This window comes from Pseudomonas sp. MWU12-2345, from assembly GCF_023242385.1.
GTDB classification, from domain to species: domain Bacteria; phylum Pseudomonadota; class Gammaproteobacteria; order Pseudomonadales; family Pseudomonadaceae; genus Aquipseudomonas; species Aquipseudomonas gingeri_D.
Genome location: NZ_JALLJA010000020.1, coordinates 1 through 115343 on the forward strand (window position 1 = coordinate 1; position 115343 = coordinate 115343).

109 protein-coding genes (1 of these 109 running past the window's edge) are annotated in these 115343 nt (G+C 63.4%); 67 read left to right on the top strand and 42 right to left on the bottom strand.

What is annotated here, in order from left to right:
* Positions 1-397 precede the first annotated feature (397 nt).
* Together M5C71_RS28240 and M5C71_RS28245 are read right to left on the bottom strand one after the other, a co-directional pair.
* Positions 398-1891, bottom strand: coding sequence for a CoA-acylating methylmalonate-semialdehyde dehydrogenase (locus M5C71_RS28240; RefSeq protein ID WP_152741626.1), 1494 nt, complete (start codon positions 1889-1891; stop codon positions 398-400).
* Positions 1892-1974: 83 nt separating this feature from the next.
* On the bottom strand, positions 1975-3324 hold the full coding sequence (locus M5C71_RS28245; protein WP_100944339.1) for an aspartate aminotransferase family protein: 1350 nt from the start codon (positions 3322-3324) through the stop codon (positions 1975-1977).
* 137 nt (positions 3325-3461) lie between these two features.
* Between M5C71_RS28245 and M5C71_RS28250 the strand changes: the two genes are divergently transcribed.
* From M5C71_RS28250 to M5C71_RS28260, 3 genes are all read left to right on the top strand, one after another.
* On the top strand, positions 3462-4382 hold the full coding sequence (locus M5C71_RS28250; protein ID WP_100944338.1) for a LysR family transcriptional regulator: 921 nt from the start codon (positions 3462-3464) through the stop codon (positions 4380-4382).
* Positions 4383-4604: 222 nt separating this feature from the next.
* Positions 4605-5255, top strand: a complete 651-nt coding sequence (locus M5C71_RS28255) for a TetR/AcrR family transcriptional regulator (protein ID WP_103499822.1) — start codon at positions 4605-4607, stop codon at positions 5253-5255.
* Between the two features lie 27 nt (positions 5256-5282).
* The gene (locus M5C71_RS28260) at positions 5283-5870 is read left to right on the top strand and encodes a YigZ family protein (RefSeq protein ID WP_103499823.1); all 588 of its coding nucleotides are present in this window, start codon (positions 5283-5285) and stop codon (positions 5868-5870) included.
* 326 nt (positions 5871-6196) lie between these two features.
* Here M5C71_RS28260 and M5C71_RS28265 read toward each other — a convergent pair whose 3' ends face one another.
* Positions 6197-6625: a hypothetical protein gene (locus tag M5C71_RS28265; RefSeq protein ID WP_248769283.1), complete on the bottom strand. Its 429-nt coding sequence runs from the start codon at positions 6623-6625 to the stop codon at positions 6197-6199.
* 86 nt (positions 6626-6711) lie between these two features.
* Between M5C71_RS28265 and M5C71_RS28270 the strand changes: the two genes are divergently transcribed.
* From M5C71_RS28270 to M5C71_RS28280, 3 genes are all read left to right on the top strand, one after another.
* A complete protein-coding gene (locus M5C71_RS28270) occupies positions 6712-7098 on the top strand; it encodes a MerR family transcriptional regulator (protein ID WP_248769284.1) in 387 nt (128 codons plus the stop codon).
* Positions 7088-7771 (top strand): SDR family oxidoreductase, encoded by a 684-nt coding sequence (locus M5C71_RS28275; protein ID WP_248769285.1) that lies wholly within the window; start codon positions 7088-7090, stop codon positions 7769-7771. Before M5C71_RS28270 ends, M5C71_RS28275 begins: the two co-directional genes overlap by 11 nt.
* Before the next feature lie 111 nt (positions 7772-7882).
* Positions 7883-8836: an adenosine deaminase gene (locus tag M5C71_RS28280; protein WP_103499827.1), complete on the top strand. Its 954-nt coding sequence runs from the start codon at positions 7883-7885 to the stop codon at positions 8834-8836.
* Positions 8837-8996: 160 nt separating this feature from the next.
* Here M5C71_RS28280 and M5C71_RS28285 read toward each other — a convergent pair whose 3' ends face one another.
* From M5C71_RS28285 to M5C71_RS28295, 3 genes are all read right to left on the bottom strand, one after another.
* Entirely contained in the window at positions 8997-10370 is a 1374-nt protein-coding gene (locus tag M5C71_RS28285) for an MFS transporter (RefSeq protein ID WP_247263412.1), read from the bottom strand.
* A gap of 125 nt (positions 10371-10495) precedes the next feature.
* Positions 10496-11209 (bottom strand): helix-turn-helix transcriptional regulator, encoded by a 714-nt coding sequence (locus tag M5C71_RS28290; protein WP_248769286.1) that lies wholly within the window; start codon positions 11207-11209, stop codon positions 10496-10498.
* A gap of 260 nt (positions 11210-11469) precedes the next feature.
* On the bottom strand, positions 11470-12390 hold the full coding sequence (locus M5C71_RS28295; RefSeq protein WP_248769287.1) for a LysR family transcriptional regulator: 921 nt from the start codon (positions 12388-12390) through the stop codon (positions 11470-11472).
* A gap of 118 nt (positions 12391-12508) precedes the next feature.
* Between M5C71_RS28295 and M5C71_RS28300 the strand changes: the two genes are divergently transcribed.
* On the top strand, positions 12509-13522 hold the full coding sequence (locus M5C71_RS28300; RefSeq protein ID WP_248769288.1) for a zinc-binding alcohol dehydrogenase family protein: 1014 nt from the start codon (positions 12509-12511) through the stop codon (positions 13520-13522).
* A gap of 144 nt (positions 13523-13666) precedes the next feature.
* The gene (locus M5C71_RS28305) at positions 13667-13846 is read left to right on the top strand and encodes a hypothetical protein (protein WP_177101364.1); all 180 of its coding nucleotides are present in this window, start codon (positions 13667-13669) and stop codon (positions 13844-13846) included.
* Positions 13847-13861: 15 nt separating this feature from the next.
* Here M5C71_RS28305 and M5C71_RS28310 read toward each other — a convergent pair whose 3' ends face one another.
* Together M5C71_RS28310 and M5C71_RS28315 are read right to left on the bottom strand one after the other, a co-directional pair.
* The gene (locus tag M5C71_RS28310; protein ID WP_152741617.1) at positions 13862-15049 is read right to left on the bottom strand and encodes a multidrug effflux MFS transporter; all 1188 of its coding nucleotides are present in this window, start codon (positions 15047-15049) and stop codon (positions 13862-13864) included.
* A gap of 101 nt (positions 15050-15150) precedes the next feature.
* Positions 15151-15351, bottom strand: a complete 201-nt coding sequence (locus M5C71_RS28315; protein ID WP_103496996.1) for a cation transporter — start codon at positions 15349-15351, stop codon at positions 15151-15153.
* Positions 15352-15499: 148 nt separating this feature from the next.
* Here M5C71_RS28315 and M5C71_RS28320 point away from each other — a divergent pair, with 148 nt between their 5' ends.
* From M5C71_RS28320 to cueR, 3 genes are all read left to right on the top strand, one after another.
* A complete protein-coding gene (locus M5C71_RS28320) occupies positions 15500-15886 on the top strand; it encodes a hypothetical protein (RefSeq protein ID WP_152741616.1) in 387 nt (128 codons plus the stop codon).
* A gap of 63 nt (positions 15887-15949) precedes the next feature.
* Positions 15950-18337 (top strand): heavy metal translocating P-type ATPase, encoded by a 2388-nt coding sequence (locus M5C71_RS28325; protein WP_248769289.1) that lies wholly within the window; start codon positions 15950-15952, stop codon positions 18335-18337.
* A 10-nt stretch (positions 18338-18347) separates the two neighbouring features.
* Positions 18348-18749 (top strand): Cu(I)-responsive transcriptional regulator, encoded by a 402-nt coding sequence (gene cueR, locus M5C71_RS28330; protein ID WP_103496999.1) that lies wholly within the window; start codon positions 18348-18350, stop codon positions 18747-18749.
* 36 nt (positions 18750-18785) lie between these two features.
* On the opposite strand, the gene M5C71_RS28335 is transcribed toward cueR, so the two are convergent.
* On the bottom strand, positions 18786-19682 hold the full coding sequence (locus tag M5C71_RS28335; protein ID WP_100944321.1) for a PA4780 family RIO1-like protein kinase: 897 nt from the start codon (positions 19680-19682) through the stop codon (positions 18786-18788).
* Positions 19683-20117: 435 nt separating this feature from the next.
* Here M5C71_RS28335 and M5C71_RS28340 point away from each other — a divergent pair, with 435 nt between their 5' ends.
* Positions 20118-22064, top strand: coding sequence for a methyl-accepting chemotaxis protein (locus M5C71_RS28340; RefSeq protein ID WP_152741613.1), 1947 nt, complete (start codon positions 20118-20120; stop codon positions 22062-22064).
* Between the two features lie 132 nt (positions 22065-22196).
* Here the strand turns inward: M5C71_RS28340 and M5C71_RS28345 are convergent, their stop codons facing one another.
* The gene (locus M5C71_RS28345; RefSeq protein WP_103497744.1) at positions 22197-22988 is read right to left on the bottom strand and encodes a helix-turn-helix transcriptional regulator; all 792 of its coding nucleotides are present in this window, start codon (positions 22986-22988) and stop codon (positions 22197-22199) included.
* Positions 22989-23190: 202 nt separating this feature from the next.
* Here M5C71_RS28345 and M5C71_RS28350 point away from each other — a divergent pair, with 202 nt between their 5' ends.
* The 6 genes from M5C71_RS28350 to M5C71_RS28375 all read left to right on the top strand — a co-directional run bounded on the left by M5C71_RS28350 (position 23191) and on the right by M5C71_RS28375 (position 28408).
* Positions 23191-24045 carry a MaoC/PaaZ C-terminal domain-containing protein gene (locus tag M5C71_RS28350; RefSeq protein ID WP_248769290.1) on the top strand — a complete coding sequence of 285 codons (855 nt, stop codon included), beginning with the start codon at positions 23191-23193 and terminating at the stop codon, positions 24043-24045.
* A gap of 119 nt (positions 24046-24164) precedes the next feature.
* Entirely contained in the window at positions 24165-24470 is a 306-nt protein-coding gene (locus tag M5C71_RS28355) for a MazG-like family protein (protein ID WP_100944316.1), read from the top strand.
* Positions 24467-25216, top strand: a complete 750-nt coding sequence (locus M5C71_RS28360; RefSeq protein ID WP_103497747.1) for a methyltransferase — start codon at positions 24467-24469, stop codon at positions 25214-25216. Before M5C71_RS28355 ends, M5C71_RS28360 begins: the two co-directional genes overlap by 4 nt.
* Before the next feature lie 14 nt (positions 25217-25230).
* Positions 25231-25827, top strand: coding sequence for a DUF4136 domain-containing protein (locus M5C71_RS28365; protein ID WP_248769291.1), 597 nt, complete (start codon positions 25231-25233; stop codon positions 25825-25827).
* A gap of 20 nt (positions 25828-25847) precedes the next feature.
* Complete coding sequence (locus M5C71_RS28370; protein ID WP_248747601.1) at positions 25848-26408, top strand: DUF4136 domain-containing protein; 561 nt, start codon at positions 25848-25850, stop codon at positions 26406-26408.
* A gap of 143 nt (positions 26409-26551) precedes the next feature.
* On the top strand, positions 26552-28408 hold the full coding sequence (locus M5C71_RS28375) for a pilus assembly protein TadG-related protein (protein ID WP_248769292.1): 1857 nt from the start codon (positions 26552-26554) through the stop codon (positions 28406-28408).
* Here M5C71_RS28375 and M5C71_RS28380 read toward each other — a convergent pair.
* Positions 28316-31144, bottom strand: coding sequence for a PAS domain-containing sensor histidine kinase (locus M5C71_RS28380; RefSeq protein WP_248769293.1), 2829 nt, complete (start codon positions 31142-31144; stop codon positions 28316-28318). The two genes, M5C71_RS28375 and M5C71_RS28380, sit on opposite strands and share 93 nt — an antisense overlap.
* Complete coding sequence (locus M5C71_RS28385) at positions 31141-31587, bottom strand: TadE/TadG family type IV pilus assembly protein (RefSeq protein ID WP_248769294.1); 447 nt, start codon at positions 31585-31587, stop codon at positions 31141-31143. The genes M5C71_RS28380 and M5C71_RS28385 overlap by 4 nt, the downstream gene beginning before the upstream one ends.
* 75 nt (positions 31588-31662) lie before the next feature.
* Between M5C71_RS28385 and M5C71_RS28390 the strand changes: the two genes are divergently transcribed.
* Both M5C71_RS28390 and M5C71_RS28395 read left to right on the top strand, forming a co-directional pair.
* On the top strand, positions 31663-32133 hold the full coding sequence (locus M5C71_RS28390) for a prepilin peptidase (protein ID WP_248769295.1): 471 nt from the start codon (positions 31663-31665) through the stop codon (positions 32131-32133).
* Between the two features lie 117 nt (positions 32134-32250).
* Positions 32251-33024 (top strand): response regulator transcription factor, encoded by a 774-nt coding sequence (locus M5C71_RS28395; protein WP_103497803.1) that lies wholly within the window; start codon positions 32251-32253, stop codon positions 33022-33024.
* An 88-nt stretch (positions 33025-33112) separates the two neighbouring features.
* Here the strand turns inward: M5C71_RS28395 and M5C71_RS28400 are convergent, their stop codons facing one another.
* The 8 genes from M5C71_RS28400 to cpaB are packed head-to-tail and all read right to left on the bottom strand — an operon-like array spanning position 33113 to position 40578.
* Entirely contained in the window at positions 33113-33379 is a 267-nt protein-coding gene (locus M5C71_RS28400; RefSeq protein WP_103497758.1) for a DUF3613 domain-containing protein, read from the bottom strand.
* A 21-nt stretch (positions 33380-33400) separates the two neighbouring features.
* Positions 33401-34135, bottom strand: a complete 735-nt coding sequence (locus M5C71_RS28405) for a tetratricopeptide repeat protein (RefSeq protein WP_177101340.1) — start codon at positions 34133-34135, stop codon at positions 33401-33403.
* Positions 34136-34146: 11 nt separating this feature from the next.
* Complete coding sequence (locus M5C71_RS28410) at positions 34147-35034, bottom strand: type II secretion system F family protein (protein ID WP_248769296.1); 888 nt, start codon at positions 35032-35034, stop codon at positions 34147-34149.
* Position 35035: 1 nt separating this feature from the next.
* The gene (locus M5C71_RS28415; protein WP_103497763.1) at positions 35036-35923 is read right to left on the bottom strand and encodes a type II secretion system F family protein; all 888 of its coding nucleotides are present in this window, start codon (positions 35921-35923) and stop codon (positions 35036-35038) included.
* 12 nt (positions 35924-35935) lie between these two features.
* Complete coding sequence (locus tag M5C71_RS28420) at positions 35936-37207, bottom strand: CpaF family protein (protein WP_248769297.1); 1272 nt, start codon at positions 37205-37207, stop codon at positions 35936-35938.
* Entirely contained in the window at positions 37207-38394 is a 1188-nt protein-coding gene (locus M5C71_RS28425; RefSeq protein WP_248769298.1) for a pilus assembly protein, read from the bottom strand. Before M5C71_RS28425 ends, M5C71_RS28420 begins: the two co-directional genes overlap by 1 nt.
* Positions 38391-39587, bottom strand: a complete 1197-nt coding sequence (locus tag M5C71_RS28430; RefSeq protein WP_248769329.1) for a type II and III secretion system protein family protein — start codon at positions 39585-39587, stop codon at positions 38391-38393. The genes M5C71_RS28425 and M5C71_RS28430 overlap by 4 nt, the downstream gene beginning before the upstream one ends.
* Positions 39588-39639: 52 nt before the next feature.
* Entirely contained in the window at positions 39640-40578 is a 939-nt protein-coding gene (cpaB, locus tag M5C71_RS28435) for a Flp pilus assembly protein CpaB (protein WP_248769299.1), read from the bottom strand.
* A gap of 305 nt (positions 40579-40883) precedes the next feature.
* Here cpaB and M5C71_RS28440 point away from each other — a divergent pair, with 305 nt between their 5' ends.
* From M5C71_RS28440 to M5C71_RS28455, 4 genes are all read left to right on the top strand, one after another.
* Positions 40884-41075, top strand: a complete 192-nt coding sequence (locus tag M5C71_RS28440) for a Flp family type IVb pilin (protein WP_103497771.1) — start codon at positions 40884-40886, stop codon at positions 41073-41075.
* Between the two features lie 71 nt (positions 41076-41146).
* A complete protein-coding gene (locus tag M5C71_RS28445; RefSeq protein WP_100944299.1) occupies positions 41147-41563 on the top strand; it encodes a response regulator in 417 nt (138 codons plus the stop codon).
* Positions 41564-41652: 89 nt separating this feature from the next.
* Positions 41653-41946 carry a hypothetical protein gene (locus tag M5C71_RS28450; RefSeq protein WP_103497772.1) on the top strand — a complete coding sequence of 98 codons (294 nt, stop codon included), beginning with the start codon at positions 41653-41655 and terminating at the stop codon, positions 41944-41946.
* A 33-nt stretch (positions 41947-41979) separates the two neighbouring features.
* On the top strand, positions 41980-43329 hold the full coding sequence (locus M5C71_RS28455) for an MATE family efflux transporter (protein WP_103497773.1): 1350 nt from the start codon (positions 41980-41982) through the stop codon (positions 43327-43329).
* A gap of 14 nt (positions 43330-43343) precedes the next feature.
* Here M5C71_RS28455 and M5C71_RS28460 read toward each other — a convergent pair whose 3' ends face one another.
* From M5C71_RS28460 to M5C71_RS28485, 6 genes are all read right to left on the bottom strand, one after another.
* Positions 43344-44132 carry a DUF4123 domain-containing protein gene (locus M5C71_RS28460; RefSeq protein ID WP_103497774.1) on the bottom strand — a complete coding sequence of 263 codons (789 nt, stop codon included), beginning with the start codon at positions 44130-44132 and terminating at the stop codon, positions 43344-43346.
* Complete coding sequence (locus M5C71_RS28465) at positions 44129-45472, bottom strand: contractile injection system protein, VgrG/Pvc8 family (RefSeq protein WP_248769300.1); 1344 nt, start codon at positions 45470-45472, stop codon at positions 44129-44131. The genes M5C71_RS28460 and M5C71_RS28465 overlap by 4 nt, the downstream gene beginning before the upstream one ends.
* A gap of 246 nt (positions 45473-45718) precedes the next feature.
* Positions 45719-47632 carry an arginine decarboxylase gene (gene speA / locus M5C71_RS28470; RefSeq protein WP_100944292.1) on the bottom strand — a complete coding sequence of 638 codons (1914 nt, stop codon included), beginning with the start codon at positions 47630-47632 and terminating at the stop codon, positions 45719-45721.
* 227 nt (positions 47633-47859) lie between these two features.
* Entirely contained in the window at positions 47860-48231 is a 372-nt protein-coding gene (locus M5C71_RS28475) for a translation initiation factor Sui1 (protein ID WP_103497777.1), read from the bottom strand.
* A gap of 205 nt (positions 48232-48436) precedes the next feature.
* The gene (locus tag M5C71_RS28480; RefSeq protein ID WP_103497778.1) at positions 48437-48964 is read right to left on the bottom strand and encodes an NUDIX hydrolase; all 528 of its coding nucleotides are present in this window, start codon (positions 48962-48964) and stop codon (positions 48437-48439) included.
* A gap of 3 nt (positions 48965-48967) precedes the next feature.
* Positions 48968-50035 (bottom strand): DUF2333 family protein, encoded by a 1068-nt coding sequence (locus tag M5C71_RS28485; protein ID WP_103497779.1) that lies wholly within the window; start codon positions 50033-50035, stop codon positions 48968-48970.
* Positions 50036-50341: 306 nt separating this feature from the next.
* On the opposite strand from M5C71_RS28485, the gene M5C71_RS28490 reads away from it, so the two are divergent.
* The 13 genes from M5C71_RS28490 (at position 50342) to M5C71_RS28550 (ending at position 67216) form a co-directional block, all read left to right on the top strand.
* The gene (locus tag M5C71_RS28490; protein WP_103497781.1) at positions 50342-52003 is read left to right on the top strand and encodes a PleD family two-component system response regulator; all 1662 of its coding nucleotides are present in this window, start codon (positions 50342-50344) and stop codon (positions 52001-52003) included.
* A 55-nt stretch (positions 52004-52058) separates the two neighbouring features.
* Positions 52059-54020, top strand: coding sequence for a methyl-accepting chemotaxis protein (locus M5C71_RS28495; RefSeq protein ID WP_103497782.1), 1962 nt, complete (start codon positions 52059-52061; stop codon positions 54018-54020).
* A gap of 267 nt (positions 54021-54287) precedes the next feature.
* The gene (gene aroQ / locus M5C71_RS28500; RefSeq protein ID WP_103497785.1) at positions 54288-54743 is read left to right on the top strand and encodes a type II 3-dehydroquinate dehydratase; all 456 of its coding nucleotides are present in this window, start codon (positions 54288-54290) and stop codon (positions 54741-54743) included.
* A gap of 24 nt (positions 54744-54767) precedes the next feature.
* Positions 54768-55226 carry an acetyl-CoA carboxylase biotin carboxyl carrier protein gene (gene accB, locus M5C71_RS28505; RefSeq protein ID WP_100944285.1) on the top strand — a complete coding sequence of 153 codons (459 nt, stop codon included), beginning with the start codon at positions 54768-54770 and terminating at the stop codon, positions 55224-55226.
* 17 nt (positions 55227-55243) lie between these two features.
* A complete protein-coding gene (gene accC, locus M5C71_RS28510; protein WP_100944284.1) occupies positions 55244-56602 on the top strand; it encodes an acetyl-CoA carboxylase biotin carboxylase subunit in 1359 nt (452 codons plus the stop codon).
* A gap of 139 nt (positions 56603-56741) precedes the next feature.
* Positions 56742-57620, top strand: a complete 879-nt coding sequence (gene prmA, locus M5C71_RS28515) for a 50S ribosomal protein L11 methyltransferase (RefSeq protein ID WP_103497787.1) — start codon at positions 56742-56744, stop codon at positions 57618-57620.
* Between the two features lie 30 nt (positions 57621-57650).
* A complete protein-coding gene (locus M5C71_RS28520) occupies positions 57651-58964 on the top strand; it encodes a DUF3426 domain-containing protein (protein WP_103497789.1) in 1314 nt (437 codons plus the stop codon).
* A 176-nt stretch (positions 58965-59140) separates the two neighbouring features.
* Positions 59141-60154 (top strand): tRNA dihydrouridine synthase DusB, encoded by a 1014-nt coding sequence (gene dusB, locus M5C71_RS28525; protein WP_103497791.1) that lies wholly within the window; start codon positions 59141-59143, stop codon positions 60152-60154.
* Positions 60151-60471, top strand: a complete 321-nt coding sequence (gene fis, locus M5C71_RS28530; protein WP_003186237.1) for a DNA-binding transcriptional regulator Fis — start codon at positions 60151-60153, stop codon at positions 60469-60471. Before dusB ends, fis begins: the two co-directional genes overlap by 4 nt.
* An 81-nt stretch (positions 60472-60552) precedes the next feature.
* Positions 60553-62160, top strand: coding sequence for a bifunctional phosphoribosylaminoimidazolecarboxamide formyltransferase/IMP cyclohydrolase (purH, locus tag M5C71_RS28535; protein ID WP_103497792.1), 1608 nt, complete (start codon positions 60553-60555; stop codon positions 62158-62160).
* 152 nt (positions 62161-62312) lie between these two features.
* Positions 62313-63608 (top strand): phosphoribosylamine--glycine ligase, encoded by a 1296-nt coding sequence (gene purD, locus M5C71_RS28540; protein WP_103497794.1) that lies wholly within the window; start codon positions 62313-62315, stop codon positions 63606-63608.
* A gap of 99 nt (positions 63609-63707) precedes the next feature.
* Entirely contained in the window at positions 63708-66500 is a 2793-nt protein-coding gene (locus tag M5C71_RS28545) for a hybrid sensor histidine kinase/response regulator (protein WP_177101312.1), read from the top strand.
* A 116-nt stretch (positions 66501-66616) separates the two neighbouring features.
* Entirely contained in the window at positions 66617-67216 is a 600-nt protein-coding gene (locus tag M5C71_RS28550; RefSeq protein ID WP_103497796.1) for a MarC family protein, read from the top strand.
* Positions 67217-67274: 58 nt separating this feature from the next.
* Here M5C71_RS28550 and cobJ read toward each other — a convergent pair whose 3' ends face one another.
* The 4 genes from cobJ to cobG are packed head-to-tail and all read right to left on the bottom strand — an operon-like array spanning position 67275 to position 71653.
* Entirely contained in the window at positions 67275-68981 is a 1707-nt protein-coding gene (cobJ, locus tag M5C71_RS28555; RefSeq protein WP_248769301.1) for a precorrin-3B C(17)-methyltransferase, read from the bottom strand.
* Complete coding sequence (locus tag M5C71_RS28560) at positions 68978-69709, bottom strand: precorrin-2 C(20)-methyltransferase (RefSeq protein WP_177101377.1); 732 nt, start codon at positions 69707-69709, stop codon at positions 68978-68980. The genes cobJ and M5C71_RS28560 overlap by 4 nt, the downstream gene beginning before the upstream one ends.
* Positions 69709-70335, bottom strand: a complete 627-nt coding sequence (locus M5C71_RS28565; RefSeq protein WP_100944274.1) for a precorrin-8X methylmutase — start codon at positions 70333-70335, stop codon at positions 69709-69711. The genes M5C71_RS28560 and M5C71_RS28565 overlap by 1 nt, the downstream gene beginning before the upstream one ends.
* The gene (gene cobG / locus M5C71_RS28570) at positions 70328-71653 is read right to left on the bottom strand and encodes a precorrin-3B synthase (protein ID WP_248769302.1); all 1326 of its coding nucleotides are present in this window, start codon (positions 71651-71653) and stop codon (positions 70328-70330) included. The genes M5C71_RS28565 and cobG overlap by 8 nt, the downstream gene beginning before the upstream one ends.
* 137 nt (positions 71654-71790) lie before the next feature.
* On the opposite strand from cobG, the gene cbiE reads away from it, so the two are divergent.
* From cbiE to ureC, 23 genes are all read left to right on the top strand, one after another.
* The gene (cbiE, locus tag M5C71_RS28575; RefSeq protein ID WP_248769303.1) at positions 71791-72993 is read left to right on the top strand and encodes a precorrin-6y C5,15-methyltransferase (decarboxylating) subunit CbiE; all 1203 of its coding nucleotides are present in this window, start codon (positions 71791-71793) and stop codon (positions 72991-72993) included.
* Positions 72994-73119: 126 nt separating this feature from the next.
* On the top strand, positions 73120-74217 hold the full coding sequence (locus M5C71_RS28580) for a cobalt-precorrin-5B (C(1))-methyltransferase (protein WP_248769304.1): 1098 nt from the start codon (positions 73120-73122) through the stop codon (positions 74215-74217).
* Complete coding sequence (locus tag M5C71_RS28585) at positions 74214-74945, top strand: cobalt-precorrin-6A reductase (protein WP_103495214.1); 732 nt, start codon at positions 74214-74216, stop codon at positions 74943-74945. The genes M5C71_RS28580 and M5C71_RS28585 overlap by 4 nt, the downstream gene beginning before the upstream one ends.
* Positions 74946-74991: 46 nt before the next feature.
* A complete protein-coding gene (locus M5C71_RS28590; RefSeq protein ID WP_103495215.1) occupies positions 74992-75315 on the top strand; it encodes a transcriptional regulator in 324 nt (107 codons plus the stop codon).
* Positions 75316-75461: 146 nt separating this feature from the next.
* On the top strand, positions 75462-75863 hold the full coding sequence (locus M5C71_RS28595; RefSeq protein ID WP_152741577.1) for a DUF2946 domain-containing protein: 402 nt from the start codon (positions 75462-75464) through the stop codon (positions 75861-75863).
* Positions 75864-75911: 48 nt separating this feature from the next.
* Complete coding sequence (locus M5C71_RS28600; protein WP_248769305.1) at positions 75912-76403, top strand: copper chaperone PCu(A)C; 492 nt, start codon at positions 75912-75914, stop codon at positions 76401-76403.
* A 21-nt stretch (positions 76404-76424) separates the two neighbouring features.
* On the top strand, positions 76425-76850 hold the full coding sequence (locus M5C71_RS28605; RefSeq protein WP_248769306.1) for a DUF2946 domain-containing protein: 426 nt from the start codon (positions 76425-76427) through the stop codon (positions 76848-76850).
* 97 nt (positions 76851-76947) lie between these two features.
* The gene (locus M5C71_RS28610; RefSeq protein WP_248769307.1) at positions 76948-79068 is read left to right on the top strand and encodes a TonB-dependent copper receptor; all 2121 of its coding nucleotides are present in this window, start codon (positions 76948-76950) and stop codon (positions 79066-79068) included.
* Between the two features lie 89 nt (positions 79069-79157).
* A complete protein-coding gene (locus M5C71_RS28615) occupies positions 79158-80540 on the top strand; it encodes a PepSY domain-containing protein (RefSeq protein WP_248769308.1) in 1383 nt (460 codons plus the stop codon).
* Positions 80541-80760: 220 nt separating this feature from the next.
* Entirely contained in the window at positions 80761-81549 is a 789-nt protein-coding gene (locus M5C71_RS28620) for an ABC transporter ATP-binding protein (protein ID WP_248769309.1), read from the top strand.
* A complete protein-coding gene (locus tag M5C71_RS28625; RefSeq protein WP_248769310.1) occupies positions 81546-82496 on the top strand; it encodes an ABC transporter substrate-binding protein in 951 nt (316 codons plus the stop codon). Before M5C71_RS28620 ends, M5C71_RS28625 begins: the two co-directional genes overlap by 4 nt.
* Positions 82493-83503: an iron ABC transporter permease gene (locus tag M5C71_RS28630; RefSeq protein WP_152741568.1), complete on the top strand. Its 1011-nt coding sequence runs from the start codon at positions 82493-82495 to the stop codon at positions 83501-83503. The genes M5C71_RS28625 and M5C71_RS28630 overlap by 4 nt, the downstream gene beginning before the upstream one ends.
* A gap of 313 nt (positions 83504-83816) precedes the next feature.
* Positions 83817-85082: an urea ABC transporter substrate-binding protein gene (gene urtA / locus M5C71_RS28635; RefSeq protein WP_218227687.1), complete on the top strand. Its 1266-nt coding sequence runs from the start codon at positions 83817-83819 to the stop codon at positions 85080-85082.
* Positions 85083-85241: 159 nt separating this feature from the next.
* On the top strand, positions 85242-86744 hold the full coding sequence (urtB, locus tag M5C71_RS28640; RefSeq protein WP_248769311.1) for an urea ABC transporter permease subunit UrtB: 1503 nt from the start codon (positions 85242-85244) through the stop codon (positions 86742-86744).
* Entirely contained in the window at positions 86744-87823 is a 1080-nt protein-coding gene (gene urtC, locus M5C71_RS28645) for an urea ABC transporter permease subunit UrtC (RefSeq protein WP_103495226.1), read from the top strand. The genes urtB and urtC overlap by 1 nt, the downstream gene beginning before the upstream one ends.
* Positions 87820-88680 (top strand): urea ABC transporter ATP-binding protein UrtD, encoded by an 861-nt coding sequence (urtD, locus tag M5C71_RS28650; protein WP_248769312.1) that lies wholly within the window; start codon positions 87820-87822, stop codon positions 88678-88680. The genes urtC and urtD overlap by 4 nt, the downstream gene beginning before the upstream one ends.
* A gap of 149 nt (positions 88681-88829) precedes the next feature.
* Positions 88830-89528, top strand: a complete 699-nt coding sequence (gene urtE / locus M5C71_RS28655) for an urea ABC transporter ATP-binding subunit UrtE (RefSeq protein ID WP_248769313.1) — start codon at positions 88830-88832, stop codon at positions 89526-89528.
* A gap of 30 nt (positions 89529-89558) precedes the next feature.
* Entirely contained in the window at positions 89559-90398 is an 840-nt protein-coding gene (locus M5C71_RS28660; protein ID WP_103495229.1) for an urease accessory protein UreD, read from the top strand.
* Positions 90399-90441: 43 nt separating this feature from the next.
* On the top strand, positions 90442-90744 hold the full coding sequence (gene ureA / locus M5C71_RS28665) for an urease subunit gamma (protein WP_103495230.1): 303 nt from the start codon (positions 90442-90444) through the stop codon (positions 90742-90744).
* Between the two features lie 8 nt (positions 90745-90752).
* Positions 90753-91286: a GNAT family N-acetyltransferase gene (locus M5C71_RS28670; RefSeq protein WP_248769314.1), complete on the top strand. Its 534-nt coding sequence runs from the start codon at positions 90753-90755 to the stop codon at positions 91284-91286.
* 5 nt (positions 91287-91291) lie between these two features.
* A complete protein-coding gene (locus M5C71_RS28675) occupies positions 91292-91825 on the top strand; it encodes a GNAT family N-acetyltransferase (protein ID WP_248769315.1) in 534 nt (177 codons plus the stop codon).
* On the top strand, positions 91822-92130 hold the full coding sequence (locus M5C71_RS28680) for an urease subunit beta (protein WP_100944249.1): 309 nt from the start codon (positions 91822-91824) through the stop codon (positions 92128-92130). Before M5C71_RS28675 ends, M5C71_RS28680 begins: the two co-directional genes overlap by 4 nt.
* A 182-nt stretch (positions 92131-92312) precedes the next feature.
* Positions 92313-94013, top strand: coding sequence for an urease subunit alpha (gene ureC / locus M5C71_RS28685; RefSeq protein ID WP_152741561.1), 1701 nt, complete (start codon positions 92313-92315; stop codon positions 94011-94013).
* Between the two features lie 29 nt (positions 94014-94042).
* On the opposite strand, the gene M5C71_RS28690 is transcribed toward ureC, so the two are convergent.
* Entirely contained in the window at positions 94043-94297 is a 255-nt protein-coding gene (locus M5C71_RS28690) for a hypothetical protein (protein WP_103495234.1), read from the bottom strand.
* 198 nt (positions 94298-94495) lie between these two features.
* Between M5C71_RS28690 and M5C71_RS28695 the strand changes: the two genes are divergently transcribed.
* Positions 94496-95635 (top strand): HAMP domain-containing sensor histidine kinase, encoded by a 1140-nt coding sequence (locus tag M5C71_RS28695; RefSeq protein ID WP_103495235.1) that lies wholly within the window; start codon positions 94496-94498, stop codon positions 95633-95635.
* A gap of 15 nt (positions 95636-95650) precedes the next feature.
* Here M5C71_RS28695 and M5C71_RS28700 read toward each other — a convergent pair whose 3' ends face one another.
* Both M5C71_RS28700 and M5C71_RS28705 read right to left on the bottom strand, forming a co-directional pair.
* Positions 95651-95956 carry a chaperone modulator CbpM gene (locus tag M5C71_RS28700; protein ID WP_103495236.1) on the bottom strand — a complete coding sequence of 102 codons (306 nt, stop codon included), beginning with the start codon at positions 95954-95956 and terminating at the stop codon, positions 95651-95653.
* 2 nt (positions 95957-95958) lie between these two features.
* The gene (locus tag M5C71_RS28705) at positions 95959-96909 is read right to left on the bottom strand and encodes a DnaJ C-terminal domain-containing protein (RefSeq protein ID WP_103495237.1); all 951 of its coding nucleotides are present in this window, start codon (positions 96907-96909) and stop codon (positions 95959-95961) included.
* Positions 96910-97218: 309 nt separating this feature from the next.
* On the opposite strand from M5C71_RS28705, the gene M5C71_RS28710 reads away from it, so the two are divergent.
* Positions 97219-98484 carry an Hsp70 family protein gene (locus M5C71_RS28710; RefSeq protein WP_248769316.1) on the top strand — a complete coding sequence of 422 codons (1266 nt, stop codon included), beginning with the start codon at positions 97219-97221 and terminating at the stop codon, positions 98482-98484.
* Positions 98485-98572: 88 nt separating this feature from the next.
* On the opposite strand, the gene M5C71_RS28715 is transcribed toward M5C71_RS28710, so the two are convergent.
* The 3 genes from M5C71_RS28715 to M5C71_RS28725 all read right to left on the bottom strand — a co-directional run bounded on the left by M5C71_RS28715 (position 98573) and on the right by M5C71_RS28725 (position 101020).
* Positions 98573-99583, bottom strand: coding sequence for a hypothetical protein (locus M5C71_RS28715; protein ID WP_177101270.1), 1011 nt, complete (start codon positions 99581-99583; stop codon positions 98573-98575).
* 201 nt (positions 99584-99784) lie between these two features.
* Complete coding sequence (locus M5C71_RS28720; protein ID WP_248747639.1) at positions 99785-100150, bottom strand: PsiF family protein; 366 nt, start codon at positions 100148-100150, stop codon at positions 99785-99787.
* A gap of 84 nt (positions 100151-100234) precedes the next feature.
* Entirely contained in the window at positions 100235-101020 is a 786-nt protein-coding gene (locus M5C71_RS28725) for a helix-turn-helix transcriptional regulator (RefSeq protein ID WP_177101266.1), read from the bottom strand.
* 100 nt (positions 101021-101120) lie between these two features.
* Here M5C71_RS28725 and M5C71_RS28730 point away from each other — a divergent pair, with 100 nt between their 5' ends.
* Positions 101121-101996, top strand: a complete 876-nt coding sequence (locus M5C71_RS28730) for a DMT family transporter (protein WP_248769317.1) — start codon at positions 101121-101123, stop codon at positions 101994-101996.
* 23 nt (positions 101997-102019) lie between these two features.
* Here the strand turns inward: M5C71_RS28730 and M5C71_RS28735 are convergent, their stop codons facing one another.
* The 4 genes from M5C71_RS28735 to M5C71_RS28750 form a co-directional block, all read right to left on the bottom strand.
* Positions 102020-103141, bottom strand: a complete 1122-nt coding sequence (locus M5C71_RS28735) for a GNAT family N-acetyltransferase (RefSeq protein WP_248769318.1) — start codon at positions 103139-103141, stop codon at positions 102020-102022.
* Between the two features lie 162 nt (positions 103142-103303).
* Positions 103304-103807 (bottom strand): OmpA family protein, encoded by a 504-nt coding sequence (locus tag M5C71_RS28740; RefSeq protein WP_103495244.1) that lies wholly within the window; start codon positions 103805-103807, stop codon positions 103304-103306.
* Positions 103808-103811: 4 nt separating this feature from the next.
* Positions 103812-105080: a diguanylate cyclase gene (locus M5C71_RS28745; protein ID WP_103495250.1), complete on the bottom strand. Its 1269-nt coding sequence runs from the start codon at positions 105078-105080 to the stop codon at positions 103812-103814.
* Positions 105080-105655, bottom strand: coding sequence for a YfiR family protein (locus M5C71_RS28750; protein ID WP_103495245.1), 576 nt, complete (start codon positions 105653-105655; stop codon positions 105080-105082). Before M5C71_RS28750 ends, M5C71_RS28745 begins: the two co-directional genes overlap by 1 nt.
* A 333-nt stretch (positions 105656-105988) precedes the next feature.
* On the opposite strand from M5C71_RS28750, the gene M5C71_RS28755 reads away from it, so the two are divergent.
* The 4 genes from M5C71_RS28755 to M5C71_RS28770 all read left to right on the top strand — a co-directional run bounded on the left by M5C71_RS28755 (position 105989) and on the right by M5C71_RS28770 (position 110509).
* The gene (locus M5C71_RS28755; protein ID WP_248769319.1) at positions 105989-106840 is read left to right on the top strand and encodes a sugar phosphate isomerase/epimerase; all 852 of its coding nucleotides are present in this window, start codon (positions 105989-105991) and stop codon (positions 106838-106840) included.
* Between the two features lie 12 nt (positions 106841-106852).
* On the top strand, positions 106853-107911 hold the full coding sequence (locus tag M5C71_RS28760) for a 2-oxoglutarate and iron-dependent oxygenase domain-containing protein (RefSeq protein WP_248769320.1): 1059 nt from the start codon (positions 106853-106855) through the stop codon (positions 107909-107911).
* 42 nt (positions 107912-107953) lie between these two features.
* On the top strand, positions 107954-108742 hold the full coding sequence (locus M5C71_RS28765) for an ABC transporter substrate-binding protein (protein ID WP_248769321.1): 789 nt from the start codon (positions 107954-107956) through the stop codon (positions 108740-108742).
* Between the two features lie 225 nt (positions 108743-108967).
* The gene (locus M5C71_RS28770) at positions 108968-110509 is read left to right on the top strand and encodes an amino acid ABC transporter permease/ATP-binding protein (protein ID WP_248769322.1); all 1542 of its coding nucleotides are present in this window, start codon (positions 108968-108970) and stop codon (positions 110507-110509) included.
* Positions 110510-110623: 114 nt separating this feature from the next.
* Here the strand turns inward: M5C71_RS28770 and recD are convergent, their stop codons facing one another.
* Positions 110624-112726 (bottom strand): exodeoxyribonuclease V subunit alpha, encoded by a 2103-nt coding sequence (recD, locus tag M5C71_RS28775; RefSeq protein ID WP_248769323.1) that lies wholly within the window; start codon positions 112724-112726, stop codon positions 110624-110626.
* Positions 112723-115343: the 3' portion of an exodeoxyribonuclease V subunit beta gene (recB, locus tag M5C71_RS28780; RefSeq protein WP_248769324.1), read on the bottom strand. The gene runs 1066 nt beyond the window's last position; the window shows 2621 of its 3687 coding nt (coding positions 1067-3687); the start codon falls outside the window, past its right edge; it ends in the stop codon at positions 112723-112725. Before recB ends, recD begins: the two co-directional genes overlap by 4 nt.

Genomic DNA, 115343 nt, shown 5'->3' on the forward strand with positions numbered 1-115343 from the left:
TCGAACCGCTGAAGAGGCGAAAACACACTGCCTTTTCAGCTACTTCCACACTTCGATGAACTGAAGCGATCCGCCTGCCAAAACTCCCAAAACCTTTGTAACTCATTGAATCTCAAAGGCTTTTCCGTTTCGACTGCGCCGGAGTGGGGCGAATTATAGAGCCGTGGAATTTCCCGTCAACGCTTATTTTCACTTTTCTGTCATAAGCGTGGAAAACGGTATAGAAACCCCAGGTTTTGCGGTGTTCGAACTGGCCTCTTCGCGGCGGTGCGGCGATCCGACAAGCCCTGCTCCTACAGGTTTGCGTCGTATACAAAATTGGGGAACGACAGAGGACTGTAGGAGCAGGGCTTGCCCGCGAAGAGGCCCGTATAGACGACGCCTATACGGACCTTGTTTACAGACTCGGGAACGCGAACTGCGACGCCTCATGGCTGGCACGTTGCGGCCAGCGCTGGGTGATCGCCTTGCGCCGGGTATAGAAACGCACGCCATCCGGACCATAGGCATGCAGGTCGCCGAACAACGAACGCTTCCAACCACCAAAGCTGTGATAAGCCACCGGCACCGGCAACGGCACATTGACCCCGACCATGCCCACTTCGATCTCGTCGCAGAACAAACGCGCCGCTTCACCGTCACGGGTAAAGATGCAGGTGCCGTTACCGTATTCGTGATCGTTGATCAGTTGCATGGCCGCTTCCAGGCTGTTGACCCGGACGATGCACAGCACCGGCCCGAAGATCTCTTCCTTATAGATGCGCATCTCAGGCGTCACGCGATCGAACAGACAACCACCGAGGAAGAAGCCCTCCTCATGATCCTTGACGCTCAAGCCACGACCGTCGACCACCAACTGCGCGCCCGACGCCACGCCATCGGCAATATAGCCACTGACCTTGTCGCGGTGCTGACCGGTGACCAATGGCCCCATATCCAGACCACACGAAGTACCCGCACCGATCTTCAGCGCCTTGATCTGTGGCACCAGCTTGGCCACCAGCGCGTCCGCCACCTGGTCGCCCACGCAAACAGCCACGGAGATCGCCATGCAACGCTCACCGCAGGAACCATAGGCCGCGCCCATCAAGGCACTGACCGCGTTGTCCAGATCGGCATCCGGCATCAATACCGCATGATTCTTCGCTCCGCCCAGCGCCTGGACACGTTTGCCGCGCTTGGTGCCTTCGGCATAGATGTACTCGGCAATCGGAGTCGAGCCGACAAAGCTCAAGGCCTTGACCTCAGGCGCCTCGATCAACGCGTCCACCGCGGTCTTGTCACCATGCACCACGTTCAGCACACCCTTGGGCAAACCGGCCTCCAGCAACAGCTGGGCGATCAGCAAGGTCGAGCTCGGATCACGCTCGGACGGCTTGAGGATAAAGCAGTTACCGCAAACGATCGCCAGCGGATACATCCACAGGGGCACCATCGCCGGGAAGTTGAATGGCGTGATCCCCGCCACCACGCCCAGCGGCTGGAAATCGGACCAGGCGTCGATGTTCGGACCGACGTTACGGCTGTATTCACCCTTCAGTACTTCCGGCGCGGCGCAGGCGTACTCGACGTTCTCGATACCACGCTTCAATTCACCGGCGGCATCTTCCAGGGTCTTGCCGTGTTCTTCGCTGATCAGTTGGGCGATACGCGCCTCATTCTGTTCCAGCAGTTGCTTGAAGCGGAACATCACCTGGGCACGCTTGGCCGGTGGTGTATTGCGCCAGGCCGGAAAAGCCGCCTTGGCCGAATCGATGGCCTGCTGAATGGTCTCGCGATCCGCCAACGGCACCTGATGGATAACCTGGCCGGTGGACGGGTTGTATACGGCGGCCGTACGACCGGAATCGCTGACCAGTTGGCCGTCGATCAAATGTTGAATTGCGCTCATTGCGGGGCTCCAGAACATGGACGTACAGAAGCGAGTCGCCTCGCTCCTGCCAGGAAATAGTGTTGGTCTTCTATATAGAAGGATCAGTCCAGCTTGTTCAGCACTTCGCCGACCGCATCGAACAGACGATCCAGGTCCTGCGGCTTGCTGTTGAACGTTGGGCCGAACTGCAGGGTGTCGCCACCGAAGCGCACGTAGAAACCGGCCTTCCACAAGGCCATGCCGGCTTCGAACGGACGCACGATGGCGTCGCCGTCACGGCCAGCGATCTGGATCGCCCCGGCCAGACCGTAGTTACGAATGTCGATCACGTTCTTGCTGCCTTTCAAACCGTGCAAGGCATTTTCAAAGTGCGGCGCGACTTCGGCCACGCTCTGTACCAGGTTTTCCTTTTGCAGCAGGTCGAGTGCCGCCAGGCCTGCGGCGCACGCCACCGGGTGTGCCGAGTAGGTGTAGCCGTGGGGGAATTCCACGGCGTACTCGGGGGTCGGCTGATTCATGAAGGTCTGGTAGATCTCGCTGCTGGCAATCACCGCCCCCATAGGAATGGCGCCGTTGGTGACTTGCTTGGCAATGCACATCAGGTCCGGGGTGACGCCAAAGCTGTCGGCGCCGAACATCGCGCCGGTACGCCCGAAGCCGGTGATCACTTCGTCGAACACCAGCAGGATATTGTGCTGGTCGCAGATTTCCCGCAGGCGCTTTAGGTAGCCCTGTGGCGGTACCAGCACACCGGCGGAACCGGCCATGGGCTCGACGAACACCGCCGCGATATTGGACGCATCATGCAGTTCGATCAGCTTGAGCAGCTCATCGGCCAGGGCGATACCGCCCTGCTCCGGCATGCCACGGGAGAAGGCATTGCTCGCCAGCAGGGTGTGGGGCAGATGGTCGACATCCATCATCGCCTGGCCAAACAGTTTACGGTTGCCGTTGACACCGCCCAGGCTGGTACCGGCGATGTTCACCCCGTGGTAACCACGGGCCCGACCGATCATCTTGGTCTTGGTCGCCTGGCCTTTCAGACGCCAGTAGGCCCGCACCATCTTCACCGCGGTATCGGCGCACTCGGAGCCGGAGTCGGTGAAGAACACATGGTTCAGGTTGCCCGGCGTCAGCGCGGTGATTTTCTCCGCCAGCTGGAACGACAGCGGGTGACCGTATTGAAAGCCCGGCGAGTAATCGAGGGTCCCCAGTTGCTTGGCCACCGCTTCCTGGATTTCCTTGCGGGTGTGCCCGGCACCGCAGGTCCACAGGCCGGACAGCGAGTCGTAGACCCGGCGCCCCTTGTCATCGATCAGCCAGCTGCCTTCGGCGGCAACGATCAGGCGCGGATCGCGCTGGAAGTTGCGATTGGCCGTGTAGGGCATCCAGTGGGCATCGAGTTTGAGCTGGCTGGCCAGGGAGCCGGGAGCGTGTTCAGGCATGTTCATGGGCGAAACCTCACAGGGCAATAAGCGGCGCAGGAGTTGAAAGCGTTCTTGCAGCTAAATTGCCATGGCGATAAAGTCGGTGAAATCCAACTTTTCTAATGTTCAGTCAGCAGACCACTAAACAATATGACCCAGCCATGAGCAGCCGCCGCCCCGATCCCCTGGCGCAAGTCAGCGACTTTGATATCCGCTTGCTGCGTATCTTTCGCAGCGTGGTGGAGTGCGGCGGTTTTTCCGCCGCGGAAAGCGTGCTCGGTATCGGCCGCTCGGCCATCAGCCAGCAGATGAGCGATCTGGAGCAACGTCTCGGGCTACGCCTGTGCCAACGTGGACGGGCCGGTTTCTCACTGACCGAGGAAGGTCGCGAGGTCTATCACTCGGCGTTGCAGCTATTGGGCGCACTGGAAAGTTTTCGCACCGAAGTCAACGGCCTGCACCAGCACCTGCGTGGAGAGCTGACCATCGGCCTGACCGACAACCTGGTCACCCTGCCCCATATGCGCATCACCCATGCACTGGCCCAATTGAAGGAACGCGGGCCGGATGTGCAGATCCAGATTCGCATGATCGCCCCCAACGAAGTGGAACAAGGCGTGCTCGACGGCCGCCTGCATGTCGGGGTGGTGCCCCAAGCCAGCGCCTTGTCGGGCCTGGAGTATCAACCGCTGTACAGCGAACGTTCGCTGCTCTACTGCGCGGTGGGACATCCGCTGTTTTATGTGGACGACAAGCAACTGGACGATGAACGGCTCAATGCCCAGGACGCCATCGCTCCGACCTTCCGTCTGCCGGCCGAGATCCAGGCGCATTACCAGGCGCTCAATTGCACCGCGAGTGCTTCGGACCGCGAAGGCATGGCGTTCCTGATCCTGACCGGGCGCTATATCGGCTACCTGCCTGATCACTATGCCAATCTCTGGGTCCAGCAAGGTCGGTTGCGCGCCCTCAAGGCCGGCAGCCGTTTCTATGACCTGAGCCTGGCTTCGGTGACACGTAAAGGGCGGCGCCCACACCTGGTGCTGGAAAGTTTCCTGGAAAGCCTGGCGGCAACCCGCTGAGATATCCACAGCCTTGCGCAATCTTGAACTGGCTTGCGGGCCTCTTCGCCAACAAGCCGGCGCCAGCAAAATATCGTGCCCAAGCCACTGCCGCGAATAGTTGCCCCGAAAGCGACAGAATCGGCCCGGATCCAGGCTTTATATGATGACAGGACTTGTCTCAACCCCCTGGGTACGCTATCTGTGCACGGGTTGCACCCACAGACCCGTTCGGAACTGCCTATGACCGTTGAAGCCCCTGCCCACGCCGGAAAGCCCGCCAGCCGAATTCGCCAGAAAAACCAGGAAGCGATAATCAAGGCCGCCGAAGACGAGTTCGCCCGCCATGGCTTCAAAGGCACCAGCATGAACACCATCGCCCAGAACGCCGGACTGCCCAAGGCCAACCTGCACTATTACTTCACCCACAAGCTGGGCCTGTATATCGCGGTATTGAGCAATATCCTCGAACAGTGGGACGACACCTTCAACCACCTCAGTGTCGATGACGATCCGGCGCAGGCGCTGGCCCGCTACATCCGCGCCAAGATGGAGTTTTCCCGGCGCCAGCCACAGGCCTCGCGGATCTTCGCCATGGAAATCATCAGCGGCGGCGAATGCCTGACCGAGCACTTCAACCAGGACTACCGCGCCTGGTTCCAGGGCCGGGCGAATGTGTTCCAGGCCTGGATCGATGCGGGCAAGATGGATCCGGTCGATCCGGTGCACCTGATCTTCCTGCTCTGGGGCAGCACCCAGCATTACGCCGACTTCGCCACCCAGATCTGTCGCGTCACCGGCCGCCCGCGGCTGACCAAGCAGGACATGGAAGACGCCGGCAACAATCTGATCCGCATTATCCTCAAGGGCTGCGGCCTGACGCCGCCGCTCTGATCCTCTTGAACTGAAGCCGAATCCCGTATGCCTTTTACCCTTGCCGGCCTTTGCGAATACCGCGAGGAAATTCGCAAAAGCCGCTTTATCACCCTCGCCGCCCCGATCACCAGCGTCGCCGAAGCCCAGGCCTTTATCGAGCAACACAGCGACCTGGATGCCACCCACAACTGCTGGGCCTGGAAGCTCGCCGACCAGTACCGCAGCAGTGACGACGGCGAACCCGGCGGTACCGCGGGCCGGCCGATCCTGGCGGCCATCGAGGCCCAGGACTGCGACCAGGTCGCGGTACTGGTCATTCGCTGGTACGGCGGCATCCAACTGGGCACCGGCGGCCTGGCCCGTGCCTATGGCGGCGGCGCCAACAAGTGCCTGCAAAATGCCGAACGACTGCCGCTGATCAGCCGGGTCGCGCTGAGCTGCGCCTGCGGCTTCAGCGAACTGGCGCTGGTCAAGCTACGGGTGGCCGAACTCGGCGGCCTGATCCTGGAAGAGCAGTTCACCGCCAATGGCGTGGAACTCCAGTTGGCGGTGGGCGCAGCGCAGATCGATACCCTGCAACGGCAATTGGCCGATCTCAGCCGCGGCCGCATTCTCCTGCAGCGAGAGGCGTAACCGGCCTCTGTTCACAGCCCCGCCGGTTGCCCACAGTCACTGTGCACCCGACTGTGGATAACCTGAGCACATCCCGCTGTAACCCTTCTGCAACGTGGCTTTGCGGCCGCTGATCAGTTTTTGTCCAATCACCCGCCAACGGCGCAAAATCGTCCAGTAAACAGCGAGTTACCCGGGTTTATCGCGTTTTGAAAATAGCCCGATAGCCTTTATACCCATGCTGCAAGCTTGCGCACAGATACTGTGGAGCAACCTGTGGATAAGCCGTGCAAGGGTGGCCGGGTAGCCGATCCAGCCACGCCTGCGCGAAATTGATCGTTTTTTGATCAGCCCGCACTGACCAATATGGCTTCATTGGACGCTCCGCGCACCGGCAACAACTGCGCGATCCCCCAGGCCAGTTCAAAGAACAGGAACACGGCAATGATCATGCTCGCTCCCTGGCTCAGGGCGTAGGCCTGCCAGGTCGCGAACAGCATCCGGCCCGCCGCGTCATAGCGGCCGAATGTCTGTTGCGGATCGCGGATACGCAATACCGCCCAGACGCAGACGATCGAGCCCAACAAGTTCGCCATCAGCAGGTGCACAGGCGCAAACGGCGGAAAGCTTCCCGGCAGGTTCAGCGCGGCGGCCAGCGCCAGCAGGGCAGCATGCAAGGCGAGAAAACTCCAGGGGGTGACAAAGGCCGCCGTCACGATCAAGTCATACCAACCGCTGGCCCGGACCAGTCGACGGTACTGCGCTGTGCTCCACATAAGGCATCTCCATAGCGATTCAAGGAACACAGAGGCTAAAGCCTGGAGTATGCTCCAAGGTCAAGCCTTTCCAGAGAACAGACAGCATGCGTATCGGTGAACTGGCCCGTGCCTGTACCGTCAGTTGCGACACCCTGCGTTTCTACGAGCAGCGCGGCTTGATCGTGGCCCAACGTAGCGCCAACGGTTATCGCAACTATCCTCCCGAGATGGTGCAACTGGTGCAGTACATCAAGACCGCCCAGCGCCTGGGTTTCAGCCTGGGGGAAATCGGCAGCAGCGTCGCCGGCGTGTGGCATGCGCCGGATGCCGACAGCGCCGTCACGCAACTGCTGCAAGACAAGCTCACGCTGATCGAAGCACGCATCGCCGACCTGGGTGAGTTGCGTTTGGAACTGCAGCATCGCCTGCAGCAAAGTTGTCCTCTGAGAACCGGACTTTCATCTGACAAGGAGTTTGCTCATGAGCAGTAAGAATGCATTGATCATCGGTGCTTCCCGAGGCCTTGGACTCGGGCTGGCCAAACAACTGCTGGCCGACGGCTGGGACGTGACCGCCACCGTGCGCGATGTCCACAAGGCCGATGCCCTGAAGGCCGTCGGACCGGTCCGTATCGAAGCCCTGGACATGGACGATCACGCGGCGGTGGTCGCGCTGGCGCAACGTCTGGAAGGCCAGGTCTTCGACCTGCTGTTCCTCAATGCCGGCGTCAAGGGGCCTGACGATCAACGACCGGGCAATGCCTCGCTGAGCGAGATCGGCCAGTTGTTCATGACCAATGCCGTCGCCCCCGTGGCCCTGGCCCAGCGCTTCGTCGGGCAGATCCGCCCGGGCAATGGCGTAGTCGCCTTCATGAGTTCGGGCCTGGGCAGCGTGACCACCCCCGACGCACCGAACCTGGCCTTCTACAAGGCGAGCAAGGCCGCACTGAACTCCATGGCCAGCACCTTCCTCAGCGAAATCGAAGCGCCGACCTTCACCGTCCTGTCGATGCACCCGGGCTGGGTGAAAACCGACATGGGCGGCGAAGACGCGGATATCGACGTGGCCACCAGCGTTCGCGGCCTGATCGATCAGGTCAATGCCTATTCCGGCCGGGGCGGGCATCACTTCATCAACTATAAGGGCGAGACCATTCCCTGGTAAGCAACAACCCCTGCAGGAGCGCCGACGGGCTGCTCCCGCAGCGGATTTAGCCAGTGTTTCGACAGACATCTGTAGAATGTCCACCCACTGCACCTGATGAGAAAAAAGACCATGTACGACTGGCTCAATGCCCTGCCCAAGGCAGAACTGCACCTGCACCTGGAAGGCTCGCTGGAGCCGGAGCTGCTGTTTGCCCTGGCCGAACGCAACAAGATCGCCCTGCCGTGGAACGATGTGGACACCTTGCGCAAGGCCTATGCCTTCAACAACCTGCAGGAATTCCTCGACCTCTACTACCAGGGCGCCGATGTGCTGCGCACCTCCCAGGATTTCTACGACCTGACCTGGGCCTACCTGTTGCGCTGCAAGGCGCAGAACGTGATCCACACCGAACCCTTCTTCGATCCGCAGACCCACACCGACCGGGGCATCCCCTTCGAAGTGGTGCTCAATGGCATTGCCGCGGCCCTCAAGGACGGCGAACAGCAACTGGGCATCAGCAGCGGCCTGATCCTCAGCTTCCTGCGTCATCTCAGTGAAGACGAAGCGCAGAAGACCCTGGACCAGGCGCTACCGTTTCGCGATGCGTTTGTCGCGGTCGGCCTCGACAGTTCGGAAATGGGCCACCCGCCGAGCAAGTTCCAGCGGGTCTTCGATCGTGCCCGTGGCGAAGGTTTCCTGACCGTCGCCCATGCCGGCGAGGAAGGTCCGCCGGAGTACATCTGGGAAGCCCTCGACCTGCTGAAGATCCAGCGTATCGACCATGGTGTCCGTGCCATCGAAGACGAGCGGCTGATGCAGCGGATCATCGATGAGCAGATCCCGCTGACTGTCTGCCCGTTGTCCAACACCAAGCTCTGCGTGTTCGACCACATGTCGCAGCACAACATCCTCGACATGCTCGAACGCGGCGTGAAGGTCACGGTGAACTCCGATGACCCGGCCTACTTTGGCGGTTATGTGACCGAGAACTTCCACGCCCTGTACACCGACCTGGGCATGACCAAGGAACAGGCCCAGCGCCTGGCGCAGAACAGCCTGGATGCACGGTTGGTCAAGCCTTGATAAACCCGGCCTGAGCAACAACACCGAACTGTAGGAGCAAGGCTTGCCTGCGAAGGGGGCCGCAAGATCGCCAAAAGCTTCGCGGGCAAGCCGGGACGCCGGACCGCCTGCTCCTACAAAGTTATGTCGTACTCCCTGTTTGCGCTCGACGCCACTGCGCTTATACCACCTCGCTCAACTCCTCCAGCGCCTTGCCCTTGGTTTCCATGCCGAAGCGCCAGACCAGCGCCGCCGCAATCGCGAAGCACAACGCCCCCAGGGCAAACACCCCACCCTGCCCCGTCACCGGGAACACCAACCCGGTCACCAGCGGCCCGAGCAACGAGCCAATCCGTCCCACCGCCGAAGCAAAACCGGAACCCGTGGCCCGCGCCGATGTCGGGTACAACTCCGGCGTGTAGGTGTACAACACCGCCCACATGCCGAACAGGAAGAACTGCATCAACAACCCCGAGCCCACCAGCAAGCCGACATTGCCGCCGAACACCGCGCTCTGCCCGTAGAAAAACGCCATGACCCCGCCACCGAGCAAGGTCACGATACACACCGGCTTACGCCCCCAGCGCTCCACCAGCCAGGCCGCCATCAGAAACCCAGGAATCCCGCCCAGGGAAATCAGCACCGTGTAATACACCGACTGCGTTACCGCGAACCCCGACTGCTGCAGCAAGGCGCTGAGCCAGGAGGTCAGGCCGTAGAAACCGAGCAAGGCAAAGAACCAGACGCTCCAGATCATCATCGTGCGCTGGCGGTACAGCGGCGACCACAATTGTTGAAAGGCCGAAAAGAAGCTCGGCGCGCGGTCCACGCCACGGGGCAGACGCAGCGGAATCGGCAGCGAGGTGCGCTTGAGCGAGGCCTGCACCCGCGCCTCGATATCCCCCAGCACCTTGTCCGCCGCCCCATGATGCCCGGCCTGTTCCAGCCAACGCGGCGACTCGGGAATAAAAAAGCGGATCGCCAGGACAAACACCGCCGGTATCGCCAGCACCAGGAAGATGTCCCGCCAGCCCACCAGCGGCAGGAGGAAATACGACAGCACCCCCGCCGCGACAAAACCAAGGGGCCAGAAGCCGTCCATCAGCGCGATATAACGCCCGCGGCGCTTGGCCGGAATCAGTTCCGAAAGCATCGACTGGGCAATCGGAAACTCCATGCCCATGCCGAACCCCAGCAGGATGCGAAACAGCGTCAGTGTCTCGACTGTCTGCGCGGTGGAACACAGGTAGCTGGCCACGCCCCAGAGCACGATGCTCCACTGGAAGACCGGTTTGCGCCCGAAACGATCGGCCAGCATCCCCGACAACGAAGCCCCGACCACCATGCCGAAGAAACTCGAACTGGCCAGCAGACCGGCCTGGGCGCTACTGAGGGCGAATTCGGCTTTGATCGAGCCGAGCAGGAAAGTCATCATCGCCAGGTCCATGGAGTCGAAGAAAAACGCCAGGGCGATGATGATGAAAATCAGCCGGTGATAACCGCTGATGGGCAAGCGTTCCAGTCGTTCCGCCGCGCTGTAGCCTTGAACTTCCATGGGATATCCCTCGATTCGAATCTTCGATCGAGTGTGCGGTATCGTCAGGAGGGCTTGTTTCTGGATACGACCTGTTTGCAGTCTTGCGCGACGCCCGCCGCATCCGTGCGGCAGGCTACCGGGGCTCAGCCGGCCAATTCGAGCTCGATTTCACTGGCCAGCTTGTCGATCTGCCGCTGCCCGAGCGCGGACACCTGCAAGGCCCGGGAGTCTTCCCGCAAGGCCAGCCAACCGGATTGCAGGAACAGTTGCAGCAGCCCGGCGCCCAGCGCGCCACCCAGATGCGGGCGACGTTGCAGGTCGTGGCAGACACAGGCGATCTCACGCTGCCCATGGGCCAACGCCTGGATGTACAGGCCGCGCTCGGCCAGGTGCGCCGCGCCCTTGCTGGTGACCCGCAGCCGCAGTTCCTGCTGTTCGACCCAGCCCGCCCCCAGCAGGCGCTGGTACAGCTCGCAAGCCAACTCACCGCCCAGGTGATCGTGGCACACCCGGGCATGCCGCAAGGCGTCGGCATCGGGGGCCATGGCCTTGACCGCATGGGCCATCGCCAGCGGTGCACTGGCCAATGAAGCACTGGCCAGAGCCTGCACCGCCGTGCCGACTTCCGGGGCGGCGAGGCGGAAGAAGCGCTTGCGCCCGCGCTCCTCGATACGGACCAGGCCGCCTGAACTCAGGCGCGCCAGATGGGCGCTGGCCGAGGACAGCGACAGGCCCGTGCACAGGGCCAACTCATCGGCAGCCCGGGCGCTGCCATCCAACAACGCCCACATCATTGCACTGCGCTTGGGGTCTGCAAGCAACGTGGCAATCTGACTGACGCAAGGTGCATATTCCATGTCTTCACTCCCTGTTGAAACATTGATCGAACGCACACGGGGCATACTGAGGAGTAATCCCGCCCAAGCCAAGACGCGAAAATGCCAAAAAAGGGGCGATTTTTTCGTCGTTCGGCAATCAACGGTGGCGAATGAAACAAAATTCTTCATTCGCCAAAAGGATATTGGATCCAATGTCTTCAGCCTAAACCACAATGTGCGCGGAGCCGACCTTTATTCCTGAACGGGTTGTAACAGAACCTCTTCGGGATCCGCGTGTCTCATGACCGGGAAACCGGCGCCAGTCGCCCCAGCTGCGCGCACCGCCGGCTCAACATCTCGCGCAGCAGATTCACCGGCTTACTCAATTGAGCGCGATGGGCGCACAACAAATTCAGCGGAGCACGCTCACAGCGCAACTCCGGCAACAGCACCTGCAAGCGTCCCGCGAGGACATCGGCCGACACATCCAGCCAGGATTTGTAGGCGATACCGACCCCGGCCACGGCCCAGCGCCGCACCACATCGGCATCGTCGCTGAAGCGATCGCCACTGACGGTCAGGCCGACGTCGCGCTTGCCGTCGTGAAAACTCCAATGGTCATGCACCCGACTGCTCAACATGTAGAGCAGGCAGTTGTGCTGCGCCAGTTGCGCCAAGGTGCGAGGTTCGCCGTGCCGCGCCAGATAGCTGGGTGCCGCGCACAGCACCCGGCGGTTGTCCGGGGCCACGGGCAGCGCCACCAGGCTGGAGTCCTCCGGCTCGCCATAACGCAAGGCAATGTCCACCGGCTGGCGGAACAGATCGGCGATACGGTCGCCCAGCAGCAGGCGCACGGTCAGTTGCGGGTGCTCGCACTGGAACTCGTCCAGCCAGGGCAGCAGCAGGTTGCGCCCGAAGTCCGAGGGCGCCGACAACTGCAAGACGCCGCTGACCTGGTCCTGGCCGCGAGCCAGCAGACGGCGGCCCTCATCGAGTTGGCTCAACGCCCCCCGGGCATATTCAAGGAAGCCCTCGCCTTCGGCAGTCAGCCTCAGGCTGCGGGTTGAGCGTGCCAGCAGGCGCGCGCCCAGTTGCTGCTCGATCCGCTTCAAGGCCGCACTGGCCACCGCCGCCGACATGTCCATGACCCGCGCCGCCGCCGACAGGCTGCCCAGGTCGGCAGCACGGACAAACAACTGCAAGTCATCGAAACGCAACATGGTGGCCTCGGCATTATCAAAAAAATATTGAAAGAGACTGCTGTTTTAGCCGGTTTTATCTTCAAGTGAAATAGCCAATCATGACCCCATCGAAATCACTGCCCTCTGGAGTTTTCCCATGAAAGCCATTGCCTTCTACGCGTCCCTGCCCGTCAACGACCCGTTGTCCTTGCAAGACATCGAACTGCCCGCCCCGGTCGCCGGTCCCCGTGACCTGCTGGTGGAGGTCAGGGCGATCTCCGTCAATCCGGTGGACACCAAGGTCCGTCAATTCATGCCGCCTGAAAACGGCGAAGCCAAGGTGCTCGGTTGGGATGTGGCCGGTGTGGTCAAGGCGGTGGGCAACGACGTCAGCCTGTTCAAGGTTGGCGACCCGGTCTTCTATGCCGGCTCCCTGACCCGTCCCGGCGGCAACAGCGAGCTGCACGTAGTGGACGAGCGCATTGTCGGGCACAAGCCGAAAAGCCTGGGTTTTGCCGAAGCCGCCGCCTTGCCGCTGACCGCCATCACCGCCTGGGAGCTGCTGTTCGAGCGCCTGCAGATCGCCGAGAACAAAGCCGATCAGGGCCAGAGCCTGCTGATCGTCGGCGCGGCCGGGGGTGTCGGTTCGATCCTGACCCAGCTCGCCAGCCAGTTGACCGGCCTGAAAGTCATCGGCACCGCTTCACGGGCCGAAACCAAGGATTGGGTCACGGCGTTGGGCGCCGACCTGGTGATCGATCACAGCCTGCCGCTGAGCGAAGAACTCAAGGCCCATGGCCAGGTGCACGTGACCCACGTCGCCAGCCTGACCCAGACCGACAGCCACCTCGACCAGTTGGTCGAAGCCCTCAAGCCCCAGGGCAAGCTGGCGCTGATCGACGACCCGAAAAGCCTCGATATCAGCAAGCTCAAGCGCAAGAGCCTGTCGTTGCACTGGGAGTTCATGTACACCCGTTCGATGTTCGAGACAGACGACATGATCGAACAGCACAACCTGCTCAACCGCGTCGCCGAACTGATCGATGCCGGTGTGTTGAAAACCACGGTGGGCGAGCACTTCGGCCAGATCAATGCCGCCAACCTGCGCCGTGCCCATGGGGTTCTGGAAAGCGGCAAGGCCAAGGGCAAGATCGTGCTGGAAGGCTTCTGAGCAACCACCAGTCAGATGATTGAGCCTGGTCATCTAAAAGCAGGAAATCAGCGCTACACTCGTACCCTCACTGCTGTTTTGGTTTTATCGCAGTCATTTTCAAGCAACAGAGAATGAGCCGTTACCAACAGGAGGAAGTGCGCAATGAATATACTGCTTAAAGAACTGACCAGGCCCCACGGCAATCAATGGCAGGTCCGCCTGGACCAGCACGTGGTGACCTTCCGTAGCGAAGCTGAAGCCCGTGCCTTTGTCGCCACTCTGCAAAGCAGGCTGCTGGCCCCCCACGCTTTCCCCGAACACAGGCAACGCGCCGTCGGTTAATCCCGCGTCGGGAACCTAGCCCTGGATGACTCGTGCGTTGTGTACGCGGCGAGTCGACATGGCCAGCGTGACCACCAGCACACCGCACAAGCTGATGACCAGGGCCATCGGCACGGCGCTGCCATCGTGCAACACGCCGACCAATGAGGCCGCCGCCGCCGCCACGCCGAACTGCAGGCAACCCAGGGTTGCCGATGCGCTGCCGGCGCGCGCGCCCTGGCCGTTCATGGCACAGGCCGAAGCATTGGGCAAAATACAGCCCAGGCTGGAAATACAGATGAACAGCGGCACCAGCAATGGCCACAGCTGTTGCGGGTGCAGGCTGCTGATCGCCAGCAGTGTCAGGCCGGCCACCAGGTAGACCCACACCGCGCGGACCAGCAGAAAGGCCGGACCACGCTTGGCCAGCAGACGCGCATTGACCTGCGCGGTCAGGATGAAGCCCGCGGCGTTGGTGCCGAACAACCAGCCGTAGTGCTCGGCCGGTACGCCATAAAGCTTGATGAACACGAACGGCGAACCGGCGATATAGGCAAACATCCCGGCAATCGCGATGCCGCCGGTCAGGGCGTGGCCGAGGAACAGGCGGTCGCCCAGCAAGCGGCCGTATTGGCGCAGCGCCCCCGACAACGGCGGACGTGGCTGATTGGCCGGCAGGCTCTCGGGCAGGCCGAGAATCACAGCGATGGCCGCCAGGGCACTGAAGATCGTCAGGGCGACAAAAATCGAATGCCAGCCATAGAGGTTGACCAGCACGCCGCCGAGCATCGGCGCCAGGATCGGTGCCAGTCCCACCACCAGCATCAGCTGTGAGAAGACCTTGGCCGACCCCACCGCGTCGCATTTGTCGCTGACCACCGCCCGGGAAATCACCATCCCGGCGCAGCCGCCCAGGGCCTGGACGAAACGCGCGGCAATCAACCAGTCCAGGCTCGGGGCAAAGGAACAGGCCAGGGACGCGACGGTGAACAGCGCCACCCCCACCAGCAATGGCACCCGCCGACCGAAACGATCGGCTACTGGCCCGTAGGCCAACTGGCCGATGGAAAGGCCAAGGAAATACACCGCCAGGGTCAGCTGGATATGTTTTTCATCGGTCCCGAAGGCAGTGGCCATGGCCGGAAAGCCCGGCAGGTAGAAGTCGATGGCCAGGGGCGCGAAGGCGCTCAGGGCGCCAAGAATCAGGATGGTTCGCAGGTTCATCAGGTGTCCAGGGAAGATCGGCGCGGGTCGCTAGTCTAGCGGCGCGAGGAGGCCTAGAACAATCTGATAGGTCGCTAACTATTAAAAAAACCGAATCCGCGTCAACCGGCCAGCTTCGCCTCATAACCTTCTTCGCTGATGGCGCTGAGCACTTCCTCCGCCGACAGCCGGCTGCTGACACCGACTTCCTTCGTCGCCAGGTCGACCCGCACCTCGGCCGCCGGATCGCGGGCCTGGACCGCCTGGGTAATGGCCCGTACACAGTGACCGCAGGACATACCCTGGACATTGAAGACTTGCATGACACAGCTCCTTTCATGGGGGAATATGGGCAGTCTCAAGCTTGCCACCGTGGCAAGGTCAAGTTCCTGATGACACTGCCGGGCTGGCATTTAACGCAAGCCTGCGCCAAGCTTCGGCATCGACGATCAAACCGTAGGAGATTCAGCCATGCGCTGGTCAGCATTCAGCCTGTTCGGCCTTCTCAGCATTTTCGGTGCGAGCCCTTTCGCCACTGCGGCCGGAGAGAACTATGCCGTCCTGATCATTTCGCGCGAGCGCCTGGAAGTCTCCACTTCCTGCGAGATCGGCATCTATCTGCAGGATCAACTGTCCGGCCGTCTCTTCCAGGAGCAGTCCAGCTCCTTCAACCTGCCGCCAGGCAATGTCTCGATCCGCTTGAAATTCCTGCCCGGACAGACCCCAGGCTGCGAAGCCGGCATGCTGACCACCCCCGAGCAGGTGATCAAGCTCAACGGCGGCGATGTGCGCAAGTTCTCCATCGTCGGCGGCCCGGAAGGCCTGCGCCTGAAACAGGCACCGCTGGGTTATCAATAAGGGCTTGACCTTGCCAAGGGGGCAAGGTTGATCCTTGGGGCAACTTCTCAAGGAGTATTGCCCATGCTCGCCTCCACCCTCTTCGACCTGCCGATCGCCGGCATGACCTGCGCCAGTTGCGCCGGCCGTGTCGAACGCGCCCTGAGCAAGGTCGCCGGCGCCAGTGCCGTCAGCGTCAACCTCGCCACCGAGCAGGCCCGCGTCCAGGCCCCCGCCGATAGCCTGCCGGCGCTGCTGCGCGCCGTCGAGCAGGCCGGTTACAGCGTGCCCACCCACAGCCTGGAACTGGAGATCGGCGGTATGACCTGCGCTTCCTGCGCCGGCCGGGTCGAGCGGGCCTTGAGCAAGGTGTCCGGCGTGCAGAACGTGAGTGTCAACCTGGCCAGCGAACGGGCCCATCTGGATCTGCTGGGCCAAGTCGACTCCAGCGTGCTGATCGCCGCGGTCACCGGCGCCGGCTACCGCGCCAGCCTGCGGCAAAGCGAGGCCGCCGTCGCCCAGGACCAGCAACGGCGCCTGCACCGTGAACGCCTGTCCCTGCTGCTGGCGATCGCCCTGGCCCTGCCGCTGGTGGTGCCGATGCTGGCCCAGCCGCTGGGTTACCACTGGATGCTTCCGGCCTGGCTGCAATGGGCCCTGGCCACGCCGGTACAGTTCATCTTCGGCGCGCGCTTCTATGTCGCCGCCTGGAAAGCCGTCAAGGCCGGGGCCGGCAATATGGACCTGCTGGTCGCCCTCGGCACCAGCGCCGGTTATGGCCTGAGCCTGTATCAGTGGGCCAACGCCGCGCCCGGCAGCATGCCCCATCTGTACTTCGAAGCCTCGGCGGTGGTGATCGCCCTGGTGCTGCTCGGCAAATACCTGGAAAGCCGCGCCAAGCGCCAGACCGCCAGCGCCATCCGCGCCCTGGAAGCCTTGCGTCCGGAGCGGGCGATCCAGGTGATCGACGGCCGCGAGCAGGACGTGGCCATCAGTGCCCTGCGTCTCGATGACCTGGTACTGGTCAAACCCGGCGAACGCTTTCCGGTGGACGGCGAAGTGGTCGAGGGCCGCAGCCACGCCGATGAAGCCCTGATCAGCGGCGAAAGCCTGCCGGTGCCCAAGCAGCCCGGCGACCCGGTCACTGGCGGGGCCATCAACGGCGAAGGGCGGTTGCTGGTGAAAACCCGGGCGCTGGGTGCCGAGACCGTACTGGCGCGGATCATCCGCCTGGTGGAAGACGCCCAGGCCGGCAAGGCGCCGATCCAGAAACTGGTGGACAAGGTCAGCCAGGTGTTTGTCCCGACCGTTCTGTTGCTGGCCCTGGCGACGCTGATCGGCTGGTGGCTGCACGGCGCGCCGCTGGAGACCGCGCTGATCAATGCGGTGGCGGTGCTGGTGATTGCCTGCCCCTGCGCCCTGGGCCTGGCGACTCCGACGGCGATCATGGCCGGCACCGGCGTGGCCGCGCGCCATGGCATTCTGATCAAGGACGCCGAGGCCCTGGAGCGCGCCCATGAAGTCAGCGCCGTGGTCTTCGACAAGACCGGCACCCTGACTTCCGGCGCACCGCGCATCGCCCACCTGATCACCACGGCCGGTGACGACGACAACGCGTTGCAACTGGCCGGCGCCCTCCAGCGCGGCAGCGAACATCCCCTGGCCAAGGCGGTGCTGGACGCCTGCGCGGAACGCGGCCTGGTCCTGGCGGATGTCAGTGACAGCCGCGCGCTGAGTGGGCGCGGCATTGCCGGTCGCCTCGACGAACGCGCCCTGGCCCTGGGCAATCAGCGTCTGCTGGATGAAAGCGGCCTGAACGCAGGCGCATTGGCCGAGTCCGCGAGCGCCTGGGAAGCAGAAGGTCGGACCTTGTCCTGGTTGATCGAGCAAAGCCCGCAACCACGGGTGCTCGGCCTGTTCGCCTTCGGTGACACCCTCAAGCACGGCGCCCTGCAAGCCATCGCACAGCTCAAGGCCCGGCAGATCAGCTGCCACCTGCTGACCGGCGACAACCGTGGCAGCGCCAGGGTGGTCGCCGAGGCCCTGGGTATCGACGATGTTCACGCCCAGGTGCTGCCGGCGGACAAAGCCGCCATCGTCGCCGAGTTGAAACGCAACGGTGTGGTGGCAATGGTCGGCGACGGCATCAACGACGCCCCGGCACTGGCCGCCGCCGATATCGGCATTGCCATGGGTGGCGGCACCGATGTCGCCATGCACGCGGCGGGCATCACCCTGATGCGCGGCGATCCGCGGCTGGTGCCAGCGGCTCTGGAAATCAGCCGCAAGACCTATGGGAAGATCCGCCAGAATCTGTTCTGGGCCTTCGTCTATAACCTGATCGGCATTCCCCTGGCCGCCTTCGGCCTGCTCAATCCGGTACTGGCCGGTGCGGCCATGGCCTTGTCCAGCGTCAGCGTAGTAAGCAATGCCTTGCTGCTCAAGACCTGGAAACCCAAAGACCTCGACTGAAGGAGTTGTCATGAATATCGGCCAAGCAGCCCGCCAGAGCGGCCTGAGCGCGAAGATGATCCGTTATTACGAGTCCATCGGCCTGCTCAAGGCCGCCAACCGCACGGACAGCGGCTACCGTGTGTACAGTGCGCAGGACTTGCACACCCTGGCCTTTATCAAACGTTCCCGGGACCTGGGTTTCTCCCTGGAGGAAGTCGGCAAGCTGCTGACCCTCTGGCAGGACCGCCAGCGCGCCAGTGCCGACGTCAAGGCCCTGGCCCGCCAGCATATCGAGGAATTGAGCCGCAAGATCGAGGAACTGGCCAGCCTGCGCGACACCTTGCAGGACCTGGTGGAGCACTGCCACGGCGACCAGCGGCCCGATTGCCCGATCCTCAAGGACCTGGCATCGGGCGGTTGCTGCCATTAAAAAATCCGGCCGAGGCCGGATTCTTCATTCAAGCGATCACTGCTGCATCCAAGGCGGAGGCGGCTCTTCAGCCTTGCTCGGCGGTTTGTCATCCGCCGCGCGGATTGCCTGCCGGCGCTCCTCCTCGAAACGTGCCGCTTCGATCTCGCGCATCACGCTGCCGACATCCGCCAGTTCTTCCGGATCGTCGAACTCACCCGTCAGAATGCTGCCCGGATGCAAGGTGCCGGCTTCGAACAACGCCCACATTTCCTTGGCATAACGGGTGTCCCGCAACTCCGGAGCGAAACGCCCGAAGTACGAGGCCATGTTGCCGACGTCCCGCTCCAGCATGCTGAAGGCGTGGTTGTTGCCCGCCGCATCCACCGCCTGGGGCAGGTCGATGATCACCGGGCCCTGTGGCGTCAACAGCACGTTGAACTCCGACAGGTCACCGTGCACCAGACCGGTACACAACATCAGCACAATCTGGGAAATCAGGAACGCGTGATACTCGCGCGCCTGATCCGGCTCCAGCACCACATCGTTGAGGCGCGGTGCGGCATCGCCGTACTCGTCCGCCACCAACTCCATCAGCAGCACGCCTTCCAGGAAGTCGAACGGCTTGGGCACCCGTACGCCAGCGCTGGCCAGACGGAACAACGCCGCCACTTCCGCGTTCTGCCAAGCGTCCTCGGTCTCCTTGCGACCGAACTTGGAGCCCTTGGCCATGGCGCGGGCCTGCCGGCTGTTACGCACCTTGCGGCCTTCCTGATACTCGGCCGCCTGACGAAAACTTCGTTTATTCGCCTCCTTGTAGACTTTGGCGCAACGTAGCTCGTTGCCACAGCGCACCACATAAACCGCTGCCTCTTTACCACTCATGAGTGGGCGCAGCACCTCGTCGACCAGACCGTCCTCGATCAGGGGTTCAATGCGTTTTGGAGTCTTCATCAGCTTTTATTGTGGGTCCTTTATTGCCAAACACGCGAATGTCACTCGTTATACGGCAATCCTCTCACAGCGGGGAGAGGATGCCGACCTCGAATACTCTCCAATGCACTCAATGTGCCAGATTATTCCGACGAACCGGCCAGATGAAAGCCGCGACTCCAAAGAATAGCTGACGATTATCAAGCTATTGTTCACGCAGCACCTTGCCTTTTCTGACCGAGGCCGACAGCCTGATGCTCAGAAAAAATCAGAATATTCGCCCTGTACCTCAACTTTTTTCCGCGCCGGCCGAAGCGCTCTAGGACAAAGGCGTTTTTGTCGGACAATCATTACGCCGCCAGCGAAACGGATTTTCGGCACCACTTTCACAGCTGCCCTATACCGACCACACGTGATCAGCACGTCTGGGGTCTACAAGAAAAATCTGGAGCGCGGATGAACATCAAGCAAAAGTTGACCTGGGCGTTTGCAATCGTCGCCTGTTTGCCGGTGGTGCTGGTTGCCACCCTGGTGGTACTGAACCTGCGCAGTGAAGCCCGCAGCAACTTTGTCGATGGCAGTGGCCGGGAGATCCGCCAGGTCAGCAACGCCATGCAGCTGTTTTTTGACGGCGTCAGCCAGAACGTCGAATACCTGACAACCCAGCCGCTGATAAAAAATTCCGATGGTGTGCTCAAGAGCTACATGAGCGCCGATGCAGCGCAAACGCCTCTGAACGAGCAGGACAAACAGATCTACGACCTGCTTGAGGGCATGAGACTGGCCCATCCGGCCTATTCCTATGTGTCCTACGGCGTTGGCAACGGCGGCTACGTCTCCACCCCAGCCGACCCGAAACTGGCCAGCTACGACCCACGTGTCCGTCCCTGGTACAAGACCGCGATCGCCAATCCCGGCAAGACCCTGCGGACCTCCGCCTACTACTGGGCTGCCGACGACGCCGTGATGATCGGCACCGTGCGCACCGTGGACAACAAGCTGGGCTCCCAGGGTGGTGTCATCGGTGTCGACGTGACCCTCAAGCAGCTCACCGAGATCGTCAAGCAGATCAAGCTCGGTGAAAGCGGCTACCTGATGCTGATGGAGAACAGTGGCAACCTGCTGGTGGACCCCAAGCAGCCTGAGCACAACTTCAAGGCCCTGGGCAGTCTCGGTGGCGGTTATGCGGACCTGGCCAAGGCCGGCAAGGGCCTGGTGGAAGTCGATATCAACGGCGAACACTACATGGCCAATGTCTGGCCGTCCGAGCAGTTGGGTTGGACCTTTATCGGCCTGATCAAGCAGAGCGAAGTGATGGCCTCGGCCAACCAGTTGACCTGGCTGGTGGCGATCATCGCCGCCGTGCTCGCGGTGATCTTCGCCATTGTCGGCGCCAGCTTCGCCAGCCTTATCGTGCGGCCGATCCGCAGCGTGGCCAGCGGCCTGGAAGGCATTGCCCAGGGCGAAGGCGACCTGACCCAGAACCTGCAGATCCGTGGCAGCGACGAAACCGCGCAACTGGCGAACTGGTTCAACCAGTTCCTTGGTGCGATCCGCAGCCTGATCCAGCACATCGGTCAGTCGGCGAACAAGATTCTCGATTCGTCGCGTAATTCCACCCGGGTCTCCGGGGACATGGCCGACGCCGCCGGGCGCCAGCGCGAAGCGGTGGACATGGTGTCGACCGCCTTCCACGAGATGGTCGCCACCGCCAACGAAGTCGCCCGCTCCTGCAGCCAGGCCGCCGAATCGGCCGACAGCGGCCAGCGCCAGGCCCGCGAAGGCCAGCAACAGATCGATGCGGCAGTGAGCAGCGTCGACCAGTTGAGTCATGAAATTTCCCAGTCGGCCCAGTCGATGCAGCAATTAGAGACCGACAGCAACAATATCCAGTCGATTCTCGGCACCATCCGCTCGATCGCCGAACAGACCAACCTGCTGGCACTCAACGCCGCCATCGAAGCGGCCCGGGCCGGTGAGCAAGGCCGTGGTTTTGCGGTGGTCGCCGACGAAGTGCGGGCCCTGGCCAAGCGCACCGCCGACTCCACGGCGGAGATCGACGGCCTGCTGGGCAATCTGGCCAAGCGCACCAGTCAGGTCGCCCAACAGATGCACGCCAGCCTTGAGGTATCGCAGGAATCGGTGAACCGTATCGGCCTGGCACGCACCAGTTTCGGGCAGATCCGCGAGTCGGTGGACGTGATCCGCGACATGAACACCCAGATCGCCACTGCGGCGGAAGAACAGCACCATGTGGCTGAAGACATCAACCGGCATATCAGCCAGATCCATGGCGATGCGCAGTTGGTGGCGGAACTGGCGAACTCGGCGCGGCTCGATTCCCAGGGTCTGGCGGGGCTGTCCAGTGAGCTGGATGCGTTGGTCAAGCGCTTCCGGACCTGATCAGATCTTGAGCACGCCGCATAACCTGTAGGAGCCTGGCTTGCCAGCGAAGAGGCCCTTGAGGCCGCCAAAAGCTTCGCGGGCAAGCCCTGCTCCTACAGCTGGGTGGTGTTCTTGAGTCTGTTGCGGTACTCAGTGGCGGAACAGTTCTCCCGGCGTATAACCGAACAAGCCCTTGAACGCGGCGATAAACGCCGACGTCGAGTCATAACCACAGGACAGCGCGGCCCGGGTCACGCTGTCCCCCGCCTCCAACGTCCCCAGCGACGAGAGCAATCGGGCACGCTGGCGCCAGCCCCGAAAACTCAAGCCGGTCTCACGCTGAAACAACCGCATCAAGGTTTTTTCCGACATGCCCAGGCGCTCGGCCCACTGCCCCAGGGTCACCCCCAGCTCGGGGTTCTCAATCAGTTCGTTGCACAAGTCGAGCAAGCGCGAATGACGCGGCAGCGGTAGCGAAAACCCCACCTCCGGCAGCCCCGCCAACTGATCCAGCAACACCTGCACCAAACGCCCCTCGCTGCCGCCCTGCTCGGGATAATCGGCCGGCAACAGGCAGAAACTCTTGATCAGCTCCCGGGCCAGCGGCGTGACCTCCAGCACCCGGCAACGCGACGGTGCCCACTGGCAATCCTCGCGGCGCACATACAGGCTGCGCATTTCCGCGCGCATCGAGGTCACCACCTCATGCTCCAGCCCCGCCGGAATCCAGACACCCCATTGCGGCGGCGCAAAGAAGCTGCCCTCGGCGGTATGCACCCCCAGCACCCCGCTGATGGCATAGGAAAACTGCACCCAGTCATGCCGGTGACGCGGCGTCCACGACCCGGCACTCAGACTCTCGGCCCGGGCATACAACGGGCGCGGCAGGGACGCCAGTTGCGGAATCTGTCGTTGGGGACCACGTTGTCCGTTAGTCGGCATGAATAGACCTTGTATCGCAAGACAGCTTTCAGGCTGCGACCTTAGGCCAAGCCATCGTTTCTGACAATGCCGCGGGCCATCAGCGCCCGACAGTGGTTCGCTTCTAGCAGCAAAGCAACACGGCGCAACGAATAAACCCTATCCTGTGCGAGATACAGCCTATAAACATGAAAGTTTTTTCCCACAAATAAAGCGACTGCTCATGCCCGTGAACTGGCAATACCTGACCGCCGCGCCGAGCTTGCCCGCGCTGTACCTGCGCGCCGCGACACGACGCATCATCGCGGGCCAACACTTGCCTGAGCAGGGGCTACGCAGTTGGGTGACCGTCGATGAACGGCGCCTGGCCGCTTATCGCCGGGTCTGCGGCTTTGCCGAGGGCAGCCCGATGCCGGCGACCTATCCCCATGTGCTGGCCTTGCCCCTGCAACTGCAGTTGCTGACGGCCAAGGAGTTTCCCTTTCCGCTGCCGGGCCTGGTTCACCTGAACAACCGTATCCGCCTGCTGCGGCCCCTGGGCGGCATGGGCAATCTGCGGATCGGTGTGCAGGTGCGTAACCTGCAGCCTCATGTCCAGGGCGCGACCTTCGATCTGCTCACCGAGATCGACGATGCCCTCGGGCCGCTTTGGGAGGCTGAAAGCCGGCTGCTCTGCCGGGGCGTCACCCTGGACGCCAAGCCACCACGGAAAACCAAGGCCCCGGTCCCGCCCTTGAGCGAGCTGACGCACTGGCAGGTTCCGGTGGATATCGGTCGGCGCTACGCCAGGGTTTCCGGCGACTACAACCCGATCCACCTGACGGCCCTGAGCGCCCGCCTGTTCGGTTTCCCCCGGCCCATCGCCCATGGCCTGTGGAACAAGGCCCGGATCCTCGCGGCCCTGCACGAGCACCTGCCGAGCGCGAATATCGAGATCGAGGTGGCGTTCAGAAGACCGGTGCGCCTGCCCGGCGAAGTCGGCCTGTGGGTCAGTGCACCGGGCTCGAACGGCGCGTTCAAATTGTCCGGGGCCAAGGGACTGGAACATCTGAGCGGCCGTTGGCGCCCCATTGCCTGACACCACACCTACCCGCCCTGACGAATATTTCATCGGCTCCAGGTGTTATCCCTACAGCAAGGCCCTTGCTTCCCGTTCTCATCCACCGGAAGCTAGACGCCTTGAAGGAGAACACCCGCATGAACCTCGACGAACTGACCCAACGCCTGCACGGCATCCGTGATCGCAACGACTGGAAAACTTTCCACAGCCCGAAAAACCTGGCCATGGCCGCCAGCGTGGAGATGGCCGAACTGGTGGAGATTTTCCAATGGCTCAGCGAGGATCAATCGCGCCAGTTGCCACCGGAAAAGCTCGCCCATGCCGGACAGGAAGTCGGCGATATCGTCCTTTATCTGCTCCTGCTGTGCAGCGAACTGGGGTTGGACATGAACGAAGTGGTCCGCGCCAAGCTGGCCGACAGCGAACGGCGCTTCGCCCAATGAGCGACCGTCATTTCGACCAACTGGCAACCCGTTTCGCCGAAAAAATCTACGGTGGGGCCAAGGGCGCGATCCGCCTCGCCGTGCTCCAGGCAGACCTGACCGAGAGCCTGCCGCAGCGCCCGTTGCGGGTGTTGGATATCGGCGCGGGCCTGGGCCATATGTCGTTGTGGCTGGCCGAGCGCGGTCATCAGGTGACCCTCGCCGAACCCGCCGAGCCGATGCTCGAGGGCGCACGCCAGCGCTTTGCCGAGGCCGGACAAAACGCGACCTTTATCCAGGCACCGTGGCAGGAACTGCTCGGCCAGCTCACCGAACCCTATGACCTGGTGCTCTGCCACGCCGTGCTTGAATGGCTGGCCGAACCCCATGCGATCCTGCCGGTGCTGCACCAGCTGTGCAAGCCCGATGGCTGGCTGTCCCTGGCCTTCTACAACCGCGATGCACTGATCTATCGCAACTTGCTCAAGGGCCATTTCCGCAAGATGCGCAAGAACGACATGGCCGGCGAAAAGCAGAGCCTGACCCCGCAACAACCCCTTGATCCACGGGAATTGGCGGCGCAACTTGAAGGTCTGTGGCGGGTCGAAACCCAGAGTGGCGTGCGGGTTTTCCACGACTACATGCCGGTTGAATTCCAGGCCCGCGCCACCCTGGCGGATCTGCTGGAAATGGAACTGGCCCACCGTCGCCATCCCGGTTTTGCCGGACTGGGACGTTACCTGCACTGGATCTGCCGTCCGGTCTGAATACGGAGGATGCAATGAGTCGCCGTTTTTGTCTGCTAGCGCTGTGCCTGGGGATGGCTGCCTGCCAGAGCAACAACCCCTACACCAGCAGTTCCATGCCCCTGCCGCCGGCCCCGGCGCAGGTCGCCCATGGCCCGGACCTGAGCGCCTACCCGGCGCCATCACGGGACTATGGACGCTACCGCACCTGGGCCTGGAGCAATGACCGGCTGCCCGCCGGCACCACCTGGGCCGATCCGGCGCAGTTGGCCGAAGTGGTCGGCAATGCCCTCGAACAACAGGGCTTGCGGCCACGCCGCGATACGGCACCGCCGGACCTGCGGGTCAGCGCCGACCTGCATGTGGAGAAACGCCTGCGCCAGGTCCAGGAAGACTACGGTTATGCCGGCGGCCCTTATGGCTACCGCTATGGCATGTACCCCAGCGCCCCGATCGTGCGCACCTACGAGGTGCAAGTGCTCGTGGTGCGTATCAGCCTGTTCGACGCCGGCACCGGCCAACCGGTCTGGAGCGCCAGCGCCGAAACCGGCACCCAGGGCAATCAGCTCGAACGCGCGGATGCCTTGCGCGAGGCCGTGGGCAAAGCCCTGGCCAGCTATCCACCCAGCTAGACCCCCTCCGGAGAAAAATCATGTTCCGCCGTCTCGCTTTAGTGGTTTTTGCCGTGCTGCTCAGCGCCTGCGAAACCACCCAGGTCAACCATGACTTCGACGCCAGTCGCGACTTCGCCGGCTACCGCAGCTGGAGCTGGAAAGAACCCGCGTTGCAGTACCGACCCGACGATCCGCGGATCAAGAGCGATATCACCGAACAGCGGATTCGCCAGGCGGTCGGCGAGCAGTTGGACCAGCGCGGCTTGCGCCCGGTCATGGCCGGCGGCAAGGCCGATGTGAAGGTCCAGGCGTACCTGATCGTCGACAACCGCCAGCAGCAGGTGAGCACCAGCTACGGCGGCGGTTGGGGTGGCCCTTGGCAAGGCGGTTTCTGGGGCGGCCCGGGCTACACCGAAACCCGTAGCGTCGACTATCAGGTCGCGACGATCCAGATCGACCTGCTCGATGGCAAGGACGGCAAGCTGGTCTGGCGTGGAAGCGCCGAACAGATGGTCAACAACGGTTCGACACCCGCCGAGCGCAGCGCGGCGATCAACCAGGCGGTGGCCAAGTTGATGAGCGCGTATCCGCCGAAATAGTCGTTCGCCGCAACATTCCCGCCCCTGTAGCGCGTCGACCGACGGCGCCTGCAGGGGTCCTATCGAATCGCCCAACCTTGGCTACACTGGCAGACAACACTGCAAAGTAAGCGCTCGGCCAGCGGCCAGCAAGGGAGTGCTCGATGTCTTTCCCCGGTCGTGTCGTCGGTTTTCGTGGCCCGTCCGGGCAACGCGGGGCGATTGGCCTGATGGCGGCCCTTACCCTCGGCCTGGCCCTGCTCCTGATGGTGGTGGTGGTCGATACCGGCCGGCTCTACCTCGAACAACGCAAATTGCAACGGATCGCCGACGGTTCGGCGCTGGAAGCGGTGAGCCGCGCGGGGACCTGCCTGCCCGGCCTGAGCGCCGCCAGCTACGCGACCCAAAGTGCCAGCCGCAACGCCTTCACGGTCGGCACCGGCAACACCTTGACCACGACCTGCGGCACCCTGGTGACCGGGGCCAATAACCTGCGCACCTTTGCCGTGGATGCCACGCAATCCTCGGCCATCAAGGTAGTCGCCACCCATGCCGTGCCCACCAGCATCGCTGCCGGGATCTACTCCCTGGTGTCGCCCGGCACCTTCAATCCGAATTCCCAATTGACTGCAACGGCGGTGGCCGCGACGCCCCTGCCGCCCACCGCGCAATTGAGCATCCGCAGCACCGTCGCCAATGTGAACCTGCTCAACGGGGTCATGGGGCCCTTGCTCGGCGGTTCGATCAATATCACCGCGGCCGGCTGGAACGGCCTGCTCAGCACCAACATCAGCCTGCTCGGCTACCTGCAACAACTGGCCATCGACCTTAACGTGACAGCCGGTAACTACACCCAATTGCTCGCCACCAATGCCACCGTCACGCAGTTGATCCAGACCGCTATCACCGTCTCCCAGGCCAATGGCGCGAGCGCCGACGTGCTGACCGCGCTGGGCAACCTGAAAGTCGCCGCGCAAACGGCCGGAAGCATCAAACTGGGGAGTTTTCTCAACCTGTCGACGCTCACGCCGACCTCGGTACTGAATGCCAATCTGCAGCTGTTCCAACTACTCCAGGCGATTGTCGAGGTGGCCAATAACCAGAACGGCCTGGCGGTGAATCTGCCCGTCAGCCTGCTGGGCTTGGGAGTGGGGGCGACGGTGCAGACCAAGGTGATTCAAGCACCGCAGTTCTCCGCGATCGGCAACCCGGCCCTCGCCGCGCTCAACCCGACAGGCCCCAATGGCATCTATGTGCGCACGGCACAGATCCGCACACTGGTGACCCTTGATCTGTCATTGGTGACCAATTTATTGAGTGTAGTGACAGGGCTGCTTTCAGCCGGTACCGGACTGCTGGGACTGACTCTGCATGTACTTCCCAATCCAACCCTGGACATCAGCCTTGAAGCCGGTGGCGGCAGCAGTTATGTCACGGGCTACACCTGCGTCAGCGACACCAATAAAAGCCTGTCCATCAGCGCCACCACCGATACCGCCTACCTGCGGGTGGGCAATATCAATTCGGACTGGGCGACCAACACCACACCGCTGACCGTAACACCCTTCACGTTGGTATCCATCGGCACGGCAACGGCACCTTTTTCCGCCGGCGGCGCATCCCTGATGATCAGCAGCCCGGCGCTGCAAACAACCGGCACCAATACCTTTATCAATCCACCCGATGTCAATGTGACGCCAACGCCCGCCTATCCGCCCTACACCCTGTCGATGTCCAATCCCATCGCCAGCCTGGCTCAATCCGTCAATGGCATACAGCTGACGACCTATCCACCGACTTACACCGCCCCAACGCTCCTGACAGCGGTTTTCACGCTCCTCACGACGACCCTCAACGGCGTGATCAGCACTCTGGCCTCAACCCTGAGCGGCCTGCTCAGCCCCCTGCTGGACAGCCTGATCAACACGCTATTGGCGGGGCTGGGGATCACTGTCGGACAGATTTCCGTCGACGGCCACCTCACCTGCGGCCAGACCGGCAAGGCCTACCTGGTGATCTGAAGCGATCGGCAGTTCCACACAGAACCGCGCCCCGGCCTCGCCATTGCGTACGCTGAGGCGCCCGCCCATGTTCTCGACAATCCCGTAGCTCACCGACAAGCCCAACCCGGTGCCGACGCCTATCGGCTTGGTGGTGAAGAAGGGTTCGAAGATCCGCTCCAGCAACCGCGGATCGATGCCGCCGCCGTTATCCTCGACAAACAAGCGCACCGCCCGCTCATCACGTTCGGCGGTCAGCGCAATCCAGGGCTCGAAATCGCGGTTCTTCTCACGCTTGCTCAACAAGGCATCCCGGGCATTGACCATCAGGTTGATCAGCACCTGCTCCAACTGGTCGACAAAACCCCGCACCTGCACCTCGAACCCGATGGGCGCCACCCGCAGCTCCACGCCCTTGCCCTTCATCCCTTCGCTGAGCAACGACAAGGTGCCTTCCACCGCCTGTGCAGGATTGAACGGCGCCTGCTCGATTTCCGAACGGCGACCGAACACCCGCATATGATCGACCACCCGCGCCGCCCTCTGGACCTGGGCGTCGATGCGATTGAGCTTGTCCTGCAAATAGTCGACCTGCACATCGCCATTGCCCAGGCGCTTGAGCACATTGACGATGGCCATGCGCATGACGTTCAGCGGCTGGTTGATCTCATGGGCCAGGCCAGTAGCCATTTCCCCCAGGGTGGCCATCTTCGCGCTCTGGGTCAGTTGCTGCTGGGAACGCCGCACCTCGGTGTTATCACGTCCCACCGCCTGCACCTCGACCAGCCGGCCTTGCGCGTCAAACACCCCGCGATCCGACCAGACCCACCAGGCATGCTCGCGGCCGGGCAATTGCAGGCTGATTTCCGCCGTACTCACCGGGAGCTCCGGAGTCAACAGGGACAGACGCTGGACAAACGCCGCGCGCTGCTCGGGCGACAGCCAGTTGCCCAGGTTGGCCCCCGGCAATTGCTCGGGCGAACACTCCAGATAGACCGCGAGCGGCTTGTTGCCGAAGGTCAGGGTCAGGTCCGGGCGGTAACGACAGATCATCGCCGGCGAATCTTCCACCAGGATGCGATAGCGCTCCTCGCTCTTCTCGATCTGCTCGGCGGCCAGGGTCGCTTCCGTGATGTCCAGCCACAGCCCCACCGCTTCCACCGGCAAGCCGAGGTCATCACGCAACAGCCGGGCCTCATCCAGCATCCAGTGATAGGCACCGCCCTTGTCCCGGAGCCGATAACGGCAACTGACGTTGCCTTTACGCAGCAACTGGCGGGTACGCTCGAAATAACGGTCGCGATCCTCGGGATGAATCCACTGCGCCAGGCTGCCATCGGCACAGTCGGCCAGGGTCCAGCCCAGCAGCGGCAACAGGCTGTCGCTGAAGAACACCGGCTGCAAGGCACCCTCGACATAACGCTGTACATAGATCACCGCCGGCGAGCTGGCAATCAGGTTGTCCAGCCGGGCATGGGCGGCGGCGGCGGCCTGCTCCTGGTTCTTGACGTCACTGATGTCGAGCATGAAACCAATGATCCGCAAGCTGTCACCAACACCCAGCACCTGACCCTGCAGGCGATACCACTGAGGGGCCTGCTGCGGGTCCTCGGCATGCCGGCGGACACAGAGCAGCAGCGCCTTGCCCTGCTGCAAGTCGTACATGCGGCTGGACAGTTCCTGGCGGTCGGCGGCGTGGAACAACCCCAGCCAACCTTCCAGCGACACCACCCCGTGCAACGCTTCAAGCCCCAACTCCTGCACCAGTTGCGGGGCCAGTTGCAGTTCGTCGAGGGACGGCGTCCACTCCCACCAGCCGGTGCCCAACAAACCTTGCAGCACCTCCAGGCGCTCCAGTTGATGGTGATGAACCTGCTGGCGCAGGCGCGCCAGCAACGGCGCCGCCAGGGCCGCCGCCAGTTGCAGCCAGTCACGGTCGTCCAACTGCGTTGCGCGCTGACGGGCCGGGTAAAAACCGGCGAGCAACCACGCCGCCACCCCATGGTCATCACAAAAAGGAATAAGCAAGCCATCGGCGTTGCCCATCACCCCTTGCAGGCGCAGATGCCCGCTGAGGCCTTGTTGCGCGTTGAAGTACAGCGGCACCATGCCGCTGAGGCTGTCCAGGCCACTGCCCAGGGCCTGGCCGGTCTGCCACAGGGCCGGAGCGTCATGGGCCCGATACTGACTGTGCACCGTCCACTGCTGTTGATGTTCGTCAAGCAGCGCCAGGGCAACACAGGGAATCCGCCAGCGCTGGGACAGGCCCTGCAACTGCTCGTTCAGCACCTGGGGCAGACGTGCCAGGCTGCACAGGCGCAATTGTTCGCTCATCTGCCCGGCGACCTGCTGCAGCTGCTCACGCAAAGATGAGCGCAGGTTGTGCTCAAGCAGGTCGCCGATGTCCAGGGCCTGCAACCACCAGCCGGGATTGCCGGGCTGGACCCAGGCGCGGGTATGCAGGACTTGCCCGGCCGGTCCACTGAAGTCCAGGTCGAGGCTCTGGCCGAGCCAATCCGCCGGCACGCCTTCGACAGACAAGCGACTGGAGAGCAGCAACAGGTTACGCAACTCACAGCCTGCCGCCTGCGGCGCCAGGTCATGACGCAAGGGACCGTCGACGCTCAAGACCCGGCCCTCGTCATCGAGCCGCAGCAGCAAGCCGAAGGCCGGGGCGGGCAAGTGGCGCATGGGCTCGGGCGGCGACTCACTGCCGCGCCCCAGCAAGCGCCCGAACAGCTTGTCCCCTGCGCTCAAAATTGCAGACTCGAGATGACCGTCAGGTTCGCGGGAAGGCTGGGCACCGTGCCGATGCCAGGTAACACCAGAAACGGCAGGACATTACGCAGTTGGGATGTCGGGTACGTGATGGTGACCTTCAGGATACCGCCCGAGTAGAGCGCCGTAATATTGTTGGCGGCGGTGAAGTTGAAGCTGCTGGGAATCCAGGTCAACCGGTTGGCGGCCGCCTGGACGGCGGTGGTCTGGACCAGAGCGGTATAGCCACTTCCGGCCGCCACCGGGTCGACCGCCACGCTACTGCGCAAGGCCTCGGCCGTCGCTTCATGGAACGACTGCACCATCAGCAGCGGCAGGCAGTAGCTGACCGTGCCATAGAACACCGCGAAAAAAATCAGGAACACGAGGGCGAACTCGATGGCGGCGGCGCCTTTTTGCTTTCGGGGGAGGCTGGGGCTCATGGCAAGGTCTACCCTGACAACTGCACGTTGCTATCAGCATAGAATCATTCGCCGGGAAGAGACGTTTTTTAGCCCATGCACAGCCTTGTTCTAGCGGCCTGGTTAGCACTCTGTGCCACCCAGGACCTGCGCCACCGGCAAATCGCCAATAGCCTGACCCTCGGCAGCGCGGTGCTGGCCCTGATCTATCTGCTCTGGACCGGCAGCACCTGGCTGGGGGCGCCTGCCGCCCAGGGCGGCATCGCCTTGCTCCTGGCCCTGCTGCTGACCTTGCCCGGCTACGCCACCCGACGCATGGGTGCCGCAGACGTCAAGCTGTTGTCGGCGCTGGCACTGGCCAGCGAGCCGTCGACCCTGCTCGGCACCTTTATCGGCGCCGGCGCCGCGATGCTGCTCTGGCACTGGCTGGCCCCCCGAGTGTGGCCATTACTGGGGCAAGGAACGCAGGCAAGCCTGCACCACCTGGCCCCGGAAACCTTGGGCAAACGCCCTTTCGCGCCATTCCTGCTGATTGGCCTGCTCGGCATGTCGATCAACTCCCTTTAGTAGTAGCACTATGTACAGAGTGGCAAAGTGCGTCTACTTTTGAGGAACAAGCCCTGCGAAACTGCGCGCGTGGGCAAGGAGCTCGTAGTCATTGGCTGGTAGAGCATGGAGTCGCGCGTGAACAAGCTTGTCTCTCAAGTAAAAGTACTGGTGGTGGATGACCAACCACCGATCGTCGAAGAAATCTGCGAGTTTCTCGAAAGCAACGGCTACCGTTGCGTCCCTTGCCTGTCCAGTCGGCAGGCGCTTGAAGGTTTCAGCGAAGACAGCGAGATCGGCCTGGTGCTCTGCGACCTGCAGATGCCGGAGCTGGACGGCATCGAACTGGTGCGCCAGCTGCAACAGATCGCCGGGAAACATCGGGCTTTCGAGGCCATCATGCTCACCGGGCGGGCCGACAAGCAGGACGTGATCAAGGCGTTGCGCGCTGGTATCGCCGACTACTACCAGAAGCCCGTGGATCTGCACGAACTGCTCGAGGGCATCCATCGCCAGGACAAGGCACTCGCCGAGCGCAAACGCACCGACAGCCTCGGGCATCTGAACCAGAAGCTGCAGTTCCTCGCCGAATCCATCGACGACCTGTACCAGGACCTGAACAGGATCCGGAGCGGTTCGCCTGCCGACAGCAGCGAGGAAGCCGATCCCGACTCGGTACAGATCCTGCCCGAAATCGTCAGCCAGCTATCGCCGCGCCAACTGGACGTCGCGCGGCTGGTGGGCAAGGGCCAGACCAACTACCAGATCGCCTGTGAGCTGGGCATTACCGAAAACACGGTGAAACTCTATGTGTCCCAGGTGCTGCGCCTGACCCATATGCACAACCGCACCCAACTGGCACTGGCCTTGTCGCCCGCCAGGGTCGGCCACAGAGGGATCACCGAGCACTGATCCCGCCAGGCATCCGCTTGCCAGCGATAACGATGTTGTATTCACCGCCGCCATCGCCACCAAGCCCTGCTGCTTGCATCCTGTCCGCTTAATTGCTCTTCAACGACCCGCCGGCATCCTGCTTGAAAAATTCCGGAATCGGATGTTTGTAGCTGTCCAGCCAGCGTTGCAGGCTTTGCTCGCGTTCGCTCGGCGTGGCGACCTGGGGCGTCGAGCTCTGCTGCTTTCCCGCCACCTGTAGCTGCAACCAGTTTTCCGTCTCCTTCTGATAGGGCGAAGACGGTCTCTGCTCTACCGCCTGGACCGCCAACGACAGTAGCAGGCACGCCACGCCACAGAGTTTGTATGGTTTCATCCCGACCTCCTTGATGTCGATTCAACGCACGCTTGCCGCAGCGGCAGGCGCCTCTTCCCTTGCCGCCACCCGGTCACTGGCGGGCCGGCTACCCGCTCCGCCGCCGCTCTTGAGCTGCTGGGCCCGGGCCTGGGCCTCGCTGAACTGCCCGGGGCTCAGGTTCATCCGGGTGACCAGCTCAGCGGCCTGGCTCCAGTTGTCCTGATAAAGCAACAAGCTCACCAGGTTCACCGACGCCAAGGGATCGGACTGCTTGAGTTCGATGGCGGTAAGAAACTCGAAACGGGCATCCTCCAGTCGCAGTTGGTTGAGATAGACCACCCCCAGGTCGTTGCGGATCTTCTCGTCGGTCGGCGCCAGGCGCGCCGCCCGCTGCAAATGCGCCATGGCCTGGCCGTTGTCGTTGCGCGCCGCCGCCAGTTGCCCGAGGCCATGCTCACCTTCGGCCGCGAGGCAAGTCCCGAGCAGGCTGCGATACAGCGGCTCGGCCTCGCTACGGCCCAACTGCCGATAGACCCGGGCCTTGCGCAAGCGCACGGCGTCGAGGCTTTCCGGCAGGTTCTGCAGGTTGGCCAGGCTGGCGTGCAGCTTGCCCTCATTGGCCATGTCATCCGCCAGGTTCAGGGACAGCTCCTGGTCGGCGTCCGGTTTGGCGCAACTGCCCCCGGTCCCCATCAGTGCGGTCCAGGGCGCACGACCATCCCCGGCACAACCGGCCAGCGTCAGAAACGCCACCGCGGCAATCAATACCTTCATCCAACCACTCCCTAGGATGCGCCAAACGCCTTGGCCAGGGCGGTAAAACCCGGCCCCGCCAGGACAATCAACAATGCTGGAAACAGAAACACCATCATCACCACGGACATCTTTGCCGACAGTTTGGAGATGTACTCCTGCTGACGGGTCAAGCGCCGGTCATCAAGCAATTGCTTGAGGGCCAGCAACGACTTCATCGCCCCACCGCCCTGGTGGATCAACTGATGGAGGATCACGCAGATATCGTCGAACTCGTCCACCTCCAACAGGCCGGCCACCTTGTTCAACTCCTCTCCCAACTCCAGCCCCGAATCGACCCGCGCCAGTACCAGGCGCAGCTCCCCGGTCACCACCGGCAGCAGCTCCCGACCCTCCTGGGAGAGCACCCGCAAGGCCTGTTCCACCGCCATGCCCGACTCGAACAGGATGCGCAGCAACGGAATGAAGGTCGATATCTCCTGGACCACCTGCTTCTGCCGACGCCGAGCCAGCACCACCAACAGTCGCTTGGGAAACAGATAGCCACCGGCCAGGGCCAGGAAAGGCGCGATCCAGGGCGAGGTGGTGTCAGGGAAGAGCCACCCTTCCAGCAGTGACACTATCCCCAGCGCCAGCACCGGAGTGGCGATCTGGCTGGCGGCAAACAACGAACGCTGGCTGGCCTTGCGCCAACCCACACGATTGAGCAGCACCAGGGTTTCGTTATCCATGCTGATCAAGTGCTGGCCGAAACGGGATTCGCCCAAACGACGCAGCAGGTTGCCGAAACGGTTGTCGCGACTCATATGACCTTGCAGACGCCGGGTCACGGCACGCTTGCGCCGACGTCGCTGCATCCATTGGCCAGCCGCCAGGGTCAAGGCGGCGAAGAGCAGCAGGGCACTGGCCAGGATCGTCATCTCACACGCTCCGCAACATGCGCCAAAGCGCCAGGCAACCGAACACCTGTAACCCGACGGCCATCAGCAGCATATGCTGGCCGCTGTTGTCCTCCCACATGTGCATCAGGTAGCCCGGGTTGGAGACCAGGAAGAAGCCCGCCATGCCCACCGGCAGCAACGCCAGCACCACGGCGGTCATGCGGGTTTCCCCGGTCATCGCCCGCAGTTGCCGGTCACCCTGCTCGCGTTCGCGAATCAGCTTGATCAGGTTTTCCAGCAACTCGCTGGCGTTGCCGCCATACCGGTGGTTGACCTTCAAGCCCAGGGCCAGGAAACGGAACTCGTCGCGCTCATAGAATTGGGCAAAGTCGTGCACGGCATCCGACAGGCTGACCCCCAGCTCGACATTGCGTCGTACCCGCCCCATGGCCTCGCGCAGCGGATCGGTTGAGGCCTCGACACCGCCCATAAGCGCATCGGCCAGGGTTCGCCCCGACTTGAGACTGCGCACGGCGTGATCAAGCGCCGAAGGCAGTTGCTCGACCATCCGCCGCAAACGACGCCGATAGCGCCAGGCCAGATACAGACGCAAGGCCAGGGGCGGCAGTACCAGCATCAGCAACAGTCCCATGCCAGCGGCCTGCACAGCGCCGAGCGCCACCAGCAGCGCCCAGATCCCCAGCCACAAGCCTTGCCGCTCGCCGGGGCGATTCAGGCCGGCGCGCACAAACAGCCGATCCAGGTGGTTCTTCGTGGTGTGGGTCGTCGGCGCCAGGACCGGCTGCCCTTGGCCCAGGCGGCTCAGCACCCGTTCATGACCGGTCTTGCGCAGGCTGATGTAGAACAAACGCATCGACAGCCCCAGCAATACCAGGCTGATCAACCAGAGCAACAGGGGAATTAACATCGGCGCCCCTCCTCAACCGAAGGACAAGGGCGAGTCACGGCGCAGCTTCTCACCACCCGGGTTCACCGCCTCGCGCAGGAAACCAAAGCCGTTGCGCCGACCCAGGCGAAACAGGGTATTGGTGACATAGATGTCCTCGCGCACATCCAGCACCTCCACCACTTCGCTGACACAACGACGGCCGTCGGGCAGGCGGGTCAACTGGATCACTACATCGAGTGCCGCGCAGATCATCTGGCGCAGGGTCTTTTCGCCGATCTGCCGTCCCGTCAGACCCACCAGGGTTTCCAGGCGCAGCAAGGCATCCTGGGCGTTGTTCGCATGCACGGTGCTCATTGAGCCGTCGTGGCCGGTGTTCATCGCCGTCAGCACGTCGAGCACCTCCACACCACGAATCTCACCGAGGATGATCCGGTCGGGGCGCATCCGCAGGGCGTTGCGGATCAGGTCGCTGGACTTCACTTCGCCATGCCCTTCGGCATTCGGCGGGCGGGTTTCCAGGCGCACGACATGGGGGTGGTTGAGTTGCAGTTCAGCCACGTCCTCGATGGTGACCAGCCGTTCATGGGGGTTGATCAACTGGCTGAGGATATTCAGCAGGGTGGTCTTGCCGGTGCCGGTACCGCCGCTGATCAGGATATTGCAGCGCTTGCCCACGGCCAGCTGGAGAAACTCGAAAATCGACTGGTCGATGGTCTGCATTGCCATCAGGTCGCTGCTCTTGAGCATGTCCTTGCGAAATTTCCGTACCGACAGGCACGGACCGTCGAGGGCGATCGGCGGAATAATGGCATTGACCCGGCTACCATCGGGCATCCGCGCATCAACCATCGGCGAGGACTCGTCCAGGCGCCGGCCCAGGGGCGCGAGAATCCGCTGGATAACCCGCTCCACGTGATGATCGTCGATAAACCGCAGGTCGCTCTGGTGCAGGACACCGTCGCGTTCGATAAACACCCGGTGCGGGCCGTTGACCAGGATCTCGGTCACCGAACTGTCGCGCAGCAGGACCTCCAGCGGCCCGAAACCGGTAAGCTCGTCGACGATCTCCTCCGCCAGCCGTTCCATCTCATACCGCGACACTGCCAGGTGCAGCCGCGAGACATACTCGCCGACCTTGTCGATGACAAACTGCGCCAGGGCCTGGCGCGAGCCTTCCAGCAGGTTTTTCCCCGACTCCTCGATGGCATCGATGATGTAGCGATGCAGCACCAGTTTCAGGCCGTCATGATCGCTATTGCCAGTCCCGCTGCGGGACTGCCCGCCGAACAGTTTCTCCGCCATTACTTATGCCCCCAGAGGCGATTGAACCAGCCTTCGGAGGTCTTGGTCAGGCCCAGGGAACGTTTCGCCAGGCGTTCGCCGAGGGTTTTCAGGCCCTGGGTCAGGGCTTCCCGGGGTGACAGTTCGAACAGAGTCTGGCCCTGGTTCTTCGCATTCAGGCGAACGTCCGGGTTGTAGGGCAGCACGGCAATCACTTCCAGGCCGAACGTCTTGCTCAGGGTTTCCGAGTCGGGCGAAACACCGCGCAGGTAGCGGTCGACCAGCAATCGGGCGTGATCGAGCTTCATGCCTTTTTCCCGCCAGAGATTGAGCACCGCGAGGCTGCGCCGGCAATCGAGCACATTCTGATCGGTGTACCAGAGCAACTTGTCGCAGTGGCTGACAAAGGTCCGCAAGGCCTCACTGTCGGGCTGCCCCACCAGGTTGACGACGATATGCTGGAAATGTTGGCGCAGGGCACTGAGCAGCATGTACAACTCCGCCGCACTGGTGCGTTTGAGGGGTTCGTCGGTGCTGGAGTAGGCGAGGATGCGCAGGCCCCCTTCAGCACTGGTAAAGGCGCTGTCCATCAGGGTCGCGTCGAGGCGGCGCAGATGGCGCAGGGCATCGCCGAAATGGAACGAACTTTCCAGGCCCAGTAGCGCCAGGCTGTCGCCCCGGGGCAGGCCCAGGTCCAGCAACAGGGTCTGCTGGCCGCTCTTCTGCACCACCAGCGCCAGATGGCTGGCGAGCAAGGCGCCCTCGGCATTGCCCTGGGCGCCATACAACACGGTGAAACCACCCAGTTCCGCACTTGGGGTCACCGCCGGCAGGCGTTTACTCAGACGCCGCACCAGGCCGGCCACTTCGCTGGAGCGCGAACCGTAGGCAACAAAATCCCGCGCACCGGCGCGCATCGCATTGAGTACCAACTGGTTATCCATGCCGTCGCCGAGGGCGACGATCGCCAGCATCGGCTTGGCTTCCAGTACCCCTTCGATCAAGGCGCTCTGGGCCACCAGGTTTTCCCGGTCCAGGCCGACAAAGATCAGGCTGGCAAAGGTGACATCCACCAGCGAGAGCAACTCGTCGAGGCTGCCGCCGGCGCTGACCACCTGCCCCAGGGGCGCCAGCGCGCCCTGCAGCCACTCCAGATCAGTGCTGTTGCGGGTGATTGCCAGAAAGGTCTGGCTCAGGCTCTGGCTCATTTTGATAACCCGCTGCGGCGATCGTAGTTGCCGTTATCGAGGAAGAACAGGCGGAACCAGTTCGGATCGTATTCGCGCAATTTTTCCCCCGGCAGGCTGGGCAACCGGGCATCCGCCGCCAGGGGCTGGACCAGGTGCGGCGTGACGATCATCAACAGCTCCTGCTCCTCGCGCTTCATGCTCGAGTTGCGAAAAAACGCCCCCAGCACTGGAATGTCGCCCAGGCCCGGCAGCTTGTTGATCTGCGAACTGTTGCTGGTGCTGATCAGGCCGCTGATGACAAAACTCTCGCCATCGGCCAGGGAAATGCTGGTGTCGGTGCGGCGGATCGTCAACGCGGGTACCGGCGTACCGGAAATGGTCACGGCGTTGCTGTAGTCCAGCGCACTGACCTCGGGCGCCACTTTCAGGGCGATACGGTTGCGAGCGATCACCGTCGGGGTCAGGGTCAGGCGAATACCGAACTCCTTGTACTCGATCGAGACAGTGTTGCTGCCAGAACTCGGCACCGGAATCGGGATCTCGCCGCCGGCGAGGAAACTCGCGCTCTGCCCGCTCAAGGCCACCAGGCTCGGACGCGCCAGGGTGTAGGCGAAGCCGCTGCCTTCCAGGGCATTGATCAAGGCCTTGACTCGCCCGCCGCCGAAACCGATGTTGAAGCTGGTGTTGTCCGGTGACAGTCCACCGGAGACCGCGCCGGTGCTGGCATTGGTCAGTACCGTGCCCGGGGAGCCGAACAGGTAGTTGCCACCCTGACCAAAAATCGCTGTCCCCGCCTCCTTGAGCTTGGTCCGATTGACTTCGACAAAACGAATATCGGTCTGCACCTGGATCGGCAGGGACGGGTCCATCGAGGGCGACAAGGATGTCGCGGTCAAGCTCGCCGTGGCCTTGCCCTGGACGAACACCATGCTCTGGCGCGGCTCGCTGGCGCAGGCGGTCCAGACCATCAGGCTGGTGGCGCCGGGGGCCATGCCGGTGAGCAGGAACGCATTGTTGCCGTTGGGGTGCACATCGGCGATTTTCGCATCGCCCACCGCCAGGCGGGTGATCGCGACTGGCGAGCGCAGTTCCTGTTGCAGGCCTTCACCGACTTCCAGCACCGCGGGCAACGGGCCCAGGCCGGCACAACCGCTCGACGCCGCCAGGGCGACATTCCAGCCCAAGCTCCCCACTAGCAGGGCCCCGATCATGGGTTTGAATCTCGGCACACATCGGCTCATCCGCGACTTCCTTGCTGACAGATCAGGGCGTTTGTTGGCTGACTTGATTACCGCGGATCACTTCGACGCCCCGGCTTTTCGCCGCACCGGGAGCCGCCGTTGCCTGGGCCCTGGGCACACCAGCCAGGGCCAACTGGTTGAACTGGAACAGGCTGTGATTGGTGCTTTCGACGCTGGCGGCGGCGCTCTCTCCGGCCCAGTAGCGCGGCAGCAGATGCTCGTCGGCGCTACGCACCGCCAGGCGCAACGTACCGACCTGGGTGGCAAGCATCAGGCGGCTGAGCAGCACTTGCGGCACGGCCAGCACCACCGTACGGGCGTTGCCGGGGCTCGGGGAGTGGTGCAGGCGTTCGTCGGCAGCGGACGACGGCGTGGCCGGCAAACCATCGTTGGTCAGCCCGAGTTGGTCGCCGACACTGAGCAGGCGCATCGCCGGCACCACCACCTGGGCCGACTGCTGCGGGTTACTGGCGTCCTGACGCAGAAACAACAAGACATCGACGTAGTCTCCCGGCGTCAACTGGCCACCGGCGCCGACAACCTCATCCACCGCCACCGCCAGGGCGCGCTCATCGGGACGGATCATCCGCGCCAGGGGGCCGCCGGCCTCGAAACTCTCGTCGCTGAGCCAGGTGCCGGCCTTCAAGGGCCGCCAGGGTATACGGTCCATGGCTTGTTGCAGCGAGCTCAGACTGCCGGCCGGTGCGGTACGCAGCCGCTCGACGGTGAGATCGGCCGCCGTCAGGGGCACAAAAGGGGGAACATCGTGGGCCAACACCACCACCGGCTGGCGCAGCGCGTCCTCGGCCCCCCCCGCGTTTTTTTCCACAGGCGCGACTACCGCTGCATCGGCAGGCGCCACGGGGACCGGCTGACGACTCAGCCTCAACCCCCAGTAACCGACCACAATGGCTGCGACCAAAAACAGGGCGGCCAACCCTATGGTAACGCGACTGTTCACGACTGCTCTCCCTTTCCTGCCAGACCCGAGGCCATGACCCATTCGCAATCAGGCAGCGATAAACATCAACTATTTCGCTATTGGACGGTAGCGCAGCTAGGACAAAACGCCATTACCGAGCGCCAAATATCCCCTCGTTCGGATGGATAAATTCTGAGTGTTCAACGCCAGGCCAAAAACTAATTCTTTGTGATTAATCCGTTCTTACAGTTGTAGAGGGCGGTTTTGTTGACAATGCTTTAAAGGTAGGCAAATCACGCCGCACGACCGCTGCACAGCGCTTTTCAGGCGCAAGGAGAAGCCAGATGTTGCTGAATATCGTCCTCAGGCTGTTCATAAAAGCCCAGCTGTTTGCCGAAGACAAAGAAGCCGCCTCGGGTATCGAATACGCGATTGTCGCGGCCATGGTGGCGGCGGTGATCGGGATTTTCATGGACCCTATCAGCACCAAGGTGAAGTCGATCTTCACCGCAATTCAAACCGGTATAGGGACTTGACGAACTTCCCCCTCCAGAGTCTCTAATAGGGAGCTAGAGTTTCAAGACGACTCAACGACAGGTATGGTCCCATGAACGCCTCTTCCCCCCCACGGCAACAGCTCCTTCTAGTGGACGACGAAGAGGACGCCCTGCTCGAACTGGCCGAATTGCTGGAGGGCGAAGGCTTTTGCTGCTTCACCGCCACCTCCGTCAAGCTGGCGCTCTCGCACTTGACCCATCATCCGGATATCGCCCTGGTGATCACCGACCTGCGCATGCCGGAAGAAAGCGGCATGTCGCTGATCAAACGTCTGCGTGAACACACCTCGCGCCAGCACCTGCCCGTCATCGTCACGTCCGGCCACGCCGACATGGACGATGTCAGCGATATGCTCAGGCTCCAGGTGCTGGACCTGTTCCGTAAACCCATCTATCACGTGCGCTTGCTGGAAACCCTCAACAACCTGTTTCCACAGCCCAGGATGCATCTGGTCAACCCCTCTTGATGCACCGTCTGGACAACCTCAGGCGGGGCCTGTAAAACCTGCTCCCTGCGAGTGCGGCGCATCAGTCGGCATATTCATCAGGGGTACCTATGCAGGTAGAAAGTTTTTTTGAATGGCTGGGCCAGGCGCTAGGCTCGGTGATTCGTTTTATCATTGATGGCCTCAGCGGCTTCTTCCACGCGTTGACCCATGCCGGCGGCAACTTTATCGATGGCTTCGCCCGCTCCCTGGGCATGAGCCCCTCGTTCTTCAGCATCCTGATCCTGATCCTCGGCCTGATGCTGCTCTACTCGGCGGTCCGCGCCTTTATGCGGGCCTCGATCATCCTCGGCATCATCTGGCTGGTGCTCGGGCTCTGGCTGTTGAGCTGGGTGGTCCACTAATCGCTACAATGCCCGCTCTTTCAAGGAGCCCGCATGTCCCCCCTGATCGCTGACTGGCGAGACCGCCCGACTCACCGCCGGGTCTGGGCACTCGCCGCCCCCATGATCCTGTCGAATATTTCCGTGCCCCTGGTGGCGCTGGTCGACAGCAGCGTGATCGGCCACCTGCCCCACGCCCACCAGCTCGGTGCGGTGGCGGTCGGCGCCAGCCTGTATATCTTTCTCGCCTGGGCCATGGGCTTCCTGCGTATGGGCTCCACCGGTTTTGCCGCCCAGGCCGCCGGACGAGGAGACGGCGCGGCCTTGCGCCAGGTGCTCGTCCAAGGTTTGCTGCTGAGCCTGGTGCTGGCGCTGTTCCTGGGGGCGATCGCCGTGCCGTTCAGCCAACTGGCGCTGACCTTCATGCAACCCTCGCCCGAATTGCACGAATTGACCCTGGACTTCTTCCACATCCGGCTCTTCGGGCTGCCGGCGGCGCTGGCCAGCTATGCCCTGGTCGGCTGGTTCCTCGGCACCCAGAACGCCCGCGCACCGCTGGCCATTTTGCTGACCACCAACCTGGTGAATATTGCCCTGAACCTGTGGTTCGTCCTCGGGCTGGACTGGGGCGTGGTCGGTTCGGCCCGGGCCTCGGTGATAGCCGAATGGACCGGCGCCCTGCTCGGCCTGAGCCTGACCGGCAAGGCCCTGCGCGCCTACCCCGGGCAGATCGCCTGGGCGGCACTGCGGCGCTGGCAGAGCTGGCGCCCGTTGCTGACGGTGAACCGCGATATCTTCATTCGCAGCATGGCGCTGCAATCGGTGTTTTTCCTGATCACCGTCCAGGGCGCACGCCTGGGCGATGCCACCGTCGCGGCCAACGCACTGCTGCTCAACGGCTTGCTGCTCACCGCCCACGCCCTGGACGGCCTCGCCCACGCCGTGGAGGCGCTCTGTGGTCATGCCATCGGTGCCCGTGATCGCGATACCCTGCGGCGTTCCCTGGTGGTCGCGGCCGGTTGGTCGCTGCTGGCGAGCCTGGGCTTCGCATTGCTGTTCCTGCTCGGCGGGCACCTGTTCGTCAGCCTGCAGACCGATATCCCCAGCGTGCGCGAGATTGCCTTCGGCTACCTGCCTTACCTGGCGCTGTTGCCACTGATCGCGGTCTGGAGCTACCTGCTCGACGGCCTGTTCATTGGTGCCACCCGCGCCCGGGAGATGCGCGACAGCATGCTGCTCAGCGTGCTCCTCAGTCTGCCCTGTGCCTGGTTCCTGAGCCGCTTTGGCAATCACGGCCTGTGGATAAGTTTCCTGCTGTTCATGGCCCTGCGCAGCCTGACCCTGGGGCTCTACGCCGTGAAACTGCGGCGCAACGACGGCTGGTTCGGCCAGGCCGCGCACTGAGCCACATCCTAGGCTCAATCAGGGCTACTGCTCCAGGCCTGGCGCAGGTTTTCCAGGCGCTCGCCGGGAGAGTCTCCCGCCAGGCAGGCCGGAATGGACGCCGCCGGATACTCCGCACGCAGATGCAGCCAGCCATCGAGCAGGCCGTACTCGCGAAAGCCCTGGGCGATGCCCTCCTGCACATGGCACCAGGTCCGGTCGTATTCATGTCCGCTACAGCGGCTCCACTGGTAGGCGTGGCGCTCCAGCAGGCAGGTCTGCAGGCGGCGCTGCTGGTGGCTGCTCAGGACCGGTGGCGCACCGAGACCGGCCACCTCGAGCCCGGGGTTGAACAGTTGCTGCCAGCCGACGCCGCCAATGGCCCGGTCCGCCCAGGTCCCACCATACCAGTACAGACAGCGGATGGGGCCGAGCCAGCCGCTCAGTTCGCGCGGGTCCGATGAGTCGAAGAAATAGCTGGCGGTCTGCGGGTTGTAGTAGCTGAGCAAGCCCCGATGCTGTTCGTCGAAACCCACCACCAGTATCTGTCGCAGGTGGGTCAGCAACGCCTGCACCGGCGCCCGGGTGTGCAGGAACAAACCGGGCCAGAGACTCGGGTTGGCCTGGCTGAGGCGGCTCAACGGGCAACCTTCGGCCAGTTGCAGCAGGCGCGGGGCGACTTCGCCCTGGCCCTGAAACGGCGAGCCCTCAAACAGGTTGTAAGCCAGATAGTGCGCGTAACCTTCCTTCAGCGCCTCGAGCACCTCCGGCGCACCGGGCACATCCAGCAGCAACCACTGGCTGCAATCGTCCGTCGCCTTCATGGCAGGCCCCTTCGCGGGAGTGCGCCCCGACAGACGCAATCCCGCACCGCGCAGTGACGCTCGCCGCCGCCCATGGGTTGCCCACACAACAGCACCAGCGGATAACCGGCGTGCAGAGATTCGAAAATCGGGTCCCGGTGCAGACGTTGCGCGCCAGCGGGCAGCGGCCTCGGCAACTGGACATCGCCACGCATGACAATTCGCGGCGCTTGCGCATCGCCGTCCTGAAAACGCACCCACACCGCGGTCCCCACGGTCAGCTCTTCGCACTCATGTTGCAGAGAGCGAGCCAACGGCAGCCAGCAAGGCACCGCTGGCGCAGCGCAGCCCTGGGAAAAGGCGTCGATGCGCACCGCCACCCGTCCTGCTTGGTCGCGAAAGGTCCCCTGCTCGTCGGCGTCGACCACCTGAGCCCGGAACAGCCCCGATAACACCGGGCTGGGCCAGCGCCGCCAGGAACGAAACGCCACCTCCCAGGAAGTCGCCGCAAAGGCATTGCCATAACGCAGCCGAGGCCCGCCGTCCGCGGCCCCACCGGGCAGGCTGTCGCCACGGTGGCGAAGCCGGGTGACCAGCCACAACCGGTTCCACGCCGCGCAAGGGTGGCCGGAAACAGGCAGATACGCGCCACTGGCCAGACCGGGCAGATCGCTTTCGCCCTCCGCCACCTGGGCCCCACGGCCGCCACGCCGACGACTGCCATCGGCCAGCGTGACGAAAAAATCCAGCACGCCCGGACCCGTCTCATGGGCGAAGCGCGCCCGCGGGGTACGCCGAAACGCCCCCTGGTGATCGGCAAAGACCAGCAAGTGCAGGTCCCGGCTGTGCTGGAAATGATAGTGGATGCCCTCTTCCGCGCAGAGCCGCTGCACAAATGCCAGGTTCGACTCTTCGTACTGCACGCAATAGGCACGCCGGGCATAGTGGCCCTTGAGCGAGAAACGCACGACATCGTCGCCCAGGCCATGCTCCTCAAGCACCCGGGCGATGATCGCCGGAACCGAGCAGTGCTGGAACAGACGCCGGCTCACACGCTGCGCCAGGCAACCCAGGCGCGGCCCCAGGGACAGGCGACAATGGCCCCGCGGCAACCCCCGGAGCGTCAGGTTGACGCCCTGTATCTGCCCGTGAAACCCGGCGTTTTCAGTCCCCAGCGCCAGGTAGCAACTGCGGTACATCAACCCGGCCAGGTCCAGTTCGCCTTCCTCGTCGAGAACATCCAGCTCGAAGGCAAACAGTTCGTCGATCGCCTCCACGCCGCTAAAGGCCGTGACAATCAGGGGATGGGACAAGCCCGCTACATCCAGCCGAAAAAACGGCTCGCTGACTGGATCGAACATTGGCTTTCCTCATACGTGGCACCGACCTGGGATTCTCGCCGAGAGACAAGGCCGAGTAGAGGGCTGAAGTAGTGTTAGAGAAAAGACCTACGCAAAACACGGAACATGAGAAGCCAGCATCTTGATTTCAGGGCATAAAAAACCCACCGCGAAGGGTGGGTTTTTCACAAAAGGACATTACCTACAGGACCACAAGAAAAAACCAAACTCAAACAAGGCAATTTCCTGGGAACTATTGGCGTCGCCTTATGAGGACAGGTACGAAGAGCGGGTCAACCCCAGACGCAGGGCATCCAGGTACTGGGTACGCTCCTTGACGCTGATGTTCGCGCTGGCGACTTTGTCGCGGTAGTGCGTCATCAGTTCTTCCGGCGACAAGTGCACATAACGCAGCATGTCCTCGATGGTGTCATGGGTTTCGATACCGGCGTGGTAAACGCTGCCATCCGGGTTCTGGTAGATGTTCACCGAGTCGGTGTCACCGAACAGGTTGTGCATGTCACCAAGAATTTCCTGATAGGCGCCCACCAGGAAGATCCCCAGCAGGTAGTCCTCGCCCTCGTTCAGGGCGTGCACCGGCAGGCTGGTTTCGATGCTCTGCTCGTCGACGTATTGCTTGATCTTGCCGTCGGAGTCGCAGGTCAGGTCTTGCAGCACGGCGCGGCGCAGCGGTTCTTCGTCGAGACGGTGCAGCGGCAGGATCGGCAGGACCTGGCCGATGGCCCAGGTATCCGGCAGGCTCTGGAACACCGAGAAGTTGCAGATGTACTTGTCGGCCAGCTTGTCGTTGAGTTCGTCGAGCACCTGGCGGTGCGAACGCTGGCGGGCCTTCAACGAGTTGTGCAGACGCCGGCACACAGCGAAATAGCATTGCTCGGCCAGGGCTTTCTCGGCCAGGGTCAGCTTGCCGTCGGCGTACTGGGTGGCCACGTCGCTCATGTAGTGGGTGGCGCGCCAGTAGGTTTCGGTGACCATCTCGATATCGGTCGGCCCCAGCAGTTCCACCAGCCACTGCACGGTTTCCGGCAGGTTCTCGGGGTTGTCGATGTGTGGCACGTCGTCGTTGTGTTTCTCGACGTCGGTCACCTGCACCACCAGCATGGCGTGGTGGGCGGTCAGCGAACGGCCGCTTTCGGAGAAGATGTTCGGATGCGGCAGGTTCTGCGCATCGCAGAATTCCTTGAGCATGCCGACCACGACACCGGCGTAGTCATCCATGTCGTAGTTGATCGAGCTGGCGTTGCGCGAGTGGGTACCGTCGTAGTCCACCCCCAGGCCGCCGCCGACGTCGATATGGTCCACCGGCAGGCCGAGGTTGCGCAGCTCGCCGTAGTAGCGGATCGCTTCCTTGAAACCATACTGGTAGTCCGCCAGGTTGGCGATCTGCGAGCCCATGTGGAAGTGCAGCAGGCGAATGCCCTGGTCCAGGCCCGCGTCGCGGAAGCGCTCGACCACCGACAGCAACTGCGCCGCCGAGAGACCGAACTTGGACTTCTCGCCGCCGGTATCGGCCCACTTGCTCGAGGCCAGGGACGACAGGCGCACCCGCAGGCCGATCCGTGGCTTGACCTTGAGGGCCGCGGCCTCTTCGATCACCAGTTCAACCTCGGACTCTTTCTCGATCACGATAAAGACCGTGTGACCGAGCTTCTGGCCCATCAGCGCCAGGCGGATGAACTCACGGTCCTTGTAGCCGTTGCAGACGATGGTGCCGCCCTTCGGCGCCAGGGCCAGCACCGCCAGCAGCTCCGGCTTGGAGCCGGCTTCCAGGCCGATGGAGACGTTCTGGGTGGCGATGATGTTCTCGATCACCGCTTCCTGCTGGTTGACCTTGATCGGGTACAGTGCGGTGTACTTGCTCTGGTATTCCAGACGCTCGATGTTGGCGTCAAAGGCCCCGGTCAGTTGACGGACGCGGTCCTGCAGGATATCCGGGAAGCGCACCAGCAACGGCAAGGACAAACCGCTCTTGCGCAGTTCGTCGACCTGCTCGAAGAGGTCGATGGGCGAACTGCTCGGGCCGTTCGGACGAACCTCGACGCGACCGGCGTCATTGATCGCGAAATACCCGGCCCCCCAATGGCGAATCCCATAAACACTGCGGCTGTCCGCAACTGTCCATTGGCTGCCATCGTCTTTGCGTGTGCGTCGTACGGACATCGAAGTCCCCTATAAAGAAGTCAAATAGCGCCACCTGGGTCCAGGCTGCGCGCAGTCTAAAGAATGAAAATGACGATTCGCCTGCATACAAGGGGGTAAGACCCTGGATCCAGCACCGAGTTTAGAAACTGTTCGGGAACAGGCTCTGTGAAAACCATGGGGACGACAGCCCGGCTTCGTTTATCCGGGCCGGCGGGTCAACTTCACGGTGGTTTTCACAGAGGCTGCTAACCGCCGGACTTCTTCGCCTTGAAACCGTGTTTTTCCAGCTCGGCCAGCAGCAACTCGACGTGATCGCCCTGGATCTCGATCACCCCGTCCTTCAAGGCGCCACCGGTTCCACAGCGTTTCTTCAACGCGGTCGCCAGGTCCTTGAGGGCGTCTTCGGCCAAGGGCACGCCGGTGACGGTGGTTACCGTCTTGCCGCCACGGCCCTTGCTTTCGCGACGCACGCGGGCAATACCGTCACCGGCTGGGAGCACATTTTGTTTGCAGATACAGGACGCCACCGGCTGGCTACAGTCCGGGCAATGTCGACCTGCGTCGGTGGAAAACACCAGGCCACCGAGGGCGGCGAAGGATGCGGCTTTTTTGGCCACCGGCAATCCTCTTGGGAGGACTAAAGACTGGTCACACCCCCGGGAGGGGCCTGCGACCGCGAAGCCCCACTCAGGCAGGGGCAGCGCAACTGCGGCGGGCAACGCCGCCGCAGCTTTGAAAGTCGCGCAGTGTAACGGCAAAAGGCCCCCGGCCCAATAGCCAAACAGCGCCAATTGATGAAGCTTTTGCGACGTCGCTACGGTGTTATTGCAGATAACGCTTCAAGGCTGCCAGGGAGTCCGGGCAATAGGGCTTTTCAAGGGTTTCGCGCAGGGCCTGGTCCACCGGGACAAAACGCGCCTCGAGGACCTCTTCAGGCTGCAGCCGCAGCGGCCCGTCCCAGACCGCGCTGAACACCGCGCACCAGAGCCGGTTACCCGGCTGGTCGAAGAAAAAGTGCTCGTGTTCGGTCAGCGGCACGCCACTGACCCCCAGCTCCTCTTCCAGCTCTCGGGCGGCGGACTCGGCGTAACTTTCGTCGGCCTGGACCATGCCGCCGGCGGCCACATCCCAGTAACCCGGGTAGATGGCCTTGCTCAAGGTACGCCGGTGCACACACAGCTCACCGGCGGAGTTGAACAGCAGGATATAGGTGCCGCGCCCGATCAGGCCGCGCTCGCGCAACTCGATTCGGGCCAGGGCGCCGAGCAATTGGTCATCGGCGTCGACCCAGGCGATCTGCTCGGCATCGGAGGCGGCGCGATGCAGGGCCTCCTTCGAAGCGTTATCCATGGTTCAACCCTGGTTCAGCAGTTGACGCAAATCGATCACCGCCGCGTTGGCCCGGGAAATATAGTTGGCCATCACCAGCGAGTGGTTCGCCAGAATGCCAAAGCCGCTGCCATTGAGGATCATCGGGCTCCAGACCGGCTGCTGGGAGGCCTCCAGTTCACGAATGATCTGACGCACGCTGACCGTGGCGTTCTTCTTCGCCAACACGTCGGCGAAGTCGACTTCGATGGCCCGCAGCAGGTGCGACAGCGCCCAGGCCTGGCCACGGGCCTCATAGAACACGTCGTCGATCTGCAACCACGGGGTTTCGACGATTTCCTCGTCGACCTGCGGCACCTGCCCCGGGACCACGCTTTCGGTTTTCAGCGCGGTGTTGAGCTTGACCCGTCCGACACTGGCCGACAGGCGCTGGGACAGCGAACCGAGGCGGGTAGCCACATCACCGAGCCAGTTGTTCAGGTTGTCGGCGCGGGCATAGAACAGCGCGTTGCTCTGGTTCGGATCGGACAAACGGGCCTGATAGCGGCTCAGGGAGTTGATCCCTTCCTGATATTCCGATTCGCTGGACGGCAGCATCCAGCTCTTGTTGTCGAAGTTGAAACGCGGCTCGGCCTTCGCCAGGTCGGCATCTTCAGCCGATTGCGACTGGGAGCGGGCGAAGTCCTTGCGCAGGGCGCGGGTCAGATCGCGAACCTGGACCAGCACGCCGTATTCCCAGTGGGGAATATTGTCCAGCCAGATACCCGGCGGAAAGCGGTCGTTGGACAGGTAGCCACCGGGCTTGTGGAGCAAGGTGCCGGCCACGGTCTTGAGGGTTTCCACCGTGGTGTAGCCCACCACCATCTTGCGGCCTTCCTTCTCGGCGGCCATCTGTGCGTTCTGCTGCACCGGAAACAGCGCCGGCTCCTGGCTCCAGTACCAGCCGATCAGGATCGTGGTCAGCAGGTACAAGCCCAGCAGGGTCGCCAGTGCTCGACTGAACAGCATCCCGCGAAAATAACCGCGGGTCGCCGACTTGGGTTCGGCGGCGCGCTCCGGCGCGCTGTCTTGGCGTTTTTTCCAGTCCAGCATGGCTCTATCCTTTTCCTGAATTCATCGGTTCGACCACAACCCTGCTCCATCGTGCCTTTCCTGTCATTGCGCAAGGTCAAGGGCACGGCAGCGTTGCCATCCGTGCGAGCACTATAAATCAAGCCCCGGCAGGACGCCTCCTCGATACGACCTCTCCGGTCTTGTTGTGGGATCCGAAACAGCGAAACTCATGGGTCACCAAATGAATCAGCTTAATTGACAGATGACACCGCCATTGACGAAAAGAGCTGCTAGCATAGAGCCATCAGTCGACCCCAGCCGTTCCCCTCACTAAGTAGTCAGGACATGACCGAGCCAGAAGACCCCAGCCGCGAGCGCCTCAAGCAGCACTTTGCCCAGCGGGTCATCCACCAGGCCCGGCAAATCCTTGAGATCTGGCAACGCCTGCAACGCAGCGAATGGTCGAGCATCGACATGTCCGAACTGAGCGAAGCCAACCTGCGCCTGCTGCGCTTCGCCGAACGCTTCGAACAACCCGAACATACCCAGTTGGCCCGCCATATCAGCGAATCCCTGGTCGCCGTCGAGGCCAACCGCGGACGTCTGAGCAGCGGCCTGATCAGCGAACTCAATCGTCTGATGCAGCGCCTGTCGCGCACCGGCCTGCGCCATGGCGACCAGCTCGAACAGACCTTCCTGCCGCCACTGCGCAAACCGGTCTACGTGATGCTGCAGGACCACGACCGCGGCGAGCGCCTGGCCAAGCAGCTGGAATTCTTCGGTCTCAGCGCCCAGTCGCTGGACAGTGTCGCGGCGTTCCGTTCGTCGATGGCCGAGCGCCTGCCTTCGGCCATTGTCATGGACGTCGACTTCAGCGGCGCCGGCATGGGCCTGCACCTGGCTGCCGAAGCGCAGCTGGGTCTGGAGCAGAAACTGCCGTTGCTGTTCTTCAGCCTCCACGAAACCGACACCCCGACCCGCCTGGCCGCCGTGCGCGCCGGCGGCCAGGAGTTCCTCACCGGGACCCTGGAAGCCTCCAGCCTGCTGGAGAAAATCGAGGTCCTCACCTGCGTCGCCCAATACGATCCGTACAAGGTGTTGATCATCGACGACTCGCGGGCCCAGGCGCTGCACACCGAACGCCTGCTCAACAGCGCCGGGATCGTCACCCGCACGCTGATCGATCCGATCCAGGCCATGGCCGAACTGGCGGACTTCCAGCCCGACCTGATCATCCTCGACATGTACATGCCGGCCTGCACCGGCACGGAACTGGCCAAGGTGATCCGCCACAACGACCGTTATGTCAGCGTGCCGATCATCTACCTGTCGGCCGAGGACGACCTGGACAAGCAACTCGACGCCATGAGCGAGGGCGGCGACGACTTCCTGACCAAGCCGATCAAGCCGCGTCACCTGATCACCACCGTGCGCAACCGCGCCGCCCGCGCCCGCAACCTCAAGGCGCGGATGGTCCGTGACAGCCTCACCGGCCTGTACAACCACACCCATATCCTGCAACTGCTCGAAGACTGCAGCTTCCGCGCCCGCCGCGAATGCAAGCCGCTGAGCTTCGCAATGCTCGATATCGACCACTTCAAGCGGGTCAATGACAGCCACGGTCACCCCATGGGCGACCGGGTGATCAAGAGCCTGGCGCTGTTTCTCAAACAACGCCTGCGCAAGACCGACTTTATCGGCCGTTATGGTGGCGAAGAGTTCGCCATCGTCATGCCCGACACCGATATCGAGTCGGCCTATAAAGTGCTGGATGAAATTCGCCAGCGCTTCGCCGAAATCCACTACCCGGCGCAACCGCAGGATCTGTGGTGCACCTTCAGCGCCGGGGTGGTGGAACTGCAGGCCGACTCCGACAGCCTGATGATGGCCGGCCAGGCCGACGAAGCGCTCTACCGCGCCAAACATGCCGGCCGCAATCGCGTGCAAGCGGCAAGGCAAAGTGCCAGCTTTTCATCGGACTCCACCGACTCAGTCATGACCCTGTAACAAAACAGCAATAACTTCAGGTACTTACCACTTTTTGTCGTGGATAGAATCCTGAATGCGCCTGAAACTGCTGACCAACCTCAACACCCTGCTGCTCGTCGCCGTCTGCCTGGCGCTCGGAGCCACGCTCTGGTGGTCGCAACAGGCGCTGGAACGTCCCTACCAACTGATGGAGCGTTACCTCAGCCTGTCGCAACAGTTCCAGAACCAGGCGGCGCGCAATATCGAAGATTACCTGGGCAGCGGCGACGCCTTGCGCCTGAGCAGCGCGGGCCAGGCCATCGAGCAACTGGGAAAGCAGCTCGATGCCCTGCCAACGGACCTGACCGCGACCCTGCGCCCGAGCCTGGCCGCCCTGAACGACTTCAGCAAGACCGACCTGCTCGCCGCCGGCAAGCTGGCTGGCGACCCCCAGGCCCTGCTGCTCCAGGCCGAACGCGAGCTGGGCGGCAACCTCGATCAACTGAGCCAATACGCCACCCAGGCCAAGACGCCGGAAGCCGCCGCCTACCTGCCCCTGTTGCTGACCGCTTCATCGCACCTGGCCAAATTGAGCCTGGCGCGGGACAAGCTGGTCAGCAGCGGACGCAGCGAACTGGCCGCCGATGTCGAACGCGAACTGGCGAGCATCCGCGGCCAGGCCGAGCAGCTCGAAGCCCTGCCCTTGCTCGGCGTGACCGCCAGCAGTGAGTCCAGCACCGACGATTTCAGCGCCATGATGGGCCTGGAAAACACCGAAAAGGCCGTGGTCCAGGACACCGGCGTCGACCTCAAGCGCGAACTGCACAGCCTGCTGACCCGTTACCCGGCGGAATTGAACCGCACCCGCGAGCAGATCCAGAAACGCTCGGACCTGGCGGCGGCGACCCACCTCAAGATCAGCGCCGTACAGCAGGCGATTGCCGGGCTGGAGCCGGAAGTCCGCGCCCAGCATGGCAAGATCCAGGGCGACGTGCGGATGATGCAGGGCCTGATGATCGGTCTGATCCTGCTGATCGCCCTGTTGATCGACACCCTGCAACGCAAGCTGTCGCGGGTATTGACCAACCTCGCGCCGGCGCTCTCGACCTGGGCCGAAGGCGATTTCAGCCGGGATATCCAGTTGGGCAAGACCAACCGCGAACTGCACGATATCGAAGCCTCGTTGAACCGCCTGCGCGCCTACCTGGTGGATCTGGTGGGCACTATCCGGCAGAACGCCGAGGAAGTCGCCGGCAGCAGTCGCGCCCTCGCCGACCTCAGCGGCGGCCTGCACAGCGGCGCCGAGCGCCAGGCCGGCGATACCGCGCAGATCCGCGACGCCCTGGGCGAACTGGAAGCCACCATCCAGCAAGTCGCCGGCGACGCCAGCCAGGCCGCCGATGCCAGCCGCAGCGCTGGCAGCGCGGTCGAACATGGGCAAAAAGTCATCGGCCTGAGCCTCACCGGTTTGCACGCACTGGTGGGGGAAGTCCAGGGCAATGCGCAGATGATCGAGAAACTCGCCGAGGAGTCGGCGACCATCGGCGGCGTGCTCACGGTGATTCGCTCGATTGCCGACCAGACCAACCTGCTGGCCCTCAACGCCGCCATCGAAGCCGCTCGTGCCGGGGAAATGGGCCGTGGTTTCGCCGTGGTCGCCGAAGAGGTGCGCAGCCTGGCGCAACGCACGGCCGGGGCCACGGGCGAGATCCAGACCCTGATCGCCGGCCTGCAGAACGCCGCGCGGCAATCGGTGGAAGGCATGCGTGCCCAGGTCGAACATGCCGAGGCCACGGCCGGCCAGGCCCAGGCGGCGGACGGCGCACTGGACAAGATCGTCGGCGCGATCCAGACCATCGCCGAGACCGCGGTGCGCATCGCCGATGTCACCGCCCAGCAAAGCGGCGCCGTCAGCGAAATCCGCGATCACAGCGAACGTATTCACCAGTTGGGCGGCGACAACCTGCTGCGCATCGGCGAAGGCCGCAGCCAGGGCGAACACCTGCTGGTGCTGGGCGGACAGCTGCGTACCGCCGTGCAGGCCTTCCGCGTCTGACCGGGCGCCACACACACCGCCTCCCCCCTGTGCCCTCACCCGCGACAGCGGCAAAATCGCCACTGCGGGGGGCATCGGCGAAACCGCTGCGGCGAACTTCGTCGAACCTGTTGCCGCGACGAATGACCAGATCCGACAAATCAGTCATAAACTTCGCGCGAACATCGGACATCGTGCTGGCTATTGCAGGTAACTGGACAGTCGCCAAAGCTTTCCGGCATAGTCGGCCCGCACCGACAACTGCACGTGAATAACAAGGAACAACCGATGGCGACCCTACTGGTTCTGCACGGACCCAACCTGAACCTGCTCGGCACCCGCGAGCCGGGTGTCTACGGCGCGGTAACACTGGCCGAGATCAACCAGGACCTGGAACGCCGGGCCCGCGAGGCCGGGCACCATCTGCTGTACCTGCAAAGCAACGCCGAGTACGAACTGATCGACCGGATCCACGCGGCCCGTGGCGAAGGCGTGGACTTCATACTGATCAATCCAGCGGCTTTTACACACACAAGTGTCGCATTACGTGACGCGTTGCTGGCGGTGAGCATCCCATTCATCGAAGTGCATTTGTCGAACGTGCACAAACGCGAACCTTTCCGCCATCACTCCTACTTTTCAGATGTTGCTGTGGGAGTGATCTGCGGCCTTGGCGCCAGCGGTTACCGACTGGCCCTGGAGGCCGCCCTGGAACAGCTTGAATCACAGGCTAAACACCCCTGACCGACCCTTGGGAGTTGACGATTAATGGATATCCGTAAAGTTAAGAAACTGATCGAATTGCTGGAAGAATCCGGTATCGACGAGCTCGAGATCAAGGAAGGCGAAGAGTCCGTACGCATCAGCCGCCACAGCAAGACCCCGGCGCAGCAGTACTACGCTCCGGCACCGATGCCAGCACCGGTCGCCGCCGCTCCGGCTGCCGCCCCAGTGGCAGCGGCCCCGGTCGCTGCAGCCGCCCCGGCGCTGAACGGCACCGTAGCCCGTTCGCCGATGGTCGGTACCTTCTATCGCAAATCCTCGCCGGCCGCCCCGTCGTTTGTCGAAGTCGGCCAGAGCGTGAAGAAAGGCGACACCCTGTGCATCGTCGAAGCCATGAAGATGATGAACCACATCGAAGCTGAAACCAGCGGTGTGATCGAGTCCATCCTCGTCGAAGACGGCCAGCCGGTTGAGTACGACCAACCGCTGTTCACCATCGTTTGAAGCGCGGAGAGCCAACGATGTCGAATCCTGCGAAGTTGGAAAAAGTCCTGATCGCCAACCGCGGTGAAATTGCACTGCGGATCCTGCGCGCGTGCAAGGAGCTGGGGATCAAGACCGTCGCCGTCTACTCCAAGGCCGACAAGGAGCTGATGCACCTGGGCCTGGCGGACGAATCCGTGTGCATCGGCCCGGCGCCTGCCGCCCAGTCCTACCTGCACATCCCGGCCATCATCGCGGCCGCGGAAGTGACCGGTGCCACGGCGATCCACCCGGGCTACGGCTTCCTCGCGGAAAACGCCGACTTCGCCGAACAGGTCGAGAAATCCGGTTTCGCCTTCATCGGCCCGCAAGCCGACACCATTCGCCTGATGGGTGACAAGGTTTCGGCCAAGCACGCCATGATCAAGGCCGGCGTCCCCACCGTTCCCGGTTCCGACGGCCCGCTGCCGGAAGACGAGGAAGAAGCCCTGCGCATCGGCCGTGAAGTCGGCTACCCGGTGATCATCAAGGCCGCCGGTGGTGGTGGTGGTCGCGGCATGCGCGTGGTGCACAAGGAAGAAGACCTGATCTCCTCGGCCAAACTGACCCGCACCGAAGCCGGTGCAGCGTTCGGCAACCCGATGGTGTACCTGGAAAAATTCCTCACCAACCCGCGTCACGTGGAAGTCCAGGTACTGTCCGACGGCCAGGGCCACGCCATTCACCTGGGTGACCGCGACTGCTCGCTGCAGCGTCGCCACCAGAAGGTACTGGAAGAAGCTCCGGCCCCGGGCATCGATGAGAAATCCCGCCAGGAAGTCTTCGCCCGCTGCGTCAAGGCGTGCATCGACATCAACTACCGTGGCGCCGGCACCTTCGAGTTCCTCTACGAGAACGGCAACTTCTACTTCATCGAGATGAACACTCGCGTGCAAGTGGAACACCCGGTATCGGAAATGGTCACGGGCATCGACATCGTCAAGGAGATGCTCAGCATCGCCGCCGGCAACCCGCTGTCCTACACCCAGGACGACGTGGTGATCCGCGGTCACGCCCTGGAGTGCCGGATCAACGCCGAGGACCCGAAGAAGTTCATTCCGAGCCCGGGCACCGTCAAGCACTTCCACGCACCGGGCGGCAACGGCGTTCGCGTCGACTCGCACCTGTACAGTGGTTATGCGGTACCGCCGAACTATGACTCGTTGATCGGCAAGCTGATCACCTACGGCAAGGACCGTGACGAAGCCCTGGCGCGCATGCGCAACGCCCTGGACGAAATCGTGGTGGACGGGATCAAGACCAATATCCCGCTGCACCGCGACCTGGTTCGCGACGAAGGCTTCTGCAAGGGTGGTGTGAACATCCACTACCTGGAACACAAGCTCGCCAACCAGTGAGTGCGTGATCCCATAGACAAGGCCGCTTAATTGCGGCCTTGTTGTTTTTGAATACCGCCCAAGGCGCTGCTCAAGTAGACTTGCGCGTTTCTCGCAGCCCCCGCGGTTGCACACTCCATTTTTGCAAAGGTGCCCCGCCATGCCTTGGCTGCAAGTACGCCTGGCCATCAGCCCGGAACAAGCCGAAACCTACGAAGACGCCTTCCTCGAAGTCGGCGCCGTTTCGGTCACCTTCATGGATGCCGAAGATCAACCGATCTTCGAACCGGAACTCAACACCACCCCGCTGTGGTCCCACACCCACCTGCTGGCGCTGTTCGAAGGCGGCACCGAGGCGGCCAGCGTGCTCGCACACCTGGAACTGCTGACCGGCGCACCACTGCCCGAGCACCACAGCGAAGTGATCGAGGACCAGGACTGGGAACGCAGCTGGATGGACAACTTCGAGCCGATGCGCTTCGGCCGCCGCCTGTGGATCGTCCCGAGCTGGCACGCCGCGCCGGAACCGGAAGCGGTCAACCTGCTGCTCGACCCGGGCCTGGCCTTCGGCACCGGCACCCACCCGACCACCGCGCTGTGCCTGGAATGGCTCGACGGCCAGGACCTCAAGGACTGCAACGTCCTGGACTTCGGCTGCGGCTCGGGGATCCTGGCGATTGCCGCCCTGCTGCTGGGCGCCAAGGAAGCGGTCGGTACCGATATCGACGTCCAGGCCCTGGAAGCCTCCCGCGATAACGCCGGGCGCAACCATATCGACGAGGCGCTGTTCCCGCTGTACCTGCCGCAAGACCTGCCCCAGGTCCCGGCCGACGTGCTGGTGGCCAATATCCTCGCCGGCCCGCTGGTGTCCCTGGCACCGCAACTGTCCACCCTGGTCAAGCCCGGCGGTCGCCTGGCGCTCTCGGGGATCCTCGCCGAACAGGGCGCGCAAGTCGCTGCTGCTTATGCCCAGGACTTCGATCTCGACCCGATTGCCGATCGCGATGGCTGGGTGCGCATCAGTGGTCGTCGGCGCTAGAATGGGCGCCTGCATGAACCGGATCGCCGCATGACCGACAGCTTCGTCACCCAGTGCCCGCATTGCCAGACCAGTTTCCGCGTCAGCCACGCTCAATTGAGCGTGGCCCGTGGTGTGGTTCGTTGCGGCTCCTGCCTGCAGGTGTTCAACGCTGCGCGACAACTGCTCGAACAACGCGCAGCCCGGGAAGCGGCGAGCGCCGCCGGTGTTGCCGCGCCAGCGCCGAAGCCGGTGCCGGCGCCAGTACCACCCGCACCGCCGCCACCGCCTCCAGAACCGCCGCAACAGCCACGGGCCATCAGCCAGCGACAATGGTCGGCCGAAGAGCTGGACCTGGACAACCTCGACCTGGACGAAGAACTGGCGCGCCTGGAACAGCGGGAAATCCAGCCAACCAAGGCGTTCGGCCAGGACCGCGGCGGCAAGGGCGAGTCCCTCAGCGCCCGCCGCGACGGCCCGGACACGGAAGAAGAGCAATGGCCCGACAGCCTGTTCAGCGAACCGCCGGGCAAGCCTGTCGACGCCACCCTGGCCGACGAGGGCGAAACAGCCCCGGCCAAGGCACCGGAAAAGAAGCCAGAACAACCCAAGTCAGCGCGCACCGAGCCTTCGCTGTCCTTCGATCTCGCCGATCTGGACGACGAACCACCAGTCCCGCGCCTGCAGCTTGAGCACGATGAGCTGGAAGACGACACCTTCCATGCCCCACCGGCCCCTGAACCGGCCGACGATGCGCCCGCCGAAGAAGAACACAGGAAACCCAAGGCCAAGCGCGAGCGCAACGAGCCCGGCCTGCACGACGACGTGCTGCTGGACCTGGTCGACGACCCGATCCAGCTCGACTGGCAACGCCGCCGCTCACCCTGGGGCCGGCGCCTGCTCTGGCTGCTGCTGGTACTGTTGGCCGCCGGCGCCCTGGTCGGCCAATACGTCGGTTATCACTTCGACGAACTGGCGCGCCAGGACCAGTACCGCCCCTGGTTCCAGCAACTGTGCCCGGAAATCGGCTGCAAGGTGCCGTCAAAAGTCGATATCGCCCGAATCAAGAGCAGCAACCTGGTGGTCCGTAGCCACCCGGACTTCGCCGGCGCCCTGGTGGTGGATGCAATCATCTACAACCGCGCGCCGTTCTCCCAGCCCTTTCCGCTGCTGGAGCTGCGCTTCGCCGATCTCAACGGCCATCTGATCGCCAGCCGTCGCTTCAAACCCGCCGAGTACCTGAGCGGCGACCTGGCCGGCCAGGGTGAAATGCCACCACAGACACCGATCCATATCGCCCTGGACATCCTCGACCCGGGCGCCAAGGCCGTGAACTACAGCTTGAGCTTCCACTCGCCCGAGTAACCCGGCGCTCATTGCCCGGCGGGGCGGCAGTTTTCTGGCGGCAACCAAACCGCCAGCGATAAGCGAATAACTGTTCAGATTTTATCCAATTTTGCCTTTATCCAGTCATCGAGAGCGGGTATCATGCCAACCCTTTTTCGAACTCTCATGATCCGGCCCCACAACAGGGAAGTCCTATGTCGGCGGTACGCATCGGCCCATATACATTGCAGAACGGCTTGATTCTCGCCCCCATGGCGGGCGTCACCGACCAGCCCTTTCGTCAGTTGTGCCGACGCCTGGGCGCGGGTCTTGTAGTCTCGGAAATGGTCACCAGCGACATGAGCTTGTGGAACAGCCGCAAATCGCGTCTGCGCATGATCCACGAAGGCGATCCCGAGCCCCGCTCGGTACAGATCGCCGGTGGCGACGCACAGATGCTGGCGGAGGCGGCCCGGGCCAATGTCGAGCTGGGGGCACAGATTATCGATATCAACATGGGCTGCCCGGCCAAGAAGGTCTGCAACAAGGCCGCCGGCTCCGCGTTACTGAAAGACGAAGCACTGGTGAGCGAGATCCTCCACGCCGTGGTCGCGGCGGTGGACGTCCCGGTCACCCTGAAGATCCGCACCGGTTGGGACCGGGCGAACAAGAACGGCCTGACGGTGGCAAAAATTGCCGAACAGGCGGGAATCACGGCACTGGCGGTGCACGGGCGAACCCGTGCCGACCTGTATACCGGTGAAGCCGAGTACGACACCATTGCCGCGATCAAGCAGGCGGTGTCGATCCCGGTCTTCGCCAACGGCGACATCGATTCGGCCGAGAAAGCCCGGCACGTGCTGCACGCGACCGGTGCCGATGGCCTGTTGATCGGCCGGGCCGCCCAGGGGCGGCCATGGATTTTTCGTGAAATCGAGCATTTTCTGCGTACCGGCGAAACCCTCCCGGCACCGGAGCTGTTCGAGGTGGAACGTATTCTGCTAGAGCATCTGGCCGCGTTGCATGCCTTCTATGGGGAGGTGATGGGTGTACGTATCGCCCGCAAGCACGTCGGCTGGTATCTCGCAACCTTGCCGGGCGCCAAGGAGTTTCGCGCCCACTTCAATCGTGTGGAAGAAACGGAAGCACAGTGCGCCAACGTTCGTCAGTTTTTCGCCGAGCGTTACAAGAGCCTGGTAACAGGGGAAGGGAGAGGGGTGGCCGCATGACGATGATGACCGAGACTTTAGTGAGTGGAACAACGCCCGTGAGCGACAACGTCAATTTGAAACAGCACCTCAACACGCCGAGCGAAGAAGGCCAGACCCTTCGCGGGAGTGTCGAGAAGGCGCTGCACAATTATTTCGCCCACCTTGAGGGCGCGGCCGTCACGGACGTGTACAACCTGGTGCTCTCGGAAGTCGAAGCGCCCTTGCTCGAAAGCGTGATGAACTACGTCAAGGGCAACCAGACCAAGGCCAGCGAGCTGCTCGGGCTGAACCGCGGCACCCTGCGCAAGAAACTCAAACAGTACGATTTGCTGTAAGCATTCAATCAAACCAGAAAGGCGCCCGCGTAGAACCGGTCGCCTTTTTTGCTGACTCCTTTGCTTTTGATGGAAATTGAGATGACCGACCAGACCACCCGCCTGCCGATCCGCCGTGCCTTGATCAGTGTTTCCGACAAGACCGGGATCCTCGAATTCGCCAAGGAACTGGAAGCCCTGGGCGTGGAGATCCTCTCCACCGGCGGGACCTTCAAGCTGCTGCGGGACAACGGCGTAGCCGCAGTGGAAGTCGCGGATTACACCGGCTTCGCGGAAATGATGGACGGCCGGGTGAAAACCCTGCACCCGAAAATCCACGGCGGTATCCTCGGTCGTCGCGGCATCGACGACGCCATCATGAACGAGCACGGCATCAAGCCGATCGACCTGGTGGCCGTCAACCTCTACCCGTTCGAAGCCACCATCAACAAACCTGGCTGTGACCTGCCGACCGCCATCGAAAACATCGATATCGGCGGCCCGACCATGGTCCGCTCGGCGGCCAAGAACCACAAGGACGTGGCCATCGTGGTCAACGCCAGCGACTACTCCCAGGTCCTGGAAAGCCTCAAGGCCGGTGGCCTGACCTACGCCCAGCGTTTCGACCTGATGCTCAAGGCGTTCGAACACACCGCCGCCTACGACGGCATGATCGCCAACTACATGGGCACCGTGAACCAGGCCGCCGAGACCCTGAGCACAGAAGGCCGCAGCGAATTCCCGCGGACCTTCAACAGCCAGTTCATCAAGGCCCAGGAAATGCGCTACGGCGAGAACCCGCACCAGAGCGCGGCGTTCTACGTGGAAGCCAAGCCCGCCGAAGTCGGCATCGCCACCGCCACCCAGCTGCAAGGCAAGGAACTCTCCTACAACAACGTGGCCGATACCGATGCCGCGCTGGAGTGCGTGAAGAGCTTCGTCAAGCCGGCCTGCGTTATCGTCAAGCACGCCAACCCGTGCGGCGTGGCGGTCAGCCCGGACGCCGAAGGCGGTATTCGCCAGGCCTACGAACTGGCCTACGCCACCGACACTGAATCGGCCTTCGGCGGCATCATCGCCTTCAACCGCGAACTGGATGCCGAAACCGCCAAGGCCATCGTCGAGCGTCAGTTCGTCGAAGTGATCATCGCCCCCTCCGTGAGCGAAGAAGCCCGCGCCATCGTGGCCGCCAAGGTCAATGTGCGCCTGCTGGTCTGCGGCCAGTGGGACGCCAACCGCGCCCCGGCCTGGGACTACAAGCGCGTCAACGGTGGCCTGCTGGTGCAGAGCCGCGATATCGGCATGATCGGCAGCGACGATCTGAAAGTCGTGACCCAGCGCGCACCGACCGAGCAAGAGATCCACGACCTGATCTTCGCCTGGAAAGTCGCCAAGTACGTCAAGTCCAACGCTATCGTCTACGCCAAGAACCGCCAGACCATCGGTGTCGGCGCCGGCCAGATGAGCCGCGTCAACTCCGCTCGTATTGCTGCAATCAAGGCCGAGCATGCTGGCCTGCAGGTACAGGGCTCGGTCATGGCTTCGGACGCGTTCTTCCCGTTCCGCGACGGTCTCGACAATGCGGCCAAGGCCGGTGTCACCGCGGTGATCCAGCCGGGCGGCTCGATGCGTGACAATGAAGTGATTGCTGCCGCTGATGAAGCCGGTATCGCGATGGTGTTCACCGGCATGCGCCACTTCCGTCACTAAAGACAAGTGTGTAAACGCCGCTCACCTGTAGGAGCAGGGCTTGCCCGCGAAGCCTTTGGCGACCTCAAGGTCCCCTTCGCGAGCAAGCTCTGCTCCTACAGAACGGCGGCGTCGCAGTTCTCCCAGAATTCAGCGTCATCGAGGTTTTTGAAATGAATGTTTTGATCATCGGCAGCGGTGGCCGTGAACACGCCCTGGCCTGGAAAGTGGCGCAGGACCCGCGTGTCGAGAAAGTCTTCGTTGCCCCGGGCAACGCCGGCACCGCCATCGAGGCCAAGTGCGAGAACGTCGCCATCGACGTCCTGGCCCTTGAGCAGTTGGCGGACTTTGCCGAGAAAAACGTTTCCCTGACCATCGTCGGTCCGGAAGTGCCGCTGGTGGCCGGCGTGGTCGACCTGTTCCGTGCCCGTGGCCTGGACTGCTTCGGTCCGACCGCCGGTGCCGCCCAGCTCGAAGGTTCCAAGGCTTTCACCAAGGACTTCCTGGCGCGCCACAAGATCCCTACCGCCGACTACCAGAACTTCACCGAGATCGAGCCAGCCCTGGCCTATCTGCGTGAAAAAGGCGCACCGATCGTGATCAAGGCCGACGGCCTGGCCGCCGGCAAAGGCGTGATCGTCGCCATGACCCTGGGTGAAGCCGAAGATGCCGTACGCGACATGCTCGCCGGCAATGCTTTCGGTGAAGCCGGTTCGCGGGTGGTCATCGAGGAGTTCCTCGACGGCGAAGAAGCCAGCTTCATTGTCATGGTCGACGGCAAGAACGTCCTGCCCATGGCCACCAGCCAGGACCACAAGCGAGTCGGCGACGGCGACAGCGGCCCGAACACCGGCGGTATGGGCGCTTACTCGCCGGCGCCAGTGGTCACCGCCGAAGTGCACCAGCGGGTCATGGACCAGGTGATCTGGCCCACTGTGCGCGGCATGGCGGCCGAAGGCAACGTCTACACTGGCTTCCTGTATGCAGGGCTGATGATCGACCAGGCCGGCAACCCGAAAGTCATCGAGTTCAACTGCCGCTTCGGCGACCCGGAAACCCAACCGGTGATGCTGCGCCTGCAATCGAGCCTGATCCTGCTGATCGAAGCCGCACTGGCCCAGGCCCTGGACAAGATCGAAGCACAATGGGACCCGCGTCCGAGCCTGGGCATCGTCCTCGCGGCCGGCGGTTACCCTGGCGATTACGCCAAGGGCGCAGTGATCAACGGCCTGGATGCGGCCGCGGGCCTGGAAGGCAAAGTCTTTCACGCCGGTACTGCACTGAAGGACGGCCAGGTAGTAACCTCCGGCGGTCGGGTGCTCTGCGCCACCGCCCTGGGCAACAGCGTTGACGCCGCACAGCAGCAAGCTTACAAGCTCGCAGCTAAGATTGATTGGGACGGCTGCTTCTACCGTAGCGACATCGGCTATCGTGCAATTGCACGCGAACGCGCAGACTCAAAGGAATAAACTATCCGAAGGGATAGGCAAGGGCCGTCAGCCCTTGCCGAACTATTCCAGCCCTGCGCATAGTTATCACCGGGCATCAACCTACGAAGGGATTTCGCCGTGCGCTGGCTCAGGATCGCCATAGGTTTCACTGTCAGCTTGCTGACCCTGCTCTGCCTTGCTCCGGCCCAGGCCTCGCAAGGCATTGGCTGGGCGTCATTGCTTGACGACCAGGCCGACCTGCAATTGAGCGATATCCGCTCTTCACGCTTCACCAACCAATTCAGTCCGGTCGAGCTCGAACGCTTGACCGCCGCCCAGCCCGAGGGTGCCTTGTGGCTGCGCTTTCGCCTGCAACCGGGCAGTCATGAACAAGTCCTGCGGGTCTTCGCCCCCGACCTGGCGCGCCTCGATCTCTATACCCTCGACGGCGACAACCTGATCGCCCAGGTGCGCACCGGCAACGACCTGCCCCAGGCCGAACGCCCGCTGCCCAGCAGTGACTTCATGCTGCCACTGGTGCAAAGCACCCGGCCGCTGGATATCTATCTCCGGCTGGTCTCCAAGCACGAGCTTCGCCCGCACATCACCCTGGAGCCGGCTATCGCGGTCGCCGCCGACCAGAACCAGTCACTGCTCTATGGCCTGCTCTTCGGCTGCCTGACGATGCTGATCCTGCACAACCTGATCCGCTTCGCCTATACCCGCTCGCGCAGCAGCCTGTGGCTGGCGGCCTGCGAAGGCTTCCTGCTGCTCAGCGCGCTGTTCCTGCTGAACCTGATCGGTCCCTGGATGCCTGACTGGCATGGCGCGCAGACCCCCGCCTCCTATGTGGCGCTGCTGCTGACCGCGCCCTGCGGACTGATGTTCACCTACTCGTTCTTTTCCCAGCTGGGCCCGCACCCACTGAACAAGCTGCTGCTGGGCGATATCCTGGTCATCAGCCTCGGCGGCCTGCTGCTGTTGTTCGTCGACACCCTGCCCCTGAACATCATGACCTACGGCCTGGTGGGCCTGGCGAGCCTGAGCATCCTGCTGGTGTCCGCCTATCACTGGCAGAAGGGCTACCGTCCGGCGCGGCTGTTCGTGGTGGCCATGGTGATCTTCAACATCGGTACGCTGGTGATCCTGCCCGCGCTGCTGGGGCTGACCCTGGTGGCGCCACAAGGCCTGATCATCGCGCTGCTGGTGTTTATCTGCATCAGCGGCCTGCTGATGAGCGTGGCCCTGGGCGAACGCCGTCGCAGCATCACCGAAGACCAATTCAGCCTCAGCCGCGACCTGGCCGCGAGCAACGCGGAAATCGCCGCCAAGGCCGAGTTCCTGGCGAAGATCAGCCACGAGATCCGTACGCCGATGAACGGCGTGCTGGGCATGACCGAACTGCTCCTCGGCACGCCGTTGTCGGTCAAGCAGCGCGACTACGTGCAGACCATCCACAGCGCCGGCAACGAGCTGCTGACCCTGATCAACGAGATCCTCGACATTTCCAAGCTGGAGTCCGGGCAGATCGAACTGGATGATGTGCAGTTCGACCTCAATGCCCTGATCGATGACTGCCTGAGTATTTTCCGGGCCCGGGCCGAGCAGCAGAATGTCGAGCTGATCAGCTTTATCCAACCGCAAGTGCCGCGGGTGATCAGCGGTGACCCGACGCGCCTGCGCCAGACCCTGCTCAGCCTGCTGGAACACGCCCTGAAGAAAACCGACGAGGGCGAGATCCTGATTGTCGTCGCCCTCGACGAACGCAGCGGCCAGCCGCGCCTGCGCATCGCGGTCCAGGACAGCGGCGTGCCGATGGGCGACGAAGAACGCGACGCCCTGCTCCACGCCGAACTGCAGAGCAAGAACTTCCTCGCCGCCACCCGCCTGGGGGGCAACCTCGGATTGGTGATCGCCCGCCAGCTGGTGCAACTGATGCAAGGCGAGTTCGGCATCAAGAGCGGCACCCACCAGGGCAGCACCCTGTGGCTGACCCTGCCGCTGGACCCGCTGCACCTGGAGAACCCGACCTCCGACCTCGACGGTCCGCTGCGCGGTGCGCGGGTCCTGGTGGTCGACGACAACGACACCTGCCGCAAGGTGCTGGTACAGCAATGCAGCGCCTGGGGCCTGAACGTCAGTGCCGTGCCGTCGGGCAAGGAGGCCCTGGCGCTGCTGCGGACCAAGGCCCACCTGCGCGACTACTTCGACGCGGTGCTGCTGGACCAGAACATGCCCGGCATGACCGGCATGCAGCTGGCGGCGAAGATCAAGGAAGACCCGAGCCTGAACCACGACATCCTGCTGATCATGCTCACCGGCATCAGCAACGCGCCGAGCAAGATCATCGCGCGCAATGCCGGGGTCAAGCGCATCCTCGCCAAGCCGGTGGCCGGCTACACCCTCAAGACCACCCTGGCCGACGAACTGGCCCAACGCGACAAAGGGCCAGGACACGGGCACGGGCCAGCACCGACGCCAACAGCAAGTCCCGAGCCGGTGGAACCGATCACCGTACCGAGCGACTTCCGTATCCTGGTGGCCGAGGACAACAGCATTTCCACCAAAGTGATACGCGGCATGCTCGGCAAGCTCAATCTCAAGCCCGACACCGCGAGCAACGGCGAAGAGGCCCTGCGGGCGATGAAAGCCCAGCGCTACGACCTGGTGCTGATGGACTGCGAGATGCCGATCCTCGACGGTTTTTCCGCCACCCAGCAGCTACGTGCCTGGGAAGTCGGCAACCAGCGGGTACGCACCCCGGTGGTGGCACTGACCGCGCACATTCTCACCGAGCACAAGGAGCGCGCGCGCCAGGCCGGGATGGACGGGCACATGGCCAAGCCGGTGGAACTGTCGCAGTTGCGTGAGCTGGTGGAGCACTGGGTGGCCGAACGTGCGCAGCAGCAGGCCCAGGTTCCGACGCCCTGACATCGGGACAGAAAACCGCCCCGTGAGAATCCGCCCGGCCCGTTCCCGGACAAAGCCGACAGCGTACGCAACCCCTGATAGACTGCCGTCGCCCTCCTCCGTTGCGAGCCCACACCATGCTCCACGTGTTATTCAGCGTTTACCTGAAGATGCTGGTGCTCTACAGCCCGTTCTTCGTCCTGTCCTGCTTTATCAGCCTGACCCGTGGTTACTCCAGCAGGGAGCGGCGACGCCTGGCCTGGAAGGTCGCGTTGGCGACGCTGGTGTCCAGCGTGCTGTTGTATCTGTTCGGAAGGGTGATCTTCAGCGTGTTCGGCATCACCGTGGATGCCTTCCGCATCGGCGCGGGCAGCGTGCTGTTTATTTCGGCGCTGGGCATGGCCCAGGGTAAATCGGCGGTGCAGACCGATAATCTGCAGCAGGACGTGACTATCGTCCCGCTGACCATCCCGCTGACCGTCGGCCCCGGCACCATCGGTGCACTGCTGGTCATGGGGGTCAGCCAGCCGCATTGGGACGACAAGCTCTCGGCCATCGTCAGCATTGCGCTGGCGAGCCTGACCGTCGGCGTGGTGCTGTACCTGTCCCACCGGATCGAACGCATCCTCGGCGACCAGGGCCTGCAGATCGTCAGCCGCCTGATGGGCCTGTTCGTCTGCGCCCTGGCGGCGCAGATCATCTTTACCGGGGTGCGTGGGTATCTGGTGCCTTTATAGTCTTTTATAGACGATTATAGAGAATTATAGACGCCGTCCTTTTTGAGCCCGCAGCCCCTCAAGACCGTGGCTTCTCACCGTACCAGCGCGGGGTGTAGACCCATTCGCCACCCTCGGTACGGGGAAAGACACAGGTGGTGGACGAACCGATGATGACCATGGTGCGCATGTCCACCTGGTCCGGCGTCAGCTCACCCAATGTGGTCACCCGCAAGGTCTGTCCCGGCCGACCGATATCCCGTCCCAGCACCACCGGCGTCTGCGCCGTGCGGTGCCCGGCGACGATCTCCAGGGCCCGGCCCAACTGCCAGGGCCGCGAGCGCGAGATTGGGTTGTAGAAGGCCAGGGCCAGATCGGCCTGGGCCGCCAGGTCGAGGCGCTTCTCGATGATGCTCCAGGGCTTGAGGTTGTCCGAGAGCGACATTACACAGAAATCATGCCCCAGCGGCGCACCGGCCTGGGCCGCCGTCGCCAGCGAGGCGGAAACCCCCGGCAGGATTTCCAGATCGACGCTGTGCCAGCGCGGGTCAGTGGACTCATGCAGGGCTTCGAGCACCGCCGCCGCCATGGCGAATACGCCTGGATCACCGGATGACACCACCACCACCGAACGCCCCTCGGCCGCCAGTTCAAAGGCGTGTCGGGCACGCTGCATCTCTTCGCGGTTATCGGTGCAATGCAACACCTGATCCGCACGGAACGGACCGGCCATGCGCACGTAGGTTTCATAACCCAGCACGTCGTTGGCCTTGGCCAATTCGGCCTTCACCGCCGGCACCATCAGTTCGGCGGCACCGGGACCGAGGCCGATCACCGCCAGCCGCCCGCGAGGACGACCGATGCGCTCAGGCTCCAGTGGCTGACTGGCGACCGCGATCGCCAAGCCCTCACCGACAGAGATCGGCGGCAGCAACTGCGGTATCGCCTGTTGCGCCATTTCAGCGACAGAACCGGTCGAGGCGACAAACCGCAACGGCACGCCCAACTCGACAGCCGCTTCTCGCAACGCGGGATTGGCCATCTCGCTGTCCGCCGCCAACAGGCAGGCCAGCGACTGGCGGGCGATGTTTGCGCCGTGCAAGGCATCGCGCACTGCTCTGGCCAGTTCCGGCACACGGGCCGCAACTGCCACCAGCACGCTACGCGGATAAATCAGCAACTCATTGGCCGCCGGCGCACGCTCGGCGCTGCCGACATGAATCGACAGGCGCGCCTGATGGTCTTCCGGCAAATGCGCCTGCGCCAACCAGGGTGCCGCGCCTTCGATGCGCACGCTTTCACCGGCCAGCAGGTCCGAGACAAAACGCTTGCCCAGTTCCAGGTCGCCCAGGGCATAACCGCTCGGCGGGTTCAGCAGGCAGGTGCCGAAACGCAGCTCGCCGCTGGTGGTGATGGCCGCCGCGACACCGAGGCCGGCGGCCATTTCCCGGGCCATGACATTCACCCCGCCCAGTCCGCCCAGCAGCGGCACCACGGCGCTGCCGTCCTCGGCCACGGCCAGTACCGGCGGCTCGGCACCTTTTTCCAGCAGCACCGGGGCCAAGGTGCGGATCACGATACCGGCGGCGCACAGGGCAATGATCGGGGTGTCCTGCTGATAGAGCTGGCGCAGGGTCGCGCCAAACTCCTGATACAGCCGATCCGCACCGTCGACCCGCTCCGCCAGTCCGTAGACCAGCGCATCCGGATAGATCTGTTGCAGCCGCCGGGCCGTCGCCAGGCTGCCATTGCCGAGGATGACAATGGCCGGTTGCGCGCGGCTCATCCCTGCCACCGTTCGCCGGGCACGATGATCAGCGAGAAGTACGGCGAGGACATCGGCTCGACCTTATCGAGCGGGACGATTTTCTGGTTGGCCATGGTCGCGCGCTCCACATAGAGCGCCCGGTCGGCCAGGCCCAACTCTTCCAGCACCTGGCGAACCTTGGGGAAGTTGCGCCCCAGTTTCATGATCACCGCCGCATCGGCGTCGGCCAGGCGGCGCTTGAGTTCGTCATGGGGCAGCACACCGGACAATACCGACAGGCTCTGGTTGCGGTACACCAGCGGCACGCCGAGCACCGAGGCGCCGCCGAGCATCGAGCACACGCCGGGAATCACTTCGGTCTCATAACGCTCGGCCAGGCGATCGTGCAAGTACATGTAGGAGCCGTAGAAGAACGGATCGCCTTCGCAGATCACCGCCACATCGCGGCCGGCCTCCAGGTGCGCGGCCACTTCCAGGCTGGCTTCGTCGTAGAAGTCGCTGATCACCTGCTCATAGGACAGGGGCGCGGGCAGTGCCTCGGTGGTCACCGGGTAGACCAGCGGCAGCAGGCCCTGGGCCTCCTGCAAGTGCGCCTCGATAATACCGAACGCGTTGCCTTTCTTGCCCTTGGCGACGAAGTACGCCACCACCGGCGACTCGCGCAGCAGGCGCAGGGCCTTGACCGTAATCAGTTCCGGGTCACCGGGGCCCACGCCGAGGCCGATCAGACGTCCAGGCTGCTGCATCATTCAATCTCCGTAGCGAGGGCATTCACGGCGGCGGCGGCCATGGCGCTGCCACCGAGCCGCCCCTGCATGATCACGAACGGCACGCCGCGGCTGTCGGCCGCGAGCATCGCCTTGGATTCGGCGGCACCGACAAAACCCACCGGGAAACCGAGGATCAACGCCGGTTTCGGCGCGCCGGCATCGAGCATTTCCAACAGGTAGAACAGCGCCGTCGGTGCATTGCCGATCACCACCACGCTGCCTTCCAGATGGGGTCGCCACAACTCCAGTGCCGCCGCCGAACGGGTATTGCCCAGCTCCTGGGCCAACTCGGGCACGCGCTCGTCACGCAGGGTGCAGATCACCGGGTTGTTGGCCGGCAGGCGCGCACGGGTCACGCCCTCGCTGACCATCCGCGCATCGCAGAGAATCGCCGCGCCGGCCGCCAGGGCCTCGCGCCCGGCCTTGCCGGCACCTGGGGAGAACTGCAGGCCGTCGATGGCATCGACCATGCCGCAGGCGTGGATCACCCGCACCGCGAGCTTTTCCAGATCCGCGGGAATCCGTGCCAGGTTGGCTTCCGCGCGAATGATCGCGAAGGAGTTGCGATAGATCTCCTGACCGTCGCGGATGTAATCAATCATCGGTGTTGCTCCGTGAGCGGGCTGCCAGCAGGGCGCCCGCCGCATCAATAGTAAGGTGGCGGGCGTGCAGCCGGCCGAAGCCCGGGTGCGCGACATCGCGGAAATAGAGGTCGTAATGGCCGGGCGCAACCGCCAGCAAGGTGGCGGGCGCGACATGGGCCGCCGCGCAGGATCGCGTGCAGCCGGAAAGGTGCACGCCCTGGGGCTGGTCTTGCAGATGCAGCGCCAGGCGGCGGGCGTCGGCCTTGGTGTCGGCCAGGCCCTTGCCGCAACCGGCCGAGCCGGTGCAGGCGATCAGTTGCGCCAGGGCGTCGGCGGCGTCGCATAACAGGCCGAGGTGTTGCAGCCGGGTGGTAACGGTGAGCGCATCTTCGGCACGGATATTGGGCAGCAACAGGCTCTGCCAGGGTGTCAGGCGCAGGCTGGCATCGCCGAACTCACTGGCCAGTCGGGCCACGCCGTCGAGCATCGCAGCGTCGAGTCGGCCCAGGGGCGTCGCAGCCCCCACGTACACACGCCCCGGCTGGCGCTGTGGATAAGTGCCGATATGCAGCAGACCGGGAGAGGCTGGTCGGTGCCAGGATGGGACTGCCGCCGGTTCGAAGCCAAGGCGCAGGGTCAACCGAGCAAGAAACTCAGCGGGCACGACTTCAGCCAGCAGATGGCGCATGCGTGTCTGTTCGGGACGGGCCAGGTCGAGGAACAGCTCCAGTACCGCCACCACCAGCGAATGCCCTTCGGCCAGGGGCACGGCGGCCAGGGGCAGGTCATCGGCCGGACAGCCGGCCAGGCCGAATGCCAGGTATGGCTGATCGTCCAGCAGCAACGCCGACAGCCACAGGTCATGGGAATGCTCCAGCATCGCCAGGGCTTCGCCGCCATCCAGTTGCAGCGCGAACTTGGCCGACAGCTCATGAAAGCGTGGATGAGTCTGCAAGCTCGCCAGGATCTGCTCGGCCAGGGGCCGGGTATCGATCAATAACTGACGGTCGATACCCGCGCCCGGACTGAGCATCAGGTTGCGTACATCATCGCCCGCGGGCGTGGTCGGTCCGAGGCCTGCGGCCAGCAATTCGTCGATCAACGCTGCCTGTTGCTCGCCGATACCGCGAATCTGCAGGTTGGCCCGGTTGGTGGCCTCGATCACGCCACCGGCATAACGTGCGGCCCCCCGGGCCACGGCCTGGGCCTGGGCGCTGCCGATCACCCCGCCGGCCAGCTTGATCCGGCAGATACCGCCGTCCAGCGCCGGGACGATACGCAGCAACCCCGGACAGGCCGAGGGGCGAATAGCAGTGGCGGGCGGGCGTTGGTTCAAGGGGCAACCGGCAGTAAAGGAAAGGTATAGGCTGTTATCGAAGAGCATTTCGCCCTCGAAGGCACGGTATTATGCCTGCTTTGTCCGATGGCATGAAAAGCCTGCCCGTCGGAACCGCTGTGTTTTGAGGATTTTAGATGGTGCCTTGGCTGACAATCGTGGGAATCGGTGAAGACGGCTTCAGTGGCCTGGGTCAGCAGGCCCAGGCAGCTCTGTCGGCAGCTTCGCGGGTATTCGGCGGCCAACGGCAGCTTGACCTGCTGCCGGACTCCGTCCGCGCCGAGCGTCTGGACTGGCCGAGCCCGTTTTCCCTGGAGCCCGTGCTGGCCCTGCGCGGTGAGCCGACCTGCGTGCTGGCCAGTGGCGACCCGATGCTGTTCGGCGTCGGTGCCAGTCTGGCGCGGCGAGTGACCACCGAGGAAATGCAGGTGCTGTCCGCGCCGTCCTCCTGTTCACTGGCCGCTGCCCGACTGGGTTGGGCCTTACAGGATGTGGTGACGCTCTCGGTGGTCGCCCGTCCGCTGGCGGCTCTGAATGCCCATCTGCACAGCGGTGTGCGTCTGCTGGTGCTGAGCAATGACGGCCTGAGTCCCGCCGCGATTGCCGCGCTGTTGCGCGAACGGGGTTTCGGTCCGAGCCGGATCAGCGTGTTGGAACACCTCGGTGGCCCCGTGGAACGGCGGATCGACGGACTGGCCGATGACTGGAGCGACCCGCCGGTGGCTGACCTGAACCTGGTGGCCATCGAATGCCTGGCCGCTCCAGGCACGCCACGTCTGTCGCGTATCGGCGGGCTGCCGGACAGCGCCTTCGAGCATGATGGACAACTGACCAAACGCGATGTCCGTGCCATCACCCTGGCCCGCCTTGCCCCGGTGCCCGGTGAACTGTTGTGGGATGTCGGCGCGGGCAGCGGCTCCATCGGTATCGAATGGATGCGCGCCCACCCCAGTTGCCGGGCCATCGCCATCGAGGCCGATACCGGGCGCCAACACTTGATCGAGCGCAACCGGGACAGCCTCGGCGTGCCGGGCCTGCAATTGATTCGCGGCAGTGCGCCCGAGGCCCTGGAAGGACTGGAGCCGCCGGATGCGATTTTTATCGGTGGCGGCGTTACCCGTCCCGGTGTGCTGGACAGTTGCTGGGCGCAGCTCAAGCCGGGAGGCCGACTGGTAGCGAATGCCGTGACCCTGCAAAGTGAAATGCTGCTGATGAACTGGCGCCAGGTCCATGGCGGCGAACTGACCCGCATTCACATTGCCCAGGCCCAACCGCTGGGGGATTTCGACACCTGGCGCCAGGCCTTGCCGATCACCTTGCTCGACGTGGTCAAGCCTTGAACCCCTCAGACACTGTAGGAGCGAGCTTGCTCGCGACGGGCGTCAACGATAACGCGGGGAGCCTGATACCCAGCGGTGCCTGGACTACCATCGCGAGCAAGCTCGCTCCTACAAAGAGCAATCGTCATGCGCGATGAAACCGCCGAACAGCCCGCCCCTCTGCGCAGCGGCCTGACCACCGGCAGCTGCGCCACCGCCACCGCCCTGGCGGCGGCACGCCTGCTGCTCAGCGGCATCAGCTGCGATGCGGTGCAGATCACCCTGCCCAAGGGCAAGCGTGTGGATATGCGCCTGGAGTTCTGTCGCCGCCATGACGACGGCGCCGAGGCCGGCACTATCAAGGATGCCGGCGACGACCCGGATGTCACCCATGGCGCCCTGCTCTACTCGCAAGTGCGGCTGATCGCCGAACCCGGCGTACGTTTTCATGCCGGAAAAGGCGTCGGCACCGTCACCCGCCCCGGCCTGGTCCTGGCCGTCGGCGAACCGGCGATCAATCCGGTGCCGCGCCGAATGATCACTGAACACCTGCTACAACTGGCCGCTGAACTGGACTACACCGGCGGCTTCTCGGTCACCGTCAATGTCCGCGACGGCGAGGCCCTGGCGCTGAAAACCATGAACCCGCGCCTGGGGATTCTCGGCGGGCTGTCGATCCTCGGCACCAGCGGTATCGTCCGGCCGTTTTCCTGCGCGGCCTATATCGCCTCGATCCACCAGGGCATCGATGTCGCCAAGACCAACGGCTACCTGCATATCGCCGCCTGCACCGGCAACGCCAGCGAAGACACCATGCGCCGCGTCTACAACCTGCCGGAAATCGCCCTGATCGAAATGGGCGACTTCGTCGGCGCCGTGCTCAAGCATCTGCGCAAGGTCCCGGTGGACAAACTGAGCCTGTGCGGTGGCTTCGGCAAGATCAGCAAGCTGGCGGCCGGGCATATGGACCTGCACAGCCGGCACTCAAGCATCGACCTGCCGCAACTGGCCGAATGGGCGGCCGAGGTCGGCGCCGACCAGGCCTTGCAGGACGCGATTGTCCAGGCCAATACCAGCCAGCAGGCACTGGCCATGGCCAGCGCGGCGGGCATCGCCCTGGGTGATGCGGTCTGCCGGCGCGCCCGCGACTTCGCCCGCAGCGTGGTCCCCAGGCAAGTGCAAGTGGAAGTCTTCGCCATCGACCGCCAGGGCGGTGTCGTTGGTCATGCCGGAGTGCAGTTATGAAACGCCTGTTGCTGCTTGGCGGCGTCACCGAGGCGCTGGCGATTGCCCGGACCTTGGGCCCCGAGCATATCTACAGCCTGGCGGGAGTCGGGCGGGTACCGACGGACTTGCAGTGCCAGGTCCGGGTCGGCGGTTATGGCGGCGCCGAGGGCCTGGCGCAATTTATTCAGGAAGAAGGCATCGACCTGCTACTGGATGCCACCCATCCCTACGCCGCGCAAATCAGCAGCAACGCCGCCACGGCCGCGCGTTTGAGCGGTATTCCCTGCTGGGCGCTACGGCGTCCGGCCTGGGTTGCGGAACCTGGCGACGACTGGCGCGAAGTGGCCGACTGGGCCGCACTGGTCGAAGCCCTCAAGCCCTTCCAGCGCCCGCTGTTCACCCTCGGCCGCGAGCCGCTGCAACATCTGGAAGAAATTCCCTCCGGGCAATTCTGGACCCTGCGTGCCCTCGACGAGTATCCCGGCAATGCCCGCTGCGAAGTGATCGGCGCACGCGGCCCGTTCCTGCTGGAAGACGAGCGCGCCTTGTTCAAGCGCCGCGCCATCGACGTGCTGATCAGCAAGAACAGCGGCAGCAGTGCAACCGAACCCAAGTTGCAGGTGGCCCGGGAACTCGGGATACCGGTGCTGATTCTCCAGCGCCCGGCATTGCCGCCGGTAGACCGGGAGTTCCAGACGCTCACTGAAACACTTGCTGCGTTGGCAAAGTATCTGCCACAAAAGTAACCTAAAGGTTACCTTCAAAGCGCAATGATCAATGTCGAAAAATCTCATGACCCTTACTCGCAGCTTCAAACAGACCATCGCCGAGCGGGCACAGCGTGACCCGGCATTCGCCCAGGCTCTGCTGGATGAAGCCGCCACCCTGTTTCTCAATGGCGAGCCAGAGATTGCACGGGTGATTTTGCGTGATCTGGTCAACGCCACCGTCGGCTTCGAGGGCCTGGCCAAGGAAACCGACAAGCCGAGCAAAAGCCTGCACCGCATGCTCTCGGCCAAGGGTAATCCGAGCATGGACAACCTGGCCGCTATCTTCAGTGTGATTCGCGCCACCCTGGGCGTGAAGATTGAGGTCCATGCCGTTCCGACCCTGTGACGGCATCCTGCTACGCTTGTGCACAAGAATCACCGACAAAGCCTACACAAGCTTGCGACCTTTCACCGCAGCTCGCGCTTTTACTTATGAAGGACGTTCAGGCTAAATAACCCATCTGTTTGAAAACACTCACGGAAATCCTTTCCATGCCCCGACAACGGCTAGCCATTGCCTGGATCGCCTGCTTTGCAGTGCTGTTCAATCTGCTCGCCATGCCGATGTCCGGAGCCATGGCGCAAGCCTCGCAAGACTCGATCGCGGAGCAACTGTTGTGGGGCAGTTTCTGCTCGGCCAGTGGCACCCGCCTGGTAGCCATCGACCTCGGCAAGCTGGAACAGCAAGCCCCGCAAAACGATGAGCATTCCAATATGCAGCACTGCTGGTGCTGTGCGGGCTTCGCCTCGTTGCTGGCGTTGCCCGGCCATGTTCCACAGTTGCCGGTGGCCCAGGACGAAACCCAGCCGGCACGCCCCGCCACCCAGATCGACCTCCCCACCCCACGCCAGCAATGGCCCTCGCTCAATCCCAGGGCTTCTCCGCTAGCCTGATTCACACCCACAGTCTGTGTGCGTCATGAATCGTTATGGAGAACCACCATGTTCAAGAATGCCCTGTTGCTGGCCGCCCTGCTGCTGCCCGCCTGTTTTGCCCATGCCCATGAATTCAAGGCCGGTGACCTGAGCATCACCCATCCCTGGTCCCAGGAACTGCCGCCCAACGCCCCGACGGTGGCGGCCTATTTCGTGATCCACAACCCGGGCACCACGGCCGACCGCCTGACCGGCGTCGACAGTCCCATCGCCGGCAAGGCCGAACTGCATGAACATGTGATGCAGCTCGACCTGATGAAAATGCAGCAAGTCGCCAGCGTCGACATACCCGCCGGCGGTGAAGTGAAGTTCGCCCCCATGGCCTTTCATGTGATGTTGCTGGACCTCAAGGACCGCAGCCTCTTGCAGGATGGCAAGCACTTTCCGCTGACGTTGCACTTTGCAAAGGCCGGCGATGTGACCGTCGAGGTATCGGTACAGAAACAGCCGCCTGCCGGGTCGGATGAGATGCATATGGACCACGCGCACGCTCAATAATCGACGACGCCCGTGAACGCCATGCACGCCGCACGCCTCAGGTCACCCCGCTCCCGCGCCCAAGTACGCGGCAGTTGGCTGAGCCTGTTCGCCATGCTGATGATCTTTATCGGACCGCTGATTTCCCAGGCGATGCCGATGGATCACCGCATGCCCATGTCGATGGGCATGGACATGTCGATGGAGATGCCCGGGCAGGCAGGCGAGGCCATGGCGCCCAGCGCCGACGAGCACCACGCCCCCAGAGCCGAGCACCATGCGCTATGGGAAAAATGCGGCTATTGCACCCTGCTGTTCAGTTGCCCGGCCCTGCCGCAGAACCTGAGTTTCGCCGCCCTTGACGGCCCCAGGCCGACGACCGCAGTCGCCACCCTGACCCGCCTGGGCCATGCCCGGCAAACCACCTTTCCCGGTGCTCGCACCCGCGCCCCGCCCGCGTTCCATTAAGCAGCGACCCACTACCCTCTCACGCGGCCCGCCTGGACTGTAACCCGCAGTTCCAAAGCGGCTGCCGTGTTGTATTCGCTTGAATGATGGAACGCTTATGTCCACTGTAAACACTCGCCTGCGCGCTGCCCGGGCGTCTTCCCCGTTCGCCCTGAACGAGGCCCGCGCCCGCTTGCGCCAGGGCACCACGCTGATGTGCGGCATCCTGCTCGCCCCTGCCGTCTTCGCCGTCGACTCGCCGGAAGAGTCCGCCCGGGAAATCGCCCCAACGGTGATTACCGCCATCGCCCCCAGCTCGCCGCTGACGGTGATCACCGATCCCAAGGACCCGCGCCAGCCGGTCCCCGCCAGTGACGGCGGCGACTACCTCAAGACCATCCCCGGCTTTGCCCTGGTACGCAATGGCGGCACCAACGGCGACCCGGTGCTGCGCGGCATGTTCGGCTCGCGGCTGAACATCCTCACCAATGGCGGCCAGATGCTCGGCGCCTGCCCGGGCCGGATGGACGCGCCGACCTCCTACATTTCCCCGGAAACCTACGACAAGCTGACGGTGATCAAAGGGCCGCAAACCGTACTCTGGGGCCCCGGCGCCTCGGCCGGGACCATCCTCTTCGACCGTGAGCCGGAGCACTTCGGCGAACTCGGCACGCGGGTCAATGCCAGCGTGCTGGCCGGCTCCAACGGGCGTTTCGACAAAGTCGTCGATGCCGCCGCTGGCGGTCCGTCGGGCTATGTCCGGGCGATCGGCAACCAGGCCCGTGCGGGCGACTACAAGGACGGCAATGGCGACCGCGTGCCCTCGCGCTACGACAAGTGGAACGGCGACGTCGCCCTGGGCTGGACGCCGGATGCCGACACCCTGCTGGAACTGACCGCCGGCAAGGGCGACGGTGAAGCCCGCTACGCCGGGCGCGGCATGGACGGTTCGCAGTTCAAGCGCGAAAGCCTCGGCCTGCGTTTTGAAAGGTCGAACCTCGGCGAAGTGCTCGACAAGCTCGAGGCCCAGGTCTACTACAACTACGCCGACCATGTGATGGACAACTACAGCCTGCGCCAGCCCTCCGGCACCGGGATGATGGCCGGCCCCATGGCCTCCAATGTCGACCGCCGCACCCTCGGCGCGCGACTCAAGGCCACCTGGCGCTGGGCCGACTGGCAACTGATCGGCGGCCTTGATGGGCAGACCGACGAACACCGCCAGCGCAGCAGCATGGGCATCGACACTTACGAGAGCCTGCCACGCAACCGGGATGCCGAGTTCCACAACTACGGCGTCTTCGGCGAACTGATCTGGTACGCCGCCGAGCGTGACCGCCTGATCAGCGGCGCGCGGCTGGACCGCGCCTCGGCCAAGGACTTTCGCCAGCACATCGGTTCCGGGATGAGCGCCCAGCCCAATCCGACCGCCGGCCAGACCCGTGCAGACAGTCTGCCCAGTGGCTTCATGCGCTACGAGCATGACCTGGCCGACAGCCCGACCACGCTGTACGCCGGCCTCGGTCACGCCAAACGTTTCCCGGACTACTGGGAACTGTTCTCCCCCGACCAGGGCCCGAGTGGTTCGCTCAACGCCTTCGATGCCATCAAGCCGGAGAAGACCACCCAGCTGGATGTCGGCCTGCAGTACAAGACCGAGGACCTGGAGGCCTGGGCCTCGGGCTATGTCGGCCAGGTGCGTGACTTCATCCTGTTCAACTACCAGCCGGGAATGATGGGCACGACCTCCCAGGCGCGCAATATCGACGCGCGGATCATGGGCGGCGAGCTCGGCGCGGCCTATCGGCTGACGGCCAACTGGAAAGCCGATGCCAGCCTGGCCTATGCCTGGGGCAAGAACACCAGCGACGGCAAGGCACTGCCGCAGATGCCGCCCCTGGACACCCGCCTGGGCCTCACCTATAGCCGCGACAACTGGAGTGCCGGAGGTCTGTGGCGAGTGGTTGCGCGACAGAACCGCATCGATCTGAACGAGGGCAATGTGGTCGGCAAGGACTTTTCCAAAAGTGCCGGCTTCGGCGTGTTCTCCCTCAACGGCGCCTATCGGATCAACAGCCACGTGAAGCTCAGCAGCGGCGTCGACAACCTGTTCAACAAGGCATACGCCGAGCACCTGAACCTGGCGGGCAACGCCGGGTTCGGCTACCCGGCCAATGACCCGCAAGCCATCAACGAACCGGGGCGCACGTTCTGGACCAAGGTGGATATGAGTTTCTAACCGTAACTGTGGCGAGCGGCGTCCCGACAAGCCCGCTCGCCGCACTGTCACCGTATATCCAATGACTGATACCTTGCGGAGCGCTCCTGATGAGCCAACCTAAAATCTCCTTCTACAACCTGGCCTGGCGCTGGCATTTCTATGCCGGGCTGTTCGTTGCGCCGTTCATGGTCCTGCTGGCCCTGACCGGGATCATCTACCTGTTCAAACCGCAACTCGACCCGCTGTTGTACAGCGACCTGATAACGGTCCAGGCCGGTCATCACCGCCTCAACGCCGACGATCAGATGCGCCGCATCGAGATGGCTTATCCACAGGTGCGGATCAAACAGTACCTGCCGCCGATCAACGCCGAACGCAGCGCTCAGTTCGTGCTGATTCGCGACGGTCGCGAGCTCAACGTGTTCCTCGACCCCTATCGCGGCAACATACTCGGCGAGCAGGATGCCAAGCTCAATCTGCAAGCCGTCGCCCGCGCCCTGCACGGCGAACTGATGATCGGCACCCTCGGCGATCGCCTGGTGGAACTGGCCGCCGGCTGGGGCGTGATGCTGGTGGTGTCCGGCCTCTATCTCTGGTGGCCACGGGGCCGTTCCAGTGCCGGCGTGCTCTGGCCACGCCTGAGCCAGCGCGGACGCATCGTCTGGCGCGACCTGCACGCCGTCACTGGGTTCTGGGGCGCCGGGCTGCTGCTGTTCATGCTGCTCAGCGGCATGACCTGGACCGGGGTCTGGGGCAAGCAGTACGCCGAGGTCTGGAACAAGTTTCCCGATGCCATGTGGAACAACATGCCCAAGTCCGACCTCGAGGCCCGCAGCCTCAACGACGCGACCCGCCAGACCGTGCCCTGGGCCCTGGAAAACACGCCGATGCCGATGTCCGGCGACCATGCCGAACACATGAACCACGGCGCCACCTCAAGCGCCCCGGCAGCACCGGGCATCAGCCTGCAACAGGTGGTGGACATCGCCGCCACGCGCCAGGTCGAACCCGGCTACAGCATCACCCTGCCGACCACCGCCGAAGGCGTGTTCACCATCGCCGTGTTCGCCGACGACCCGCGCAACGACGCCACCCTGCATGTCGACCAGTACAACGGCAGGGTCCTGGCCGATGTGCGCTGGCAGCACTACGGCAATGTCGCCCGGGCCACGGAAATGGGCGTGATGCTCCATGAAGGCAAGCTGTTCGGGACGCCCAACCAGCTGGTCATGTTGCTGGTGTGCCTGATGATCCTGCTCAGTGCCGTCAGCGGCGTGGTGATGTGGTGGAAGCGTCGTCCGCAAGGCAGCCTCGGTGTACCGCCGCTGCGCCACGATCTGCCACGCTGGAAAACCGCCCTGGTGATCATGTTCGCCCTGGCGATCCTGTTCCCTTTGGTCGGTGTTTCGCTGGTGGTCGTCTGGCTGCTGGACTGGGCGCTGCTGTCGCGTCTCAAGGGCGAACCTGAGTCCGCTTCATCTTCAACCTGAACAGGTTGAGAGGCACGGCACAGGGGAATCTGTAGGCTTTTAATGCGAAACTATTGCAAACGCACACTGTTACAATATAACAATGTGCGCCGCAAACTTGTAGGAGCCGGCTTGCCGGCGATGAGGCCTGTGAGCCCTGCATCGGTCTTTCGGCCGCCATCGCCGGCAAGCCGGCTCCTACAAGGGTTTTGCGTGTATTCCCCCCGACAATGAGTAACAAATGACCTCGCTGACCCTCACCGATCTCGCCTGGACGCCTCCCGGCCATGACCGCTGCCAACACCAGTTTCAACTGCGTGATGCCAACCTGCGGGTGGCGGCCGGTGAGTTCGTCGGCCTGATCGGTCCCAACGGCAGCGGCAAGACCAGCCTGCTGCGTTGCGCCTACCGCTTCAGCCAACCGGGACACGGCGAGGTCCTGCTCGAACACCAGAACGTCTGGAAACAATCGCCACGCTGGTGCGCCCAGCGCATCGCCGTGGTGCTCCAGGAATTCCCCGATGCCTTTGGCCTGACCGTTGACGAAGTGGTCGCCATGGGCCGCACCCCGCACAAGAAACTCTTCGACGGCGACACCGAGGCCGACCGCCGACTGATTCGTCAATCCATTGAATCAGTAGGTATGCAGGGCTTCGAAGAGCACGCCTTCGCCACCCTCTCCGGTGGTGAAAAACAACGCGTGATCCTCGCCCGCGCCCTGGCCCAGCAACCGCAACTGCTGATCCTCGACGAACCGACCAACCACCTCGACCCGCGCTTCCAGCTGGAACTGTTGCGCCTGGTCAGGCAACTGAAGATCGGCACCCTGGCGAGCATCCACGACCTCAACCTCGCCGCGGCCTTCTGCGACCGGCTGTATGTGCTCCAGCACGGGCGCATCGTCGCCAGCGGCACACCCGCCGAGGTCCTGACCGTCGAGCTGCTACGGGAAGTCTTCGGCGTCGAAGCGCTGATCGATACCCACCCACTCTCCGGCTACCCGCGAATCACCTGGATAACCCAACCATGAAGCTACGGCACCTGGCGCTCTGCCTCGGTTCACTGTTCACGTCCATGGCCGCCCTGGCCGAATCGACGCACTACCCGCTGACGCTCCAGAGCTGCAACCGCGAGGTGACCTTCAAGGAGGCGCCGAAACACGCGGTCAGCCATGACATCAACATGACCCAGATGATGCTCGCCCTCGGCCTCAAGCCACGCATGGCCGGCTATAGCGGGATCAGCGGCTGGAAATCAGTCACCCCGGAAATGGCGAAAACCCTCGACGGCCTGCCGGAACTGGCGGCCAAGTACCCGTCGGTGGAAACCCTGCTCAATGCCAACGTCGATTTCTTCTTCGCCGGCTGGGACTACGGCATGACGGTCGGCGGCGCCCTCACCCCGGCGACACTGACGCCCCTGGGCATCAACGTCTACGAGCTGACCGAGTCCTGTGCCTTCGTGATGAAACGCGCGGGTGCCAGCCTCGACGACACCTACAACGACCTGCACAACCTGGGCAAGATCTTCGACGTGCAGGACCGCGCCAATGCCCTGATCGGCGAGATGCGGGCGCGGGTGGCCACGGTGCAGAAAACCCTGCCGGCCGACCGTCCACGAGTGTTCCTCTATGACAGCGGCGAAGACCGCGCCATGACCTCCGGCCGCCTGGCCATGCCCCAGGCGCTGATCGAAGCCGCTGGCGGGCGCAACGTCCTCGACGACGTCGATGCCAGCTGGACCCGGGTCAACTGGGAAAGCGTGGTGGAGAAAAATCCCCAGGTGATCGTGATCGTCGACTACAGCGAAGTCACCGCCGAGCAGAAGCAGCACTTCCTGGAAACCAACCCGGCGCTGCAGTCGGTGGACGCTATCCGCAACAAGCGCTTCGTGGTCATCCCTTATGTCGAGGCGACGCCGGGCATCGATAACGTCAAGGCCATCGAAACCCTCGCCAAGGCCTTCCACCCGCAATGATGAATCGCCGCTATGGCTCGTTGCTGGCCGCCCTCGGCGCCTTGTTGCTGCTGTCCTGCGTCCTCTCCCTGGGCTTCGGCCCGGCGCGGGTGCCGGTGGATGTCGTGTGGCGGATTCTCTCGTACAAGGCGCTGGGCCTGGGCGAGGTGAACTGGAGCGCCGGGCAGGAGCATATCGTCTGGCTGATCCGCGTACCGCGCATGCTCCTCGGCGTGCTGGTGGGCGCCGGGCTGGCGTTGATCGGCGCGGTCTTGCAGGCGGTCACGCGCAATCCCCTGGCCGACCCGCACCTGCTCGGGGTGACCTCCGGGGCGACCCTCGGCGCGGTGATCGTGGTCCTGCATGTGGGCGAGATCGTCGGCCTGCTGACCTTGCCCATCGCCGCCTTTATCGGTGCCCTGGCCAGTATGCTGGCGGTGCTCGCCATCGCCAGTCGCAACGGTCGGCTGGAGAGCGACCGGCTGCTGCTGTGCGGGGTCGCGGTGTCCTTCGTGATGATGGCGCTGGCCAACCTGCTGCTGTTTCTCGGCGATCATCGGGCCAGCTCCGCGGTGCTGTTCTGGATGCTTGGCGGCCTCGGCCTGGCGCGTTGGGAGCTGCTGCCGATACCGGCGGCGAGCGTGCTGCTGGGGCTGGTGCTGCTGGTGAGCATGGCCCGGCCATTGAACGCCCTTATGGCTGGCGAGCAGACTGCCGTGACCCTCGGCCTGAGTGCACGCAATGTGCGTCTGAAGGTATTCCTGATCGCCTCGCTGATGACCGGCGTGCTGGTTTCCATCAGCGGCTCCATCGGTTTTGTCGGCCTGATGGTGCCGCATATCGCCCGCTACCTGGTGGGCGCGGAACACCGGCGCCTGCTGCCGGTGTCGGCGCTGCTGGGGAGCCTGTTCCTGGTCTGGGTCGATGTCGCGGCGCGGACCCTGATCGCGCCCGAAGACTTGCCAATCGGGGTGGCCACGGCGGCCATTGGCGGGTTGTTTTTTATCGGGCTGATGCGGCGCCGGTGAGGGCCTCTTCGCGAGCAAGCTCTGCTCCTACAGGTTCTGCGTCGTTCACAAATATAGTTGCTCGACACTGACACTGTAGGAGCAGAACTTGTCGGAGCCCCGGACCGTCGCGAAGACGGTATCAGCACCAATCTGGCACTCTCTGCGCACCGCAACGCCCATGTCGCCCCCGCTTGGTGCGACTGTTCAGACCAGTACCGCTCAAACACGACGGTTTCCTGCCTTTCCCCGACTGGGCACAGCCTTTGCAAAAGCCCCTTCAGTGTCTGCATCTGCCAACCAAAAAAACTTTGAACATCTGGAGATCGCACCAATGAAGCGTCGTAGCTTGATCAAGGCTTTCACACTGACGGCATCCATTGCCGCCATGGGCATGACCTGGACCGTCCAGGCCGCCGAGACCATCAAGGTCGGCATCCTGCACTCGCTGTCCGGCACCATGGCAATCTCCGAAACCTCGCTCAAAGACATGGCGCTGATGACCATCGACGAGATCAACGCCAAGGGTGGAGTCAACGGCAAGATGCTCGAACCGGTGGTGGTCGACCCAGCGTCCAACTGGCCGCTGTTCGCCGAAAAAAGCCGGCAGTTGCTGACCCAGGACAAGGTCGCCGTGGTGTTCGGTTGCTGGACCTCGGTGTCGCGCAAATCGGTGCTGCCGGTGTTCGAGGAACTCAACGGCCTGCTGTTCTACCCGGTGCAGTATGAAGGCGAGGAAATGTCGCCGAACGTGTTCTACACCGGCGCCGCGCCGAACCAGCAGGCGATCCCGGCGGTGGAATACCTGATGAGCGAAGACGGCGGCGCGGCCAAGCGCTTCTTCCTGCTCGGCACCGACTATGTCTACCCGCGCACCACCAACAAGATCCTGCGTTCGTTCCTGCATTCCAAGGGGGTCGCGGACAAGGATATCGAAGAGGTCTACACCCCGTTCGGCCACGCCGACTACCAGACCATCGTCGCCAACATCAAGAAGTTCTCCGCCGGCGGCAAGACGGCCGTCATCTCCACCGTCAATGGCGACTCCAATGTGCCGTTCTACAAGGAACTGGCCAACCAGGGCCTGAAAGCCACCGACGTACCGGTGGTGGCCTTCTCCGTGGGCGAGGAAGAACTGCGCGGCATCGATACCAAGCCGTTGGTGGGCAACCTGGCGGCGTGGAACTACTTCGAGTCGGTGGATAACCCGGTGAACAAGAAATTCGTCGCCGACTGGAAAGCCTACGCCAAGAAGAAAAACCTCCCGGGCGCCGACAAGGCCGTGACCAACGACCCGATGGAGGCCACCTACGTCGGCATCCACATGTGGGCCCAGGCGGCGGAAAAAGCCAAGTCCACCGATGTCGACAAAGTCCGTGAAGCTCTGGCCGGCCAGACCTTCGCCGCACCGTCGGGCTACACCCTGACCATGGACCCGACCAACCATCACCTGCACAAGCCGGTGATGATCGGCGAGATCCAGGCCGACGGTCAGTTCAACGTGGTCTGGCAGACCAAGGGCCCGATCCGTGCCCAGCCGTGGAGCCCGTTTATCCCGGGCAACGACAAGAAGCCGGATTATGCGGTGAAGAGCAACTGAGTAATCGCTGACGGTCGGCCCGGCAGGTATTCGCGGGCCGACCCAATCCCCTTGTAGGAGCCGGCTTGCCGGCGATGGCGGCCGGACGGTCGATACAAGACTTGCGGGCCTCATCGCCGGCAAGCCGGCTCCTACAAGGTCTTATGCAAGGCCATTGCTATGCCCACTGCCCTATACCGCTTTCTCCTAGCCCTGGCACTGCTGTTGCCGATGGCCGCCCACGCCGGGGACGCCGAAGACTTCGTCGCCGCCGACTCCAGCCAACAGGCCGCCCTGCTGGAAACCTGGGCCGCGCACCCGGAACCGGCACGCATCGAGCTGATCAACGCCCTGCAAAGTGGACAGTTGACCCTCAATGGCGAAACCAAGACCCTGCGCCTGAACAACCGCCTGCGCGGCCTGATCGACACCGCCGTCGCCGCCCAGCAACTGCTCGCCGCCGATGCCAAGGTGCGCCTGGCCGCCGCCCAGCAACTGCAAAAAAGCGCCAAGCCGGCGCAGCTGAAATTCCTCGACCAGCAACTGGCCGGCGAAACCGACACCGATGTCCACGCCGCCCTGAGCCTGGCCCTGGCCAATCTGCAATTGGTCGACAGCGACCCGGCCGTCCGCCTGGCCGCCGTGCGCCTGCTCGGTGACAGTGGCGACCCGCTGGCCCGCACCCGCCTCGAAGGCCTGCTGCAACCCGGGGTCGAAGCCGACGCCGGCGTGCACACCGCCGCCGAAACCAGCCTGGCGCAAGTCAAACGCAAGCTGATGATCGGCGAATGGCTCGGCCAGGCCTTCAGCGGCCTGTCCCTGGGCTCGATCCTGCTGCTGGCGGCCCTCGGCCTGGCGATCACCTTCGGCCTGCTCGGGGTGATCAATATGGCCCACGGCGAAATGCTGATGCTCGGTGCCTATGCCACCTATGTCGTGCAGTTGCTGTTCCAGCGCTTCCTGCCCCAGGCCATCGAGTTCTACCCACTGGTGGCCCTGCCGGTGGCGTTCTTCGTCACCGCCGGGATCGGCATGGCCCTGGAACGCACGATCATCCGCCATCTCTACGGGCGACCACTGGAAACCCTGCTCGCCACCTGGGGCATCAGCCTGATGCTGATCCAGCTGGTCCGCCTGGTATTCGGTGCGCAGAACGTCGAGGTGGCCAACCCGGCCTGGCTTTCCGGCGGCATCCAGGTGCTGCCCAATCTGGTCCTGCCCTACAACCGCCTGGTGATCATCGCCTTCGCGCTGTTCGTGGTGGTCCTCACCTGGCTGCTTCTGAACAGAACCCGCCTGGGCCTGAACGTCCGCGCCGTCACCCAGAACCGCAATATGGCCGCCTGCTGCGGCGTGCCCACCGGACGGGTGGACATGCTCGCCTTTGGCCTCGGCTCCGGGATCGCCGGTTTGGGCGGCGTCGCCCTGAGCCAGATCGGCAACGTCGGCCCGGACCTCGGCCAGAGCTACATCATCGACTCCTTCCTGGTGGTGGTGCTTGGCGGGGTCGGCCAGTTGGCCGGCAGCGTCATGGCCGCCTTCGGCCTGGGCATCGCCAACAAGATCCTCGAACCGCAGATCGGTGCGGTGCTGGGCAAGATCCTGATCCTCGCGCTGATCATTCTGTTTATCCAGAAACGCCCGCAAGGACTCTTCGCACTGAAAGGACGGGTGATCGACTGATGAACCAGCCCCTGATGCTCACCGCGAGCCAAAAAGCCGGGCCCGGCCTGACCATTGCCGTCGGCGCGATCGTGCTGGCGCTGCTGCTGGCCCTGCCGCTGCTGTCGCTGCTGCCGCCGGAGAACCTGTTCCACGTCTCGGCCTACACCCTGACCCTGGTGGGCAAGATTCTCTGCTACGCCATCGTCGCCCTGGCCCTGGACCTGGTCTGGGGTTACGCCGGCCTGCTATCCCTGGGCCATGGCCTGTTCTTCGCCCTCGGCGGCTACGCCATGGGCATGTACCTGATGCGCCAGGCGTCCGGCGACGAGCTGCCGGCGTTCATGACCTTCCTGTCCTGGACCGAACTGCCCTGGTACTGGACCGGCACCAGCCACTTTCTCTGGGCCCTGTGCCTGGTGGTGCTGGCGCCGGGGCTGCTGGCGCTGGTGTTCGGCTTCTTCGCCTTCCGCTCGCGGATCAAGGGCGTGTATTTCTCGATCATGACCCAGGCCCTGACCTTCGCCGGCATGCTGCTGTTCTTCCGCAACGAAACCGGCTTCGGCGGCAACAACGGCTTTACCAACTTCCGCAGCATCCTCGGTTTCGGCATCACCGAACCGGGCACCCGCGCGGTGCTGTTCTTCGCCACCGTGGTCTTGCTGGTGACCAGCCTCTACAGCGGCTGGCGCCTGGCCAGGAGCAAGTTCGGGCGGGTGCTGACGGCATTGCGCGATGCGGAAAACCGCCTGATGTTCTGTGGCTACGATCCCCGTGGCTTCAAGCTCTTCGTCTGGGTCTTGAGCGCCGTGTTGTGCGGACTGGCCGGGGCGCTGTATGTGCCGCAGGTGGGGATCATCAACCCCAGCGAAATGTCACCGACCAACTCCATCGAGGCCGCCGTGTGGGTGGCCCTGGGCGGGCGCGGCAGCCTGATCGGCCCGCTGCTCGGCGCGGGCATGGTCAACGGCATGAAGAGCTGGTTCACCGTGGCCTTTCCCGAATACTGGCTGTTTTTCCTCGGCGCGCTGTTTATCGTCGTGACCCTGTATCTGCCCAAGGGCGTGATCGGGCTGCTGAAGAAAAGGGGCGAACAATGAGAGTCACCGCGACCGCCGAATTCATGCTCGAACCGATCCTCGAACCCAACAAGGACGCCGGCAGCAGCCGCGACGCCCTCGGTCTCGGCCAGGCCAGGGGCGACGGCCTGGACACCCGCCACGGCACCATCCTGACCCTGGAAGATATCAGCGTCAGCTTCGACGGCTTCAAGGCCCTGAACAACCTGAACCTGTACATCGGCGTCGGCGAGCTGCGCTGCATCATCGGCCCCAATGGCGCGGGCAAGACCACCCTGATGGACGTGATCACCGGCAAGACCCGCCCCAGCCATGGCAAGGCCTGGTTCGGCGAAACCCTCGACCTGTCGGCGATGAGCGAAGTGCAGATCGCCCAGGCCGGGATCGGCCGCAAGTTCCAGAAGCCGACGGTGTTCGAGGCGCTGACGGTGTTCGAGAACCTGGAGCTGGCGCAGAAGACCGACAAATCGGTATGGGCCAGCCTGCGGGCGCGTTTGAGCGGTGAGCAGAAGGACGGGATTGCCCAGGTCCTGGAAACCATTCGCCTGACCGGCTCGGTCAATCGCCCGGCCGGTTTGTTGTCCCATGGCCAGAAGCAGTTCCTGGAGATCGGCATGTTGCTGGTGCAGGACCCGCAACTGTTGCTGCTCGACGAACCGGTGGCGGGCATGACCGATGCCGAGACCGAGTTCACCGCCGAGCTGTTCAAGAGCCTGGCCGGCAAGCATTCGCTGATGGTGGTGGAGCACGACATGGGTTTTGTCGGCGCGATTGCCGACCATGTCACCGTGCTGCACCAGGGCAGTGTGCTGGCCGAAGGCTCGCTTGAGCAGGTGCAGGAAAACGAGCGGGTGATCGAAGTCTACCTCGGTCGATGAAAACACGGCTCACGATGGCGGCGAATGTGACATCGCCATCGCCAGCAAGCCGGCTCCCACAAGGGCAGTGAGTGTCTCCGCCCCCCCTGTAGGAGCTGGCTTGCCAGCGATAGCGATCGACGAAACACCACAGGTTCAGGAATACAACCATGCTCCAAGTCGACAAACTGCACCAGTACTACGGCGGCAGCCACATCCTGCGGGGCCTGTCCTTTGACGTGAAAGTCGGCGAAGTCACCTGCCTGCTGGGCCGCAACGGGGTGGGCAAGACTACCCTGCTCAAATGCCTGATGGGCCTGCTGCCGGCCAAGGAAGGGGCGGTGCAGTGGGAAGGCAAACCCATCACCAACCTCAAACCGCACCAACGGGTCCACGCCGGCATTGCCTACGTGCCCCAGGGCCGGGAAATCTTCGGCCGCCTGAGCGTGGAAGAAAACCTGCTGATGGGCCTCTCGCGCTTCCCTGGCGCCGACGCCAAGGAAGTGCCGGCGTTCATCTACGAACTATTCCCGGTCCTGCTGCAAATGAAGCAACGCCGTGGCGGCGATCTTTCCGGCGGCCAGCAGCAACAGCTGGCCATCGGAAGGGCCCTGGCCAGCCGTCCACGCCTGCTGATCCTCGACGAACCCACCGAAGGCATCCAGCCCTCGGTGATCAAGGAGATCGGCGCGGTGATCAAGAAACTCGCCGCCCGCGGCGATATGGCGATCCTGCTGGTGGAGCAGTTCTACGATTTCGCCGCCGAGTTGGCCGATCAGTACCTGGTGATGTCCCGGGGCGAGATTGTCCAGCAAGGTCGCGGAGAAAATATGGAAGCCGAAGGTGTGCGCGGACTGGTTACGATCTAACCTGTAGCGTCACGACGATAATTAGAAACCATGAATTCAACTGTCACTCACGCCCTGTTCACTCCCAGCTGGCACGCCGAGCTCGAACTCGGCTACGCCCGCTTCGGCGATTGCACGCGCCCGGTCACCCGGCGCCACCTGGGCCCGTTGCGGGTGCAGAAACACCTGTACGCCGAAGGTCCGCAAGTCTGCCAGCACATTATCGTCCACCCGCCCGGGGGGATTGCCGGCGGTGACCGGCTGGCCATCAGCGCCCGCGTCGAAACCGATGCCTGGGCGCAACTGACCAGCCCCGGCGCCGCGAAGTGGTATCGCGCCAACGGGCCGGCCTACCAGACCCTGGACCTGAAGGTCGCCGCCGGCGCGACCCTGGAATGGCTGCCCCAGGAAACCATCGTCTTCAGCGCGGCCCAGGCCGAGTTGAACACCCGCATTGACCTTGAAGGCGACGCCCGCTTGCTCTACTGGGATATGGTCGCCCTCGGGCGCCCCGCCAGCGGTGAACGCTTTGATCGCGGGCATTTCCAGTCACAGCTGGATATCCGTCGCGACGGCCAACTGCTCTGGCACGAACGCCAACGCATCCAGGGCGACGACGGCCTGCTCGACTCGCCCATCGGCCTCGACGGCCAACCGGTCTTCGCCACCCTGCTGGTGACCGGTGAGATCGACAGCGAGCTGCTCGAACGCTGCCGTTCAGTGCCGACCCGGGTGCGCGGCGACCTCACCCAACTGCCCGGCCTGCTGGTCGCCCGCTGCCTGGCCGGCGAGGCCCTGCATGCCCGTGCCTGGCTGATCGAGCTGTGGCGGCTATTGCGCCCGGCCCTGCTGGGGCGCGAGGCCGTGCCGCCGAGGATCTGGAACACATGAATATGCCAACCTTCTTTTACTGCCTGCCAACGGACTCCGAACCATGGACCTGACTCCCCGCGAAAAAGACAAACTGCTGATTTTTACCGCTGGTCTGGTGGCCGAACGGCGCCTGGCCCGTGGGGTGAAACTCAACTATCCGGAAGCCATGGCCTATATCTCGGCGGCTCTGCTGGAAGGTGCCCGCGATGGCCGGACCGTGGCCGAGCTGATGCACTTCGGCACCACCCTGCTCAACCGCGAACAAGTGATGGAAGGCATCCCGGAAATGATCCCGGAGATCCAGGTCGAGGCCACCTTCCCCGATGGCACCAAGCTGGTCACCGTCCACCAACCCATCGCCTGAGGCCGAGCATGTCCTACGTAATCCGCGATGCCGTCCACGCCGACCTGCCGGCGATCCGCGACATCTACAACGACGCGGTGCTCAACACCACGGCGATCTGGAACGAACAACCGGTGGACCTGGGCAATCGCCAGGCCTGGTTCAGCGCCCGGCAAGGCCAGGCTTACCCGATCCTGGTGATCGTCGACAGTGCTGACACCGTGCTCGGCTATGCCTCCTTCGGCGACTGGCGGCCCTTCGAGGGCTTCCGCCACACCGTCGAACACTCGGTCTATGTGCGCAGCGACCAGCGCGGCAATGGCCTTGGCCCGCAACTGATGGCAGTGCTGATCGAGCGCGCCCGTGGCTGCGGCAAACATGTAATGGTCGCCGCCATCGAAAGTGGTAACGCCGCTTCCATTCGCCTGCATGAACGCCAGGGTTTCACCATCACCGGGCAGATGCCCCAGGTGGGGGTGAAGTTCGGCCGCTGGCTGGACCTGACCTTTATGCAACTGACTCTGAATCCGGGTGCCCTGCCGCCCGCCGTCAACCAGGAGTAACCGCCATGAACGCCGCCCAACTGCGTCGTGTGAATAACGAAAGCTTTGCGCACTACCGCCAGGGTTTGATCGATTTGCTGCTTGACGCCGTTCGGCACGGCGCCAGTGTAGGTTTCATGGCCGATCTCGATGCCGGCCAGGCCCGCAACTACTTCGATACGGTGCAAACCGCGCTGCAGGACGGCAGCCTGCTGCTCTGGGTGGTGGTGCGTGACGAACAGGTGCTGGCCAGCGTGCAACTGAGCCTGTGCCAGAAGGCCAACGGCCTGAACCGCGCCGAAATCCAGAAGCTGCTGGTGTACAGCGAGGCCCGCCATCGCGGTCTCGGCCAGCAACTGATCCAGGCCCTGGAGCAGACGGCAAAACAGCACAAGCGTGGCCTGCTGCACCTCGACACCGAGGCCGGCTCCGAAGCCGAAGCCTTCTACAGCGCCCTGGGCTACACCCGGGTCGGCGAACTGCCGAACTACTGCACGACACCGGATGGTCGCTACAAGGCCACCGCCATTTACTTCAAGACCCTGGGACAACCCGAATGATTCCTGGTGAATATCAGATCCAGCCCGGCGACATCGAACTCAATGTCGGTCGCCGCACCCTCAGCCTGAATGTGGCGAACAGCGGTGACCGACCGATCCAGGTCGGTTCGCACTATCACTTTTTCGAGACCAACGACGCCTTGAGCTTCGATCGCGCCGCCAGCCGCGGCATGCGCCTGAATATCCCCGCCGGCACCGCCGTGCGCTTCGAACCGGGGCAGAGCCGGGACGTTGAATTGGTGGAGTTGGCCGGGTTGCGGCGGGTGTTCGGGTTTGCCGGGCGGGTGATGGGCGACCTTGACTGAGGTGTTGCCTGTACCGACGCCTTCGCGGGCAAGCCCTGCTCCTACAGTTCTGCGTCGAATACAAATTCTGCGTACGACATAAATCTGTAGGAGCAGGGCTTGCCCGCGAAGACGGACTCAAGTTCGCCATCACCAATTCGCCTGACACCGGATGAATGCTCGCCCTTTTTTAAGGACCCACAATGAAGATTTCCAGACAAGCCTACGCCGACATGTTCGGCCCCACCGTCGGCGACAAGGTGCGCCTGGCCGACACCGAACTGTGGATCGAAGTGGAAAAGGACTTCACCACCTACGGTGAAGAAGTGAAATTCGGCGGCGGCAAGGTGATCCGCGACGGCATGGGCCAGGGCCAGCTGCTGGCCGCTGAGGTCGTCGACACCCTGATCACCAACGCCCTGATCATCGACCACTGGGGCATCGTCAAGGCCGACGTCGGCCTCAAGGACGGGCGCATCGCCGCCATCGGCAAGGCCGGCAATCCGGATATCCAGCCCGACGTGACCATCGCCATCGGCGCCAGCACCGAAGTCATCGCCGGCGAAGGCATGATCCTCACCGCCGGCGGCATCGACACCCATATCCACTTCATCTGCCCGCAGCAGATCGAAGAAGCGCTGATGAGCGGCGTCACCACCATGATCGGCGGCGGCACGGGGCCGGCCACCGGCACCAACGCCACCACCTGCACCTCCGGGCCCTGGCACCTGGCGCGCATGCTCCAGGCCGCCGATGCCTTCCCGATGAACATCGGCTTCACCGGCAAGGGCAACGCCAGCCTGCCACAGCCGCTGATCGAGCAGGTCGAGGCCGGCGCCATCGGCCTCAAGCTCCACGAAGACTGGGGCACCACGCCGGCGGCCATCGACAACTGCCTGAGCGTGGCCGACCAGTACGACGTGCAGGTGGCGATCCACACCGACACCCTCAACGAATCCGGTTTTGTCGAAACCACCCTCGGCGCGTTCAAGGGCCGCACCATCCACACCTATCACACCGAAGGCGCGGGCGGCGGCCATGCGCCGGACATCATCAAGGCCTGCGGTTTCCCCAATGTGCTGCCCAGCTCGACCAACCCGACCCGGCCGTTCACCCGCAATACCATCGACGAACATCTGGACATGCTGATGGTCTGCCATCACCTCGACCCGAGCATCGCCGAGGACGTGGCCTTTGCCGAAAGCCGTATCCGCCGGGAAACCATCGCCGCCGAAGACATCCTCCACGACCTCGGCGCGTTCTCGATGATCAGCTCCGACAGCCAGGCCATGGGCCGGGTCGGTGAAGTCATCACCCGCACCTGGCAGACCGCCGACAAGATGAAGAAACAACGCGGCCCGCTGCCGGGCGACGGGGACGGCAACAGCAACTTCCGGGTCAAGCGCTACATCGCCAAATACACCATCAACCCGGCGATCACCCATGGCATCAGCCATGAAGTGGGCTCGATCGAAGTGGGCAAATGGGCCGACCTGGTGCTCTGGCGCCCGGCGTTCTTCGGTGTGAAACCGACGCTGATCCTCAAGGGCGGGGCGATTGCCGCCAGCCTGATGGGCGACGCCAATGCCTCGATCCCGACGCCGCAGCCGGTGCACTACCGGCCGATGTTCGCCAGCTACGGCGGCTCATTGCACGCCACCAGCCTGACCTTTATCAGCCAGGCGGCGCAGGCCGCGGGGATTCCCCAGAGCCTGGGCTTGAAGAAAAAAATTGCGGTGGTCAAAGGCTGCCGCGATGTGCAGAAAACCGACCTGATCCACAACGACTACCTGCCGCAGATCGACGTCGACCCGCAGACCTACCAGGTCAAGGCCGATGGCGTACTGCTATGGTGCGAACCGGCGGACGTGCTGCCGATGGCGCAGCGCTACTTCCTCTTCTGAGCCCAGGCCAGCCATGGATGGCTTGGCCGTCAGGGTTGGATGGCGGCAAAGAAGGTTTTCGACGTCTCGACCAGCCCCAACTGCTGCAGGCAGTCATTGATCCCATCCATCATCCCGAGGTCACCCGGATGGGGCTTGCCGTCCAGCACACGATGCAAGGCACACAGGAACAATAATTTGCCGACGGCATTGTCGTTGGCCATATCCTTTTTCCCGTCGGCAATGCTCAGTGCCGCCTGGTTGATCTGGCTTTCGGTGTTGCTCAACAGATCTGCTTTGTTCATGACAGTCGCTCCTTTGAAGAGGTACTGCTTTGAGTGAATACAGCACGAATTCACACTAAGCCTGCCGGGAGGTAGCGTCTACTGTCAGAAATGACAGGTATAGATGAGTCAGGCCACCTGAAACCCACCCCTCAAAAGGGACTGAAAAGCGCTAAGCTAGCCCTCATAAAGAGCGATCCTCCCTTCGAGGCAACAAGCATGCACCTATCAACCTTTATCGTGCAGCAGGTCGACAGCATCGTCGATGAGTGGGAACAGTTCGCCAAGACCCTGACCCCGGCGGCGGACACCATGGGCCGGGTCGCCTTGCGTGACCACGCCAAATCGATCCTGCTGGCCGCCGCCCGGGATATGGAAACCAGCCAGAGCACCAGCCAACAGACCGCTAAGTCCAAGGGCGACAGCCTGGACAGCAGCCCCGGCCTGGACATCGCGGCGGCCAGCCACGGCGAACTGCGCCACACCGCTGGTTTCGACCTGATGCAGATGACCTCGGAGTTCCGTCACCTGCGCGCCTGCGTGATTCGCCGCTGGGTCAATAGCCTGGTGTCGCCGGAGCTGACACATTTCCAGGAGATGATTCGCTTCAACGAAGCCATCGACGAAGCCCTGACCGAATCCACCGCCGCCTACGCCGAGCAGGTCAACCGTTCACGGGATATTTTCCTCGCCATCCTCGGCCATGACCTGCGAGCGCCCTTGCAGGCCGTGACCATGTCCACCGAAATGCTGGTGCGCAAGACCCGCCTCGATGCCGACGGCCTGGTCTATGTCGCCAATATCAAAAGTGGCACCCGTCATATGAGCAGCATGATCAGCGACTTGCTGGAGTTTGTCCGCAGCCGCCTGGGCAGCAGCCTGCCCATCGACCCGGCACCGATGGACCTGAGCAGTGCGGCGAAAGCCGCCATCAATGAAGCCTGGGCCGGGCAGCCGGATTGCCTGCCGTTGCTGAAGGTGGAAGGTGATGTCCATGGGGTCTGGGATCGCGGGCGCATCGAGCAACTGCTGCAAAACCTGATCGGCAATGCCTTGCAGCACGGTGCCAACCATCGGCCACTGACCCTGAGCCTGGACGGCGGCACGGACAGGGTTCGCCTGACCATGCACAACTTCGGCACGCCGATCCCCCAGGAAGCCCTGGCGACGATCTTCGATCCGTTGGTGCGCGGCGCTGATGAAGAGATCGGCCAGCCGGGTACCGCCACCAGCCTGGGGTTGGGGCTGTATATCGCCAAGGAAGTGGTGACGGCCCATCAGGGTACGATAGAGGTCAGCTCCAGCGCCGAAGACGGCACACGTTTTACCGTGGTCCTGCCCAGAATCTCTCGGGCCTAGGGCCCAGGCCTGTATTCACTCGTGCACAAAGCGCCCCAGGCGCTGGCGCAGCATCTGGTTCTCCGCCCGCAGCAGTTGCACTTCCGCCAGCAGGTCCAGCGCCAGGGCGACGCCTTCCCACTCCAGCTCAAGATCCCGATGCAGCTTCACCGCGCGGCGGGCAATACCCGGCGCTTCATCGCCAAAACGCCAGGCCTCGGGCGAGCGCCCCTGAGGTTCAAGAATGCCGTGTTCGACGATTTCGATCACGTAGGCAACCGGCAATTGGGTCACCTCACAAAAAGCCTGCATATCCAGTTGAACGTTCAAGGGGCTGCTCATGATTAGCTACTCCATTGCTCTCTCGGGTCGAAGGCGGCCTTTTTCGCCAGTTCCTGCCACAACGCCTTGACGGCATCGTCGTTCTGCCGTGGCATCACCGCCTTGAGTTGTACGAACAGATATCCGCGCTGCCCGGCCTTGTTCAGCAGGCCGTGGCCCTTGGCCCGCATACGCTGGCCGTTCTGGCTGCCCGCCGGGACCTTGAGGTTGATCTTGCCGGTCAGGGTCGGCACCGCGATCTCCGCGCCCAACGCCAATTCCCAGGGCGCCAGCGGCAGGGTGATGATCAGGTTCTCTCCTTCGACATCGAATTTGGGGTGAGGTGCGAAACGAATCGTCAGGTACAGGTCGCCATTTGCCCCACCGCCGACACCCGGTGCGCCCTGGCCCTTGAGGCGGATACGCTCGCCGTCGGTGACACCGGCCGGAATCTTCACGTTCAGGCTCTTGCTGGTGTTGCTGACATGCTGCCCGGCGGCATTGTGCTGCGGAATCTGGAAGCTGACCTTCTTCGACTCGTTCGAGAGGCTTTCCTCCAGGAAGATCGGTAGTTCAAGTTCCACGTCCTGCCCTCGCCGGCCGGCGCTGCGGCCTGGTTGTCCACCGCCAAAACCGTTGCCGCGCGAGCCGAAGATCGAACTGAAGAAGTCCGAGAAGTCGCCTGTGTCCGCGCCGCCACCACCGAAACCGCCACGGCCCTGCCAACCCGGCGGGCCCTGAAACGGCTGGCCGTGCTGGCCGTATTTGCGCAAGTCGTCGTATTCGGCGCGCTTGTCGGCGCTTTTCAGCGCTTCATAGGCTTCCGACGCGTCCTTGAACTTCGCTTCGGCGTCCTTTTCCTTGCTGACATCCGGGTGATACTTGCGCGCCAGCTTGCGGTACGCGGCCTTGATGGTCTTGTCGTCCGCCGTCGGCTCCACACCCAGGATCTTGTAATAGTCTTTGAAGTCCATCTAAGGATCACCATCCGTTATCGATATCGCGCCGCTCGGCAAGACACAGCATGCGCGCATCGGCGCGACAAAGATTGACCGATCTCAAGGCTGTGACTCAGGGGCGCTGCAGAAGTTTATCGGCCGTTGCCGGAATTTCTTGTCATCGATGGCAACAGGCAGAACCAATGAGTGCAAGTTTGGGGACGATTGCCCACCTTTCAAGTCCAATCCGTTACAAGAAGCGCTATTTAACGGATCGCCGGCCTTCGAATCCGTGCGCGACTGGCATACACTGCGCGGCCGTTTTGCAACCGGAACCCGAACACCATGAACAACGCCTCTCCAGCCCGTGCCTGCGGTATCGACTTCGGCACCTCCAACTCCACCGTCGGCTGGATACGCCCCGGCCTGGAAACGCTGATCGCGCTGGAAGACGACAAGATCACCCTGCCGTCGGTGCTCTTCTTCAATTTCGAGGAGCGCCGTCCGGTCTATGGCCGGCTGGCCCTGCATGAGTACCTGGAAGGCTACGAAGGCCGGCTGATGCGCTCGCTCAAGAGCCTGCTGGGCTCCAAGATGATCAAGCACGACACCAGCGTGCTCGGCACGGCGATGCCATTCAAGGACCTGCTGGGGCTGTTTATCGGCCAGTTGAAGCAACGCGCCGAAACCACTGCAGGACGTGAGTTCGAGCAAGTGGTACTGGGCCGCCCGGTGTTCTTCGTCGACGAAGACCCGGCCGCCGACCAGGAAGCCGAAGACACCCTGGCGGAAGTAGCGAAGAAGCTCGGTTTCAAGGAAGTGTCCTTCCAGTACGAACCGATCGCCGCCGCCTTCGACTACGAGTCGACCCTGGACCGTGAAGAGTTGGTGCTGATCGTCGACATCGGCGGTGGTACCTCGGACTTTTCCCTGGTGCGCCTGTCGCCGGAGCGCCGGGACCTGGACAACCGCCACGACGATATCCTCGCCACCGGCGGCGTGCACATCGGCGGGACCGACTTCGACAAGCAGCTGAGTTTGCAAGGCGTGATGCCGCTGTTCGGCTACGGTAGCCGGATGAAAAGCGGCGCCTATATGCCCACCAGCCATCACATGAACCTGGCGACCTGGCACACCATCAACTCGGTGTACTCGCAGAAAACCCAGCTGGCCCTGGGCAGCATGCGCTACGACATCGAGGACACCGGCGGCATCGATCGCCTGTTCAAGCTGATCGAACAGCGTGCCGGCCACTGGCTGGCGATGGAAATCGAAGAAACCAAGATCGAGCTGACCCATGCCCCACTGCGCCATGTGCCGCTGGATCGCATCGAGCCGGGCTTGAGCGTGGAGTTGAGCCGGGCCCTGTTCGAGTCGGCCATCGACAACCTGCTGGAGCGCATCCGCACCAGCGTCACCCAGTTGCTCGGCGATGCCGGGGTGGGTGTCGCGCAGGTCGACACGGTGTTCTTCACCGGCGGCTCCAGCGCCATTCCGGCACTGCGCCAGAGCGTCTCGGCGATGCTGCCCAATGCCCGCCATGTGGAAGGCAATATCTTCGGCAGCATTGGTAGCGGTCTGGCGATCGAAGCGAAGAAGCGCTACGGCTGAAACAGCGAGGACTGTGGTGCAACGCGGTCCTTCGGCGCCCGTCCACGGCGCCATCGCCGGCAAGCCTGACGGGATGACGCCAGTCGCGTCAGACCAGCTCCGCCAGCTTCAGCTCGCTCTTGATGTACGCATAATAGATCGGCCCCGCCACCACGCCCGGCAGGCCGAAGGCGGCCTCGAACACCAGCATCGCCATAAGCAACTCCCAGGACTTGGCACTGATCTGCCCACCGACGATCCGCGCGTTGAGGAAGTACTCCAGCTTGTGGATAAACATCAGGTAGCCCAACGCCGCCGCCGCGACCCAGATCGACAGCGACAGGCCGACGATGGTGATCAGGGTGTTGGACATCAGGTTGCCGATCACCGGCAACAGCCCGAGCAGGAAGGTCAGCACGATCAGGGTCTTGGTCAGCGGCAGCTTGATCCCGCACAGCGGCAGGATCACCGCCAGGAAGATCGCGGTGAACGCGGTGTTGAGCGCCGAGATCTTGATCTGCGCGAAGACGATATTGCGGAACGCCTGTACCAGCAGCCGCAGGCGGTCGAACAGCGCCGCCGCCAGGGGCTTGCGCAGGGTGATGTCGGAGGCATGCTGCAAGGCCACGATCGCCCCCAGCACCATGCCGATCAGCAGGGTCACGAACATATGCGCAGCGTCCTTGCCCACCAGTTGCAACTCGCTCAGGTGCTTGGTCAGCCACTCGCCGATAGCGACCTGGAACTCCGCCGCACTGGCCGGCAGGTAGGCGTCGATAAACGGCGGCAACTGCCCGCGCGCCTTGTCCACCACCACCATGAATTTGCCGAGGGATGCGCCGGGGTTTTCCGCTTCATGCAGCAGAAAACTGATGGCCCCGGCAAAGATCAGGCTCAGCACACTGACGATCAAGGTGCCCAGCAACGCCACCGCCAGCCAGCGCGCACGCCGTCCGGCAATCAGGTGCTCAAGCTTGGGCGTGAGCATATTGACCAGCTCGAAGACCAACAAACCGGCCAGCAGACTGGGCAGCAGCCGCAACGGCAATGCCAGCAACAACCCACCGAAAACAAGGATCAAACTGGCCAGGACTACATAACGCTGGGAAAACGCTGACATACAGCCTCAAAAAGAACGGCGCTAAAAGACAGGCAGTCTGCCAGCCTTCTCTTGGGAGGACCAGCGGCAGGCGCCAGAAGGACGGTGGCCTGGCATCTTAATGAAGAGTTGTGACAGGCAGGCGACGCAGCATCATGAAATTTCGCGGCAGCAGGGCTTGCCCGGATCACGAGCAAACCCTGCTCCGGTAGAGCGTCAAAACTACTTCTTCTTCAGGCAATTGCTGATGTAGGTCTTGTACGCATCGCCCTTGAGCCCCTGGGGCCGGTTGGCGTTGCAGTCCTTCATTTTCTGCTGCTGCGGGGTCAGCACCTTGGCCGGTGCCGCCATGGTCGCCGCCTTGCTCGCGGGCATGGCCGGTGTGGCGGCAGGGGTGACCGCGGGAGTAGCGGCAGGCGCGGCTTTCAGGCAATTGCTCATAAAGGCCTTGCGTGCATCACCCGCAAGATTCTGGGTCTTGGCGTCCGCGTTGCAAGTGCTCATCTTGCTTTGCTGAGCCGTCGCCGCAAACCCCTGCGAGCAAAGTAACAAGCCGATCAACAACAATGGGATACGAAGCATCTTCATGGAGTGTTCTCCTTGTTACCGTACCGAAGGGCACGGCATGCCTTCAGTGTAGACAAACGCTGTTACACATCCAGCGAGGCCAGGCTAGGCCATGCGCGCCTGGCGCCGGTATTGCTCCGGTGAACACCCGGCCTGGCGCTGAAACATGGCGATAAACGCCGAGGCCGTGCTGTAACCCAGGTCGAAGGCGATCTCCTGCACGCCGCGACTGGTTTCCAAGGCCTGCAGCGCGCCGATAAAGCGCAGGCGCTGGCGCCATTCACCAAAGCCGATCCCCAACTCGCGGACGAACAGGCGGGCCAGGGTTCGCTCACTGACGTGCAACTGCTCGGCCCACTGCACAAGCGGGCGGTTGTCCGCCGGGTCCTGCTGCAAGCCCTCCAGCACCTTGAGCAAGGCCGGGTCATCGGAATACGGCAGGTAACAGTGCTGCACCCTGGCCTGGTGCAACTGGTCCACCAACACCTGCGCCAGGCGCACATCCGCCGGGGTGTCGGGGATTTTCACATCGCGCCGGGCGAAGTCATTGAGGATCGACTTGAGAATATCGCTGATGGCCAGGGTGCTCGCCTCGGCGGGCAGATCGCGGCAATGCTCCTCGGCCAGGTACACCGAACGGTAGACAATCGCCTGGGCGTTATGGGAGCTGTGCACGGTGTTCGGCGGTATCCACAAGGCATAGCGCGACGGCGACATGAAGCGCCGGCCAGCCACTTCGTAGTGGATGACACCGTGGGACACATAGTCGAGCGAACCCCAGGGATGACAATGGGCTGCCGCATGGCGATCGGGGCCGAATTCGGCATAGCGGAAGTACACCGAGGCCGGCAAAGAGGGAAAATCGGGGATGTCGATGTAGTGCTTGCCCATGCTGTCCGGATTCCAACGCAAATTGACCGGATCGAAGTATAGGCTTTCATCCAGACACGAGGATAATCCCTCCTCATTGACGATTCTGGTTGTAACCCTTATGCAATACGCGTTTCCCCTGCTGGCAATCTTTATCTGGGCCGGCAATACCGTGGTCAACAAGATGGCGGTCGGCGCGATCTTCCCGGCGGAGATCGGCTTCTACCGCTGGTTGCTGGCGGGCCTGCTGTTCACTCCGTTCATGTTTCGCCAGGTGCTGGCCCACTGGAGCCAGATCCGTCCGAACCTGGGCCGGATCTTCGTGCTCGGGGTGCTCGGCATGGCGGTCTACCAGAGCCTGGCGTACTTCGCCGCGACCCTGACCTCGGCCACCAACATGGGCATCATCCTGTCGTTGATGCCCTTGATGTCCTTGACCCTGGCGATCCTCAGCCTCGGCCAGCGCCTGACCGCCGGTGCCTTGGCCGGGGCGGTGCTGTCGTTTGCCGGGGTGCTGGTGGTGGTGTCGACCGGCAGCCTCACGGCGCTGCTGAGCCACGGTGTGAACCTGGGTGACGCAATGATGCTGATCGCCACCCTGGCCTATGCGGTCTACAGCACCCTGCTGAAAAAATGGCAACTGCGCCTGCCACCGCTGGTGTTGCTGTACCTGCAGGTGCTGGTGGCGGTGGTGGTGCTGTTCCCGCTGTTCTGGATGTCGCCGAAGATCGGGCCGAACCTGCACAACGCCGGGCTGGTGCTGTATGCCTGCCTGCTGGCGTCGATGCTGGCGCCGCTGGCGTGGATGCGCTCGGTGGCCACCCTCGGGCCGAGCCGGACCACGCTGTTCTTCAACCTGCTGCCACTGATCACCGCGCTGATTGCCGCCGCGGTGCTGCACGAAGAATTGGCGTGGTATCACCTGTTGGGCGGGGCACTGACACTCGGCGGGGTGATCCTCTCGGAACGCTGGACCACAGCGTTGCGCCGCGCCTGAAGTGGAGACACCAGTAACCGCGCCTACTGTTCCTCGGCCATGGTCTGCAGATCCGGGTCCAGGCTTTGCCAGGTGATGCCCTTGGCCACCGCGCCGAAGACCCGATGCAGCAACGGGTTGCGATGACGGCAATAGCAGTCCAGCGGCACCAGGTGATGGCCGAGTTCACGCTTGACCCGGTAGCCGGTCTGGCCGCTGTCCAGGCGCGTGGCACCGACACTGCTGGACCACTTCACCGCCTGCTCCCAGAGCTGGAAATACAGATGCAGTTGCTTGCCCGCCTGGTAATCGATGCCGATGAACTTGTTGATGGCCTTGTCACCGAGCAGGAAGCAGAGCATGAACGCCACCATCTTGCCGGTCTTTTCATCGCTCAACAGGATGAAATGCGACTCTGGCTTGAGGGCGATCTGGCGAAAGAACTCGAAGGTGAGCTTTTCGAATTTGGTCTTGCCCTTCTCGTAGGTTTGCAGAAAGAGGCTGTACAGCTCTTGCAGCGTTGCTTCATCCGGTTGCTGCACGACCTGGACCGTCAGGGCTCCTGGCACCAGACCGTGTTTGAGCTTCTTTTTCAGCAGATAACGGTGACGGCTCTTGAGGGTCTTGAGATAGCCCTCGAAACCACCCGGGGCCAGTTCGACCGCCGTGCCCGGAAAACTCACCATGGGAAACAGCCCGCGGGTTGCGCACAGCCCTTCAAACGCCGCTTTCTGGGCTTCGCCAAAATCCTTCCAGACAGTCATCGCCGCGTTCTTGGCTTTCGCCCGCAAGCTCAGCGCGTCTTGCAGCGGCCCGAGGATATCCGCCAGCGAATACCCCGGCAGCAAACCGATGGTGCCCTCGTCGGAACAGGGTGAACCGACGAACAGAGTGCGCTGGTAACGCAGTGTCGGGATCACCCGGAGCATCTTGGCAATCACCGGCGGAACGACCAATTCCATGGGCACGTTCATGATGAACGTGGGCGCCAAGCCGATCGGCTGCCCATCTTTCTCCAGAATGGCGTAGGCAAATTCGAACTGGTCTTCAAGCCCGCCCTCTTCCAGGGCTTCATACCACCAACGACCTTCGACGCCGCTAAAACAGCTTTCCCACAGTGTGGCGGGAACAGACGCAGCGTGGCTGGCCCATTGAACTTGAAGCATTAAAACATCCTCTCAGTCGACTCCCTCCTGAGAGGGCCCATCCTTATACCCCCATGCAGGTGCATCGAGAAAGGATGGAAGCCAATTATTTCAACCGCTATCGCGCGGTTCGCCACGTTGCCAAAGGCCGCGCCCGGGCAACGCTCACGCGACTTGCGGCACTCAGTCGGCAATCACCACAATCGACACCCGGCGGTTCTCGGTACGCCCCGCCACCGTGTCGTTGCTGGCCACCGGCTCGCGGCTGCCCAGGCCGCGCAACTGGATATTCTCGTGTTTCATGCCGGACCGCTCGAGTACCGTCGCCACGCTGTTGGCCCGGCGCATGGACAGCTGTTCGTTGTAGGACTCCTTGCCCGACGCATCGGTATGCCCGTCCACCCGCACCCGCTGGATACCCACGCCCAGCAGCGCCTTGGCGATGCGCTCGACGATATCGTGGCTTTCCTTGTTCAACACTTCCAGGTCACTGCCGAACAGCACCTTACCCGACAGGCCGAAAGCCCAGCCCTCGTCCGTCAGCTCGAAACCCTGTTGCTTGAGCACGGCGATCTGGGCCGCGCTCAGGCCTTTGGGCGGCGCGGTCTGGCAGCCGGCCAGCGCCAGCAGCGCGGTAAACAGGGCCAGGGTGAAAAAACGCAGGGTCCGACGGGTCAATGTGTACAAGGGTTCAACTCCTGGTCTGAACAATGGCGGCGGAGTGCTCCGACCCCGCCGTGTGCTGCCCGCCTCGGGCGAGGCGCTTGGCATGGTACATGGCCGCATCGGCGGCGTTGAGCAAGGTGCCCGGGGTGGCGCCATGATCGGGATAAACCGCGATGCCGATGCTCAGCGAGGTCAGCACCTGGGCTTCGCCCGGCACCGGGATGGGGGCGTCCATGCTGGCAATGATCTTGTCGGCAATGCGCTGGGCGTCTTCGATCTTGTGCACCGGCGTGAGCAGCACGGCGAACTCATCGCCGCCCAGGCGCGCCACCAGGTCCTCTTCGCGCAACTGCGCCCGCACCCGCGTGGCCACGGCGACCAGCACCGCATCGCCCGCCGCATGACCGAAGTTGTCGTTGATCTGCTTGAAGCGATCACTGTCGAGAAACAGCACGCCGACCCGCTCGCCCTGCTTGGCGGCATTGCGCAGGGCGCGCATCAGCCGGCCTTCGAAGAAGGCCCGATTCGGCAGGCCGGTCAGGCTGTCGTGGCTGGCCTGGTGGGCCAGGGATTCATTTTCGCTCTGCAGGTGGGTCTGCCAGGACTCCAACTCGTCGAGCAGGGCGTTGAAGTCGGTGCCCAGGTTGTCCAGCTCGGCGATCTGCGCCGGCGGTACACGTCGGTCGAAGGCACGCTCGACACGCGCGGCGTGGGCCACATCGGCAAGGCTGCGTAACGGGCCGATAATGCCCCGTAGCAGGCGCCGCGCCAGGTACAACCCGAGCCACGCCGCCAGGACGCTGCACACGACGATGCCGAGCAGACCGCTGATCAGGAAACGCAACAGGCTACCGCCATGGCCGGTCAGGCGAATGCTGCCGACCTCGCGATCCTGATGGACAATCGGCAGGCGGATCGGTTGTTCCAGCAGGGCCCGCGCCAATTGCATTTCCACTTCAGAGAGCAGGCCGGTTTCCGGCCGCTGCCAGCGCGCCAGCAATTGACCGCGGGCATCGAAGACTTCGGCATCGGCCACCTCCTCCGTCTCGGCGATCAGGGCCAGGGCCTCGGTGGCCGCGCTGCTGTCGTTGAACACCACCGCCGCTTCCACGGTGTAGCTGATGGAACGGGCGATCAGGTGCAGATTGTGGTCGGCGTAGACCCGCAGGGCCAGCACACCGAGAAAGGTCAACGAAACACTCACCAGGCCAACGGCGGCCATGGCCGCCAGCAGATGCCCACGCCCGAGCACCGAACGCAGGCTGGGGCGCGTGCCGGACCTGAGCCAGCCGATCATGGCTGGGGACTCCGGCGTCGCGAGAGTTGCAACACGCTGGGGTGAATACGCACGCCACTGCGGGCGACCGAGTCGAGGTTGACCTCGAACGACACCTGGCTATCGGCGACCCGCAGGCAGAACAGGCTGCCCACGGTGCACTGATCGCCGCCTTCGCTGATGCTCAGCACCGCGTGGCCGTTCAGGGCACTGAAGAGTTGGCTGCGTTCTTCGCTGCTCAGCTTGCCGATATACACGGCATCACAGGCACTGCCGAGGGTCGGGCTGCTCGCCAGCAGGCGCTGGACCAACACCGGTCGCCCGGACGCCTGGGTGGTGCCCTTGACCAGATCGTCGGTGTACTCGGTGGGACCGACAATGCACAGGCGCAGTTGCGCAGGCTCCACCGGCCAGCGCGCATAACTGAGAATCCCCAGCACCACCTGGGTGACCGCCTGGGCACGCTGATCGGCCGCGGCGCTGGGCACGGCGTCCTGGGCAAAGCTGATGTGCGTCGACAAACAGAGAAGGGCAGACAGGCAGAACGGCTTCCACCCACCAAATCGCCCTGTCGTCGAGACAGCCACGTTCATGCAGGAATTCTCTTAAAACTACGTAGGAATAAAGCCGAAACAATAGCATACCCCCTGAATCGCCAGGATGGATCTCAAGCACTAGATAGCCAACTATTGGTTTACAAAACTCTGAAGTATGGATTTGAGCTTTCCTATTCTTCTGCGTGCCATGGGCTGCCTAAGATCGACACCACGCTCCTGCAGGGGAGAAGGCTCTCCCCTGATCTGATGTCAGACCGGCTCCGCAGAGAACTGGCTAGACGAACGCCCTCTGTTACTGCCGTAACCGCTCGTCCCGGCCTCACACCGTGACGCGCATCGAACCGTTCAAGGCTTCGTTGAGGCGCACCGATGAAACTGGAGATTTTCCGTACCCTTTGGGGTTATACCGCGAGCAAGGCCCAGGCCCTTGAAGAACTGCTGGCCGCCGGCTTCGACGGCCTGGAGGCGCGGCTGCCGCTGGACGCCGCTGAACGCCGCGAGTTCGCCGCCTTTTTGCGGGCCAACCACCTGCGCTATATCAGCACCGTTTTCACCGCCTACGACGTGCTCCCCCAACAGGCCGCCGCGCCCGCCGAACACCTGCAGGACCTGGACCGCAAACTGGCCTGGGCCGCCGAGCTGCAACCGCGTTTCGTCAATGTGCTGGCCGGCAACGACCGCTGGCCCCTGGCGCAACAGGTGGAATTCTTCGGCCAGGCCATGGCCCTGGCGAAACGTCACGGTCAGTTCTGCACCTTTGAAACCCATCGCTCGCGCTCGCTGTTCAATCCCTGGGTCACCCTGGAACTGATCCGGCAACTGCCCGACCTGCGCTTCACCAGCGACATCAGCCACTGGATCGTCACCTGCGAACGCCTGCTGGACGATCCCGCCGATGACCTCAGCGCCTTTGTCGAACGCGTCCACCATATCCAGGCGCGGGTCGGCTACGACCAGGGCCCGCAGGTGCCGCACCCCGGCGCCCCGGAGTACGCCCGCGAGCTGGCCTTCCACCAGGCCCACTGGGAAAGCATCTGGCGGGCCCAGCAGGCACGCGGCTACACGGTCACCACGCTGACCCCGGAGTTCGGTGCCGACGGCTACCTGCATCACCTGCCCTTCACCGATGTGCCGGTCGCCGACCTGTGGTCGCTGAATGTCTGGATGGCCCGGACCGAGCGCGAACATTTCCAGCGTTTCAGCCAATCAACCCAACCCTGAGGTGCTTGCGTCATGCCTGAGAACACACCCAACAGCCCGGCCCAGGCCAACTTCAAGAGCATTCCGCAGGTGAACATCGCCGGGCTGTTCAGCGTCGAGCTCGAACACCGGCTGGCGGTGGCCGAGCAACTGGGGGCCGCCGCCAGCGAAGTGGGCTTCCTCTACATCACCGGGCACGGGATCGATCCGCAGTTGATCGACAACCTGCGCCAGGCGGCCAAGGACTATTTCGCCCAGCCGTTCGAAACCAAGATGCGGCATTACATCGGCACCTCAGAATCCCACAAGGGCTTTGTCCCGGAAGGCGAAGAGGTGTACGCCAAGGGCAAGCCGGACCACAAGGAAGCCTTCGACATCGGCTTCGAAGTACCGGCGGACGATCCGCTGGTACTGGCCGGCACACCGCTGCTGGGACCGAATGACTGGCCGACCCTGCCCGGTTTCAAGGACGCGGTGCAGGCTTATTACGCGGCGGTCTTCGCCCTCGGTCGCAAGCTGTTCCGCGGTTTTGCCCTGGCCCTGGGCCTGGAAGAGAACACCTTCGATGCGCTGGTCACCCGACCGCCATCGAAGCTGCGGTTGATCCACTACCCCTTCGACGGTGCCGCCCAGGATGCCCCCGGCATCGGCGCCCACACCGACTACGAGTGCTTCACCATTCTGCTGGCGGATAAACCGGGCCTGGAAGTGATGAACGACCAGGGCCAGTGGATCGACGCGCCGCCCCTGCCGGGAGCCTTCGTGGTGAATATCGGCGACATGCTCGAAGTGATGAGCGCCGGGGCCTTTGTCGCCACCGCGCACCGGGTGCGCACGGTGAGCGAGGAGCGGTATTCCTTCCCGCTGTTCTATGCCTGCGACTTCCACACCCTGATCCAGCCGCTGCCGGGTTTCGCCCAGGCCGGTCAGGACTACGAACAGATCGCCATTGGCGAGCACATGTACGGCCAGGCCTTGCAAACCTACCAGTACCTGCGCAAGCGCGTGGAAAACGGCGAGATCGCCCTGCCGGAAAAAGCTCGCAAGCCGTCGAGTTTCGGCCACTTGAAAAACCAGTCGCAGCCGTCCTGACCCAGCCCTCACACCCCAGCCTTCATATCGGAGCCACCGAGCATGTATAAGAAAACAACCAGCCTGACCCTGATCGCCGCCGGCCTGCTGTGCAGCAGTGCCGCCTTCGCCTCGACGGCCACCCCTGGCCAATTGAAGGTCGGGATGGAAATCACCTACCCGCCCTTCGAGTCCTATGACGCCGACAAGAACGTGGTCGGTTCCGATCCCGAGTTGTCCCAGGCCCTGGCCAAGCACCTGGACGCCAAGGCGCAGTTCGTCGACACCAAGTTCCCGAGCCTGATCCTCGGCCTCAATGCCGGGCACTACGACGCAATCATTTCCGGCATGTACATCACCCCCGAGCGCCAGACCCAGGCCATGACCATTGCCTATGCCAAGACCGGCGCGGCGATCATGGTGCCCAGCGCCAGCACGCTGAAACCGGGCACGCCGGAGGACCTTTGCGGGCTGAAGATCGGCCTTGAACAGGGCACCACCTGGGTCGCACAGCTCCAGAAGCTGTCAACCGACTACTGTGTGCCCAAGGGCAAGGGCGCAATCATCGTGAATGAATATCCCTCGGCACCGGAAGTGACCCAGGCGCTGCTGTCCAACAACGTCCAGGCGCAGGTGGAAATTGCCGGCGCGGCCAAGCTGATCGCCGAGAAGACCAAGGGCCGGGTGGTGGTGACCAGCGAACATCTGGTCTATCCGCAGACCCTCGGGATCTTTGTGAAGAAAGGCAATGACGCGACGTACCAGGCGCTGCTCAAGGCATTCGAGGAGACGAAGAAGAGCGGCGAATACGCGGCCATACTGAGCAAGTACAGCCTGGAAGCGGCGGAGTAAGGTCCACTACAGGGCTTGAGTCCTGTGGGGTTTTTAATGTGGGAGCGGTGCTTGCCCGCGAAGAACGATGACGCGGTATGCCTGGACGACCGCAGCGACTTCTTCGCGGGCAAGCTCCGCTCCCACAGGAGCGTCGTTCTTCGTCGGAACGCCGCCCGGACCAAGCACCGCGCCCACAAGGATGTCATCGCTCAGTAATCGCTCCATTGCAACACCGAGGTATCTATGCAATTCGATTGGCCCTATTTCTTTTCGCTGTTCTCGATGCCGGCCTTCTGGCAGGCCTGCGTCACTGTGGTCGAGCTCAGCGCCCTGGCCTGGTTTATCGGCATGTTGCTGGGTTTCTTCCTGGCCTCGGCCAAGCTATCGGCCTCGGCCTGGTTACGCCTCCCGGCGGCGGCCTATATCTGGTTCTTTCGCAGCATCCCGCTGCTGGTGCTGGTGGTGTTCGTCTACAACCTGCCACAACTGTTCCCGAGCACCGGCGGCGTACTCTCCGACCCATTCTATTCCGGGTTGCTCGCGCTGGTGGTCACGGAAGCCGCCTACATGGCCGAGATCCATCGCGGCGGGCTGATCTCGGTCGCCAGGGGCCAGAAGGAAGCCGGCCGCGCCCTGGGTATCGGCGTGCTCGGGATGCAACGGCTGATTGTGATTCCCCAGGCCTTTCGTATCTCGCTGCCGACCCTGATCAACGAATACATCACGGTGGTGAAACTGACCTCGCTGGTTTCGGTGATCTCCCTCACCGAGCTGCTCACCGTCGGCCAGCGCCTCTATGCGCAGAACTTCCTGGTGATGGAAACCCTTGGCGCGGTGGCGGTGTACTACGTGTTGATCGTGAGCCTGTTCGGTTGGCTCCTGCAACGCCTGGAGCGGCATCTCGACCTGGGTCAGCGCAAGCCGCAAACCCTCGATGAGACCGCCATCGCCGGACTCAGGGCCGCGCAGCCGACGCTGACCCCGCCACCTCGCGCGCCGTCGGTCAGCGGTGCTCCGCTGGCGCTGGACCTGCAGAATATCCACAAGTGCTATGGCAGCCACGAAGTGCTCAAGGGCATTGATCTGGCGGTCGGCAGTGGCCAGGTGATTTCCATTATCGGCCCGTCCGGCTCGGGCAAGACCTCGCTGATCCGCACCGTCAACGGCCTGGAAAGTATCGACCAGGGCAAGATCGTGCTCTTCGGCGAGGGCTTTATCAGCGCCGCCAATCCCCCGAACAACCCGCAGATTCGTCGGGGTGTGCGGCGCATCGGCATGGTGTTCCAGAACTTCAACCTGTTCCCCCATCGCTGCATTCTCGACAACATCACCCTGGCGTCACGCTACCACGGCGTGGCCCGCGAACTGAGCGAACAGCGGGCACTCGCCTTGCTCGACAAGGTCGGCCTGCTGGCCCATGCCCGCAAGTACCCGCACCAGTTGTCCGGCGGTCAGCAGCAACGGGTGGCGATTGCCCGGGCGCTGGCGATGGAACCGCAGATCATGCTGTTCGACGAGCCGACTTCGGCACTGGACCCGGAGCTGGTCGGGGAAGTGCTGAAGGTGATTCGCGAGTTGGCGGATGAAGGGATGACGATGTTGATCGTCACCCATGAGATGGATTTCGCCATGTCGATTTCCGATCGGGTGGTGTTTATGGAGAACGGGGTGGTGCAGTTGGACGCCAGCCCGCAGGCGATTCGCGAGGAGGCGGCGGGTGAGCGGGTGCGGCGGTTCATGGGGATTGAAGCCGCTACCACAGCGAGCGTGGCGCAGGCCAGCTGAAGCGAACGCCGTCCCTGTAGGAGCTGGCTTGCCAGCGATGGTGGCCGAATAGTCGATGCAAGACTTTCGGGCCTCATCGCTGGCAAGCCAGCTCCTACAAGGTTCGTGGCGCTCTCAAAGTCCCGTTTCAGCGCCCAACTCCAGCATCAATCCACTGAGCCGCTTGACCTTGCGCCCCACCGCCTCTTCGAACACCCCGCCACGGGGTTCGATCAAACTGAACCAATCCTTGGCCCGGGTGATACCGGTGTAGATCAGTTCCTTGGTCAACACCGGGTTCAACACCTGCGGCAGGATCAAGGCGGTATGGGCGAACTCCGAGCCCTGGGACTTGTGCACCGTCATGGCGTACACCGTCTCCACATCGTTCAACCGGCTGGGCAGGACAAAACGTACCCCGCCCTGCCCGTCATTACGCGGGAAGGCCACCCGCAATACCGGCTGGCCGGCCTCGGGCCCGTCGCGCTCCGGCAGTTTCAAGGCAATGCCGATATCGCCGTTCATCAAACCCAGGCCGTAATCGTTGCGGGTCATCAGCACCGGGCGCCCTTCGTACCAATGCTGGTCGCTGTCGATCAGCCGATGGGCAAACAACGCCGAGGTAATCCGCTGGTTCAACCCTTCGACGCCCCAGGGCCCCTTGCGCACGGCACAGAGCAACTGGAACTCGTCGAAAGCCTGGAGCACCGTGCGCGCCCAATCGGTCCAGCGCGCATCCGCCAGATCGGTGCCGGCATCCGGACGCCGACTACGCAGTACCCCCAGATAGTGCCGGTAACCTTTCGGGCCGGTGCCCTGGCCGTCCAGCACCAAACGCTCGAACTGCCTGTCCTGCTCGCCCTTGAGCGACAGTGCAAACAGGTCCGCGTGACTGCCGGCCGCCAGCAGCGCCCGCGCCTCGTCCGCCGACTGGCGATTGACCAGGCGGGCCAGTTGGCCGATACCGCTGCCTTCGCCGAAGCGCCGGGAGTGCCGCAACATCACCACCTGCTGGGCCAGTGGATGGCTGTCGTCCAGGTCCTCCTGCAAACCGCTGCCGCTCAAGTCCTCGCCGCTGACCGCTTGCAGCCAGCCACGGGTCCCCGCGCTGTACCAGCCCTCCTCGGCATCCCGACACAGATCCCCCAGTACCGCACCGGCTTCCACCGAGGCCAACTGGTCCTTGTCGCCCAGCAGCACCAGTCGTGCATGGTCAGGCAACGCATCCAGCAAATTAGCCATCATTTCCAGGTCGATCATCGACGCTTCGTCCACCACCAGTACATCCAGCGGCAAGCGGTTACCGGCGTGGTGACGGAAGTGCCGGGTGCCCGGCCGGCTGCCCAACAGACGGTGCACGGTGGTGACGTCGCTGGGGATCTTGCCGCGCACGCCATCGTCGATCTCCAGCGAGCGCACCTGGGCACTGATGGATTCGGTCAGCCGCGCGGCGGCCTTGCCGGTGGGTGCCGCCAGGCGGATGCGCAGGGGTTTTCCCGCCGCCACCCCCGGCGCCTGGAGCAAGGCCAGCAGGCGCACCACGGTGGTGGTCTTGCCCGTGCCGGGACCACCGGTAACGATGCTGAATGCTCCCCGCGTGGCCAGGGCACAAGCGAGTTTCTGCCAATCGATAAGCGCACCGGGCTGCACCGCGCCGAACAGTGCGGTCAGGCGTTGCGCCAGGTCATCCGGGGTCTCTTCCTGTTCCGCCAGGCGCCGACGCAAGGCCTCGTCGATACGCCGTTCGTAAGCCCAGTAGCGGCGCAGGTACAGGCGTCGCCCGCTGAGCACCAGCGGACGCTGTGCCGCTTCGATACCCACCTCGTCCGCCAACGCCACCAGCGAGCTTGTTTGCAGGGAGCGACACCAGTGCTCACCGTCCAGGGCCACCAGCAATTGCGACGGCAGCAGCAGCGCCCCGCCCTGCACATCGCCTTCCGGTGGCAGGGACAGGGCGAAGTCCGGCTCCTGCAAGGTGGCGAACAGATCGAGGCAGACATGCCCATGGCCCAACTGGTGGCTGGTCAGCGCTGCCGCCAACAGCACCAGCGGATCGGCCTCGGGATCGAGTTCATGGAGAAAGGCCACGAAGGCCTTGTCCAGCGCCCGCAACCAACCCCGTTCGACCCAGCGTTCCAACAGCAACAACAAGTCCGCCGCGCGGCTCAGGGGCGTCAGTTCAGCCAGGCTGTCGTCGCTCAGCGCCGTCGGCAGGATTTCCGAAAAAGAACGTTTCATAACAGACTCCCCTGCTCCCAGACGGGCTCGCCGCGGGGCACCGGTTTACCCTGGAACAGCAGGTCCAGGTGCTCGATCAGCTCCCGCGGCGGCCGGGTGAAAAACACACCCTGGCTCGGCGCCCGGGTGCCGCGCAGGAACAGGTACAAGGCCCCGCCCATATGCCGGTCGTAGTCGTAATCCGGCAGCCGCACCTTGAGCTGGCGATGCAGGGCCAGCAGGTAGAGCACGTATTGCAGGTCGTAGCGGTTGTCGAGGATCGACAGGTTCATGGCCTGCTCGGTGTAGGCCGCGTCATCGGCGCCCAGCCAGTTGGATTTGTAGTCGGCCACGTAGTAGCGCCCCTGGTGTTCGAACGTCAGGTCGATAAAGCCCTTGAACATGCCATTGAGCGAGACCGGCTCGGCCTTGGCCCGGGCGACGCCGCCGTGGGTGTGGCGGCGTACCAGTTCGTCGACCTTGAGCACATCCACCGTGTGGCTGGCGAACCAGAACTCCATCTCCACCCGGTAGGCCTTCAGGTCCTGGAAGACCACCGGCGGTTGATCGTTGCCCAGGCGCAAAGGGGTTTGCAGCAGATCGGCGAGCCAATCGCTCAGGGCTGTGATCCAGCCTTTCCAACCCCGCAGATTGCAGCGTGGCGCAACGGCCTTTTCGATCAATGTGCGGTCGGCATCAAAGCCTTCATCACCGGCCCATTCGAGCAGGCCGTGGAGAAAGGTGCCGGGGTTCGGGCCACGGGGGAAACGGTGAATATCGCTACCGCTCGGCACCAGGTCGCGGGGTGCGGCCGGATCGAGACGTTCGTCGTCGAAGAGCTTTTGCGCCTGGGGGCTTTCCGGTGCTTCGTCGGTGTCAGCACTCTGCGCCTCACCGATGCGCAAGGCACTGTAGGAGGCGATCCACCAGTACTCGGAAGCACTGCGCGTGGGCAAGCGCGGGGCGAGCAAGACAGCTTCGTTGCGCGGTGGCTGGAAGGCTTCGGCGGTGGCCGCTGGCAGTGATTCGTAGCCCAACGCCGGGCAACCTTCCCGCAGGTCCAGCAGCCAGCGTTCAAGGCCCGCGGACTCGCCCAACACAGCGCCGCCACCGAGCAGATAACCGAGGGCAGAGAGGTGCAGCACCGAGGCATTGTGATTGCCACGCTTGAGGTCCGCCACTCCCAGCCAGCAAGCATGCCGGGCCCGGGTCAGGGCCACGTACAACAGGCGCAAGTCTTCAGCCAGGCGCTCGTCGTCGGCCTGGGCGATCAACTCGGCGGTAGGCTTCAGGCTGACCTGGGCCTTGCGCTCGGCATCGTGGTAATGCAGCGGCAGGCGGCTGCCGTCCACCGGTTTGACCGAGCAGATAAAGGGCAGGAACACCAAGGGGTATTCCAGGCCCTTGGACTTGTGGATGGTCACCACCTTGACCAGTTGCTCGTCGCTTTCCAGGCGCAGGATCTGTTCTTCACCGGCCTGGCCGGAAGACGCCAGGTGCTCGCCGAGATGACGGATCAGTGCCTGTTCGCCGTCCAGCTCGGCGGCCGCCTGTTGCAGCAGTTCGGACAGGTGCAGCAAGTTGGTCAGCACCCGTTCGCCATCGCTGCGGGTCATCAGCGCCTGGGGCAGGTGGAAGTCATGGATCAGCCGACGGAGCATCGGCAACACGCCTTGTTTGCGCCAGATCTCGCGGTAGCGGCGGAACTGCATGACCCGCGCCTCCCACGCCAGCTCGTCCTGGTTGAGGCGCTCCAGTTCAGCCAGCGACAGGTTCAAGGTGATGCAGGCCAGGGCCGCCCGCAGCGGACGTTCGACATCCGGCTCGGCGCAAGCCTTGAGCCAGGCCAGCAGGTCATGGGCCTCCTGGGCGGCGAACACCGAATCCTTGTCCGAGAGGTAAACGCTGCGTACGCCGCGACTGGCCAGCTCGCCACGGACCGCCTGGGCCTCCTTGCCGTCACGCACCAGGATCGCGATATCGGAGGGCAGCACGCCCTTGAGGACGCCGTCGCGGACGAAACCGCTACGCTGCTGCTGACCACCGTTGAGCAACTCGACAATGCGCGTGGCGCAGGCCGCGGCCAACTGCTGGCGATACAACGCGCCGGACACCGGCTGCTCGGTTGCCAACTGCCAGAGATTGAGCGCCGCCACGGGCTGGCCGTCGATCTGCAAGACCTCCTTGCGCCCCTGGGCAGCCACCGGCAGAAACGGTACCGGGTTCTCATCGCCTTCGCGAAACAGGAATGCACCACGTCCTTGCTCGCGCTGCTCGGCACGCTCGAAGACATGGTTGACCGCCGTGACCATCGCCTGGCTGGAACGGAAGTTGGTACCCAGGGTATGCAGGCGACCGTGGGTGGCCTGGCGCGCTCGCAGGTAGGTGTAGATATCGGCACCACGGAAGGCGTAGATCGCCTGCTTCGGGTCGCCGATCAGAAACAGGCCGCACTCGGGACTGTTGTCCTCGATGCGGTAGATACTCTCGAAGATCCGGTACTGCACCGGGTCGGTGTCCTGGAATTCGTCGATCAGGGCCACCGGGAATTGCTCACGGATCAGGCTCGCCAGGCGCTCGCCGCCGTCGGCCTGGAGCGCCGCATCGAGACGCAGGAGCATATCGTCGAAGCCCATCT

Coding starts and splice junctions, on each gene's coding strand:
- M5C71_RS28245 (WP_100944339.1), bottom strand. CDS start 3,324: ATGAACATGCCTGAACACGCTCCCGGCTCCCTGGCCAGCCAGCTCAAA.
- M5C71_RS28660 (WP_103495229.1), top strand. CDS start 89,559: ATGAATTCAACTGTCACTCACGCCCTGTTCACTCCCAGCTGGCACGCC.
- M5C71_RS28490 (WP_103497781.1), top strand. CDS start 50,342: ATGACCGAGCCAGAAGACCCCAGCCGCGAGCGCCTCAAGCAGCACTTT.
- M5C71_RS28480 (WP_103497778.1), bottom strand. CDS start 48,964: ATGGATAACGCTTCGAAGGAGGCCCTGCATCGCGCCGCCTCCGATGCC.
- recD (WP_248769323.1), bottom strand. CDS start 112,726: ATGAAACGTTCTTTTTCGGAAATCCTGCCGACGGCGCTGAGCGACGAC.
- M5C71_RS28290 (WP_248769286.1), bottom strand. CDS start 11,209: ATGGAATATGCACCTTGCGTCAGTCAGATTGCCACGTTGCTTGCAGAC.
- M5C71_RS28400 (WP_103497758.1), bottom strand. CDS start 33,379: ATGAAACCATACAAACTCTGTGGCGTGGCGTGCCTGCTACTGTCGTTG.
- M5C71_RS28385 (WP_248769294.1), bottom strand. CDS start 31,587: ATGAGCCCCAGCCTCCCCCGAAAGCAAAAAGGCGCCGCCGCCATCGAG.
- ureA (WP_103495230.1), top strand. CDS start 90,442: ATGGACCTGACTCCCCGCGAAAAAGACAAACTGCTGATTTTTACCGCT.
- M5C71_RS28455 (WP_103497773.1), top strand. CDS start 41,980: ATGTCCCCCCTGATCGCTGACTGGCGAGACCGCCCGACTCACCGCCGG.
- M5C71_RS28365 (WP_248769291.1), top strand. CDS start 25,231: ATGAGTCGCCGTTTTTGTCTGCTAGCGCTGTGCCTGGGGATGGCTGCC.
- M5C71_RS28240 (WP_152741626.1), bottom strand. CDS start 1,891: ATGAGCGCAATTCAACATTTGATCGACGGCCAACTGGTCAGCGATTCC.
- ureC (WP_152741561.1), top strand. CDS start 92,313: ATGAAGATTTCCAGACAAGCCTACGCCGACATGTTCGGCCCCACCGTC.
- M5C71_RS28310 (WP_152741617.1), bottom strand. CDS start 15,049: ATGAACCTGCGAACCATCCTGATTCTTGGCGCCCTGAGCGCCTTCGCG.
- M5C71_RS28460 (WP_103497774.1), bottom strand. CDS start 44,132: ATGAAGGCGACGGACGATTGCAGCCAGTGGTTGCTGCTGGATGTGCCC.
- M5C71_RS28590 (WP_103495215.1), top strand. CDS start 74,992: ATGACCCTTACTCGCAGCTTCAAACAGACCATCGCCGAGCGGGCACAG.
- M5C71_RS28255 (WP_103499822.1), top strand. CDS start 4,605: ATGACCGTTGAAGCCCCTGCCCACGCCGGAAAGCCCGCCAGCCGAATT.
- M5C71_RS28275 (WP_248769285.1), top strand. CDS start 7,088: ATGAGCAGTAAGAATGCATTGATCATCGGTGCTTCCCGAGGCCTTGGA.
- M5C71_RS28765 (WP_248769321.1), top strand. CDS start 107,954: ATGTATAAGAAAACAACCAGCCTGACCCTGATCGCCGCCGGCCTGCTG.
- M5C71_RS28425 (WP_248769298.1), bottom strand. CDS start 38,394: ATGAGCCAGAGCCTGAGCCAGACCTTTCTGGCAATCACCCGCAACAGC.
- M5C71_RS28315 (WP_103496996.1), bottom strand. CDS start 15,351: ATGCAAGTCTTCAATGTCCAGGGTATGTCCTGCGGTCACTGTGTACGG.
- M5C71_RS28615 (WP_248769308.1), top strand. CDS start 79,158: ATGAGCCAACCTAAAATCTCCTTCTACAACCTGGCCTGGCGCTGGCAT.
- M5C71_RS28300 (WP_248769288.1), top strand. CDS start 12,509: ATGAAAGCCATTGCCTTCTACGCGTCCCTGCCCGTCAACGACCCGTTG.
- M5C71_RS28260 (WP_103499823.1), top strand. CDS start 5,283: ATGCCTTTTACCCTTGCCGGCCTTTGCGAATACCGCGAGGAAATTCGC.
- M5C71_RS28695 (WP_103495235.1), top strand. CDS start 94,496: ATGCACCTATCAACCTTTATCGTGCAGCAGGTCGACAGCATCGTCGAT.
- M5C71_RS28710 (WP_248769316.1), top strand. CDS start 97,219: ATGAACAACGCCTCTCCAGCCCGTGCCTGCGGTATCGACTTCGGCACC.
- aroQ (WP_103497785.1), top strand. CDS start 54,288: ATGGCGACCCTACTGGTTCTGCACGGACCCAACCTGAACCTGCTCGGC.
- M5C71_RS28410 (WP_248769296.1), bottom strand. CDS start 35,034: ATGACGATCCTGGCCAGTGCCCTGCTGCTCTTCGCCGCCTTGACCCTG.
- M5C71_RS28705 (WP_103495237.1), bottom strand. CDS start 96,909: ATGGACTTCAAAGACTATTACAAGATCCTGGGTGTGGAGCCGACGGCG.
- M5C71_RS28420 (WP_248769297.1), bottom strand. CDS start 37,207: ATGGCGGAGAAACTGTTCGGCGGGCAGTCCCGCAGCGGGACTGGCAAT.
- M5C71_RS28585 (WP_103495214.1), top strand. CDS start 74,214: ATGAAACGCCTGTTGCTGCTTGGCGGCGTCACCGAGGCGCTGGCGATT.
- urtB (WP_248769311.1), top strand. CDS start 85,242: ATGCCCACTGCCCTATACCGCTTTCTCCTAGCCCTGGCACTGCTGTTG.
- urtC (WP_103495226.1), top strand. CDS start 86,744: ATGAACCAGCCCCTGATGCTCACCGCGAGCCAAAAAGCCGGGCCCGGC.
- fis (WP_003186237.1), top strand. CDS start 60,151: ATGACGATGATGACCGAGACTTTAGTGAGTGGAACAACGCCCGTGAGC.
- M5C71_RS28430 (WP_248769329.1), bottom strand. CDS start 39,587: ATGATCGGGGCCCTGCTAGTGGGGAGCTTGGGCTGGAATGTCGCCCTG.
- M5C71_RS28625 (WP_248769310.1), top strand. CDS start 81,546: ATGAAGCTACGGCACCTGGCGCTCTGCCTCGGTTCACTGTTCACGTCC.
- M5C71_RS28520 (WP_103497789.1), top strand. CDS start 57,651: ATGACCGACAGCTTCGTCACCCAGTGCCCGCATTGCCAGACCAGTTTC.
- M5C71_RS28550 (WP_103497796.1), top strand. CDS start 66,617: ATGCTCCACGTGTTATTCAGCGTTTACCTGAAGATGCTGGTGCTCTAC.
- cobJ (WP_248769301.1), bottom strand. CDS start 68,981: ATGAGCCGCGCGCAACCGGCCATTGTCATCCTCGGCAATGGCAGCCTG.
- M5C71_RS28485 (WP_103497779.1), bottom strand. CDS start 50,035: ATGCTGGACTGGAAAAAACGCCAAGACAGCGCGCCGGAGCGCGCCGCC.
- M5C71_RS28375 (WP_248769292.1), top strand. CDS start 26,552: ATGTCTTTCCCCGGTCGTGTCGTCGGTTTTCGTGGCCCGTCCGGGCAA.
- M5C71_RS28445 (WP_100944299.1), top strand. CDS start 41,147: ATGAACGCCTCTTCCCCCCCACGGCAACAGCTCCTTCTAGTGGACGAC.
- cueR (WP_103496999.1), top strand. CDS start 18,348: ATGAATATCGGCCAAGCAGCCCGCCAGAGCGGCCTGAGCGCGAAGATG.
- prmA (WP_103497787.1), top strand. CDS start 56,742: ATGCCTTGGCTGCAAGTACGCCTGGCCATCAGCCCGGAACAAGCCGAA.
- M5C71_RS28335 (WP_100944321.1), bottom strand. CDS start 19,682: ATGAAGACTCCAAAACGCATTGAACCCCTGATCGAGGACGGTCTGGTC.
- M5C71_RS28390 (WP_248769295.1), top strand. CDS start 31,663: ATGCACAGCCTTGTTCTAGCGGCCTGGTTAGCACTCTGTGCCACCCAG.
- M5C71_RS28565 (WP_100944274.1), bottom strand. CDS start 70,335: ATGATTGATTACATCCGCGACGGTCAGGAGATCTATCGCAACTCCTTC.
- M5C71_RS28595 (WP_152741577.1), top strand. CDS start 75,462: ATGCCCCGACAACGGCTAGCCATTGCCTGGATCGCCTGCTTTGCAGTG.
- M5C71_RS28280 (WP_103499827.1), top strand. CDS start 7,883: ATGTACGACTGGCTCAATGCCCTGCCCAAGGCAGAACTGCACCTGCAC.
- M5C71_RS28675 (WP_248769315.1), top strand. CDS start 91,292: ATGAACGCCGCCCAACTGCGTCGTGTGAATAACGAAAGCTTTGCGCAC.
- M5C71_RS28725 (WP_177101266.1), bottom strand. CDS start 101,020: ATGGGCAAGCACTACATCGACATCCCCGATTTTCCCTCTTTGCCGGCC.
- M5C71_RS28700 (WP_103495236.1), bottom strand. CDS start 95,956: ATGAGCAGCCCCTTGAACGTTCAACTGGATATGCAGGCTTTTTGTGAG.
- urtA (WP_218227687.1), top strand. CDS start 83,817: ATGAAGCGTCGTAGCTTGATCAAGGCTTTCACACTGACGGCATCCATT.
- M5C71_RS28715 (WP_177101270.1), bottom strand. CDS start 99,583: ATGTCAGCGTTTTCCCAGCGTTATGTAGTCCTGGCCAGTTTGATCCTT.
- purD (WP_103497794.1), top strand. CDS start 62,313: ATGAATGTTTTGATCATCGGCAGCGGTGGCCGTGAACACGCCCTGGCC.
- M5C71_RS28440 (WP_103497771.1), top strand. CDS start 40,884: ATGTTGCTGAATATCGTCCTCAGGCTGTTCATAAAAGCCCAGCTGTTT.
- M5C71_RS28580 (WP_248769304.1), top strand. CDS start 73,120: ATGCGCGATGAAACCGCCGAACAGCCCGCCCCTCTGCGCAGCGGCCTG.
- M5C71_RS28770 (WP_248769322.1), top strand. CDS start 108,968: ATGCAATTCGATTGGCCCTATTTCTTTTCGCTGTTCTCGATGCCGGCC.
- M5C71_RS28285 (WP_247263412.1), bottom strand. CDS start 10,370: ATGGAAGTTCAAGGCTACAGCGCGGCGGAACGACTGGAACGCTTGCCC.
- M5C71_RS28720 (WP_248747639.1), bottom strand. CDS start 100,150: ATGAAGATGCTTCGTATCCCATTGTTGTTGATCGGCTTGTTACTTTGC.
- M5C71_RS28560 (WP_177101377.1), bottom strand. CDS start 69,709: ATGCAGCAGCCTGGACGTCTGATCGGCCTCGGCGTGGGCCCCGGTGAC.
- M5C71_RS28265 (WP_248769283.1), bottom strand. CDS start 6,625: ATGTGGAGCACAGCGCAGTACCGTCGACTGGTCCGGGCCAGCGGTTGG.
- M5C71_RS28405 (WP_177101340.1), bottom strand. CDS start 34,135: ATGAAGGTATTGATTGCCGCGGTGGCGTTTCTGACGCTGGCCGGTTGT.
- M5C71_RS28305 (WP_177101364.1), top strand. CDS start 13,667: ATGAATATACTGCTTAAAGAACTGACCAGGCCCCACGGCAATCAATGG.
- M5C71_RS28620 (WP_248769309.1), top strand. CDS start 80,761: ATGACCTCGCTGACCCTCACCGATCTCGCCTGGACGCCTCCCGGCCAT.
- M5C71_RS28610 (WP_248769307.1), top strand. CDS start 76,948: ATGTCCACTGTAAACACTCGCCTGCGCGCTGCCCGGGCGTCTTCCCCG.
- M5C71_RS28670 (WP_248769314.1), top strand. CDS start 90,753: ATGTCCTACGTAATCCGCGATGCCGTCCACGCCGACCTGCCGGCGATC.
- M5C71_RS28320 (WP_152741616.1), top strand. CDS start 15,500: ATGCGCTGGTCAGCATTCAGCCTGTTCGGCCTTCTCAGCATTTTCGGT.
- M5C71_RS28735 (WP_248769318.1), bottom strand. CDS start 103,141: ATGCTTCAAGTTCAATGGGCCAGCCACGCTGCGTCTGTTCCCGCCACA.
- M5C71_RS28730 (WP_248769317.1), top strand. CDS start 101,121: ATGCAATACGCGTTTCCCCTGCTGGCAATCTTTATCTGGGCCGGCAAT.
- M5C71_RS28360 (WP_103497747.1), top strand. CDS start 24,467: ATGAGCGACCGTCATTTCGACCAACTGGCAACCCGTTTCGCCGAAAAA.
- M5C71_RS28465 (WP_248769300.1), bottom strand. CDS start 45,472: ATGTTCGATCCAGTCAGCGAGCCGTTTTTTCGGCTGGATGTAGCGGGC.
- M5C71_RS28690 (WP_103495234.1), bottom strand. CDS start 94,297: ATGAACAAAGCAGATCTGTTGAGCAACACCGAAAGCCAGATCAACCAG.
- accB (WP_100944285.1), top strand. CDS start 54,768: ATGGATATCCGTAAAGTTAAGAAACTGATCGAATTGCTGGAAGAATCC.
- urtD (WP_248769312.1), top strand. CDS start 87,820: ATGAGAGTCACCGCGACCGCCGAATTCATGCTCGAACCGATCCTCGAA.
- M5C71_RS28630 (WP_152741568.1), top strand. CDS start 82,493: ATGATGAATCGCCGCTATGGCTCGTTGCTGGCCGCCCTCGGCGCCTTG.
- M5C71_RS28495 (WP_103497782.1), top strand. CDS start 52,059: ATGCGCCTGAAACTGCTGACCAACCTCAACACCCTGCTGCTCGTCGCC.
- M5C71_RS28600 (WP_248769305.1), top strand. CDS start 75,912: ATGTTCAAGAATGCCCTGTTGCTGGCCGCCCTGCTGCTGCCCGCCTGT.
- M5C71_RS28415 (WP_103497763.1), bottom strand. CDS start 35,923: ATGTTAATTCCCCTGTTGCTCTGGTTGATCAGCCTGGTATTGCTGGGG.
- M5C71_RS28295 (WP_248769287.1), bottom strand. CDS start 12,390: ATGTTGCGTTTCGATGACTTGCAGTTGTTTGTCCGTGCTGCCGACCTG.
- M5C71_RS28755 (WP_248769319.1), top strand. CDS start 105,989: ATGAAACTGGAGATTTTCCGTACCCTTTGGGGTTATACCGCGAGCAAG.
- M5C71_RS28270 (WP_248769284.1), top strand. CDS start 6,712: ATGCGTATCGGTGAACTGGCCCGTGCCTGTACCGTCAGTTGCGACACC.
- M5C71_RS28350 (WP_248769290.1), top strand. CDS start 23,191: ATGCCCGTGAACTGGCAATACCTGACCGCCGCGCCGAGCTTGCCCGCG.
- M5C71_RS28370 (WP_248747601.1), top strand. CDS start 25,848: ATGTTCCGCCGTCTCGCTTTAGTGGTTTTTGCCGTGCTGCTCAGCGCC.
- purH (WP_103497792.1), top strand. CDS start 60,553: ATGACCGACCAGACCACCCGCCTGCCGATCCGCCGTGCCTTGATCAGT.
- M5C71_RS28250 (WP_100944338.1), top strand. CDS start 3,462: ATGAGCAGCCGCCGCCCCGATCCCCTGGCGCAAGTCAGCGACTTTGAT.
- M5C71_RS28605 (WP_248769306.1), top strand. CDS start 76,425: ATGCACGCCGCACGCCTCAGGTCACCCCGCTCCCGCGCCCAAGTACGC.
- M5C71_RS28345 (WP_103497744.1), bottom strand. CDS start 22,988: ATGCCGACTAACGGACAACGTGGTCCCCAACGACAGATTCCGCAACTG.
- M5C71_RS28355 (WP_100944316.1), top strand. CDS start 24,165: ATGAACCTCGACGAACTGACCCAACGCCTGCACGGCATCCGTGATCGC.
- urtE (WP_248769313.1), top strand. CDS start 88,830: ATGCTCCAAGTCGACAAACTGCACCAGTACTACGGCGGCAGCCACATC.
- accC (WP_100944284.1), top strand. CDS start 55,244: ATGTCGAATCCTGCGAAGTTGGAAAAAGTCCTGATCGCCAACCGCGGT.
- dusB (WP_103497791.1), top strand. CDS start 59,141: ATGTCGGCGGTACGCATCGGCCCATATACATTGCAGAACGGCTTGATT.
- M5C71_RS28750 (WP_103495245.1), bottom strand. CDS start 105,655: ATGAACGTGGCTGTCTCGACGACAGGGCGATTTGGTGGGTGGAAGCCG.
- M5C71_RS28340 (WP_152741613.1), top strand. CDS start 20,118: ATGAACATCAAGCAAAAGTTGACCTGGGCGTTTGCAATCGTCGCCTGT.
- M5C71_RS28680 (WP_100944249.1), top strand. CDS start 91,822: ATGATTCCTGGTGAATATCAGATCCAGCCCGGCGACATCGAACTCAAT.
- cbiE (WP_248769303.1), top strand. CDS start 71,791: ATGGTGCCTTGGCTGACAATCGTGGGAATCGGTGAAGACGGCTTCAGT.
- speA (WP_100944292.1), bottom strand. CDS start 47,632: ATGTCCGTACGACGCACACGCAAAGACGATGGCAGCCAATGGACAGTT.
- M5C71_RS28450 (WP_103497772.1), top strand. CDS start 41,653: ATGCAGGTAGAAAGTTTTTTTGAATGGCTGGGCCAGGCGCTAGGCTCG.
- M5C71_RS28760 (WP_248769320.1), top strand. CDS start 106,853: ATGCCTGAGAACACACCCAACAGCCCGGCCCAGGCCAACTTCAAGAGC.
- M5C71_RS28325 (WP_248769289.1), top strand. CDS start 15,950: ATGCTCGCCTCCACCCTCTTCGACCTGCCGATCGCCGGCATGACCTGC.